87 protein-coding genes, 2 tRNA genes and 2 pseudogenes are annotated in these 100,441 nt (G+C 70.2%); 58 read left to right on the top strand and 33 right to left on the bottom strand.

The features are described from left to right. Positions 1 to 42: 42 nt before the first annotated feature. Together ACFU5K_RS08105 and ACFU5K_RS08100 are read right to left on the bottom strand one after the other, a co-directional pair. Positions 43 to 804: a TetR/AcrR family transcriptional regulator gene (locus tag ACFU5K_RS08105; protein WP_384058103.1), complete on the bottom strand. Its 762-nt coding sequence runs from the start codon at positions 802 to 804 to the stop codon at positions 43 to 45. Between the two features lie 41 nt (positions 805 to 845). Next, positions 846 to 1,781: a diiron oxygenase gene (locus ACFU5K_RS08100; protein ID WP_384058101.1), complete on the bottom strand. Its 936-nt coding sequence runs from the start codon at positions 1,779 to 1,781 to the stop codon at positions 846 to 848. A 188-nt stretch (positions 1,782 to 1,969) separates the two neighbouring features. Here ACFU5K_RS08100 and ACFU5K_RS08095 point away from each other — a divergent pair, with 188 nt between their 5' ends. After that, complete coding sequence (locus tag ACFU5K_RS08095) at positions 1,970 to 3,079, top strand: ferritin-like domain-containing protein (RefSeq protein ID WP_384058099.1); 1,110 nt, start codon at positions 1,970 to 1,972, stop codon at positions 3,077 to 3,079. A 136-nt stretch (positions 3,080 to 3,215) separates the two neighbouring features. Here the strand turns inward: ACFU5K_RS08095 and ACFU5K_RS08090 are convergent, their stop codons facing one another. From ACFU5K_RS08090 to ligD, 5 genes are all read right to left on the bottom strand, one after another. Further along, complete coding sequence (locus ACFU5K_RS08090) at positions 3,216 to 4,673, bottom strand: peptidoglycan D,D-transpeptidase FtsI family protein (RefSeq protein WP_384058097.1); 1,458 nt, start codon at positions 4,671 to 4,673, stop codon at positions 3,216 to 3,218. Then, positions 4,670 to 6,028, bottom strand: coding sequence for an FtsW/RodA/SpoVE family cell cycle protein (locus ACFU5K_RS08085; protein WP_384058095.1), 1,359 nt, complete (start codon positions 6,026 to 6,028; stop codon positions 4,670 to 4,672). Before ACFU5K_RS08085 ends, ACFU5K_RS08090 begins: the two co-directional genes overlap by 4 nt. An 82-nt stretch (positions 6,029 to 6,110) precedes the next feature. After that, positions 6,111 to 6,434, bottom strand: coding sequence for a zinc-ribbon domain-containing protein (locus ACFU5K_RS08080; RefSeq protein WP_384058093.1), 324 nt, complete (start codon positions 6,432 to 6,434; stop codon positions 6,111 to 6,113). Further along, the gene (locus ACFU5K_RS08075) at positions 6,431 to 8,563 is read right to left on the bottom strand and encodes a HEAT repeat domain-containing protein (protein ID WP_384058091.1); all 2,133 of its coding nucleotides are present in this window, start codon (positions 8,561 to 8,563) and stop codon (positions 6,431 to 6,433) included. The genes ACFU5K_RS08080 and ACFU5K_RS08075 overlap by 4 nt, the downstream gene beginning before the upstream one ends. Positions 8,564 to 8,750: 187 nt before the next feature. Then, on the bottom strand, positions 8,751 to 9,644 hold the full coding sequence (gene ligD, locus ACFU5K_RS08070; protein ID WP_384058089.1) for a non-homologous end-joining DNA ligase: 894 nt from the start codon (positions 9,642 to 9,644) through the stop codon (positions 8,751 to 8,753). Positions 9,645 to 9,710: 66 nt separating this feature from the next. Between ligD and ACFU5K_RS08065 the strand changes: the two genes are divergently transcribed. Then, positions 9,711 to 10,766, top strand: a complete 1,056-nt coding sequence (locus tag ACFU5K_RS08065; RefSeq protein WP_384058088.1) for a Ku protein — start codon at positions 9,711 to 9,713, stop codon at positions 10,764 to 10,766. Positions 10,767 to 11,083: 317 nt separating this feature from the next. Continuing rightward, on the top strand, positions 11,084 to 12,205 hold the full coding sequence (locus ACFU5K_RS08060; RefSeq protein ID WP_384058086.1) for a nuclease-related domain-containing protein: 1,122 nt from the start codon (positions 11,084 to 11,086) through the stop codon (positions 12,203 to 12,205). Positions 12,206 to 12,364: 159 nt separating this feature from the next. On the opposite strand, the gene ACFU5K_RS08055 is transcribed toward ACFU5K_RS08060, so the two are convergent. Genes ACFU5K_RS08055 through ACFU5K_RS08045 form a run of 3 tightly spaced genes read right to left on the bottom strand, consistent with a single transcriptional unit; the run spans position 12,365 to position 13,677 of the window. Next, positions 12,365 to 12,523, bottom strand: a complete 159-nt coding sequence (locus tag ACFU5K_RS08055) for a hypothetical protein (protein WP_384058084.1) — start codon at positions 12,521 to 12,523, stop codon at positions 12,365 to 12,367. Positions 12,524 to 12,571: 48 nt separating this feature from the next. Then, entirely contained in the window at positions 12,572 to 13,501 is a 930-nt protein-coding gene (locus ACFU5K_RS08050; RefSeq protein WP_384058083.1) for an MBL fold metallo-hydrolase, read from the bottom strand. Beyond that, positions 13,498 to 13,677: a flavin reductase family protein gene (locus ACFU5K_RS08045; protein ID WP_384058081.1), complete on the bottom strand. Its 180-nt coding sequence runs from the start codon at positions 13,675 to 13,677 to the stop codon at positions 13,498 to 13,500. The genes ACFU5K_RS08050 and ACFU5K_RS08045 overlap by 4 nt, the downstream gene beginning before the upstream one ends. 52 nt (positions 13,678 to 13,729) lie before the next feature. On the opposite strand from ACFU5K_RS08045, the gene ACFU5K_RS08040 reads away from it, so the two are divergent. The 7 genes and pseudogenes from ACFU5K_RS08040 (at position 13,730) to ACFU5K_RS08010 (ending at position 23,413) form a co-directional block, all read left to right on the top strand. Beyond that, entirely contained in the window at positions 13,730 to 14,461 is a 732-nt protein-coding gene (locus tag ACFU5K_RS08040; protein ID WP_384058079.1) for a hypothetical protein, read from the top strand. Between the two features lie 41 nt (positions 14,462 to 14,502). Further along, positions 14,503 to 14,629 (top strand) — tRNA-OTHER (locus ACFU5K_RS08035). A gap of 827 nt (positions 14,630 to 15,456) precedes the next feature. Then, a pseudogene (locus tag ACFU5K_RS08030) lies at positions 15,457 to 16,469 on the top strand (MarR family transcriptional regulator). Positions 16,470 to 16,686: 217 nt separating this feature from the next. After that, positions 16,687 to 21,357, top strand: coding sequence for a DUF6531 domain-containing protein (locus ACFU5K_RS08025; RefSeq protein ID WP_384058077.1), 4,671 nt, complete (start codon positions 16,687 to 16,689; stop codon positions 21,355 to 21,357). 67 nt (positions 21,358 to 21,424) lie between these two features. After that, complete coding sequence (locus ACFU5K_RS08020) at positions 21,425 to 21,871, top strand: hypothetical protein (protein ID WP_384058075.1); 447 nt, start codon at positions 21,425 to 21,427, stop codon at positions 21,869 to 21,871. Between the two features lie 164 nt (positions 21,872 to 22,035). Beyond that, positions 22,036 to 22,320: pseudogene (locus ACFU5K_RS08015) on the top strand (ATP-binding protein); the annotation flags it as partial. A 253-nt stretch (positions 22,321 to 22,573) separates the two neighbouring features. Next, on the top strand, positions 22,574 to 23,413 hold the full coding sequence (locus ACFU5K_RS08010; protein ID WP_384058073.1) for a MarR family transcriptional regulator: 840 nt from the start codon (positions 22,574 to 22,576) through the stop codon (positions 23,411 to 23,413). Positions 23,414 to 23,541: 128 nt separating this feature from the next. On the opposite strand, the gene ACFU5K_RS08005 is transcribed toward ACFU5K_RS08010, so the two are convergent. Then, positions 23,542 to 24,969: an ATP-binding protein gene (locus ACFU5K_RS08005; protein ID WP_384058072.1), complete on the bottom strand. Its 1,428-nt coding sequence runs from the start codon at positions 24,967 to 24,969 to the stop codon at positions 23,542 to 23,544. 261 nt (positions 24,970 to 25,230) lie between these two features. After that, positions 25,231 to 25,302: transfer RNA gene (locus ACFU5K_RS08000), tRNA-Arg, on the bottom strand. A 243-nt stretch (positions 25,303 to 25,545) separates the two neighbouring features. On the opposite strand from ACFU5K_RS08000, the gene ACFU5K_RS07995 reads away from it, so the two are divergent. The 26 genes from ACFU5K_RS07995 (at position 25,546) to ACFU5K_RS07870 (ending at position 53,155) form a co-directional block, all read left to right on the top strand. Continuing rightward, positions 25,546 to 25,980: a response regulator gene (locus ACFU5K_RS07995; RefSeq protein ID WP_384058070.1), complete on the top strand. Its 435-nt coding sequence runs from the start codon at positions 25,546 to 25,548 to the stop codon at positions 25,978 to 25,980. 67 nt (positions 25,981 to 26,047) lie between these two features. Then, positions 26,048 to 27,112 (top strand): ArgS-related anticodon-binding protein NrtL, encoded by a 1,065-nt coding sequence (gene nrtL, locus ACFU5K_RS07990; RefSeq protein ID WP_384058068.1) that lies wholly within the window; start codon positions 26,048 to 26,050, stop codon positions 27,110 to 27,112. Positions 27,113 to 27,136: 24 nt separating this feature from the next. Further along, positions 27,137 to 28,528 carry a diaminopimelate decarboxylase gene (gene lysA / locus ACFU5K_RS07985; protein WP_384058066.1) on the top strand — a complete coding sequence of 464 codons (1,392 nt, stop codon included), beginning with the start codon at positions 27,137 to 27,139 and terminating at the stop codon, positions 28,526 to 28,528. Between the two features lie 95 nt (positions 28,529 to 28,623). Continuing rightward, positions 28,624 to 29,925, top strand: a complete 1,302-nt coding sequence (locus ACFU5K_RS07980) for a homoserine dehydrogenase (RefSeq protein WP_384058064.1) — start codon at positions 28,624 to 28,626, stop codon at positions 29,923 to 29,925. A 6-nt stretch (positions 29,926 to 29,931) separates the two neighbouring features. Next, positions 29,932 to 31,002 (top strand): threonine synthase, encoded by a 1,071-nt coding sequence (thrC, locus tag ACFU5K_RS07975; RefSeq protein ID WP_384058062.1) that lies wholly within the window; start codon positions 29,932 to 29,934, stop codon positions 31,000 to 31,002. Between the two features lie 248 nt (positions 31,003 to 31,250). Beyond that, positions 31,251 to 32,168 (top strand): homoserine kinase, encoded by a 918-nt coding sequence (thrB, locus tag ACFU5K_RS07970; protein ID WP_384058061.1) that lies wholly within the window; start codon positions 31,251 to 31,253, stop codon positions 32,166 to 32,168. A gap of 388 nt (positions 32,169 to 32,556) precedes the next feature. After that, positions 32,557 to 34,614: a transcription termination factor Rho gene (gene rho, locus ACFU5K_RS07965; protein ID WP_384058059.1), complete on the top strand. Its 2,058-nt coding sequence runs from the start codon at positions 32,557 to 32,559 to the stop codon at positions 34,612 to 34,614. Positions 34,615 to 34,940: 326 nt separating this feature from the next. Next, complete coding sequence (locus ACFU5K_RS07960) at positions 34,941 to 36,491, top strand: trypsin-like serine protease (RefSeq protein ID WP_384058057.1); 1,551 nt, start codon at positions 34,941 to 34,943, stop codon at positions 36,489 to 36,491. A gap of 185 nt (positions 36,492 to 36,676) precedes the next feature. Continuing rightward, positions 36,677 to 37,780 carry an LCP family protein gene (locus ACFU5K_RS07955; protein WP_384058055.1) on the top strand — a complete coding sequence of 368 codons (1,104 nt, stop codon included), beginning with the start codon at positions 36,677 to 36,679 and terminating at the stop codon, positions 37,778 to 37,780. A 181-nt stretch (positions 37,781 to 37,961) separates the two neighbouring features. Beyond that, positions 37,962 to 38,186: a 50S ribosomal protein L31 gene (gene rpmE, locus ACFU5K_RS07950; protein ID WP_099174467.1), complete on the top strand. Its 225-nt coding sequence runs from the start codon at positions 37,962 to 37,964 to the stop codon at positions 38,184 to 38,186. 154 nt (positions 38,187 to 38,340) lie between these two features. Then, on the top strand, positions 38,341 to 39,417 hold the full coding sequence (gene prfA, locus ACFU5K_RS07945) for a peptide chain release factor 1 (protein ID WP_327114600.1): 1,077 nt from the start codon (positions 38,341 to 38,343) through the stop codon (positions 39,415 to 39,417). A gap of 45 nt (positions 39,418 to 39,462) precedes the next feature. Continuing rightward, a complete protein-coding gene (gene prmC, locus ACFU5K_RS07940) occupies positions 39,463 to 40,308 on the top strand; it encodes a peptide chain release factor N(5)-glutamine methyltransferase (protein ID WP_384058052.1) in 846 nt (281 codons plus the stop codon). A gap of 58 nt (positions 40,309 to 40,366) precedes the next feature. After that, positions 40,367 to 41,014, top strand: a complete 648-nt coding sequence (locus tag ACFU5K_RS07935; RefSeq protein WP_384058050.1) for an L-threonylcarbamoyladenylate synthase — start codon at positions 40,367 to 40,369, stop codon at positions 41,012 to 41,014. Then, entirely contained in the window at positions 41,011 to 41,652 is a 642-nt protein-coding gene (locus ACFU5K_RS07930; protein ID WP_384058048.1) for a protein-tyrosine-phosphatase, read from the top strand. Before ACFU5K_RS07935 ends, ACFU5K_RS07930 begins: the two co-directional genes overlap by 4 nt. A gap of 139 nt (positions 41,653 to 41,791) precedes the next feature. Then, positions 41,792 to 43,081 (top strand): serine hydroxymethyltransferase, encoded by a 1,290-nt coding sequence (gene glyA / locus ACFU5K_RS07925; RefSeq protein ID WP_384058046.1) that lies wholly within the window; start codon positions 41,792 to 41,794, stop codon positions 43,079 to 43,081. Between the two features lie 84 nt (positions 43,082 to 43,165). Continuing rightward, on the top strand, positions 43,166 to 44,545 hold the full coding sequence (locus tag ACFU5K_RS07920) for an MraY family glycosyltransferase (protein ID WP_384058044.1): 1,380 nt from the start codon (positions 43,166 to 43,168) through the stop codon (positions 44,543 to 44,545). Between the two features lie 264 nt (positions 44,546 to 44,809). Then, positions 44,810 to 45,250: a hypothetical protein gene (locus tag ACFU5K_RS07915; RefSeq protein ID WP_384058042.1), complete on the top strand. Its 441-nt coding sequence runs from the start codon at positions 44,810 to 44,812 to the stop codon at positions 45,248 to 45,250. 225 nt (positions 45,251 to 45,475) lie between these two features. Then, complete coding sequence (atpB, locus tag ACFU5K_RS07910) at positions 45,476 to 46,297, top strand: F0F1 ATP synthase subunit A (protein WP_384058040.1); 822 nt, start codon at positions 45,476 to 45,478, stop codon at positions 46,295 to 46,297. Positions 46,298 to 46,370: 73 nt separating this feature from the next. After that, positions 46,371 to 46,601, top strand: coding sequence for an ATP synthase F0 subunit C (atpE, locus tag ACFU5K_RS07905; RefSeq protein ID WP_250967599.1), 231 nt, complete (start codon positions 46,371 to 46,373; stop codon positions 46,599 to 46,601). Between the two features lie 45 nt (positions 46,602 to 46,646). Further along, on the top strand, positions 46,647 to 47,192 hold the full coding sequence (locus ACFU5K_RS07900; RefSeq protein ID WP_384058038.1) for a F0F1 ATP synthase subunit B: 546 nt from the start codon (positions 46,647 to 46,649) through the stop codon (positions 47,190 to 47,192). Then, entirely contained in the window at positions 47,189 to 48,004 is an 816-nt protein-coding gene (locus ACFU5K_RS07895; RefSeq protein ID WP_384058036.1) for a F0F1 ATP synthase subunit delta, read from the top strand. The genes ACFU5K_RS07900 and ACFU5K_RS07895 overlap by 4 nt, the downstream gene beginning before the upstream one ends. Positions 48,005 to 48,147: 143 nt before the next feature. Continuing rightward, complete coding sequence (gene atpA, locus ACFU5K_RS07890; protein WP_136328755.1) at positions 48,148 to 49,719, top strand: F0F1 ATP synthase subunit alpha; 1,572 nt, start codon at positions 48,148 to 48,150, stop codon at positions 49,717 to 49,719. 3 nt (positions 49,720 to 49,722) lie between these two features. Continuing rightward, a complete protein-coding gene (locus tag ACFU5K_RS07885) occupies positions 49,723 to 50,640 on the top strand; it encodes a F0F1 ATP synthase subunit gamma (RefSeq protein ID WP_384058033.1) in 918 nt (305 codons plus the stop codon). Beyond that, positions 50,640 to 52,082 carry a F0F1 ATP synthase subunit beta gene (atpD, locus tag ACFU5K_RS07880; protein ID WP_384058031.1) on the top strand — a complete coding sequence of 481 codons (1,443 nt, stop codon included), beginning with the start codon at positions 50,640 to 50,642 and terminating at the stop codon, positions 52,080 to 52,082. Before ACFU5K_RS07885 ends, atpD begins: the two co-directional genes overlap by 1 nt. Before the next feature lie 109 nt (positions 52,083 to 52,191). Next, positions 52,192 to 52,566 carry a F0F1 ATP synthase subunit epsilon gene (locus ACFU5K_RS07875; RefSeq protein ID WP_327114572.1) on the top strand — a complete coding sequence of 125 codons (375 nt, stop codon included), beginning with the start codon at positions 52,192 to 52,194 and terminating at the stop codon, positions 52,564 to 52,566. Between the two features lie 142 nt (positions 52,567 to 52,708). Next, entirely contained in the window at positions 52,709 to 53,155 is a 447-nt protein-coding gene (locus ACFU5K_RS07870) for a DUF2550 domain-containing protein (RefSeq protein WP_384058109.1), read from the top strand. Between the two features lie 139 nt (positions 53,156 to 53,294). Here ACFU5K_RS07870 and ACFU5K_RS07865 read toward each other — a convergent pair whose 3' ends face one another. Next, entirely contained in the window at positions 53,295 to 55,175 is a 1,881-nt protein-coding gene (locus tag ACFU5K_RS07865) for a glycosyl hydrolase family 18 protein (protein WP_384058029.1), read from the bottom strand. A gap of 360 nt (positions 55,176 to 55,535) precedes the next feature. Continuing rightward, positions 55,536 to 56,108, bottom strand: a complete 573-nt coding sequence (locus ACFU5K_RS07860; RefSeq protein WP_384058027.1) for a cob(I)yrinic acid a,c-diamide adenosyltransferase — start codon at positions 56,106 to 56,108, stop codon at positions 55,536 to 55,538. Positions 56,109 to 56,136: 28 nt separating this feature from the next. On the opposite strand from ACFU5K_RS07860, the gene ACFU5K_RS07855 reads away from it, so the two are divergent. From ACFU5K_RS07855 to ACFU5K_RS07840, 4 genes are all read left to right on the top strand, one after another. Then, the gene (locus ACFU5K_RS07855; RefSeq protein ID WP_384058025.1) at positions 56,137 to 56,304 is read left to right on the top strand and encodes a hypothetical protein; all 168 of its coding nucleotides are present in this window, start codon (positions 56,137 to 56,139) and stop codon (positions 56,302 to 56,304) included. 120 nt (positions 56,305 to 56,424) lie between these two features. Continuing rightward, positions 56,425 to 57,273 (top strand): 3-hydroxyacyl-CoA dehydrogenase family protein, encoded by an 849-nt coding sequence (locus tag ACFU5K_RS07850; RefSeq protein ID WP_384058023.1) that lies wholly within the window; start codon positions 56,425 to 56,427, stop codon positions 57,271 to 57,273. A 245-nt stretch (positions 57,274 to 57,518) separates the two neighbouring features. Continuing rightward, entirely contained in the window at positions 57,519 to 57,842 is a 324-nt protein-coding gene (locus ACFU5K_RS07845) for an STAS domain-containing protein (RefSeq protein ID WP_073745281.1), read from the top strand. A 232-nt stretch (positions 57,843 to 58,074) separates the two neighbouring features. Then, the gene (locus ACFU5K_RS07840) at positions 58,075 to 60,552 is read left to right on the top strand and encodes an ATP-binding protein (RefSeq protein WP_384058021.1); all 2,478 of its coding nucleotides are present in this window, start codon (positions 58,075 to 58,077) and stop codon (positions 60,550 to 60,552) included. A 66-nt stretch (positions 60,553 to 60,618) separates the two neighbouring features. Here ACFU5K_RS07840 and nucS read toward each other — a convergent pair whose 3' ends face one another. After that, positions 60,619 to 61,290: an endonuclease NucS gene (gene nucS, locus ACFU5K_RS07835; protein ID WP_384058019.1), complete on the bottom strand. Its 672-nt coding sequence runs from the start codon at positions 61,288 to 61,290 to the stop codon at positions 60,619 to 60,621. A gap of 256 nt (positions 61,291 to 61,546) precedes the next feature. On the opposite strand from nucS, the gene ACFU5K_RS07830 reads away from it, so the two are divergent. After that, complete coding sequence (locus ACFU5K_RS07830; RefSeq protein ID WP_103515362.1) at positions 61,547 to 61,939, top strand: SCO5389 family protein; 393 nt, start codon at positions 61,547 to 61,549, stop codon at positions 61,937 to 61,939. Between the two features lie 96 nt (positions 61,940 to 62,035). Here ACFU5K_RS07830 and ACFU5K_RS07825 read toward each other — a convergent pair whose 3' ends face one another. Beyond that, positions 62,036 to 63,067: an LLM class flavin-dependent oxidoreductase gene (locus ACFU5K_RS07825; protein WP_384058017.1), complete on the bottom strand. Its 1,032-nt coding sequence runs from the start codon at positions 63,065 to 63,067 to the stop codon at positions 62,036 to 62,038. Between the two features lie 213 nt (positions 63,068 to 63,280). Between ACFU5K_RS07825 and ACFU5K_RS07820 the strand changes: the two genes are divergently transcribed. Further along, positions 63,281 to 63,610, top strand: a complete 330-nt coding sequence (locus tag ACFU5K_RS07820) for an ATP/GTP-binding protein (RefSeq protein WP_384058015.1) — start codon at positions 63,281 to 63,283, stop codon at positions 63,608 to 63,610. Positions 63,611 to 63,624: 14 nt separating this feature from the next. Here ACFU5K_RS07820 and ACFU5K_RS07815 read toward each other — a convergent pair whose 3' ends face one another. The 7 genes from ACFU5K_RS07815 to mce all read right to left on the bottom strand — a co-directional run bounded on the left by ACFU5K_RS07815 (position 63,625) and on the right by mce (position 73,269). Then, positions 63,625 to 64,503: an ABC transporter permease gene (locus tag ACFU5K_RS07815; protein WP_384058013.1), complete on the bottom strand. Its 879-nt coding sequence runs from the start codon at positions 64,501 to 64,503 to the stop codon at positions 63,625 to 63,627. Further along, positions 64,500 to 65,651, bottom strand: coding sequence for an ATP-binding cassette domain-containing protein (locus tag ACFU5K_RS07810; protein ID WP_384058011.1), 1,152 nt, complete (start codon positions 65,649 to 65,651; stop codon positions 64,500 to 64,502). The genes ACFU5K_RS07815 and ACFU5K_RS07810 overlap by 4 nt, the downstream gene beginning before the upstream one ends. Positions 65,652 to 65,818: 167 nt before the next feature. After that, positions 65,819 to 66,598 (bottom strand): ABC transporter permease, encoded by a 780-nt coding sequence (locus ACFU5K_RS07805; RefSeq protein ID WP_384058009.1) that lies wholly within the window; start codon positions 66,596 to 66,598, stop codon positions 65,819 to 65,821. A 5-nt stretch (positions 66,599 to 66,603) separates the two neighbouring features. Further along, on the bottom strand, positions 66,604 to 67,614 hold the full coding sequence (locus tag ACFU5K_RS07800) for an ABC transporter ATP-binding protein (RefSeq protein WP_384058008.1): 1,011 nt from the start codon (positions 67,612 to 67,614) through the stop codon (positions 66,604 to 66,606). A gap of 87 nt (positions 67,615 to 67,701) precedes the next feature. After that, a complete protein-coding gene (locus ACFU5K_RS07795) occupies positions 67,702 to 68,640 on the bottom strand; it encodes a cellulose-binding protein (protein WP_384058006.1) in 939 nt (312 codons plus the stop codon). 174 nt (positions 68,641 to 68,814) lie between these two features. Then, entirely contained in the window at positions 68,815 to 72,597 is a 3,783-nt protein-coding gene (gene scy / locus ACFU5K_RS07790) for a polarized growth protein Scy (protein WP_384058004.1), read from the bottom strand. A gap of 243 nt (positions 72,598 to 72,840) precedes the next feature. Next, complete coding sequence (mce, locus tag ACFU5K_RS07785) at positions 72,841 to 73,269, bottom strand: methylmalonyl-CoA epimerase (RefSeq protein ID WP_384058002.1); 429 nt, start codon at positions 73,267 to 73,269, stop codon at positions 72,841 to 72,843. A gap of 134 nt (positions 73,270 to 73,403) precedes the next feature. Here mce and ACFU5K_RS07780 point away from each other — a divergent pair, with 134 nt between their 5' ends. Together ACFU5K_RS07780 and meaB are read left to right on the top strand one after the other, a co-directional pair. Continuing rightward, positions 73,404 to 74,606, top strand: a complete 1,203-nt coding sequence (locus ACFU5K_RS07780; RefSeq protein ID WP_384058001.1) for an acetyl-CoA C-acetyltransferase — start codon at positions 73,404 to 73,406, stop codon at positions 74,604 to 74,606. A 30-nt stretch (positions 74,607 to 74,636) separates the two neighbouring features. Beyond that, positions 74,637 to 75,599, top strand: a complete 963-nt coding sequence (meaB, locus tag ACFU5K_RS07775) for a methylmalonyl Co-A mutase-associated GTPase MeaB (protein ID WP_384057999.1) — start codon at positions 74,637 to 74,639, stop codon at positions 75,597 to 75,599. Positions 75,600 to 75,661: 62 nt separating this feature from the next. Here meaB and ACFU5K_RS07770 read toward each other — a convergent pair whose 3' ends face one another. Beyond that, the gene (locus ACFU5K_RS07770; protein ID WP_384057997.1) at positions 75,662 to 76,285 is read right to left on the bottom strand and encodes a PepSY domain-containing protein; all 624 of its coding nucleotides are present in this window, start codon (positions 76,283 to 76,285) and stop codon (positions 75,662 to 75,664) included. A 119-nt stretch (positions 76,286 to 76,404) separates the two neighbouring features. Between ACFU5K_RS07770 and ACFU5K_RS07765 the strand changes: the two genes are divergently transcribed. Beyond that, the gene (locus ACFU5K_RS07765) at positions 76,405 to 77,064 is read left to right on the top strand and encodes a response regulator transcription factor (RefSeq protein ID WP_384058107.1); all 660 of its coding nucleotides are present in this window, start codon (positions 76,405 to 76,407) and stop codon (positions 77,062 to 77,064) included. Then, positions 77,061 to 78,503 carry a sensor histidine kinase gene (locus ACFU5K_RS07760; protein WP_384057995.1) on the top strand — a complete coding sequence of 481 codons (1,443 nt, stop codon included), beginning with the start codon at positions 77,061 to 77,063 and terminating at the stop codon, positions 78,501 to 78,503. Before ACFU5K_RS07765 ends, ACFU5K_RS07760 begins: the two co-directional genes overlap by 4 nt. Before the next feature lie 32 nt (positions 78,504 to 78,535). Here ACFU5K_RS07760 and ACFU5K_RS07755 read toward each other — a convergent pair whose 3' ends face one another. From ACFU5K_RS07755 to ACFU5K_RS07740, 4 genes are all read right to left on the bottom strand, one after another. Then, on the bottom strand, positions 78,536 to 79,012 hold the full coding sequence (locus ACFU5K_RS07755; RefSeq protein WP_384057994.1) for a MarR family winged helix-turn-helix transcriptional regulator: 477 nt from the start codon (positions 79,010 to 79,012) through the stop codon (positions 78,536 to 78,538). A 95-nt stretch (positions 79,013 to 79,107) separates the two neighbouring features. Then, on the bottom strand, positions 79,108 to 79,893 hold the full coding sequence (locus ACFU5K_RS07750; protein ID WP_384057993.1) for an AIM24 family protein: 786 nt from the start codon (positions 79,891 to 79,893) through the stop codon (positions 79,108 to 79,110). Continuing rightward, positions 79,890 to 80,540 carry an AIM24 family protein gene (locus ACFU5K_RS07745; RefSeq protein WP_384057992.1) on the bottom strand — a complete coding sequence of 217 codons (651 nt, stop codon included), beginning with the start codon at positions 80,538 to 80,540 and terminating at the stop codon, positions 79,890 to 79,892. Before ACFU5K_RS07745 ends, ACFU5K_RS07750 begins: the two co-directional genes overlap by 4 nt. Beyond that, on the bottom strand, positions 80,540 to 81,172 hold the full coding sequence (locus ACFU5K_RS07740; protein WP_384058105.1) for an AIM24 family protein: 633 nt from the start codon (positions 81,170 to 81,172) through the stop codon (positions 80,540 to 80,542). Before ACFU5K_RS07740 ends, ACFU5K_RS07745 begins: the two co-directional genes overlap by 1 nt. A gap of 219 nt (positions 81,173 to 81,391) precedes the next feature. On the opposite strand from ACFU5K_RS07740, the gene ACFU5K_RS07735 reads away from it, so the two are divergent. The 3 genes from ACFU5K_RS07735 (at position 81,392) to ACFU5K_RS07725 (ending at position 83,545) form a co-directional block, all read left to right on the top strand. Beyond that, a complete protein-coding gene (locus ACFU5K_RS07735; RefSeq protein WP_384057990.1) occupies positions 81,392 to 81,742 on the top strand; it encodes a DUF3817 domain-containing protein in 351 nt (116 codons plus the stop codon). Beyond that, positions 81,739 to 82,032, top strand: coding sequence for an MTH1187 family thiamine-binding protein (locus ACFU5K_RS07730; protein ID WP_327114513.1), 294 nt, complete (start codon positions 81,739 to 81,741; stop codon positions 82,030 to 82,032). The genes ACFU5K_RS07735 and ACFU5K_RS07730 overlap by 4 nt, the downstream gene beginning before the upstream one ends. Positions 82,033 to 82,201: 169 nt before the next feature. Beyond that, entirely contained in the window at positions 82,202 to 83,545 is a 1,344-nt protein-coding gene (locus tag ACFU5K_RS07725; protein WP_384057988.1) for a glycosyl transferase, read from the top strand. A gap of 22 nt (positions 83,546 to 83,567) precedes the next feature. Here ACFU5K_RS07725 and ACFU5K_RS07720 read toward each other — a convergent pair whose 3' ends face one another. Next, positions 83,568 to 84,545 (bottom strand): DUF5937 family protein, encoded by a 978-nt coding sequence (locus ACFU5K_RS07720; protein WP_384057987.1) that lies wholly within the window; start codon positions 84,543 to 84,545, stop codon positions 83,568 to 83,570. A 73-nt stretch (positions 84,546 to 84,618) separates the two neighbouring features. Here ACFU5K_RS07720 and ACFU5K_RS07715 point away from each other — a divergent pair, with 73 nt between their 5' ends. The 4 genes from ACFU5K_RS07715 (at position 84,619) to ACFU5K_RS07700 (ending at position 88,659) form a co-directional block, all read left to right on the top strand. Further along, positions 84,619 to 85,926, top strand: a complete 1,308-nt coding sequence (locus ACFU5K_RS07715) for an MFS transporter (RefSeq protein ID WP_384057985.1) — start codon at positions 84,619 to 84,621, stop codon at positions 85,924 to 85,926. Between the two features lie 31 nt (positions 85,927 to 85,957). Next, the gene (locus tag ACFU5K_RS07710) at positions 85,958 to 86,467 is read left to right on the top strand and encodes a MarR family winged helix-turn-helix transcriptional regulator (RefSeq protein WP_384057984.1); all 510 of its coding nucleotides are present in this window, start codon (positions 85,958 to 85,960) and stop codon (positions 86,465 to 86,467) included. Between the two features lie 76 nt (positions 86,468 to 86,543). Then, positions 86,544 to 86,876, top strand: coding sequence for a DUF3817 domain-containing protein (locus ACFU5K_RS07705; RefSeq protein WP_384057983.1), 333 nt, complete (start codon positions 86,544 to 86,546; stop codon positions 86,874 to 86,876). 82 nt (positions 86,877 to 86,958) lie between these two features. Further along, positions 86,959 to 88,659 carry a methylmalonyl-CoA mutase gene (locus tag ACFU5K_RS07700; protein WP_384057981.1) on the top strand — a complete coding sequence of 567 codons (1,701 nt, stop codon included), beginning with the start codon at positions 86,959 to 86,961 and terminating at the stop codon, positions 88,657 to 88,659. 7 nt (positions 88,660 to 88,666) lie between these two features. Here ACFU5K_RS07700 and ACFU5K_RS07695 read toward each other — a convergent pair whose 3' ends face one another. After that, complete coding sequence (locus ACFU5K_RS07695; protein WP_384057979.1) at positions 88,667 to 89,302, bottom strand: TetR/AcrR family transcriptional regulator; 636 nt, start codon at positions 89,300 to 89,302, stop codon at positions 88,667 to 88,669. Between the two features lie 314 nt (positions 89,303 to 89,616). Here ACFU5K_RS07695 and ACFU5K_RS07690 point away from each other — a divergent pair, with 314 nt between their 5' ends. From ACFU5K_RS07690 to ACFU5K_RS07675, 4 genes are all read left to right on the top strand, one after another. Next, entirely contained in the window at positions 89,617 to 90,594 is a 978-nt protein-coding gene (locus ACFU5K_RS07690; protein WP_384057978.1) for a tetratricopeptide repeat protein, read from the top strand. Between the two features lie 601 nt (positions 90,595 to 91,195). After that, positions 91,196 to 91,837: a DUF6230 family protein gene (locus ACFU5K_RS07685; protein WP_384057976.1), complete on the top strand. Its 642-nt coding sequence runs from the start codon at positions 91,196 to 91,198 to the stop codon at positions 91,835 to 91,837. Positions 91,838 to 91,932: 95 nt separating this feature from the next. Further along, positions 91,933 to 92,508 (top strand): DUF6114 domain-containing protein, encoded by a 576-nt coding sequence (locus tag ACFU5K_RS07680; RefSeq protein ID WP_384057975.1) that lies wholly within the window; start codon positions 91,933 to 91,935, stop codon positions 92,506 to 92,508. Then, positions 92,498 to 93,763, top strand: a complete 1,266-nt coding sequence (locus ACFU5K_RS07675; RefSeq protein ID WP_384057973.1) for a hypothetical protein — start codon at positions 92,498 to 92,500, stop codon at positions 93,761 to 93,763. The genes ACFU5K_RS07680 and ACFU5K_RS07675 overlap by 11 nt, the downstream gene beginning before the upstream one ends. Positions 93,764 to 94,020: 257 nt before the next feature. Here the strand turns inward: ACFU5K_RS07675 and pyk are convergent, their stop codons facing one another. The 3 genes from pyk to pta form a co-directional block, all read right to left on the bottom strand. After that, complete coding sequence (gene pyk, locus ACFU5K_RS07670) at positions 94,021 to 95,448, bottom strand: pyruvate kinase (protein WP_384057971.1); 1,428 nt, start codon at positions 95,446 to 95,448, stop codon at positions 94,021 to 94,023. 74 nt (positions 95,449 to 95,522) lie between these two features. Then, the gene (locus tag ACFU5K_RS07665; protein WP_384057970.1) at positions 95,523 to 96,731 is read right to left on the bottom strand and encodes an acetate kinase; all 1,209 of its coding nucleotides are present in this window, start codon (positions 96,729 to 96,731) and stop codon (positions 95,523 to 95,525) included. Positions 96,732 to 96,772: 41 nt separating this feature from the next. Next, on the bottom strand, positions 96,773 to 98,857 hold the full coding sequence (pta, locus tag ACFU5K_RS07660; RefSeq protein WP_384057968.1) for a phosphate acetyltransferase: 2,085 nt from the start codon (positions 98,855 to 98,857) through the stop codon (positions 96,773 to 96,775). Between the two features lie 240 nt (positions 98,858 to 99,097). On the opposite strand from pta, the gene ACFU5K_RS07655 reads away from it, so the two are divergent. Then, on the top strand, positions 99,098 to 100,123 hold the full coding sequence (locus ACFU5K_RS07655) for an ATP-dependent 6-phosphofructokinase (RefSeq protein ID WP_384057967.1): 1,026 nt from the start codon (positions 99,098 to 99,100) through the stop codon (positions 100,121 to 100,123). The last annotated feature ends 318 nt before the right edge of the window (positions 100,124 to 100,441 follow it).

The following is a 100,441-nucleotide window of genomic DNA, read 5'->3' as shown; positions in this document are numbered from 1 at the left end:
CAACACCGCAGGTCGAGTGACCTGCGGTGTTGAACGCCAAGCTCAGACGGGCGGCAGCAGGTGCGCCGCGTGCCCCGCCACCGGGACGATCAGGGCCGCCAGCCGTCCGGCGGGACCGTCCGCTGTCTCCTGGGCCAGCAGCTCGGCCACCACGGCGGCGGTCTCCTCGTCCGAGGCCGCGGTGGCCGCGAGCAGGGCGATCAGATGGTCGACCAGCCAGCTGCGCAGGACGGCGGCCGACGGCAGCTTCTCCTCGTCCAGCCAGATCAGGGACGCGGCCTCCACTGCGGCGATCCAGGTGCGCACCATCATCCGCAGCCGGGGCCCGGCGGGTTCCTGTCCCGGCCCGGAGCCACGCCCGAGGTGGAGCAGGATCTGCTCGGCGGCGGCCCTGCGCACCCCGTCCACGATCGTCGTCGTGCGTGAGGTCTCCGCCACGCTGCCGCCGCGCAGCAACGCGCTGAAACCGGCGTCGTGCTGGTCGACGAAGCCGAGGTAGCGGTCCAGGACACGGCTCACCCGCTCGGTCGGCGGGCCGGCGGCGGGCTCCGCGAAGCACAGCGTGAGCTGGTCGGCGGCGGACCCGAGAGCCGCCTCGTACAACTGCTGCCTGCCGCCGGGGAAGTAGCGGTAGACGAGCGGGCGGGAGACCCCGGCCGCGACCGCCACCTCGTCGATCGAGACGTCGTCCGGCGCCCGGTGCGCGAAGAGCGTGAGCGCCGCGCCGAGCAGTTGGGTGCGGCGCTCCTCGACACCGAGCCGTCGGTACGCGCGGGCCGGCGGTGCTGCGGGTGCGGAGGTCATACTCCGAAGCCTAAGCGCTCCCTCCACAAGGGGGAGCGGCCTCAGGCCAGCAGACCCGAGCTCTTCCACAGCCTGCGCCCGACTCCGCCCAGCACCCCGATGTCGTCGAAGAAGTCGGTGAGCCGCTTCGCCCCCGTCTGCATGACCTCGGCCCGGTGCCCGCTCGCCTTCACCTGGGCGACGGCCTCGTGGCGGTCCAGGCCGATGTTGTCGTACACCTGCGGGTTGACGAAGCACACGGAGAAGACGCGCGCGGCCTCCCCGCAGCTCAGCCTGGTCATGCGCCGCTCCCAGGAGGGCGCGGTCGCCATCTGGCGGCGCAACTCCTCGCGCGCGTAGCGCACATGACGTGCCTCCTCGACGACGTGGATGCGGGTCACTCCGCGTACGAGCGGCTGGACGCGCTCGTCGGGGAAGGTGAGCCGCTGCATCCAGTCCAGGATCTCCTCGCCGAGCAGGGTCGCGGCGAAGGAACCGGGGGTGGTGGAGACCGTCTTCAGCACCCGCGCCAGGTTGTGGTAGCGCTGCGGCACGGGGTAGGCGGGGGCGCCGCCCCACTCGATCATGCGGGCGAACATCATCGAGTGCCGGCACTCGTCCGCTATCTCGGTGAGGGCGTAGCGCACGTGCTTGCTGGTCACGGACTTGTCGTAGATGTGCCGGACGAGCAGCTGCATGAGGATGATCTCGAACCAGATGCCGAGGGAGGCCAGTGACGCCGCCTCGTGGCGCGCCAGCTCCATCCGCTGGTCCTCGGACATCTTCCGCCACAGCGGGGTGTCGTAGAGGGAGACCAGCTCCGGCGGCCAGAACCACTTGCCGTCCTCCACGGCCGAGTCCCAGTCGAGTTCGGTGTCAGGGTCGAAGGAGTGCTTGGCGGAGGCCTCCAGCAGCCTGACGGCGACCTGTTCGCGGTCCTTGAGCGGGCCGAGCGCGTCGCGCAGGGCCTGGATGTCCTCGTCGGTCACTGTCGTCATGGCTGTGGGCCCCTCGCACATGGGTTACCGGCGGTCGGTTCTCTGCTCAGGATTATGAGACTGCCTGTCAGCAAGCCAGTCAATCCCTTGTGCGCGACTTGTTGACCGCGTGTCTACCAACGTGTGAACCTGCCAACTGACCGCAGCACCACGGAACGTACGATCCTCGCCAGGCGAAGGAGCTGTCCGTGTCGACACACGACCTTTACGTCACCCCGCCCCCGGCGCCGACATGGCAGGTCCCTGCCACCGGCGCCGCTCGCTTCAGCTGGGACTACGACGACGGGCGCGAGCGCCTCCTCGCCCTCTACCAGAAGGGCAAGGACAAGCAGTGGGACGGCAACAAGCGCATCGACTGGAGTCTGGAGGTCGACCCGGCCGACCCCCTCGGAACCCCGGACGAGGCCCTCACGCTCTACGGGACGCCGCACTGGGCGAAGATGACCGAGCGGGATCGCGGCGAACTGCGCAAGCACTACACCTCCTGGCAGTTCAGCCAGTTCCTGCACGGTGAGCAGGGCGCCATGGTGTGCGCCGCCCGCATCGTCGAGTCGGTACCCGACCTGGACGCGAAGTTCTACTCCGCAACGCAGACGATGGACGAGGCGCGGCACGCGGAGATCTACGGCCGCTTCCTGCACGAGAAGATCGGAATGCTCTACCCGGTCAACGGCAACCTCCAGGGGCTGCTCGGCGACACCCTGCGCGACTCCCGCTGGGACATGCCCTACCTCGGCATGCAGGTGCTCATCGAAGGGCTCGCGCTGGCCGCGTTCGGCATGATCCGCGACACCACGACCCGGCCGCTCCCCAAGCAGATCCTCGCGTACGTCATGCAGGACGAGGCCCGGCACGTCGCCTTCGGGCGGATGGCGCTGCGCGACTACTACAAGCAGCTGAGCGACGCCGAACTCGGCGAGCGCGAGGAGTTCGTCATCGAGGGCTGCCACCTGATGCGCGACCGGCTCAGCGGCGTCGAGGTCCTGGAGAACTTCGGCATCGGCAAGCAGGAGGCCAAGGCCCTGTCCGAGCACTCGGAGTACCTGCAGCTCTTCCGCAAGCTGCTCTTCAGCCGGATCGTCCCGTGCGTCAAGGACATCGGCCTCTGGGGCGAGCGGCTCCAGAAGGCCTACGTCGACATGGGCGTCTTCGAACTGGGCGACTCGAACCTCGACCTCCTGATGGCCCAGGACGAGGAGATCGCCGAACAACTCGACCGGGACCGCTTCGCGGTGGAGGAGCAGGAGCGGGTGGCGGAGGTCGCCGAAGCGATAGCCGAGGGCCGCGCGCACGGGTGAAGGGGTCCGCGCCCTCCGTACGGCCCGGGCGTGTCCGTTCCCGGCCTGATGCCATGCCCAGGGGCTCCGCGTCCGCACCTAGCAGGTCGATCCGGGCGAGAGCCGCTTCCAGGGCCGAGGTCATGGAACCCAAGTCTCAGTCCTCCAGGGCGGCCTCCATCACCGCCCGGGCGATAGGGGCGGCGTCGCCGCCGCCGCTGACATCGGCCCGGACCGCCGACGCGTCCTCCACGACCACCGCGACGGCGACCGCCGGCCGGCCGGAGTCCGGTGCCTGCGCCCAGGAGATGAACCAGGCGTAGGGGATCCCCGAGTTGCCGACGCCGTGCTGGGCGGTACCTGTCTTGCCGCCGACCCTCACACCGTCGATCGCCCCGTTCGACCCCGTCCCGTTCTCCACGACGTCGACCATCATCCGCTGGAGCTGCTGGGCCGTCGCGGGGTTCATGGCGCGGTGGTACGACTCGTTGCCCTGCTGCCGGACCGTGTCGCCGTCGTCGGTGGTCACCCGGTCCACCAGCCGGGGGCGCATCAGTTCGCCGCCGTTGGCCACGGCCGAGGCGACCATCGCCATCTGCAGGGGGGTCGCCGCCGTGTCGAACTGGCCGATGGAGGACAGGGCCAGCTGGTCGTCGCTCATGTCCGAGTCGAAGTTGCTGCGGGCCACCCGGGAGGGGATCTTGAGGTCGTTGTCGTTGAACCCGAACCTGTCCACCGCCTCCAGCATCCCCTCCAGCCCCACTTCGACGCCGAGGTGCGCCATCACCGTGTTGCAGGACACCCGGATCGCCTCCGCCAGGGACGCCTTCCGGCAGCCCCTCGCCTCGTCGGGCAGCACGGTGGACGTGCCGGGCAGGACGTACGGGGACGGGGTGTCCGTGTCGGCGTCCGGATCGGTGACCACCCGCGCGTCCAGCGCCGCCGCCGCGGTCACGATCTTGAAGGTGGAACCGGGCGGATAGGTCTCCCGGATGGCCCGGTTGAGCAAAGGCTGGCTGGGCGCGCGGTTGAGCCGTGCCCAGGCGTCGGTGACGGACGAGCCCGTTCCGGAGAGCACCTCGGGGTCGTACGACGGGGAGGTGACGAGGGCCAGGATGCGGCCCGTGGCCGGATCCAGCGCCGCGACCGCCCCGCGCCGGCCGTCCAGCCCCTCGTACGCGGCCCGCTGGGCCGACGCCTTGATGGTGGTCACGACGTCGCCACCGGGCTGCGGGCTGCGGGTGACGTCCCCCCACAGCGGGAGCGGGGCGAGGATCGGGTCGGTCCCCGACAGGATGCCGTCCTCGGCGTTCTCCAGCAGCGTCGTGCCGTAGGTCTGCGAGGCGTAGCCGGTCACCGGCGCGTACAGCGGGCCGTGCCGGTAGGTGCGCTCGTACGCCAGCTGTTCCCCGGTGTCCCGGGAGCCCGTGACGGGCTCGTCGCCCACCAGGATGTTGCCGCGCGGCCGGTCGTAACGTTCGATCGTGGTGCGGCGGTTGGCGGAGTTGGAGTTGAGTTCGTCCGCCTCGAAGATCTGGACACGGGCCGCGTTCGCCAGCAGGGCGACCAGCAGGAGCAGGCAGAATCCGGCGGCACGCCGGATGTAGCGGATCACGTTTCCTCCCGGTCGGCGGCGGCATCGGGGTCCGGCGTGCGGGCCACGTCGCTGACCCGGATGAGCAGGGCCACGATGATCCAGTTGGTGACGACCGACGAACCGCCCTGGGCAAGGAAGGGCATCGCCATCCCGGTCAGCGGGATCAGCCCCATCACCCCGCCCGCGATCACGAAGACCTGGAGCGCCAGGATCGAGGCGAGCCCGATGGACAACAGCCGTCCGAAGGGGTCCCGCAGCGCCAGACCGGCCCGGAAGCCGCGGGCCACGAGCAGCGCGTACAGCATGAAGATCGCGGTGAGGCCGGCCAGGCCGAGCTCCTCGCCCGCGGTGGCCAGGATGAAGTCGGACTTGGCCGCGAAGCCGATGAGGATGGAGTGGCCGAGCCCCAGCCCGGTGCCGAGCAGCCCGCCCGCGGCGAACGCGAAGAGGGACTGGGCGAGCTGGCTGGGCCCCTGCCCGGCCTCGATCGTGGCGTACGGGTTCAGCCAGTCCTCCACCCGGCTGTGCACATGGGGTTCGAACGAGCCGACGACGAAGGCGCCGGCGGCGGCGAGCAGCAGACCGACGGCGATCCATCCGGTGCGGCCGGTGGCGACGTACAGCAGGATCACGAACAGGCCGAAGAAGAGGAGCGAGGTGCCGAGGTCCCGTTCGAGGACGAGCACGCCGACGCTGAGCAGCCAGATCGCGACGATCGGGCCCAGGACCCGGCCGGTGGGGAGCTGGAGTTTCCAGATCCTGCGCCCGGTGTACGCCAGCGCGTTGCGGTTCGCCGCCAGGTAGGCGGCGAAGAACACGGCGAGCAGGATCTTGGCGAACTCGCCGGGCTGGAAGGAGAGTCCGCCGATGCGGATCCAGATCTTCGCGCCGTTCACCGCGGGGAAGAAGATCGGGACGATCAACAGCACCAGCGCCACCGCGACCGACAGATAGGCGTAGCGCTGGAGCACCCGGTGGTCGCGCAGGACCACGACCACGGCGATGAAGAAGGCGACGCCGAGCGTCGACCAGATCAGCTGGGTCGTCGCCGCCTGGTTCCTGGGTGTCTCCAGGTCGAGGCGGTAGATCAGCACCAGGCCGAGCCCGTTCAGCAGGACCGCGATGGGCAGCAGCAGCGGATCGGCGAAGGGCGCGCGGAAGCGGACCGCGAGATGGGCGAGCAGGGCGAGGAGGCCGAGACCGGCGCCGTACCCGGCGACATCGGGGGGTACGGCGTCGTTCCGGGCGAGGCCGACGGCCGCGTAGCCGTAGACGGAGATGAGCACGGCCCCGATCAGGAGCGAGAGCTCCACCCCGCGCCGCTTGGGCAGGCGTAGCTCGGGCGGTCGTGCCTCCGCCGTCGTTGCGGTCATGCCCCGCAACGTAGCAAGCGCCGGGTGCTATTTCCCTTATGTCAGCTTCGTGGCACCCTTCGGCGGGCGAACGGTGCCGGGCTCAGTGCTGGTACGGGTTCTGGCCCTGGGGAGGCGCGTAACCGGGCTGCTGCTGTGCGGCGCCGTACGGATTGCCGTCCTGGCCGCCGTGGCCCGCCTGGGCCAGGAGCTGGTCGGCCTGCTCCTTCGGTATCTTCCGCTCCCCGCCGCAGAAGGTGCACTGGGTCGCGTACTTCGTGGAGAAGGGGAACAGCGGGACGAAGAACAGCGTGAACTTGGTGACCCGCTTGCGCAGGGTGTGCGCGGCGGGGTTCCCGCACCAGCCGCACACCATCGTCAGTACCGCCAGCTGGTGGAGATACCCCTTGGTGCCAAAGATGATCATGATGTGGATCCCTTCCCCGTGTCTTTCCGAAGTGCCCGCCGGCACAGCGCCAGCAGCTTCTCGTCCTCATGAGTGTCGTGACTGCCGTAGCCGCCGTCCATCGCGTTGTGGCGGCGTACGGAGAGGAGCTCCGCACGCAGCACCCGCGTCGCGTCCGACCCTGCCCCAGCGGGCCCCATCCGCGCCAGGCATTGCGCGACCCGGACTCTGACGTGACGGTTCTTCTCCCAGGCCGAGAGCAGCACCGGCAGCACGTCACCGGTCCGGCCCGAGACCTTCCACAACGCGATCGCCGCCTCGACGCGCAGCCACAGCTCGTCGTGCGCCAGCAGGGCCTTCAGCCGTGGTGCCACCACCTCGGCGCTCCTGCCCAGTGCTCCCAGCGCGCTCGCCGCCGCCCGGCAGTCGTGCACCTGCTCGGTACGCAGACCCTCCGCCAGCACCGGGAGGACCGCCCCGGTGTCCCCTGTGATCGCCCACAGGGCCTCGGCGGCCTCCGTCGCGGCCGCGGTGCCGGGCCGGGCGATCAGACGGCGCAGCTCGGGCACGGCGCACTCCGCATCGGTGCCGAACGAACCCAGCGCCCGCAGTGCGGCCGTGCGCAGCCATTCCCCCCGGTACTCGGGAGCCCCACGCAGCACCCGCAGCACCTCCGGTGCCGCCTCGCCCGCCCGCAGGGCGGTCAGTCCCCCGAGCAGCGGACTCGCCCGGTCGTAGGCACCCTCGTCCAGGCCGACCTCGCCCAGCCGGCGGCGCAGCGTCCCGGCGAGCGGGGCCGCCGCCGCCCCGAGGTGACCGATCGCGAACCCCACGTCGTGAGGGACCTCCGGCCGCTCCAGCGCCGCCGCGAGGGCGGGCAGGACCCGGGCGTCACCGAGCCTGGCCAGTGCCTTCACCGACGAGCCGAGGCCGGGCGGTCCGCTCGCCCAGTCCTTCACCCAGGACCCGGGATCCGCCGCCACCCTCGCGGCGAGGGCATCGGCCGCCGGTGCGGCCAGGCCGAAGAGCTCCTCCAGTACGTGCGAGGCGGCGTCGGCCAGCCGTTGCTCCGGATCGGCCAGATGCCCGCCGACCAGCCTCACCAGGCCCTCGTACGAACCGCGCCAGGCCCGCATCAGCCCCCCGCTCATCCGCACGGCGTCGATGCGCTGCCAGGGGTCCGGGCTGCCCAGCTGGTCCGTCAGCAGCGCCGTGCGGTCCGCGACCCGGTCGTCCAGGCCGCTGTGCAGGGTCCGCAGCAGGTCGGCGGCCCACGGGGTGCTGCGGCCCGCGGACTCCTCGGCGGACAGCGCCCGCAGCTGACCCACCAGCGTGGGCGCGGTGGTGGTCCGGTCGCCCGTCGCGTCGTCCGTGCCCGGAGCCGGGGACGGCGACGGCTCCGGGGCGGCGGCCTGTGAACGCAGCTCGCTCAGCAGCCCCGCGACCACCCGCACGACGTCGCCGGGCAGCGCGTCCGGTGCGCATCTGGCCAGCTGGGCGAGGGCCGCGAGCCGCAGCCCCGGCGGGTAGGCCCCGGCGGCGAGCCCGCTCAGCCAGTTGGCCACCTGCCCCGCCAGCGGCCGGTGGCGCAGCGCGACCCGGCCCGCGGCCTCGACGAGCGCGAGCCGCACCTCGTCGTCCTTCTCGACCGGCAGTCGCTCCCGCAGCAGTGCCAGCACCCGGGCGGGTCTGCCGTGCAGCGTGGCGAGGGCGAGCGGAGCCGCGAGGCGCACCCCGGGGTCCTTGTCGGCGACGAGCCCGAAGAACACCGAGGAGCCGGCGGAGACGGCGGCCGCCGCCATCGCGTAGTTCGCGACTCCCTCGATCTCGTCCTCGTCCAGCTCGGACAGTTCGTCCTCGTCGGTCTCGTCCAGGTCGATGCCGCCGATGCTCGTGAGCAGCTCGACTATGCCGCCCCGGTCGCGTATCCCCGGATCCGCGGCCAGCTCGAAGAGGAAGGGGATGCAGGCGAGGGTGCAGGCGTATACGTCGCCCTGGTGGTGCACCGCGCCGTACATCCCGTCCAGCGCGCTCTCGCGCTCCGCCGGATCGGCCGAGGCGAGCCCGTGGAGGAGGCCCGGCACATCGTCCGCCGGGCCGTAGGCATGCTCCATCGAGGCCCAGTCGACCTCGTCGATCCCCGCGAACACGCCACACCCTCCCCGTGTCTTTCCTCCGCTCCCGGGAACCGCGTCCGGGAAGCAGCGTCTGGGCAGAGTGTGCACCACCGCCAGGACAATCCACACCCACCACTTGCCGCCTTTCCCCGCCACACCCGCCGGGGCTGTGAACGGGCTGTGTGCGGCCTGTTCCGATCAGAGGTCACCCGACAGGCTCTCAGTCGCCGGGCAGGGGGCGGGCCTGCCCGGGATCGTTCAGCGGGCCGAACAGATCGCCGTACCGGTCCAGCCGCGCGGGCATGTCGCCCGCCAGGAAGACCAGCTCGGCCGGATCACCGCAGGCCTCGATCTCGTCCCAGGTGACGGGTGCGGAGACTGTCGGGCTGCTCCTCGCGCGCAGGGTGTAGGGGGCGGCGGTGGTCTTCGCGGCGGCGTTCTGGCTGAAGTCCACGAACACCTTCCCGGGCCGGAGCGCGCGGGTCATCCGGTACACGGCCAGCTCGGGCAGAGCCCGCTGCGCCTCGACCGCCAGGCCCTTCGCGTACGCCGTCACCTCTTCGGAGGGCGTGGGCTCCAGGGGCACGAGCAGATGCAGGCCCTTGGAGCCGGAGGTCTTCCCGTACGAGGAAAGCCCGTCGGTGGCCAGCCGCTCGCGCAGCCAGAGGGCGACCGTGCGGCATTCGAGGATGCTCGCGGGCGGTCCGGGATCGAGGTCGAACACCATCAGGTCGGCGATCGCGGGGGAGTCCTGCCGCCACTGGTGGGTGTGGAACTCCACCACCATGTTGGCCGCCCACATCAGCGAGGGCAGATCCTCCACGAGCACCTGACGGGCTTCCGGCTCGTCGTGGCGGGGGACGGGGGCGGTGCGCACCCAGTCGGGTGTACCGGGCGGTGGATTCTTGGTGAAGAAGCGCAGCCCTTCCGGTCCGTCCGGATATCTGAGGAAGGACAGCGGGCGGCCCCGCAGGTGCGGGAGCATCGCGTCCGCCGCCGTGGCCGCGTAGTAGTGCAGCACCTCGCCCTTGGTGGTCCCGGTCGCCGGATACAGCACCTTGTCGAGATTGCTGAGCGCCAGGCGCCGCCCCTCCACCTCTGTGATCGGCGTCATACGATAAGAATCACACGAAATCGTACCGATGTGGTCGGTGCGGGCTGCGGGCGTTAGGGGTGAACGGTGAGGTCCATCTGGAACGGCGCCATCTCCTTCGGGCTGGTCAGCATCCCGGTCAAGCTCATGAACGCCACGGAGAACCACGCCATCTCCTTCCGGCAGATCCACCTCACCGACGGCGGCCGCATCCGGTACCGCAAGGTCTGCGAGCTGGACGAGGAGGAGGTGCCCGCCTCCGAGACCGTCAAGGCCTACGAGGGGGAGGACGGCACGGTGATCCCCGTGACCGACGAGGACCTCGCCTCACTCCCGCTCCCCACCGCCAAGACCATCGAGATCGAGGGATTCGTGCCCTCCTCGGCCATCGACCCCCTCCAACTGGACTCCGCCTACTACCTCCAGGCGAACGGGGTCCCCGCCTCCAAGCCGTACACCCTGCTCCGCGAGGCGCTGAGACGCAGCGGGAAGGTCGCCGTGGCCAAGTACGCGATCCGTGGCCGGGAGCGCCTCGGCATGCTGCGGGTGACGGGTGACGTCATCGCGATGCACGGCCTGCTCTGGCCGGACGAGATCCGTTCCCCCGAGGACGTCGCCCCGGACTCCGGGGTCAGGATCCGCGACGCCGAACTCGACCTGGCCGACGCCCTGATGAACACGCTCGGGGAGGCCGACCTCGACACGCTGCACGACGACTACCGCGAGGCGGTCGAGGAACTCGTCGCGGCGAAGGCGGCCGGTGAACCCGTCGCCCGGGAGGAGACAGAGGAGACCGGCGGCAAGGTCATCGACCTGATGGCGGCGCTGGAGAACAGTGTGCGGGCGGCCGAGGAGTCCAAGGGGGAGCGGGAGGACGGAAGGCACGCCGACGTTCACCCGATCGAGGGCCGCGCCCCCCGCTCCGGCGGCAGCGGCGGTAGCGGCGGTAGCGGCGGTACGGCGAAGAAGGAGGCGGCGCCGGGCGGGAGGGCACGGAAGGGGACCGCACCGGCGAAGTCCGCGGCGAAGAAGGCCCCGGCGAAGAAGGCGGCCTCCGGAAAGACGGCGCGAAAGAAGGCGACGACCGGGGACGCGGCGAAGAAGACCGCCACGGGCACCCGGAAGCGTTCCCGGCCTGAGTGAGCCCCGGGCCGCTCCGGTGGCCTCGCGCGGTCGCCCAGTGGCTCGATCTTGTGGCCGATGCCGCCCGTACAGGTGACGAAGCGGCCGTTTCCGAGGTCAGGGGCGAAGTGAAGGCCATGATGGACGCTATCCGGCGCCGGGTCTCCCCCTGGTCCGACCGGGCAACCGGAGCCGGTTCGGGGCACTTCGGCCCCGGACCGGCTCCGGAATGCCGTGCTCCCGATTCCGCGCGCCCGCTCTGCGCCCTGTCCGACGGCCGGACCGCCCGACAGGCTGGGGGAGACAGGGACGCCGGAGCGGTGAACAGAGGGGGCACGATGCAGGATCTCAAGGTCACGTCATGGCAGCTCTTCGGGCACGACCGGCTCTACGTGAATCTTCCGGACGGCACCGCGATCGGCTGGGCGGATCTGGGCAACGGCACCATCACGTTCCTGCACCCGCGATACCGGGACGCCGTGCTGGACGCGCTCGCCCGCCAGGTCCCGGACATGCCGGCCCTCCTCGGCGAGGACGCGCCGGCCGGGCCGCCCGTACCGCGAACCCCGCCGCAGGTCCCGCGCATCCCGCCCATGCGCGGGATGCGGAAGCGGGCGCCCGCACCGGACGGACCGGACGGGGCGCCCGACGCCGAGGGAGAGCAACAGCCATCCGCCGTGACGGAGACACGGGAGGAATCCCCACCCGTCGTGCCGGAGGATCAGCAGGAGCAGGAGCAGGAGCAGGAGCAGGAGCAGGAGCAGGAGCAGGAGCAGGAGCAGGAGCAGGAGGGAGGGAGGCAGCCCGGGCGGTCGAGTGGAGCGGCCGCGCTGCCCGCGCTGACGCCCGCGAGCGACCTCGCCGCCCGGCGGGCCGGCGAGGAACTCCGGGAACAGCTCGGTGAGTCCGTCGCCGGCACCCTCGTACGGGCGGCCACCGGCGCCCTGCGGCGGCACGGGGAGGCCGATCCGCGCCGGACCGCTCTCGCGGGGGAGCGACGGGTCGGGGCCGAGCTCCGGCGGCTGACGCGGCACGGCTGGCGTGTCCTGCACTCCGTGCCACTCCCCGACGGCACCTGGCTCGGGCACCTGCTCATCGGACCGGGCGGAGTGTTCGCCGTGAGCACCGAGCACCATCCCGGGGTATCCGTGCGGATCGCCGACGGGACCCTGCGGGCCGACGACGGCGACCCGCGGCCGTACGCGCTCGGCGCCCGCCCCGGTGCGCGGCTCGCCAGGACGGTGCTCCAGGGCCACTGCGCCTTCGACGTACCCGTCCAGACCGTACTCGTGTTCACCGGGGTCACCGAGCTCGAGGTGGTCGCCACCCCGGCCGGCGTCAGGGTCTGCAGGGAACGCCAGGTGTCCGCCCTCGCCCCGCTGACCGGGGTGCTCACCGCCACGCAGGTGGAGCGGGTCTACGACGTGGCACGCAACAGGGAGGCCTGGCGGGACGCGTGAGCCCGTGGCGCGGGCCGACTGCGCGGACTGCCACGGGGACGCGGTGCGGGACATCCGCGCCCTCCTCGACGGCGTGCCCGGTCATCCACCGCGACACCCCGGTGGCCCCGCCCGCCGTCTGAACGGTTTCTTCCGATCGGTCGGCCATCCGGCAGCCGTTCAGTCGATGCCCCGGCAGATGTGCGGCTCGCTCCCGTCGTCGTCCGGGTCCCCGGCCAGCAGCAGCGGCACCCAGAGGGGTACGACGGCGATGGGAAGGGCGGGAAGGGGCACGGGCGGTGGCTCCACCGTCCCGCGGTCCAGCAGCATCGTCTCCATCGACGAGTCCTCCTTCTTCGGGACGTACGGGATGTGCGGGGTGTGCGGTCAGGCGTGGCAGTCCGGCAGCCCGCCGTTGTAGGCGACCATCTCCTTGAACGAGGCGGCCACATCGATGCGGTCACCCGGGGCGAGGCCCCCGAGCTCCGCGTACGCGCGGTGCAGGTTGCCGACCAGCCGCTCGGGGTCCAGCAGTCCGCCGAACTCGCCGAGGTCCGCCTCCCGCGCGGCCCGCAGCGGGCCCAGGCCACGCCGCAGGCCGTCCTCGGCCAGCTCCCGGACGCGGACGAGGTAGGCCCGGGTCGCGTCGATGAGCTCGGGGCCGCCGACCGGGCCGTGGCCGGGGACCACCACCGCGGGCTCCATCGCCCGCAGCCGGCCCAGGGCTTTCAGCGATCCGGTCACGGACCCCATCAGGATGTACGGCGTCACCCCCGACCAGACCACGTCGCCGGTGAACAGGACGGACCGTTCGGGCACCCACGCCACGACGTCGTTCGCCGAGTGGGCGGGCCCCACGTGGAGCAGGTCGGTGCGCATGTCGCCGTGGTGCAGGGTGAGTTCGTCGCGGAAGGTGAGCGTGGGCAGGGTCAGCGGTGTCTCGCCCCACTCCACGCCGGGCCACAGATGGCGCAGGCCGAGACCGGCCTCCGCCGTGTCTGACCTGGTCCCCTCGTGGGCCACGATCACCGCACGCGGGGCGAACTGCCCGTTGCCGAAGGTGTGGTCGCCGTGGAAGTGCGTGTTGACGACGTGGTCAGGCCCGCCCGGCACGACGCGGGCCACCTCCTCGCGGAGCCGCCGGGTGCGGGACCCCGTCGCCGCCGTGTCCACGAGGACGGCGGAGTCCCGGCCGGCGACCAGTCCGGCGTTGTTCAGGCACCAGCCGCCCTCGGGCTGGACGAAGGCGTACACCCCGTCGGCGACCGGCAGCAGCGAGCCGGGCGGTGCGATGCCCGCAGCGGTGGCCGTGCTCATGCGGCGGCCTCCGCGGCGGGCAGGCGGCCGAAGCGGCCCTGGTGGAAGAGGAGCGGGTCCGCGGCGGACGGACCGCCGGACAGTGCGACGACCCGGCCGACGAGCAGTGTGTGGTCCCCGGCGGCGTACTCCGCGTCCAGCACGCACTCGAACGCCGCCTCCGCGTCGGGGAGCACCGCGTTGCCCGTGACCCCGTGCGATAGCTTCCTGGCATCCGAAGGGGGCGAAGTGACGAAGCTCAACCAGATCATCGCCGTGGAGAAGGGTGTCAAGGGCAAGTCGCTCCAGGACATCACCGCGGCCCACCACAAGGTCCAGAAGCCCGCGCTGCTGGCCGGTATCTCGCGCACCTACCAGCCGAAGGACGAGGAGGGCGAGCAGCTGCCGCCCGAGTCCTCCCGCGTGCAGGTGAAGGCCGAGGACGCGCTGCGTGAGATGTCGGTCTCGCTGACCAGGCTGTTCGACGTGACCGCCACCAAGGACTGGGCCAACTGCACGGCCAGGGCCGACGTGTCCGTCGACGGACGGGTGGTCGTCCCCGAAGTGCCGGTCAGTTACCTGCTCTTCCTGGAGAAGCAGCTCACCGACCTCCACACCTTCGTGAAGAAGCTCCCCGTGCTCGACGCCTCGGAGTCCTGGTCGCTCGACCCGTCGACCGACTGGTGGAAGACGGACCCGGTGCGCACGATCCGGACGAAGAAGGTCCCGCGCAACCACGTGAAGGCCGAGGCGACGGAGAAGCACCCGGCGCAGGTCGACGTGTACTACGAGGACGTTCCGATCGGGTACTGGACGACCGTGAAGTTCTCCGGAGCGCTGCCGGCGCGACGGGTGAACGAGCTGCTGGAGCGGGTCGAGAAGCTCCAGCAGGCGGTGAAGTTCGCCCGCGAGGAGGCCAACGGCGCCGAGGTCACCGACCAGCGGGTCGGCGACGCCGTGTTCGGTTACCTGTTCGGCTGACGCCGGCCGCAGTAACATCCCACATCGCCCCCGCGTACGACGCGGGGGTCGCGCAACCCGACGTGCGCCGGAATCGAGTTCCGGCGTGCGGCAGGAGCGCAAGCTGAAACTGACGTTCAGCCTGACGACGCGGTCACAGTGAAGGTTCGAGTCCTTCCCCCGGCACCACGCGCCGGGGTAGCCCAACCTGGCAGAGGCAGCCGTGATCACACTCAGACTCTCGCTCCAGATTCAGCATCGCCACCGACTGCCGGATCGACCGGTTGCGGACGAACACCGTTGAATGCTGGTTCGAATCCGGCCTGCGCCTCTTCCTGGCGCGGTAGTTCAAAGGCAGAACGCGACGGTATGACGACTGATCCGCACCCTTAAACGGCGCCGGCACGCGCAACGGGTGGCATCCTCAGGGGCCCGGGAGCTGGATACGACTCCCGGGCTCCGCCACGTCTGGGCCCGGCCTACTGTGGGATGCGAGTACCACGGCCGCTGGGCGGGTTCTTCGCATCGGCCGTCGCCTAAACTCGGTGCGTACGCTGACGCAGCGTACGCAGGAAGTGCGGGTAGGTCGCGGCTGAGGCCCTGGGCCAGGACGGTCAGGCGTCGTCGATTTCACTACGACGCCGTCGTGGTAGTGCGGTCGCCGTCCAGGCGCTCGAGTCTCAAGTCTCGGGGTTCGAGCATCGTGGAGCCCTGCTCACTCGTTCGAGGGTCCGGGGAGGGGCCCTGGGTCGACGTTTGAGCTTCGGGTTCCGGGGGTCCAGATTCGAGCTCCGGGATTCGAGACGTGTTGTTCAACCGGAAGGCAGGTAAGGGCCATTGGGGAAACCTCCCCTCCCTCCCTACCCTGCCACGGTCAGCAAGTGTGACTACTCGTGATCGAGTTGCGGCGTAGAGTCGCAGCTGCTTACGGTGCCCGCAACGAGACGACCCCGACGCGGTGTTAGCCGCACCGGCCGGGGTCTGACCCAAGATCGATTCCCAAGAAAGACGATCTCGTGGCTATCCAGCACCCTAACTCCGCGCTGCCCGCCCCCGCAGCCTCACGCCCGCACCGGCTACGGTAAGCAGTCCATCCCCGGCCAACGTCAAGCCCAACGAGCCGACTTCGCCCTCCTGCCGGAGCGCGAACGGTATGTCGCCGGGTATGTCGACCACCTGCCCGACGGCGCCGCCATGGACATCAAGTCGCTGGCCAAAGTCCTGCCCCCTGTACGGCCAGATGGCCATCGGCACCGCGCTGCGCGCGCTGGCCGTGGCCGGACATCTGCGCCGCGTGCGCTGCCGGGTCGAAGGCGAAGGCCAGTGCCGGTGGGTGACGCTCACCTACTGGTCACGTACCGCTCATGACAACGAGTGGTGGGTCGCCAGGCTGGCAGGCGAGGCGACCGCCGCCTCGGAACAGGCGCCCGTACCCTCCGCCGAGTCGACGGTCGTACCCCAGCAGCGCAGTGCGGAGCCAGGCACCACGACGCGACCCGCCTCGACTCCGCCCCCGGCGCCGCAGGACGAGCCGAGCGCAGACACCCCATGCCCCGCCGAGGCGCCTTCCCCCGCCTACCGCGCCCTCGCCGAACTCGGCCGCCGCGAACCGCGCCTGGCACTCTCCGCTGCTGACTGTGCCGTCCTGGAGCCCCTCGCCGCCGCCTGGTTCGCGCGCGGTGCCGACGCCGACTACCTGACTTCGGCGCTCACCGCCGGACTTCCCGAGCAGGTCGGATCACCCATCGGCCTGGTTCGCCGCCGCCTCACCGACAAGATGCCACCCCACCTGCCCGCAGCACCCGCACCGACGCAGGGCCTGCCCGGGACTCACGTCCATAGCGTCCTGGTCGAGTGCACCGATTGCGGCCGCCCCGGCCCGGCCGAGGCGCTCCCGGACGGCCTCTGCCGCTCCTGCCGCACCACGGCCCAGTCGGCGGATTCACCAGAGGCCGCAACCCCGGGCGAAGCCCAACGCGACATCCCGGCCCTCGTCGCCGGCCTCCGTAACCTGATGCGCACGCCCTGAGGGATATGTGGCGGACGCCTCTCGCTCCGAGTTCCCGGCCGCGTCGTCGAGACCGGCGCGGCCGCGCGGGTCGGTACCCGGGCCATCAGCACTCCCGGATAGCTGGTGGGCGCATCGGCGGGCCATTCCGCCCGCCTCTCCCGGTCGTCGGGCAGGGACATGGCGGTCAATCGTATGGTGGGACGAGCTGATGATCCGTTAACCGGGGGGTTGCATCGTGGGGTACACGATTCCTGAGGGTGTCGACACGATGCTCGATGTGGTCGGTGTGGGCTGGCCGAACGTGGACGAGGACGCGTACCGCGATATGGCGGACGCGTTGCGGGAGTTCGGGGACGACGCGGACGACGACGCGTACGCCGCCTACCAGCACATCCAGAAGCTGCTCGCGACCGGGCAGAGCGAGTCGCTGACTGCCCTGGACGCTCACTGGTCGAAGGTGCAGGGCAAGCACAAGGACCTGGCGAAGGCGGCACGGCTTGTCGCGGGCGCGCTGGACCGGGTCGCGGACATCATCGTGGCCCGCAAGATAGCCGCTGTGGCCGAACTGGCCGATCTGTGCGCGACCGTGGGGATCACCCTGGCGTTCGCTCCGGTGACGGCCGGTCTGTCGGCGCTCCTGGCGGGGGCGAAGATCGCGGCGACCCGCATCGCCTTCAAGCGGATCCTCAAGGAGATGGCCGAGGCGGCCGTCAGCGAGATCGTCGCGACGCTCACCGAGCCGGCGGTGGCCGCGATCGAGAACATAGTCGCGGACCTGGCCGTCCAGACGGCGTTGAACGTCGCTGGTGTGCAGGACGGTTACCACACCGACCAGGCGGCACAGGCGGGTAAGGACGCGCTGCAGATCAACTCTGTGGGCGGGGCCGGCGGGCCGGGTCCGGGGGGCGGCCCGGTGATCGACCACGATGCGCACAGCAAGGCCGGGATGCATCTGGCCGGTGTGCGGATCACGATGCGTGAGAAGACGGGTGGCAAGCTGGGCAAGGCCAAAGGGCACCATGGCCGGGCCAAGGGCAAGGACTCCCTGACCGTTGTGCTCGACACCACGATCGAGGGGGTGGTGGAGAAGCTCGGAAAAGCGCTCGACGACCTCGGCGACCACGTGGGCAAGACGGTACCCGACCGCATCACCCGCAGCTCCAAGATCCACAAGGACACCGACCACGACATCCGTGACGGACTGAACAAGATCACCTCGGGCGACGGCAAGGGTGATGGCACGGGCGAACGGCGTGTGGACGACGGAGGGGGGCGCCGCAGGACCCCCCCGTCGATGCGGGACGCGCAGGAATCGCCCCGCGATACGGCTGTGTCCCTGACCAAGCGGCGCTGCAAGACGGACCCGGTTGATGTGGCCACCGGGGAGATGGTGCTCTCCCAGACCGACCTCGCCCTGCCCGCGGTGCTGCCCCTGATCCTGCGCCGGACGCACGTGTCCGGGTACCGCTACGGCTACTGTTTCGGGCCCAGTTGGGCTTCCACACTTGATGAGCGTCTGGAAATGGCCGGGGGAGGGGCGCTGTGGGCCCGTGAGGACGGTTCCGTGCTGGTCTACCCGGAGCTACCGCGTGAGGAGGATGACGAGGTCCGGCCGGTGGAGGGCGACCGTTTGCCGCTCACTCGCGTACGGAGCAATGGGCTCGGCGATGTCACCTACGGCGTGAGCGACCCGCATTCGGGCTTGATCCGGCACTTCACCGGAAACACTCACACCGGCGGCAAGTACTGGCTGCAAGGGATCGAGGACCGTAACGGGAACGTCCTGAGCATTGGCCGTGCGGAGGACGGTCTGCCGACGGGCGTGTTCCACGCCGGGGGTTACCGTGTGCAGGTCTCAAGCGATCCGGACCTGGGTCGCGTCACCGCTCTGACGCTGCGGACGCCGGAAGGACCGGTGAAGACGACATCCTTCGGCTACGACGAAGACGGCAATCTGCAGGCCGTCAGCAACTGTTCGGGGCCGCCTCTGCTCTTCGCCTACGATGCCGGGCGACGCGTCACCTCGTGGACCGACCGAAACGGCTACCCCTACGGCTACGCGTACGACGCGGCCGGCCGCGTCGTGGAGACCATGGGCCCGGACGGTGCCCTTTCCTCGCGCTTCTCGTACGACGCGGCCGGGCGGGTCACCCGGTTCACGGATTCCACCGGTGCCGTGACCGTCACCCGCCTCAACGATCTGGGTCAGGCGATCGCGGAGACCGACCCTCTCGGCAATACGGTCTTCCGGCAGTGGGACCGGTGGGACAACCTGCTCTCCCGCACCGACGGGCTGGGCCACACGGCTGAGTTCACCTGGGACGAGCGAGGTAACCTGACCATGGTCCGGCAGCCGGACGGCAGCACGTCCTCCACGCTCTACAACGCGTTCGATCTCCCCGAGGAGATCACTGACACCGACGGAAGTGCCTGGCGGATCGGGTACGACGACCGGGGCAACGAAGTCTCCCTGACCGCCCCGGACGGTTCGTGCTCGCGTTCCCGGCGCAGCGTGCTCGGCGCCGTGAGCGAGCGGACCGACCCGACGGGTGCCGTCGAGCTGATGACCCACGATCCCGCGGGCGTCGCCCTCACGCTCACCGACCCGCTCGGCCATGACTACGCCGTCGAGCGGGACGCCTTCGGCCGTCCCTTGCGCAACATCGGCCCCGACGGTGCGGTGACCGTCATGGAATGGACGCCGGAGGGCTGGCTGTCACGCTGTGTCCGGCCCGACGGGACCGAGGAGTCCTGGACCTGGGACGCCGAAGGCAACTGTCTTTCCCACACCGATCCCGTCGGGGACACAACCCTCTTCACCTACACGCACTTCGACCTCCTCGCATCGCGTACGGGAGCCGATGGAGCCCGTTACGAGTTCCGGTACGACACAGAGCTGCGGCTCACCGAGGTCCGCAACCCCCAGAACCTGAACTGGGCCTACACCTACGACGCGGCCGGGAACCTGGTGGCGGAGACCGACTTCGACGGCCGGACCGTCCGATACGCCTACGACGCGGCCGGGCGTCTCGTCTCCCGTACGACTCCACTCGGCGACCTGATCACCACCGCCTACGACGCCTGCGGTCGCGTGGTGTCGAAGGACGTCTCCGGGCAGGTGACTCGCTACGTCTATGACCAGGCCGGACGGCTGGTCAGCGCGGTCGCGCCCGAATGCCCGGTGGTCTGGGAACGAGATCTCCTCGGACGCGTCGTGGCCGAGTCGGTGGACGGTCGCACCATGAGCTTCGACTACGACGCCGCGGGCCGGATCGTGCGACGTACCACTCCGACAGGGGTGGTCTCGGAGTTCTCCTATGACGCGGCCGGCAACCGCACCGCGCTGATCACAGGCTCACACGCTCTGGCCTTCACACGGGATCCGCGGGGACGTGAAGTCACACGCACCTTCGCCCACGGGCACCTCACGCTCACCTCCGCTTGGGACGCGGCCGGGCGCCTGGCATCACAGGCTCTGACCACCACCGACCGGACCCTGAGCTCACGTTCGTACGCATACCGTGCGGACGGGTTCCTGGAGAGGGTCACGGACGAACGGACCCACAGCTCCCACCACTTCGAACTCGACCCAGTGGGCCGCCCGGTACGCGTGACGGCGGAGAACTGGACGGAGTCCTACGCCTACGACGAGGTGGGCAACCAGGCCGCAGCCACCTGGCCGGATGGCGCCCACCGGACCGATGCCCGAGGAGACCGGACGTATGAGGGCACGCGGCTGCTGACCGCCGGCGACACGCGCTGCAGGTACGACGCCGCGGGACGCACCGTTCTGCGGCAGCGCACACGGCTGTCGCGCAAGCCCGACAACTGGCACTACGCCTGGGATCCCGAAGGCCGGATGACAGCCTGCCGCACGCCCGACGGCGTGCTGTGGGAGTACGCCTACGATCCACTGGGGCGTCGCACAGCCAAACACCGTATGGCCGACGACGGCACGACGATCGCGCACTCCATACACTTCGCCTGGGACGGCACCCGCTTGGCCGAGCAGACCGACACCGCCAGCGGCATCACGTTGACCTGGGAATACGACGGCCGTACGCCGCTGACCCAGTTGGAACGCCGCGTCGGATCCCGGCATACGCAGGACGAGACCGACGCGCGCTTCTTCGCTATTGTCACCGACCTGATCGGCGCCCCCAGCGAACTCGTCGACGAACACGGCACCGTCGCCTGGCGGACACGGAAGGCCGTATGGGGAAGCACCACGTGGAACCGTGGCGCGACCGCCTACACACCGCTGCGCTTCCCAGGACAGTACGACGACGCCGAGACGGGGCTCTACTACAACTGCTTCCGCCACTACGACCCCACCACCGCCCGATACGTCAGCCCCGACCCTCTCGGGCTCGGTCCCGCGCCCAACCCCGTCGCGTACGTCAACAATCCGCACATGCGGATGGACCCCGAAGGCCTCATCGCCAAGGGGTGTACGGAGAACGGGGGGTGGTACAGCGGGATGAAACCGGCCAACCTCCGGGATGCGAACGGTGAACGGGTGACCAGCACGGACATGGAGATCAACCACATCCCGGCGAAGGCGTCGTACGCGCACCTGGACGAGCCGGGCTTCCGCACGGACGCGAGGGGTGGCGGGGCGGGGATGGGTCCGTCCATCAGGATGGAGATCGACGATCACCGCAACGTCACGAGCACTGGGTCGGGTGCCGCGTCCGGGCGATGGCGTGCGACACAGCGGAGCCTCATCGATGCCGGCAGATGGGACAAGGCGATGAAGATGGATATCGACGAGATCCGTGCTCTTTACGGCACCAAATATGACACTCACATCGCCGATATGGTGGAAAGTCTCAAGGACAACAGGAAGTTCCAGGCGATGCTCACGAAGCGCGGCTGGACGATTGATTACGACCTTCTGAAGTAAGGCGAAAGGCATCTCCATGGACCTTGTTCTGGATCCGCCCCGGGGAGTCGCACCCGTACGGTTGGGCATGACGTTCGACGAAGCCGTGGCGGCGGTTTCCGAATGGGGCGAGCCGCGGGTCGTCGGGCCCCGGCCGCACTCGCCGTTGGTCACCGTGAGTTCCACATTGGACGAGGTGGCGTTCCAGGTCCTCCTGGAGGAGGAGGACCGGGTCACCGCGATCGAGCTGTGGTGGCCGGGTGAGGGGAGGTGGTCGTCGACACGCGTGCTCCTGGACGGGGAAGACATCTTCACGACACCCGCCCGGCAGATCCTCGAGCACGCGGCCGCTCGCGGCTGGACCATCGAGGACGCGCAGACCGAGAACCCTGTCATCCCTGGTGTCTCCCTCGGATTCACCCGTCAGACGTCACAGGAGATGCCCCGCGACAGCGACGGGCGGCTCATGTACTTCACCTCTGTCCTGGTGGGCGGCGAAAAGTACTTCGACTTCCGCGCGGATCCCCTTATCTGATCCGACGAGATCCTCGGTCAGCCGCGCCGACGGCCTGCCCCCGCGTGGTGAGCGCAGCTCGGCTGCATCACCCCCAGTACTCCCACGGTGCGTGTGCGTACGCTGACATGGAGTACGCGGTTCACTGCTGGTGCACGGTCCCGACGTGCCGCCGGATTGGGCACATGACACCACCGCCCACCCCGGTCCGCCGCCATGCTCCGTTCACCGCGAACGTGTTCGCCCAACGCTTCAGCTCCACCCCGCGCGGCGCCCGGCTCGCCCGTCGGCTCGCACTGCACCAGCTCGACGAGTGGGGCGTGCCGCACGGCAGCGAGGCGTCCGACTCCGTCGCCGTGCTGGTCGCCGAACTCGCGGCCAACGCCGTCACGCACGGCCGCGTCCCCGGCCGGGACTTCGAGCTGGCCGTCCGGCTCCTCGGCCGGACCCTGCGCATCGAGGTCTCCGAGGCGGGTATCCCTCTTGATGTTCTGGAGAAGGTGGCCGACGCCTCCATTCGCTATGAGACCGCCAAGGTGAGCGCGGTCTCCGCGGCTGCCGGCCTTCCTGGAGTCCTCGCCCTGCCCGCCACGGTGCCGGCCGATCTGGCCCAGTACGTCGCCCACATGCTGCGCATCGCGCAGAAGCTCGCCTACCTCTACAGCTGGCCCGATCTGTTCTCCGCCGACGACGACGATCGACCACCTGCCCGACGGCGCCGCCATGGACATCAAGTCGCTGGCCAAGGACCTGCCCCTGTACGGCCAGATGGCCATCGGTACAGCCCTGCGCGCTCTCGCCGTGGCCGGACATCTGCGGCGTGTGCGGTGCCGGGTGGAAGGGGCCGGTCAGTGCCGGTGGGTGACCCTCACCTACTGGTCACGCACCGCCCATGACAACGAGTGGTGGACCGTCCAGCTCGCCGGCGAGGCGGCCACAGACCCGGAGCAGGCGCCCGTGCACACCGCCGAGCCAGCAGTCGTACCCCAGCAGCGCACTGCGGAGCCTGGAATCACAGCGCGACCCGTCCCGAACCGGCCAACGCCCCCGGCGCCCAAGGACGAGCCGGGGGCGGACACACGACCGGATTCAGCCACACCGTCCCCCGCCTACCGCGCCCTCGCGGAACTCGGCCGCCGCGAACCGCGCCTGGCACTCTCCGCCGCCGACTGCGCTGCGCTGGAGCCCCTCGCCGCTGCCTGGTTCGCGCGCGGCGTCAGCGCCGACTACCTGACGTCGGCGCTCACCGCCGGACTTCCCGAGCAGGTCGAATCACCCATCGGCCTGGTTCGCCGCCGCCTCACCGACAAGATGCCACCCCGCCTCCCTGCGGCAACCGCACCGGCACCGGGTCTGCCCGGCACTCCCGTGCGCGGTCTCCTGGTCGAGTGCACCGAATGCGGCCGCCCCGGCCCGGCGGAAGCGCTCCCGGACGGCCTGTGCAAGCCCTGCCGCACTGCGCACCAGAAGCCGGAATCGCGCGACACGGCGGCCCCCGAACAGGGCGAACGAGACGTCGCAGCCCTCGTCGCCAGCCTCCGCAACCTGATGCTCAGCCCCTGAGCGGCCCCGCGCACAGCTCGGGCGGAGGCTGTGGAGTCCGGCCCCGGCGTCACCGTGATGGCCCGTCCCCGACCCGAGACGACGACCAGCCGCAGTCCTCCGAGTTAGACGCTCAGCGGGCTGTACGGTCACTCCGTGACGCCGCCCCAGGCCTTCAGCAACTCCGCAGGCCCATACGCCGCGTCCAGCGCCCCGCAGTCGGTCCCGCTGCGTGACACAGCGACCACCGGCACCGGTTCCGACGTCAACGCCGCTCGGTGGCGGTGCAGTGCGGCCAGGTCGTGGCGGTCGAAGGGGGAGTTCTCCCGCCATTTCACCGAGCCGACGAACAGCAGCTCCTTGGCGACCGGAGCCCTGTCCGCCCCCACGATGTCGATTTCCACGTCGTTCGTACGTGTCCAGTAGCCACCGATCGCCGGCGCGGCCGGAAGGCCGGCGTCCGGCAGCAGGCGGGCCAAGGCCTCCCGGACCAGAGGCTCGACGGCCCGTCCGCGCCAGCTCGTCCAGTTCTCCCTGATGCGCGCCAGGGTCAGATCCCCCCGGCCTCGCTCGATCTCCGGGAGCGCCGGGCCGAGCAGTTTCAGCCAGAAGCGCAGATACGGGTCGGCGACCCGGTAGCGGCGGTCCTTCGACGGCCGGGTGGACAGCGGCAGTTCGGCGGCGACCATCCGCTTCTCCGTGAGGGCGGCCAGGGACCGTTGCAGGGAGGCGCCGGACAGACCGCCGGCCGCGCGGGCGATGTTGGAGAACGTCCGCTCGCCACTGCCGATCGCGGACAGCACCGCACGGGCCTGCAACTCCTTGGGGAATTCCGCAGCGAGCGATCGCTCCGCCGAGACCAGCAGAGCGGACACGGGATCGCTGAGGGCCTCCCCGAGGAAGTCCCACAGGCCCGCTCCGTGCGTCCACTCCGTGCAGATGAGCGGCAGCCCGCCGGTGACCAGCGTGGCGTCGAAGGCCGATGCGGCGTCCAGGCCGAGCATCCGGCCCACTTCCGCCGGGTTCAGGGGTCCGAGCACCATCTCGCGGCCGCGCTGGTGGAACGGGCGGCCGTAACTGTTCAGTGCCTCCATCATCGACAGATCGGACCCGATGAGGACAAGGAGTACCGGCTTGGTCTCCAGCACCCGGTCCCAGGCTCGTTGCAGCACGCCCTCGAAGGCGCCGTCCGGATCCATCAGGTACGGCAGTTCGTCCAGGACGACCACGCTCGCCCGGTCATGGGGCAGGGTCGCCGCCAGCACATCGAATGCCGCGTCCCAGCTCGCCGGCCTGGCTCCGGACAGCAGCCCCGCCAGCGGCAGGGTCGAAGCGTCGGCATCGCGGGCCAGTCGTTGGAGATCTGCCTCCGGCGATGCCCCGGTCGCGGCGTAGAAGAGGAACGGTGCGCCGGAGTGTTCGGCGAAGCGCTCGACCAGCCTGGACTTGCCCACACGGCGGCGGCCCCGAAGCATCACGCACCGGCCGGGCCGCTCCCCGCCCGCCCCGGCCGTGACCTTGCCCAGTTCACGCTCCAGCGTGGCCAGCTCGGCCTGCCGGCCCACGAAATCCGCCATGTGCAGCCCCAGTGACGTAAGACACGAACATTTTGGTTACTAACATCAATGATAGTAATGCCCTTGTTCTCTTCCTGACGCTTTTGCGTCGGTGCGCCGCGCACTGTGCACCGGACATCGCCGACCTCGTACAGCTCGGGATTTCCGGCCTGGTGCGCGCGCAGAGCGGCTTCACCCCACTTGCGGCCCGGCAGACATGAAAAAGACCCCCTGTCCAGTGTTCCCACTGATCAGAAGGTCTTTTCGGCACTTCCTGCGAAGTGCCCCCGGCAGGATTCGAACCTGCGCACCCGGCTCCGGAGGCCGATGCTCTATCCCCTGAGCTACGGGGGCGATGTCGCTGCTCTCGGCGGCGACGAGTGAAACCCTACCAGCTCCGACCGGGTGTCCGGGAACGGGTATTTCCGCGTCGCGGGCACACGGTGGGGGCCGTACGGCCGGACAGCCACAGGGCGGGGTGCGGCGGCCCGGCCGAAGGTGTACGAGGGCGACGGACGGAGGGGTTCCGGCCACCCGCGCGCGGGCGGAAGTGGGCAAAACCCGGACGCAGCGCTCCGCCCCACCTACCCTCGAAGGGTGTCAGGGGCGTACGGCCGCGTGCTTGTTGTGGACGACAACAAGGTCATCCGGCAACTGATCAGGGTCAATCTCGAGCTGGAGGGCTTCGAGGTCGTGACCGCGGCCGACGGCGTCGAGTGCCTGGACCTGGTGCACGAGTTCTGCCCCGATGTCATCACCCTCGACGTGATGATGCCCCGGCTCGACGGCATCCAGACCGCCGCCCGGCTTCGCGCCGACCCCAGGACTGGACACCTGCCCGTCGCCGTGGTGAGTGCCTGCACCCCCTACGAGGTGGACTCCGGTGTGGCCGCCGGGGTCGACGCCTTCCTGGCGAAACCGTTCGAGCCGAGCGAGCTGGTGCGCATGGTGCGCCGCCTCGCGAACCGGGAGGATTCCACACCCGTCGACGACAGGCGCGACGCGGGGACGGCCGGTAGCGCGGCGGGCTGACCGGGTCGCTGCCCGCATGGCGAAACCGGTTGGCGAAGTGCCCCCCTTCCTCCCATACGCTGGACCCGTGACCCCCGCAGATCTCTCCCGAACCGTGCTGCGCGCTGTGCGCCGCGCGGTCGACGAGGACGTCCTGCGAGCCCCCGCACCTACCCACGTGCGGGTCGAGCGGACCCGACCGGGCGGCAGCGGCGACTACGCGTGCGCCGTCGCCCTCCAGCTCTCGGGTCCGGCCGCCCTCCCGGCGCGCGAGGTCGCCGCGCTGCTGAGGGCCCGGATCGCAGGCGCTCCCGGCATCGGACGGGTCGAGATCACCGGGCCCGGATTCCTGAACTTCACGCTCGAGGGCTCCGCCGACGCGGACGCCCGCTCCGCACGCGTACGCCAGGTGCTGGAGCAAGGGCTCCGCTACGGGTGGGGTAGCGCGTGCGCGGGGGAGACCCACCAGCTCCACCACCGGCGCGAGGTACGAGCGGCGGTCGTGGCCGGTGCGGTGCGGAAGCTGCTGCGGGCGCAGGGCGCCCCGGTGCGGACCACCTGCGAGGAGGCGCCCGACCCCGACTGGGCGCGTCTCGGCGTCCAGGTCGACGCGTACGGGCGGCCTCCCTTCCCGCTGAGGGAGACCCGGCCCGTTCCCGCCGGGGCCACGGCCGCGGAGCTGCTGGGACGGCTCGGCGCCGACGCCACCCTCTGGGGCCTGCTGAGGCCCGCCGGACACGACCGCGCGCCCCTCGGCGACGACCTCCTCGTGCAGGGTGAGGCGAATCCGCTCTTCGTCGTCCGCTACGCCCACGCGCGCGCCCGCGCGCTCACCAGGGGTGCGGAGCGGCTCGGTCTCAGCGTTGCGTACGAGGAGGACGTCGACGCGCCCGCGCTGCACACCACGATCGCCGACCACCCCGGTGTCCTCGCCGCCGCCGCCCGCCACCAGGCACCCGAACGGCTCGCCCGGCAACTCGAGACGGTGGCCCACGCCTTCTTCGACTTCCACGAGGCCTGCCCACCGCTCCCCGTCGGCGACGAGAAACCCTCGGTCGCCCACCGCTCCCGGCTGGCCCTTGCCGAAGCCGCCGGGACGGTGCTCGCAGGCGGCCTGTCCCTGCTCGGCATCAGCGCCCCCGAACACCTCTGAGAACCGAGAGAGCAGAGCACCACGATGAGCCGATCCGCACACCCCGCCGGACCCCGCCACGCCGACGTCCTCCCCGAGGGTCACTACTCCGCGCCGGCCACCGACCTGAACATCCTGGACGAGAAGGTCTGGTCCCGGACGGTCACCCGCGACGCGGACGGCGCCCTCACCGTCGGCGGAATCGAAGTCGCCCGCCTGGCCGAGGAGTTCGGTACCCCCGCCTACTTCCTCGACGAGGCCGACTTCCGCGCCCGCTGCCGTGCCTGGTCCGACGCCTTCGGGGCCGACGCGGACGTGTTCTACGCCGGGAAGGCGTTCCTGTCCCGCGCCGTGGTGCGCTGGCTCACGGAGGAGGGGCTGAACCTGGACGTGTGCTCCGGCGGCGAACTCACCACCGCACTGGACGCCGGGATGCCCGCGGAGCGCATCGCCTTCCACGGCAACAACAAGACGGTCGCCGATATCGAGCGGGCCGTCGAGGCGGGCGTCGGGCGGATCGTGCTCGACTCCTTCCAGGAGATCGTCCGGGTCGCGCACATCGCCCAGCGGCTCGGCACCCGCCAGCGGGTGCAGATCCGGGTGACGGTCGGCGTCGAGGCGCACACCCACGAGTTCATCGCCACCGCGCACGAGGACCAGAAGTTCGGCATCGCGCTGGCCGGCGGACAGGCCGCCGAAGCCGTCCGTAGGGCTCTCACCCTGGACGGGCTGGAGCTCATGGGCGTCCACTCGCACATCGGCTCGCAGATCTTCGACATGGCCGGCTTCGAGGTCTCCGCGCGCCGCGTCGTGCAGCTCCTCGCCGAGATCCGTGACGAGCACGGCGTCGAACTCCCCGAGATCGACCTCGGCGGCGGCCTCGGCATCGCCTACACCTCCGACGACGACCCCCGCGAGCCGCACGAGATCGCCAAGGCGCTCGGCGACATCGTGACCCGGGAGTGCGAGTCGGCCGGGCTGCGCACCCCGCGCATCTCCGTCGAGCCGGGCCGGGCGATCGTCGGCCCCACGGCGTTCACGCTGTACGAGGTCGGCACCATCAAACCGCTCGAAGGCCTGCGGACGTACGTGAGCGTGGACGGCGGGATGTCGGACAACATCCGCACCGCGCTGTACGACGCCGAGTACAGCGTCGCACTCGTGTCGCGGACCTCCGACGCCGAACCCATGCTCGTACGCGTGGTCGGCAAGCACTGCGAGAGCGGCGACATCGTGGTCAAGGACGCGTTCCTGCCGTCCGACCTCGCCCCCGGGGACCTGATCGCGGTGCCCGCCACCGGCGCCTACTGCCGTGCCATGGCGAGCAACTACAACCACGCACTCCGCCCGCCCGTCGTCGCTGTGCGTGACGGAGAGGCGAGGGTCATCGTCCGCCGCGAGACGGAGGAAGATCTCCTGCGCCTTGATGTCGGCTGATGAAATTCGCATCTCAAAATCCGGACGGGTGGCAGAAACCCCCGTCCGGTGAGTGAGACTGGTCCACACATCAGAAGTATGAGAAACGAGGTCGGATGATGCGTACGCGTCCGCTGAAGGTGGCGCTGCTGGGCTGCGGAGTGGTCGGCTCAGAGGTGGCGCGCATCATGGCGACGCACGCCGACGACCTCGCCGCCCGCATCGGCGCGCCGGTGGAGCTCGCCGGTGTCGCCGTCCGCCGGCCCTCCAAGGTACGGGAGGGCATCGACCCCGCTCTGATCACCACCGATGCGACCGCCCTGGTCAAACGGGGCGACATCGACGTCGTCATCGAGGTCATCGGGGGCATCGAGCCCGCCCGCACGCTCATCACGACCGCCTTCGAGCACGGCGCGGGCGTCGTCTCGGCCAACAAGGCACTGCTCGCGGAGGACGGCTCCGCGCTCCACGCCGCAGCCGCGAGGCACGGCAGGGACCTCTACTACGAGGCGGCCGTGGCGGGTGCCATCCCGCTCGTACGCCCGCTACGTGAGTCCCTCGCCGGTGACAAGGTCAACCGGGTGCTCGGCATCGTCAACGGCACGACCAACTTCATCCTCGACAAGATGGACACCAGCGGAGCCGGCTACTCCGAGGCGCTCGACGAGGCCACCGCCCTCGGGTACGCGGAGGCCGACCCCACCGCCGACGTCGAGGGCTTCGACGCCGCCGCGAAGGCCGCCATCCTCGCGGGGATCGCCTTCCACACCCGGGTGAAGATCGGTGAGGTGCACCGTGAGGGCATCACCGAGGTCACCGCGGCCGACATCGCCTCCGCCCGCCGCATGGGCTGCACCGTCAAACTCCTCGCCATCTGCGAGCGCGCGGCCGACGGCAGGTCCGTGACCGCCCGCGTGCACCCCGCGATGATCCCGCTCAGCCACCCGCTGGCCTCCGTGCGCGAGGCGTACAACGCGGTCTTCGTCGAGGCGGAGGCCGCCGGGCAGTTGATGTTCTACGGCCCCGGCGCAGGCGGCTCCCCGACCGCGTCCGCGGTCCTGGGCGACCTGGTCGCCGTCTGCCGCAACATCATCGGGGCCACCACCGGCCCCGGTGAGTCCGCGTACACGCGTCTGCCGGTCAGTCCCATGGGCGACGTGGTCACGCGCTACCACATCAGTCTCGACGTGGCCGACAAGCCTGGCGTACTCGCCCAGGTCGCGACGGTCTTCGCCGAACAGGACGTATCCATCGATACGGTCCGCCAGCAAGTCCGACAGGACGGCAGCGGCGAGGCATCCCTCGTCGTCGTCACCCACCGCGCGCCCGACGCCGCCCTCTCCGGGACCGTCGAGGCGCTGCGCAAGCTGGACACCGTGCGCGGTGTCGCCAGCATCATGCGTGTTGAAGGGGAGTAAGGACCCATGACCAGCAAGGGCACCCACCAGTGGCGCGGCATCATCGAGGAGTACCGGGACCGTCTTCCGGTCACGAGCACGACGCCGGTCGTCACACTCCGTGAGGGCGGCACGCCGCTCGTCCCGGCGCAGGTCCTCTCCGAGCGCACCGGCTGCGAGGTGCATCTCAAGGTCGAGGGCGCCAACCCCACCGGGTCGTTCAAGGACCGCGGCATGACGATGGCGATCACCCGGGCGAAGGAGGAGGGCGCGCAGGCGGTCATCTGCGCCTCCACGGGCAACACCTCCGCCTCCGCCGCGGCCTACGCCGTGCGTGCGGGCATGGTCTGCGCGGTCCTCGTGCCGCAGGGCAAGATCGCGCTCGGCAAGATGGGCCAGGCCCTCGTCCATGGCGCGAAGATCCTCCAGGTCGACGGCAACTTCGACGACTGCCTGACCCTGGCCCGCAGCCTCTCCGACAACTATCCGGTGGCCCTGGTCAATTCGGTCAACCCGGTCCGCATCGAGGGCCAGAAGACCGCGGCGTTCGAGATCGTCGACGCGCTGGGCGACGCCCCGGACATCCACGTCCTGCCGGTGGGCAACGCGGGCAACATCACGGCCTACTGGAGGGGGTACAAGGAGTACTCGAAGGACGCGATCTCCACGCACACCCCGCGCATGTGGGGCTTCCAGGCCTCCGGTTCCGCCCCCATCGTGCGCGGTGAGATCGTGAAGGACCCCGCCACCATCGCCACCGCGATCCGCATCGGCAACCCGGCGTCCTGGCAGTTCGCGCTGGACGCGCGCGACGAGTCGGGCGGCTTCATCGACGACGTGACGGACCGTCAGATCCTGTCTGCTTACCGCCTGCTGGCGTCCCAGGAGGGTGTCTTCGTGGAGCCCGCGTCGGCCGCATCCGTGGCCGGTCTCCTCAAGGCGGCCGAAGAGGGCAAGGTCGACCCGGGCCAGAAGATCGTCTGTACCGTCACCGGCAACGGCCTCAAGGACCCCGACTGGGCCGTCGCGGGCGCCCCCCAGCCGGTCACGGTCCCGGTCGACGCGGTGACCGCGGCCGAGAAGCTGGGCCTCGCGTAGCAGCTCGACCGCCCTCCCGGCGGAGAGCGCATAGGAGGCGTGCGACACGCATCGTGCGCCTCCTGTGCGCCCTATGTCGCCACGGAACCTTCCTTGGATAGGCTGTACCCAACCCGCCCCGCCGCTCGCGCCGCGGTGCTGCGGCCGTCGTGACTGCCGGGCCCCACCCCTCGCACCACGGCACCCCATGCACGTCGTACCACCCCGCACAACATCCCCGCCGCCGTACAGGAAGAGTCGTCCAACCGATGGCCGGTCCCGCGTTCCGAGCCGCCGCCGTCCGGGTGCGCGTCCCCGCAACCAGCGCCAACCTGGGCCCGGGCTTCGACGCCCTGGGCCTCTCGCTGGGGCTCTACGACGACGTCGTCGTCCGGGTCGCCGACTCCGGGCTGCACATCGACATCGCGGGTGAGGGCGCCGAGACGCTTCCCCGCGACGAGAACCACCTGCTCGTACGCTCCCTGCGCACCGCGTTCGACCTGCTCGGCGGGCAGCCGCACGGCCTGGAGATCGTATGTGCCAACCGCATCCCGCACGGCCGCGGCCTCGGCTCCTCGTCCGCCGCCATCTGCGCCGGGATCGTCGCGGCCCGAGCCGTGACCACGGGAGGTGAGACCCGTCTCGATGACGCCGCCCTGCTGGAGCTGGCGACCGAGATCGAGGGCCACCCCGACAACGTCGCAGCGTGTCTCCTGGGCGGATTCACCCTCGCCTGGATGGACGGCGGCTCCGCCAGGGCCATCCGGATGGACGCGGCCGACTCCGTCGTCCCGGTGGTCTTCGTACCGGCCACGCCCGTGCTCACCGAGACCGCCCGGGGCCTGCTGCCGCGCACCGTCCCCCATGTGGACGCCGCTGCCAACGCCGGCCGAGCGGCCCTCCTCGTCGAGGCCCTGACCCGCCGCCCCGAACTGCTGCTCGCCGCTACCGAGGACCGGATCCACCAGGAATACCGGGGCCCCGCGATGCCGCAGAGCGTGGAACTGGTGAACCGGCTGCGCTCCGACGGCGTACCGGCGGTGATCTCCGGTGCGGGACCGACCGTGCTCGCACTGACCGAGGCGGGTGCCGCCGACAAGGTCGCCCGGCTCGCCGGTGAGGGCTGGGCGGCGAACCGGCTCGATCTGGACGCCACGGGTGCGAGTGTGCTGCCGCTCGCCGCGTAAACACACGTGATTGCCGGTGCATGAGAGGGGGAATGTTTGTTGGAGCCGGTAGTGTTAACCTCAAGTCAGCAATCGACGTCTTCGTGGCGCGTTGCTTCGTGTCCCCTTCCGGGACCACCACTCTTCCGAGAGCCTCCCCGACTGCCTGAGCATCCTGCCTGAGCTTTCGAGCACGCTCCGGAACCGGCACGACACCCTCTTGCTCGTCCAGGAGTGGGCCGAGCAGGGGGATCTCGCGCCGGAACCCCGCACATTCGTCTCTCCGCCGTACCCGGCGGACCACCGCCCCGGCACGGTCCGCGATCGACATGATCAACAGACCGCAGTCGGACAGCACAACCGGTCGCCGAGCCAGAAGGCCGACGTCCGCTCCAGGGAAGGACCCTTCGTGAGCGACACCACCGATCTGATGGGCGTGACTGCCGACAAGAGCGTCGACAGCTCCGTGCCCGCCGAAGGTGCTGCCTCTGGCACCACCGCACGGCGCCGCCGCTCCGGCACCGGCCTCGATGGCATGGTCCTGGCCGAGCTGCAGCAGGTCGCGTCAGGCCTCGGCATCAGGGGAACTGCGCGGATGCGCAAGAGCCAGCTGATCGAGGTCATCAAGGAGGCGCAGGCAGGAGGCTCCTCCGCGCCCGCCTCCAAGGCATCCGCCGACGCGGACGCCGGCACCAAGCCCAAGCGGCGTGCCACGTCCAAGACGCGTACGGGTGACGAGTCCGCCGCCGCGCCCGCCGCCGACAAGGCAGCGGCCCAGCAGCAGATCGACATCCCCGGCCAGCCGGCCAGCGACGACCAGCAGCAGCAGCCCACGGGCGAGCGCCGCCGCCGCCGTGCCACCGCGCAGGCGGGCAGCCCCGAGACCAAGGCCGAGGCCAGGTCGGAGACGCAGGCCGAGCCGAAGGGCGAGGGCCGCCAGGACCGCGCCGACGAGCGTGGCGAGACGAAGCACGACGCGAAGGCGGAGTCGGCGGCGGACACCGCCGAGGGCCGCCGGGGCGACCGCCAGGACGGCCGGCGTGGTGACCGCCAGGACCGCGGTGACCGCCGGGACCGCCAGCGCGACCGGCGTGGCAAGGGCGACGACCAGGGCCAGCAGGGCGGCGGACGCCGTCAGGGCCAGCAGGGCGGCGGCCAGAGCCAGGGGCAGGGCCAGGGCCAGGGCCAGGGCCAGCAGGGTGGCGGCGGCCAGCAGGACGACGGTTACGACGACGAGGGCGGCCGACGCGGCCGCCGTGGACGCTACCGCGACCGCCGTGGCCGTCGTGGACGCGACGAGTTCGCGACCGACGTGCAGGTCGCCGACGACGACGTCCTGATCCCCGTCGCGGGCATCCTCGACATCCTCGACAACTACGCGTTCATCCGGACCTCCGGTTACCTGCCGGGCCCGAACGACGTGTACGTCTCGCTCGCACAGGTCCGCAAGAACGGCCTGCGCAAGGGTGACCACGTCACCGGTGCGGTGCGCCAGCCCAAGGACGGCGAGCGGCGCGAGAAGTTCAACGCGCTGGTCCGCCTCGACTCCGTCAACGGCATGGCGCCCGAGAGCGGCCGCGGCCGTCCCGAGTTCCAGAAGCTGACGCCGCTGTACCCGCAGGACCGGCTCCGCCTGGAGACCGACTCCAACGTCCTGACCACCCGGATCATCGACATGGTCGCCCCGATCGGCAAGGGCCAGCGAGGCCTGATCGTGGCCCCGCCGAAGACCGGTAAGACGATGATCCTGCAGGCCATCGCCAACGCGATCACGGTCAACAGCCCCGAGTGCCACCTGATGGTCGTCCTGGTCGACGAGCGTCCGGAAGAGGTCACCGACATGCAGCGGTCGGTGAAGGGCGAGGTCATCTCCTCGACCTTCGACCGCCCCGCCGAGGACCACACCACGGTCGCCGAGCTCGCCATCGAGCGCGCGAAGCGCCTGGTGGAGCTGGGCCACGACGTCGTGGTCCTGCTGGACTCGATCACCCGTCTGGGCCGCGCCTACAACCTGGCGGCGCCGGCCTCCGGCCGCATCCTGTCCGGTGGTGTCGACTCGACCGCGCTCTACCCGCCGAAGCGCTTCTTCGGTGCCGCGCGGAACATCGAGGACGGCGGCTCGCTGACCATCCTGGCCACCGCGCTCGTCGAGACCGGCTCGCGCATGGACGAGGTGATCTTCGAGGAGTTCAAGGGCACCGGCAACATGGAGCTCAAGCTCGACCGGAAGCTCTCGGACAAGCGAATCTTCCCGGCGGTGGACGTCGACGCGTCCAGCACCCGTAAGGAAGAAATCCTTCTCGGCAGCGACGAGTTGGCCGTGGTCTGGAAGCTGCGCCGGGTTCTCCACGCGCTCGACCAGCAGCAGGCCATCGAGCTCCTGCTGGACCGTATGAAGAAGACGCAGTCCAATGCGGAATTCCTGCTTCAGATCCAGAAGACGACGCCGGGCAACGGCAACGACTGAATTCGTCTCTGATCGAACGCAGGTCAACTCTGCGTGAATTCCGCCTCGTTACTTCGGTGACGGGGCGGTTTTCTGCATGTACCATTCAACTTGCCGTCACTCTCCCCCCACATACGGCACCACACTCTGAATGGTTCTGACAACGGGAGATCTGTGTGCGCATGTCGCGACGTGACAGACCGGTGGTAAAAGTCAGCAGATACATAGCTGCCTGAGCCGCCGCGCTGGCACTTCTGGCCGGCGGCCTGACGGCCTCCGCCCAGGCCGATGAGGGCGGCGAGCACTTCCTGCCGCCCAAGGGCGCCAAAGTAGTCAGCCCTCTGAACATGTCTCCGAAGATAATCGGCGGCACCAACACCGCGTTCAGCAGCGCACCTTGGATGGTGCAGCTCCTGTTCGAGTACGACAACGACGGCTATTTCTACTTCACCTGCGGCGGAACGCTCGTCGCGCCCAACAAGGTGATGACGGCGGCGCACTGCGTCACCGACGAGAACGGCAAGGCCCTCGACATGACCGGGCACGGCATGGTGCTCGCGGGCACCGCCAAGCTCGCCGGCGGTCCGAACGACGAGGGAACCGCGGTCGACATCACCCGCTCGTACTTCGCGGGTAGTTACAACGCGGACGCGATAGACAACGACATCGCGCTGCTGACTCTCTCCAAGCCGCTGCCGTACACGCCGGCCCAGCCCGCCTCGTACGGCGACAACGCCCGCTACACCCCGGGCACCGTGGCCACCACGTACGGCTGGGGCATGACCGGTTCTGACTGGGATTACTCTCCGCTGTCGGACACACTGCTGCGCCTCGAGCAGCCGCTGCGCTCCGACGCCGAGTGCTCGGAGAACCTCGACACCGCGGTCAATGTCCCGGGCGCCTACAAGCCCGGCCACATGATCTGTGCCGGTGTGGGCGGCACCGGCAACGACGCCACGGGGCAGGCCACCTGCCCCGGTGACTCGGGAAGCCCGATGTTCGTCAGCGGACGGGTCATCGGCATCACCTCGTGGGGCCCCGCCAGCCAGACGGAGGCCTGCAACATCGCCGGGACGTACGACGCGTACACCAAGGTCGCGACGTACTACCGCTCGATCCAGCCTCGGATCGACGACACCAGTTTCAGCGGCGACCACCGTGCGGACCTGTTCGCCCGGAGCACCGGCGCCACCGGCTACACCTTCAACTCCACTGGTGAGGCGCTCGCGGCGCGCAAGACCTTCGCGGGCTCCTACAGCGCGTACAACCTTGTCGTGCAGACTGACCTGAACCGCGACGGCTACGAGGACCTCATCGCACGTGAGGGCTCCACCGGCGACGTGTACTGGCTGCACCGTTCGGCAAGCAGTTCGACGTACGCCCGGACGAAGATGTTCAGCAACTGGAAGACCGTGCGCGCGATCGTCGCCCCTGGTGACGTGAACAACGACGGCAAGGGCGACGTCCTGGCAGTCACCTCGACGGGTGACCTGATGGTGTACCCGAGCTACGGCAACGGGAAGTTCAACACGGCCGTCAAGGCCGCGACCGGGTACCAGGTGTACAACCAGGTCCGCGGGCACGGCGACTTCACGTACGACGGCAAGAACGACCTGCTGCTGCGTCGCGGCGGAACGAACGACCTCTACCTCGCCAAGGGCACGGGCAAGTCCACCGCGCCCTTCGAGGCCCCGGTCCTGGTCCGCAGCAACTGGTCCGCGTACGACCTGCTCGTCACTCCGGGTGACGTCAACGGCGACGCGAAGTCGGACCTCGTGGCACGTTCCACCGCGGGCGGGCTGTACCTCCTCAAGGGCACCGGTCTGGGCACATCCGAGATCTTCGCCACACAGGTGAAGCTCGGTACCGGCTGGGGCAGCTACTACACGGTCGGCTGAATCCCCAGGTGAGCGCCGGGTTACCGGCCAGCTCACCCGCTTCCGCGGTGGCCCCCGTCCTCGGACGGGGGCCACCGCTCGTTGTGCCACGCTTCTGGCTGCCCGTCGTCACCCACGGGAGACGACGGGCCTCGCCCGTGCACGACGGCAGGGGGCAGCAGCGAGGAACGGAAAGAGAGAGCCGTATGAGCGAGCAGAGCAGGAGCGCCGGCCGAATACGTGGCACCGGCAGCCGCCGGAAGAAGCCCTCCAAGGGCCGCCGTGTGAAGACCGTCGCGCTGTGGGGCGCCGCCGCCCTGGTGGTCGTCGGAGGGTCCGGGGCCGGGTACGCCTACTTCACGCTCAACGGGAATCTCAAAGCCGTCGACATCGACGCCGCACTGGGCACCGACCGCCCGGACGACGTGGACGACGGCTCCCAGGACATCCTCGTGCTGGGCTCGGACTCCCGCTCCGGGGCCAACTCGCAGTACGGCAAGGACGGGGGCGGCGCGCGGTCGGACACCGCGATGGTCGTCCACGTCAACCAGGGCCACACCTCGGCGAGTGTGGTCTCCGTCCCGCGGGACACCCTCGTCGACCGCCCCGCCTGTGCGAGCGACACGAGCGGCCGGCAGGTGGGCGCGGAGCACCACGCGATGTTCAACACGGCGTACGAGGTCGGCGGGCCCGCCTGCGCGGTGAAGACGGTCGAGGCGATGTCCGGGATCCGCATGGACCACTACGTCGAGGTCGACTTCACCGGGTTCAAGAAGCTCATCGACGAGCTGGGTGGCGTGAAGATCACCACCTCGCAGGCGATCGACGACCCCGACAGCCACCTCGCGCTGAAGCCCGGCACCCACACTCTGAGCGGTGAGCAGTCCCTCGGCCTCGTCCGCACCCGCCACAGCGTCGGCGACGGCAGCGACCTGGGCCGCATCCAGCTCCAGCAGGCGTTCATGAAGGCCCTGATGGACCGGACGAAGAGCGTCGGCGTGTTCTCGGACCCGAGGGCGCTCTTCGGACTCGCGAACTCGGCCACCAAGGCGGTCACCACCGACTCGGCACTGGCGTCGGTCAAGAAGCTCGCCGGATTCGCCAACGGGCTCAAGGGCCTCGGCTCGAAGCACGTCGACATGGTCACGCTGCCCGTGGAGTACGACCCGGAGAACCCCAACCGCGTGCTTCCCCAGCAGAAGGCCGGACAGCAGGTGTGGGACGCGCTCAAGCACGACAGGCCCGTCCCGGCCTCCGCGACGGCCCAGTCGGCCGGCGACAAGGGCGAGGCGGGGACGGTCGTGCGTTAGCGGCGACGGCGTTCCGTCACCGGGCGGTCGCCCAGCGTTCCCCACGGTTGGGGGAATACACACGGCCGGGTCCTCGTTTTGGGAGATACGGCCGGTCCTGGCAGACTGGTACGTCGGCCCCGGTTCACGGACGCGCAATCCGCGCGAACGACCCGGTGCCCTCCCGAACCTAGGAGACACCTTGAAGCGCGACATTCACCCCGAGTACGTCGAGACGCAGGTCAGCTGCACCTGCGGTGCGTCGTTCACCACCCGGAGCACCCTTGAGGGCGGCGCCATCCGCGCCGACGTCTGCTCCGAGTGCCACCCGTTCTACACGGGCAAGCAGAAGATCCTCGACACCGGCGGCCGCGTGGCCCGCTTCGAGGCCCGCTTCGGCAAGGCTGCCGGCTCCGCCAGCAAGTAGCGAGCCACTGCGCCGGTTCCCGACGCCCTCCAACGGGGCGCCGGGGCCGGCGTTTTTCCGGCTGTGCCACCGGGTGCGCCCCGGCGGCGCACCACCGGCAGCACGCCGTCCAGGCAGCCCGCAGACGTATGACGCAGAAACCAGGAGCCCGAAGATGTTCGAGGCGGTCGAGGAACTGATCGGCGAACACGCCGATCTCGAGAAGAAGCTCGCCGATCCGTCGGTCCACGCCGACCAGGCCAACGCGCGCAAGCTCAACAAGCGCTACGCGGAGCTGACCCCGATCGTCTCCACGTACCGGTCCTGGAAGCAGACCGGCGACGACATCGAGACCGCCCGCGAATTCGCCGCCGACGACCCGGACTTCGCCGCCGAGGTCAAGGTCCTGGAGAAGCAGCGCGAAGAGATCACCGAGAAGCTCCGGCTCCTGCTGGTCCCGCGCGACCCCAGCGACGACAAGGACGTGCTGCTGGAGATCAAGGCGGGAGCGGGCGGCGACGAGTCCGCCCTCTTCGCCGGCGATCTGCTGCGCATGTACCTGCGCTACGCCGAGCGCGTCGGGTGGAAGACCGAGATCATCGACTCCACCGAGTCCGAGCTCGGCGGTTACAAGGACGTCCAGGTCGCGGTGAAGACCAAGGGCGGCAACGGCGCCACCGAGCCCGGCCAGGGCGTCTGGGCGCGGATGAAGTACGAGGGAGGCGTGCACCGCGTGCAGCGCGTGCCCTCCACCGAGTCGCAGGGCCGTATCCACACCTCGGCCGCCGGTGTGCTCGTCACGCCCGAGGCGGAGGAGGTCGACGTGGAGATCCACGCCAACGACCTCCGTATCGACGTCTACCGCTCCTCCGGCCCCGGCGGTCAGTCCGTCAACACCACGGACTCCGCCGTGCGCATCACGCACCTGCCGACCGGTGTCGTCGCCTCCTGCCAGAACGAGAAGAGCCAGCTCCAGAACAAGGAGCAGGCCATGCGCATCCTGCGCTCCCGGCTGCTCGCCGCCGCCCAGGAGGCCGCCGAGCAGGAGGCCTCCGACGTACGCCGCAGCCAGGTGCGCACCGTGGACCGCTCCGAGAAGATCAGGACGTACAACTTCCCGGAAAACCGGATCTCGGACCACCGCGTCGGTTTCAAGGCGTACAACTTGGACCAGGTGCTCGACGGTGAGCTCGACGCGGTCATCCAGGCCTGCGTCGACGCAGACTCGGCCGCCAAGCTCGCCTCCGCGTAAGCGCCAACGCCCAGCCCCGCTCGTGAACCCGTACGGAGAACCGCGATGAACCTGCTGCTCGCCGAGGTGGCCCAGGCCACCCAGCGGCTGGCCGACGCCGGTGTCCCCTCACCGCGATTCGACGCCGAGGAACTCGCCGCGTTCGTGCACGGGGTCAAGCGGGGCGGACTGCACAACGTGCCGGACGCCGACTTCGACGCCCGCTACTGGGAGACGATCGCCCGCCGCGAGGCCCGCGAACCGCTGCAGCACATCACCGGCCGTGCCTTCTTCCGCTACCTGGAACTCCAGGTCGGCCCCGGGGTCTTCGTCCCCCGCCCGGAGACCGAGTCGGTGGTCGGCTGGGCGATAGACGCCGTCCGCGCGATGGATGTCGTCGAGCCGCTGATCGTCGACCTGTGCACCGGATCGGGTGCGATCGCCCTCGCCATGGCGCAGGAGGTCCCGCGCTCGCGTGTGCATGCCGTCGAGCTGTCCGAGGACGCCCTGAAATGGACCCGGAAGAACGCCGAGGGGTCCAGGGTCACCGTCCATCGCGGCGACGCCCTGAGCGCCCTTCCCGAGCTCGACGGCCAGGTCGACCTGGTGATCTCCAACCCGCCCTACATCCCGCTCACCGAGTGGGAGTACGTGGCGCCCGAGGCCCGCGACCACGACCCGCAGATGGCGCTGTTCTCCGGTGAGGACGGACTCGACACCATCCGCGGCATCGAGCGCACCGCGCACCGGCTGCTCCGCCCCGGCGGGCTCGTCGTCATCGAGCACGCCGACACCCAGGGCGGCCAGGTGCCGTGGATCTTCACCGAGGAGCGGGGCTGGGCCGACGCGGCCGACCACCCCGACCTGAACAACCGGCCCCGGTTCGCGACGGCCCGCAAGGCCATGCCGTGACCACGGGGACACCCGGACCGCAGTACCCCTACCCGTACATGCCCGAGGAGGCCGGCTGATGGCACGGCGATACGACTGCAACGACGCGACCGACCGTACGACCGGCCTGCGTGAAGCCGCGTCCGCCGTCCGCCGCGGCGAACTGGTCGTGCTGCCCACCGACACCGTCTACGGCATCGGTGCGGACGCCTTCAGCTCCGAGAGCGTCGCCGACCTGCTCGACGCCAAGGGCCGCGGCCGGAACATGCCGACGCCTGTCCTGATCGGCTCCCCGAACACCCTGCACGGCCTGGTCACCGACTTCTCCGAGCAGGCGTGGGAACTCGTCGACGCGTTCTGGCCGGGCGCCCTCACGCTCGTCGCGAGGCACCAGCCTTCGCTGCAGTGGGACCTCGGTGACACCCGCGGCACCGTCGCCGTCCGGATGCCCCTGCACCCCGTCGCCATCGAGCTGCTGACGGAGGTCGGCCCGATGGCCGTCTCCAGCGCCAACCTCACCGGACACCCCTCTCCCGAGGACTGCGACGCCGCCCAGGACATGCTCGGCGACAGCGTGTCCGTCTACCTCGACGGCGGTCCGACCCCCGGGATCGTGCCGTCCTCGATCGTCGACGTCACGGGCAGGATCCCCGTCCTGCTCCGCGCCGGCGCACTCTCGGTCGAGGAACTCCGCAAGGTGGTACCCGACCTCGAGGTGGCCAATTGACCGCCCCTGAGGGGCGTGGCATAGCGGGACAGCACGAGGTGTTCCGCATCCTCCACGTCAGCACCGGCAACGTCTGCCGCTCGCCCATCACCGAGCGGCTGACCCGCCATGCCCTCATCGACCGCCTCGGCGATCCGCTGAGCGGCGGCCTCATCGTGGAGAGCGCGGGCACCTGGGGGCACGAGGGCGCGCCCATGGAGGCCAACGCCGAGGTCGTCCTCGCCGACTTCGGCGCGGACGCCTCCGGCTTCGTCGGCCGTGAGCTCCTCGACGAGCACGTGATCCGTGCCGACCTGGTGCTCACAGCCACCCGTGACCACCGCGCCCAGGTCATCTCCATGGGCCACTCGGCGGGCCTGCGGACCTTCACGCTCAAGGAGTTCACCCGCCTGGTGCGGGCCATAGACCCCGCGACGCTCCCCGACGCCCGTGAGGAGGGCGTGGTCGAGCGCGCCCGCGCACTGGTGCGCGCCGCGGCGGCCCTGCGCGGCTGGCTCCTGGCGCCCACCGCGGAGGCGGACGAGGTCTACGACCCCTACGGCGCGCCGATCACGTTCTTCCGTTCCATCGGCGACGAGATCAGCCAGGCGCTCGATCCCGTCATGACCGCACTGACCGGGGTACGCGCTCCCCACTGAAGGTTCGCCGCCCCGCGCACCTCGCGCCCGGGTGCGCCGACCGGCGTAGAGTGCCGCACGGCAGCGGGCAGGCAGCCGGGGGCGGGCCTACATTGGATCTGACGCCAGTGCACCCCTCCCTCAGGCCCGGAGCCGTCAGATGCCGGTCACCACGCCAGTCGCACCAGTCGCACCCGCAGCAGTGCTCCCGCCGGACACCGCCGTGCCGCAGGACTTCGGCGCCCTGCTCCGCCAGGACCCGGAGATGGGCGGCATCCTGCTGGCCGAGGCCGGCCGGCAGGCGAGCACCCTCCAGCTGATCGCCGCCGAGAACTTCACCTCGCCCGCGGTCCTCGCCGCCCTGGGCTCCCCGCTCGCCAACAAGTACGCCGAGGGCTACCCCGGAGCCCGCCACCACGGCGGCTGCGAGCAGGCCGACGCCGCAGAGGGCCTCGCCGTCCGCCGCGCCATGGCGCTGTTCGGGGCCGAGCACGCCAACGTCCAGCCGCACTCGGGCTCCTCCGCCGTCCTCGCCACGTACGCCGCGCTGCTGCGACCGGGCGACACGGTGCTGGCGATGGGTCTCCCGTACGGTGGCCACCTCACCCACGGCGCCCCGGGCAACTTCTCCGGGCGCTGGTTCGAGTTCGCGGGGTACGGCGTCGACCCCGACAGCGGCCTCATCGACTACGCACAGGTGCGCGCCCTGGCCCGGGCAAGGCGCCCCAAGGCGATCGTCTGCGGCTCGATCTCCTACCCCAGGCACCCCGACTACGAGCTGTTCCGGGAGATCGCCGACGAGGTGGGCGCCTACCTCATCGCAGACGCGGCCCATCCCATGGGGCTGATCGCCGGGGGAGCCGCGCCCAGTCCGGTCCCGTACGCGGACGTGGTGTGCGCCACGACGCACAAGGTCCTGCGAGGGCCGCGCGGCGGCATGATCCTGTGCGGCGTCGAACTGGCCGAGAGGATCGACCGCGCGGTGTTCCCGTTCACCCAGGGCGGCGCGCAGATGCACACGGTCGCGGCGAAGGCGGTCGCGTTCGGCGAGGCGGCGACCCCGGCGTACGCGGTGTACGCCCACCGGGTCGTCTCGCACGCCCGGGTCCTGGCGGCCGCGCTCGAGGAAGAGGGCTTCGAGGTGACCACGGGCGGTACGGACACCCACATCGTCGTCGCGGACCCCGGCCCTCTCGGCGTCGACGGCCGCACGGCACGTGAGCGGCTCTGCGCCGCCGGGATGGTCCTGGACACCTGCGCGCTGCCCTACGGGGACGCACGGGGCATCCGGCTGGGCACCGCCGCCGTGACCACCCAGGGGATGGACGAGGACGACATGGTGCGGATCGCGGAGCTGTTCGGCGCGGTCGTGCGCGAGGAGCGCGACGCGGGCCGGCTGCGGGCCGACGTGCGCGCACTGGCCGAGGACAATCCGCCGTATCCGGGGTAGCCGGACCGTGTGCAACCATCACCCGTGGCTCGGTGTCCTTGCTCATGAGACTAGGGTGTGGGGCTGAGATGGCCGGCGAAATCTGTGGGGCAGCCCGTGCGTGATTACCTGCTGACGCTCTGTGTCACGGCCGCAGTTACCTATCTGCTGACCGGACCCGTGCGGAAGTTCGCCATCGCGGTCGGGGCCATGCCCGCGATCCGTGCGCGCGACGTACACCGGGAACCGACTCCTCGGCTCGGTGGCATCGCCATGTTCGGCGGACTGTGCGCCGGACTGATCGTCGCGGACCACCTGTTCAACCTGAACAGTGTCTTCGAACTCTCCAACGAGCCCAGAGCACTGCTCTCCGGTGCCGCCCTCATCTGGCTGATCGGCGTCCTGGACGACAAGTTCGAGCTCGACGCCCTGATCAAGCTCGGCGGCCAGATGATCGCCGCCGCCGTCATGGTCATCCAGGGTCTGACGATTCTGTGGCTGCCCATCCCGGGCGTGGGCACCGTCGCCCTCACCCAGTGGCAGGGCACGCTGCTCACGGTGGCGCTGGTCGTGATCACGATCAACGCGGTCAACTTCGTCGACGGGCTGGACGGGCTCGCGGCCGGCATGGTCTGCATCGCCTCCGCGGCGTTCTTCCTGTACGCCTACCGGCTCTGGTACGGGTACGGAATCGAGGCCGCGGCCCCCGCGACGCTCTTCGCCGCGATCCTGATGGGCATGTGCCTCGGCTTCCTGCCGCACAACATGCACCCCGCCCGGATCTTCATGGGCGACTCCGGTTCGATGCTGATCGGCCTGGTGCTGGCCGCGGGCGCGATCTCCGTCACGGGACAGGTCGACCCGGACCTGATGCAGATCTTCGAGGGCAGCGAGCGCGAGGCCACCCACGCGATGCTCCCCGTCTTCATCCCGCTGCTGCTGCCGCTCACGATCATCGCGATCCCGGCCGCGGACCTGGTGCTCGCGATCGTGCGGCGTACCTGGAACGGCCAGTCGCCGTTCGCGGCCGACCGCGGCCACCTGCACCACCGGCTGCTGGAGATCGGGCACTCGCACAGCAGGTCGGTGCTGATCATGTACTTCTGGTCCGCGCTGATCGCGTTCGGCGCCGTCGGCTACTCGGTGCACTCGGCCTCGCTGTGGATCGTCCTGGTGATCGTGGGGCTCAGCGCCGTCGGTCTGGTCCTGCTGCTCATGCCGCGCTTCGTCCCCCGGGCACCGCGCTGGGCGGAGGCGTTCGTACCGCCCCGCTACCGGCGCCGCAGGCGCGCGGGTCAGGAAGAGGCCGCACAGGACGCCGAAGACGCCCCCCAGGGCCAACACGGGCCCGGCAGCTCGCAGATGGCCTCCTCGGAGCAGGAGCGGGCCCCGGTGGCCGTGGGCGTGTCCGGCGTCAACGGAGCGACAGCGATCGGTCCCCGTTCGCGCTTCGCGGATCGGGACCGAGCCGACTCGTCACGTTGACGGACCGGGTGCAGACAGCCCAGTACCAGACAATGCGCCGTGACGTGCTGCACACACGCACGAAGTAACCCTCACGTGTGACAGCTGGCACACTTTCTGAGTAAAGACCTCATCAAATAGTTTGTGATAGCGTTCACGAAGCCCGGTGATGAAGCCGAAGGACCTGAGTAGCACGGTCCCTTGGTCCGAAACATCGATCTCGGTCCGGGCCTACGCTCGTCCCTGACGACCACCGCCCACCCCCTGCCATGCGGAGCAACCGCCATGCCGTCCAACAACGACGTCCGGACTCTCCTTCAGACCGCCGTGCCTACTGCTGCCGCCGGCGTCGTCGCCGCTGCGGTCAGCGCCGGTGTCGCGGGTGGCAAGGGAGCCCTGGGTGCGGTTGTCGCGACGCTGGTCGTGATCCTCTTCATGGGGATCGGGCTCGTGGTGCTGCAGCGGACCGCCAGGTCCCTTCCGCACCTGTTCCAGGCCATGGGGCTGATGCTGTACACGGCGCAGCTCCTGCTCCTGTTCATCTTCGTCGCCGTGTTCAAGGACACGTCGCTGTTCAACCCGAAGGCCTTCGCGATCACGCTGGTTGCGACGACCCTCGCGTGGATCGGCGCCCAGGCGCGTGCGCACATGAAGGCCAAGATCCTTTACGTCGAACCCGAGTCCAGCAGCGCCCACGAGCCCAGGAAGACGGGCTCGTCGGCGTGATGGGTAGGGCCGGAATAAGGGCGCTCACCGGAGCCTGCTATCGTCCGGTTTCAACTGCGGCACTGCGGGCGCGGGCATGTGAGCTGACGCCTGCTCGATCGCGAGGCTCATTGCCTGACTGCCGCTCACACATCCGTAACACCAGTCCAGTGCCGAACCGCGGCCGCGTGCCGCGCCGACACATCGAGGTTGCCGTACCTATGCGCCACGCTGAAGGAGCCCGCGGTGAGTGCTGACCCGACACAGGTGCTCGCCTTCGAGACCGATTGCCACATCTTCGACGGTTGTGGTTTCCCGGCACCCGGCCTGCACTCGTTCCTGTTCGAGCCCCTCTGGGGCGACGCGGACAGCAACCTGTACTTCAACAAGCCGATGCTGCTGGCCCTGCTCGGCTCGGTCATCATCGTCGGTTTCTTCTGGGCTGCGTTCCGCAAGCCCAAGATGGTCCCCGGCAAGCTGCAGTCGGTCGCCGAGATGGGCTACGACTTCGTCCGTCGCGGCATCGTCTACGAGACGATCGGCAAGCGCGAGGGCGAGAAGTACGTTCCGCTCGTCGTATCGCTGTTCTTCTTCGTCTGGATGATGAACCTCTGGTCGATCATCCCGGTCGCACAGTTCCCCGTGACGTCGATCATCGCGTACCCGATCGTGCTCGCCCTGATCGTCTACGTGCTCTGGGTCAGCCTGACCTTCAAGCGGCACGGATTCGTCGGCGGGTTCAAGAACATCACCGGTTACGACAAGTCGCTCGGCCCGGTGCTTCCGCTGGCGATGCTGATCGAGTTCTTCTCGAACCTGCTGGTCCGGCCGTTCACGCACGCGGTGCGACTCTTCGCGAACATGTTCGCTGGTCACACCCTGCTGCTGCTGTTCACGATCGCCAGCTGGTACCTGCTCAACGGCATCGGTATCGCCTACGCCGGCGTCTCCTTCGTCATGGTCATCGTGATGACCGCGTTCGAGCTCTTCATCCAGGCGCTGCAGGCGTACGTCTTCGTCCTCCTGACCTGCACCTTCATCCAGGGCGCGCTCGCCAAGCACCACTGAGCGACCCGCTCCTGCCCCTCAGTCGTCCGGTGGCCAACCCCCACCGGTCCGTGAAAGAGAAGGAAGAACTGGCATGTCCCAGACCCTTGCTGCCGTCACCGGCTCCCTCGGCTCCATCGGTTACGGCCTCGCCGCCATCGGCCCCGGCGTCGGCGTCGGCATCATCTTCGGTAACGGCACCCAGGCTCTTGCCCGTCAGCCCGAGGCTGCCGGTCTCATCCGCGCCAACCAGATCCTCGGCTTCGCCTTCTGTGAGGCGCTCGCCCTCATCGGTCTGGTCATGCCGTTCGTCTACGGCCAGTAGTGATCCTCGGATCCACGACCAGCCAACTAGACGAAAGGCACTGATGTGAGCCAGCTGCTTACGGTCGCGGCCGAGGAGATGGAAAATCCCCTCGTCCCGCCGATTCCAGAGCTCGTCATCGGCCTCATCGCCTTCGTCATCGTCTTCGGTTTCCTCGCCTGGAAGCTCCTCCCGAACATCAACAAGGTTCTGGAAGAGCGTCGCGAGGCCATCGAAGGCGGTATCGAGAAGGCCGATGCGGCCCAGACCGAGGCCCAGAGCGTGCTTGAGCAGTACAAGGCTCAGCTCGCCGAGGCCCGCCACGAAGCCGCGCGTCTGCGCCAGGAGGCGCAGGAGCAGGGTGCCGTCATCATCCAGGAGATGAGGGCGGAAGGTCAGCGGCAGCGCGAAGAGATCATCGCCGCCGGCCACGCCCAGATCGAGGCGGACCGCAAGGCCGCGGCCTCGGCGCTGCGTCAGGACGTGGGCACCCTCGCCACCGCCCTGGCCGGCAAGCTCGTCGGCGAGTCCCTCGAGGACCACGCCCGGCAGAGCGGCACCGTCGACCGATTCCTCGACGAGCTCGAGGCGAAGGCCGAGGCCGTCCGATGAACGGAGCGAGCCGCGAGGCGCTGGCCGCCGCACGCGAGCGCCTCGACGCACTGACCGACAGCACGTCGGTCGACGCGGCGAAGCTCGCCGAGGAGCTGGCAGCCGTTACCGCGCTGCTCCACCGCGAGGTATCGCTGCGCCGGGTCCTCACCGACCCGTCGCAGGGCGGCGAGGCCAAGGCCGAGCTGGCCGGACGGCTGCTGAGCGGTCAGGTGAGCGGCGAAGCCGTGGACCTGGTCTCCGGCATGGTCCGCTCCCGCTGGTCGCAGTCGCGTGACCTGGTCGACTCGGTCGAGGAACTGGCGAACACCGCGGACCTCACCGCCGCCCAGCGCGCCGGTGCGCTCGACGACGTCGAGGACGAACTGTTCCGGTTCGGCCGGATCGTCGGTTCCGACACGGGACTGCGTTCCGCTCTCACCAGCCGCACGGCGTCGGCCGCCGCCAAGGGCGAGCTGCTCCGCAGCCTGCTCGCAGGCAAGGCGCAGCCCGTCACCGAGCGTCTCGTCACGCGCCTCGTGACCCAGCCGCGTGGACGTAGCCTGGAAGCAGGGCTCGACTCCCTGGCCAAGCTGGCCGCGGACCGTCGGGACCGTATGGTCGCCGTCGTCACCTCCGCGGTGCCGCTGTCCGACCGGCAGAAGCAGCGCCTCGGCGCTGCTCTGGCGAAGATCTACGGCCGGCAGATGCACCTGAACCTGGACGTGGACCCCGAGGTCCTCGGTGGGATCACGGTGCGCGTCGGTGACGAGGTCATCAACGGCACGATCGCGGAGCGCCTCGCCGAGGCGACCCGCCGGATGGCCGGCTGACAGCGAGCGGCGCAACCGCACCACCTGAACGAGCAAGAACAGCGGCCCGGTTGGGCCGTGCAGAAATTGCAGAAGATTCCTGGGGGTCGCCCCCAGACCCCCTTAAGAAACTTCGGGCCCAACAAGGAGAGCAGGGAACCCAGATGGCGGAGCTCACGATCCGGCCGGAGGAGATCCGGGACGCACTGGAGAACTTCGTCCAGTCGTACCAGCCGGACGCGGCCTCGCGCGAGGAGGTCGGAACGGTCAGCGTTGCCGGCGACGGCATCGCGAAGGTGGAGGGTCTGCCCTCCGCCATGGCGAACGAACTGCTGAAGTTCGAGGACGGAACCCTCGGTCTCGCACTCAACCTCGAAGAGCGCGAGATCGGTGCGATCGTCCTCGGCGAGTTCAGCGGAATCGAGGAGGGCCAGCCGGTGCAGCGCACCGGTGAGGTGCTCTCCGTCGGCGTCGGCGAGGGCTACCTCGGCCGCGTCGTCGACCCGCTCGGCAACCCGATCGACGGTCTCGGCGAGATCGCGACCGAAGGACGACGCGCCCTCGAGCTGCAGGCCCCTGGCGTCATGGTCCGCAAGTCGGTGCACGAGCCGATGCAGACCGGCTACAAGGCCGTCGACGCCATGGTGCCGATCGGCCGCGGCCAGCGTCAGCTGATCATCGGCGACCGTCAGACGGGTAAGACCGCTCTGGCCGTCGACACGATCATCAACCAGCGCGACAACTGGCGCTCGGGCGACGTGAACAAGCAGGTGCGCTGCATCTACGTCGCCATCGGTCAGAAGGGTTCCACCATCGCCTCCGTGCGCGGTGCCCTCGAAGAGGCCGGCGCGCTCGAGTACACGACCATCGTCGCCGCCCCGGCGTCCGACCCGGCCGGCTTCAAGTACCTGGCGCCGTACACCGGTTCGGCCATCGGCCAGCACTGGATGTACGACGGCAAGCACGTCCTCATCATCTTCGACGACCTCTCGAAGCAGGCCGACGCCTACCGCGCCGTGTCGCTTCTGCTGCGCCGTCCGCCGGGCCGCGAGGCCTACCCGGGCGACGTCTTCTACCTGCACTCGCGTCTGCTGGAGCGCTGCGCCAAGCTCTCCGACGACATGGGCGCCGGTTCGATGACGGGTCTCCCGATCGTCGAGACCAAGGCGAACGACGTGTCGGCGTTCATCCCGACCAACGTCATCTCCATCACCGACGGCCAGTGCTTCCTGGAGTCCGACCTGTTCAACGCGGGTCAGCGTCCGGCGCTCAACGTCGGTATCTCGGTCTCCCGAGTCGGTGGCTCCGCCCAGCACAAGGCCATGAAGCAGGTCTCCGGCCGACTGCGCGTGGACCTCGCCCAGTTCCGTGAGCTGGAGGCGTTCGCCGCCTTCGGTTCCGACCTGGACGCGGCCTCGAAGGCGTCGCTGGAGCGCGGTAAGCGCATGGTCGAGCTGCTGAAGCAGCCGCAGTACGCCCCGTTCCCGATGGAGGAGCAGGTCGTCTCCGTCTGGGCCGGCACCACGGGCAAGATGGACGACGTCCCGGTCGAGGACATCCGCCGCTTCGAGAGCGAGCTGCTGGAGTACCTGCGCCGTGAGCGCAAGGACCTCCTGACCAGCATCGCCGAGGGCGGCAAGATGTCCGACGACACGCTGCAGTCGATCGCCGACGCGATCGCCGCCTTCAAGCAGCAGTTCGAGACCTCGGACGGCAAGCTCCTGGGCGAGGGCTGATCGATGGGCGCTCAGCTTCGCGTTTACAAGCGCCGCATCCAAGCCGTCACCGCGACCAAGAAGATCACCAAGGCGATGGAGATGATCGCCGCCTCGCGCATCGTCAAGGCGCAGCGCAAGGTGGCGGCGTCGATGCCGTACGCGAACGAGCTCACCCGTGCGGTGACCGCGGTCGCGACCGGCTCGAACACCAAGCATCCGCTCACCACCGAGGCCGAGTCCCCGGCCCGGGCGGCGGTCCTGCTCCTCACGAGCGACCGCGGTCTGGCCGGCGGCTACTCCTCCAACGCCATCAAGGCCGCGGAGCGGCTGAGGGAGCGGCTGGCGGCCGAGGGCAAGGAGGTCGACACGTACATCGTCGGCCGCAAGGGCGTCGCGTACTACGGCTTCCGTGAGCGCAAGGTCTCGCAGTCGTGGACCGGCTTCACGGACAGCCCCGAGTACTCGGATGCCAAGAAGATCGCCGAGCCCCTCATCGAGTCCATCCAGAAGGACACGGCCGAGGGCGGCGTCGACGAGCTGCACATCGTCTTCACGGAGTTCGTGTCGATGATGACGCAGAACGCGGTCGACGGCCGGATGCTGCCGCTGTCGCTCGACCAGGTCGCGGAGGAGAGCACCGAGAAGGGCGAGATCCTTCCGCTGTTCGACTTCGAGCCGTCGGCTGAGGACGTCCTCGACGCCCTTCTGCCGCGCTACGTCGAGAGCCGTATCTACAACGCACTGCTGCAGGCCGCCGCTTCCGAGCACGCCGCCCGCCGTCGTGCGATGAAGTCGGCGACCGACAACGCCGGGGATCTGATCAAGAGCCTCTCCCGGCTTGCCAACGCGGCCCGCCAGGCCGAAATCACCCAGGAAATCAGCGAGATCGTCGGCGGTGCTGGTGCGCTGGCCGACGCGTCCGCGGGGAGTGACAAGTAATGACGACGACAGTTGAGACGGCCGCTGCCACGGGCCGCGTCGCCCGGGTCATCGGCCCGGTCGTCGACGTGGAGTTCCCCGTCGACGCGATGCCGGAGATCTACAACGCCCTGCACATCGACGTCGACGACCCGGCCGAGGCCGGCGCTCGTAAGACGCTGACCCTCGAGGTCGCCCAGCACCTGGGCGACGGCATGGTCCGCGCGATCTCGATGCAGCCCACCGACGGTGTGGTCCGCCAGGCCCCGGTGACCAACACGGGTGCGGGCATCACCGTCCCGGTCGGTGACATCACCAAGGGCAAGGTGTTCAACACCCTCGGTCAGATCCTGAACGAGCCGGAGGCCGAGGCGCAGATCACCGAGCGCTGGCCGATCCACCGCAAGGCCCCGGCCTTCGACCAGCTCGAGTCCAAGACCGAGATGTTCGAGACCGGCCTGAAGGTCGTCGACCTGCTGACCCCGTACGTCAAGGGCGGCAAGATCGGTCTGTTCGGTGGTGCGGGCGTCGGCAAGACGGTCCTCATCCAGGAAATGATCATGCGTGTGGCGAAGCTGCACGACGGTGTGTCGGTGTTCGCCGGTGTCGGCGAGCGCACCCGTGAGGGCAACGACCTCATCGACGAGATGACCGACTCGGGCGTCCTGGACAAGACCGCGCTGGTCTTCGGCCAGATGGACGAGCCGCCGGGCACCCGTCTGCGGGTCGCGCTGTCCGCCCTGACCATGGCGGAGTACTTCCGCGATGTGCAGAAGCAGGACGTGCTGCTCTTCATCGACAACATCTTCCGCTTCACGCAGGCCGGTTCCGAGGTCTCCACGCTGCTCGGCCGCATGCCGTCCGCAGTGGGTTACCAGCCGACCCTGGCCGACGAGATGGGTGTGCTGCAGGAGCGCATCACCTCGACGCGTGGTCACTCGATCACCTCGATGCAGGCGATCTACGTCCCCGCGGACGACCTGACCGACCCGGCCCCGGCCACCACGTTCGCCCACCTCGACGCGACGACGGTTCTCTCCCGTCCGATCTCCGAGAAGGGCATCTACCCGGCCGTGGACCCGCTGGACTCCACGTCCCGCATCCTGGACCCGCGCTACATCGCGCAGGACCACTACGACACGGCCAGCCGCGTCAAGGGGATCCTGCAGAAGTACAAGGACCTCCAGGACATCATCGCGATCCTCGGTATCGACGAGCTGGGCGAGGAGGACAAGCTCGTCGTCCACCGTGCCCGTCGCGTCGAGCGCTTCCTGTCGCAGAACACCCACGCCGCCAAGCAGTTCACCGGCCTGGACGGTTCGGACGTTCCGCTCGACGAGTCGATCGCCGCGTTCAACGCGATCTGTGACGGGGAGTACGACCACTTCCCCGAGCAGGCGTTCTTCATGTGCGGTGGCATCGAGGACCTCAAGGCGAACGCCAAGGAGCTCGGCGTCTCCTGAGCCTCCGGCTCACCGAGGGGGGTGGGTGTGTCCCGCCCCCCTCACCACGCCCCGTAGAATCGAACCGACACCCGGCACGACCGCCGGGTGGTGACCCGAGGAGCCACCCTTGGCTGCTGAGCTGCATGTCGAGCTGGTCGCCGCGGACCGCAGTGTCTGGTCCGGCGAGGCCACCCTCGTTGTCGCACGTACCACGTCCGGCGACATCGGCGTCATGCCCGGTCACCAGCCGCTCCTGGGTGTGCTGGAATCGGGCCCCGTGACGATCCGTACGAGCGACGGCGGGACCGTCGTCGCCGCTGTGCACGGCGGTTTCATCTCGTTCGCGGACGACAAGCTCTCGCTGCTGGCGGAGATTGCCGAGCTTGCGGACGAGATCGACGTCCAGCGCGCCGAGCGTGCGCTGGAGCGTGCGAAGTCGGACACGGATGCGGGCGCCGAGCGCCGCGCGGACGTGCGACTGCGTGCGGTGGCGGCGCACTGAGCGTCCCCACGAAGAGTTTTTGACTCAGCCGCGGCCCGAGCTGGAGAGATCCAGACCGTGTCGCGGCTGAGGCGATGCAGGTGCAGTCCGGTTCGGCTCGGTGCGGTATCCGTTACTCGACGATGCGAGGAGGTCGGTGGAGATGGTCCTCGCGTTGTGGGTGTGCGGCCTGGTAGTCGTACTGGTCGCGGTGGGTCTGTTCGTCTTCGGTCTGCGCAGGCGGCTGATCCAGCGTTCCGGCGGCACCTTCGACTGCAGCCTGCGCTGGGACATCCCGGAGGAGCCCGACCCGTCCGGCAAGGGCTGGGTGTACGGCGTCGCCCGCTACAGCGGTGACCGCGTCGACTGGTTCCGGGTCTTCTCGTACTCGCCCCGTCCGCGCCGCGGGCTGGAGCGCTCCGCGATCGAGGTGGTCGCGCGGCGGCTGCCCGAGGGTGAGGAGGAGCTGGCGCTGCTGTCCGACTCCGTCGTGCTCGGCTGTCTCCACCGGGGGACGCGCCTGGAGCTGGCGATGAGCGAGGACGCCCTGACCGGCTTCCTCGCCTGGCTGGAAGCAGCCCCGCCCGGCCAGAGGGTCAATGTGGCCTGAGGCCCTGGTCCGGGTTCTCGGGGCCCTGAGGTCCCGCACGCAAGTGAAAACCGGGGAGACAGGGGGCGAACCTGTCTCCCCGGCGCTTTCTCCGGGGCGCTGCGGCCTCGTGGGGGTGCCTCGAGGCTGTCGCGGGTGGTTAGTTGAGCCCGTTGTCCATCGCGGTCACGAGTTCGCCGTTCGCGGTGTCACCGCTGAACTCCCAGAAGAACGCCCCACCCAGACCCTGGCTGTTCGCCCAGGCCATCTTGGTGGTGATCGTCGCCGGGGTGTCGTAGCTCCACCAGTTCGTTCCGCAGTGCGCGTAGGCCGTGCCGGCGATGGTGCCAGTCGCGGGGCAGGTGTTCTTGAGGACCTTGTAGTCCTCGTTGCCCGCCTCGTAGGTACCCGGGGCCGCGCCGGTCGCCGAGCCGCCGGGGGCGGACTGGGTGACGCCGGTCCAGCCGCGGCCGTAGAACCCGATGCCGAGCAGCAGCTTCGAGGCCGGGACGCCCTGGGCCTTCAGCTTCGCGATCGCGGCGGCGGAGTTGAAGCCCTCCTGCGGGATGCCCGTGTACGAGGTCAGCGGCGAGTGCGGGGCCGTCGGGCCCGTCGGGGCGAAGGCGCCGAAGAAGTCGTACGTCATCACGTTGTACCAGTTCATGGACTGTGCGGCGCCCGCGTAGTCGGCCGCGTCGATCTTGCCGCCCGCCGAACCGTCCGCGGTGATCGCCGCGGTGACCAGGTTGCTGGCGCCGAACTTCGTCCGCAGTGCGGAGGCGACGTTCTTGAGTGCCGCCGGACCGCTGGTGTCACAGGTGAGACCGCAGGCGTTGGGGTACTCCCAGTCGATGTCGATGCCGTCGAAGACGTCGGCCCAACGGGGGTCCTCGACCAGGTCGTAGCAGGACTGGGCGAAGGCGGCCGGGTTCTGGGCGGCCTGCGGGAAGCCACCGGACCAGGTCCAGCCGCCGAAGGACCAGAGGACCTTGATGTGCGGGTACTTGGCCTTCAGCTTGCGCAGCTGGTTGAAGTTGCCGCGCAGCGGCTGGTCCCAGGTGTCGGCGACGCCGTCGACGGACTGGTCGGCGGTGTAGGCCTTCTCGTAGTCGGCGTTGGAGTCACCGATGGTGCACCTGCCGTTCTGGACGTTGCCGAACGCGTAGTTGATGTGAGTGATCTTCGCGGCGGAACCGGAGGTCACGAGGTTCTTGACGTGGTAATTGCGCCCGTAGATGCCCCACTCGGTGAAGTAGCCGAGGTTGATCTTGTCACCCGAGCCGGGGCCCGGGTCGGTGGTGCCGGTGGTGCGCACGGCCACCGCGGCGCTGACCGGACCCGTCTGGTCGGCGGTGTCCCGGGCCTGCACCGTGTAGGAGTAGTCGGTGCCCTTGGTGAGACCGGTGTCGGTGTACGTCGTCGTGGTGACGGTCGCGACCTTCGCGCCGTCGCGCAGGACGTCGTAGTTCTTGATGCCCTTGTCGTCGGTGGCGGCCGTCCAGCTGATCTTCGCCGAGGTGTCCGTCACGTTGCTCGCGGTCGGCGTGCCGGGCTTGGAAGGGGCGTTGTCGCCGGGGACGCTGCCGCCGTCACAGGAGGCGCCGTTCAGCTTGCAGCCGGAGGGGGAGCCGCTACCGGTGCCGTTGAAGCCGAAGCTGACGCTGGCGCCCGGGGCGACGGAGCCGTTCCAGCCGACGTTCTTCGCGGTCCAGTGGGTTCCGGAGCTGGTGACGGTGGCGTCCCAGGCGGAGCCGACCGCGGTGCCGGAGGGAAAGTCCCACTCGATCGTCCAGGAGGAGAGGGCAGTGGTGCCGGTGTTCTTCACCGTCCACTGGCCCTCGAAGCCGGTGCCCCAGTCGGACTTCTTGACGTAGGTCGCCGTCGCGGACGTGGCGGCCTCGGCGGGTGAGGCCAGACCGACCATCGCGGCGAGCGGCAGCAGCAGGGCGGTGAGGCCCGCGACCGCCTTGGAGCGGGTGACGGTGCCTGCTCCACGCCTCCATCTGAGTCGGGATCCGCGTAGGGGGTTGTCAGTGCTCAACGGTGCTCCTCGGGAGAGGTCGGCTAACGGGGATGGTCCGTGGACTGCAAACCCTGCGTCGCCCTGAGCCCGCTTTGTCATGGCGTACTCACCGCAGTGTATTCGGTGAGATTAGGAAGGTCTGGACCAATCGTCAAGAGGTCCAGACCAAAGTTTCCTTGCGCGAATCAGAGCTCCAACTCCATTTCCAGGAAAGCCGCTTGTATCCGTTCGCGCAGCCTCGGCTTCCCGGGCCGCCGCCGGGTCCCCGTACACGGCCCCCGCGTACATCAACCGCACCGGACCGGTAGCACCGTCCGGTGACCCGTCCGCATCGGTTTCAGGGTGCGGCCGGGTCGCTCCACCGGGCCGGCCGCTGACTCAGCGCTCCCCGCCCGGCACCCACAGCACGTCCCCGACCTCCTTGTTCGCCGTCCTGGCGAGGATGAAGAGGAGATCGGAGAGACGGTTGAGGTAGGTGGCGGTCAGCGGGTTCATGACCTCGCCGTGCACCTCCAGCGCCGCCCAGGTGGACCGCTCGGCGCGGCGTACCACCGTGCAGGCCTGGTGCAGCAGCGCCGCGCCCGCCGTACCGCCCGGCAGGATGAAGCTGCGCAGCTTCTCCAGGTCCTCCAGGAAGTTGTCGCAGTCCGCCTCCAGTTTGTCGACGTAGGACTGCTCGACCCGCAGCGGCGGGTACTCGGGGTCCTGGACCACCGGAGTGGCGAGGTCGGCGCCCACGTCGAACAGGTCGTTCTGTACGCGGACGAGGACCTTCACGACGTCCTCGGAGAGGTTCCCGAGCGCGACGGCCGTACCGATGACGGCGTTGGCCTCGTTGGCGTCGGCGTACGCCGAGATCCGCAGATCGGTCTTGGCGGTCCGGCTCATGTCCCCGAGGGCGGTGGTGCCCTTGTCGCCGGTACGGGTGTAGATGCGCGTCAGATTGACCATGGGCCCAGCGTAGTTACGCCTCGGCCCCGTGGAAGACACTCGTGTCGGCCGTCACAGCCGGGAACGCGGTGCGAGGGTGGCGGGCGGCGGACCGGACGAGGTCTCGCGTGGAGGACCCTTCCTGCTCGACGGCGTGGAGGATCTGCTGGGCGGCAGGAGCTCAACTACGCGCGGCGCGCTGCCGCGTGGCATCTGAGGGTGTGATGTCCGTCATGTGAGACGTGACGCGCATCTCTTCACGGCCTCTATTCCCCTCACGGGTACTAATCTCCGCCGGAGAGCATGAGAACGACCGACTATGCATAGGGGTGCGAACGTGGCCAGGAAGCTCGCCGTCATCGGCGCCGGACTCATGGGGTCCGGTATCGCGCAGGTCTCCGCCCAGGCGGGCTGGGACGTCGTGCTGCGCGATGTCACCGACGAGGCCCTGGCCCGCGGACGTGGCGGTATCGAGGCGAGTTACGGCAAGTTCGTCTCCAAGGGCAAGCTCGATGCGGCCGACGCCGAAGCCGCGCTCGGCCGGATCACCACGACCACCGATCTCGACGCCGTGGCCGACGCCGACATCGTCGTGGAAGCCGTGTTCGAGAAGCTCGAGGTGAAGCACGAGATCTTCCGGACCCTCGACAAGGTCGTCCGTGAGGACGCCGTGCTCGCCTCCAACACCTCCGCCATCCCGATCACCAAGATCGCCGCGGTGACGGAGCGGCCGGAGCGGGTCGTCGGTGTGCACTTCTTCTCACCGGTCCCGATGATGCAGCTCTGCGAGCTGGTGCGCGGCTACAAGACCAGCGACGAAACCCTCGCCACCGCAAGGGAGTTCGCCGAGTCCGTAGGCAAGACGTGCATCGTCGTCAACCGCGACGTCGCGGGCTTCGTCACCACCCGGCTGATCTCGGCACTGGTCGTCGAGGCCGCCAAGCTGTACGAGTCGGGCGTCGCCTCGGCCGAGGACATCGACACCGCCTGCAAGCTCGGCTTCGGCCACGCCATGGGCCCCCTCGCCACGGCCGACATGACCGGCGTCGACATCCTCCTGCACGCCACGGGCAACATCTACACCGAGTCGCAGGACGAGAAGTTCGCCGCCCCCGAGCTGATGCGCCGGATGGTCGACGCAGGTGACATCGGCCGCAAGAGCGGGCAGGGCTTCTACACCTACTGATCACGACCGGGCCCCCGGGCCGTCCGATATGCCGTCGGACGGGCCTCGGGGGCCCGGGATCCGGTACCGTCCGGCACCCGGATCCAGGGGGTACCGCCGTATCTTCTTCACTCCTCGGGGTGAATTCGGTATCGGTTCGCTTACAGACGGCAACTTCCCTGTCGCCGCGGCAGTCAGTTGGGACAGAGGAAGAAAGAGAAAACGGTCAGACCGACCTTGCTACGGAGCACTTCCGGGGAGCGCATATGCACATCAGGGGCGACCACGCCGAGCTGGTCGTCGGGGGCCGCCTCGACGTCCGAAGCGCGGCGGACGCCCGTACGGTCCTGCATTCGGCCGTCGACGACGGGGCCGGCGATCTCGTGCTCAACCTCACCGAGCTGGACTCGTGGGACGCCACAGGACTGGGCGTCATCATGGGTGCGCACCGCAGGGCCGGAAGGGCGGGCCGCCGGCTCGTACTGCGCGGCGTGCCGCCGCAGATGCAGCGGCTGCTGGTCGCGACGAGGCTGCACAGGATCCTGGCCATCGAAGGCGGTATCGCGGCGGATTCCCTGCCACGCGTATAGGGAATTCCGGGCGGGAGCGGCGGACGGCTATTTGCGCACAATCCTCACGAGAAGGTGACGTCGTGGGCGGCGCGGCCCCCCGATGGTTCATGGATACTGTGCGAAGGTTTAGGGTTCGGCCGTCTGCCGATCGACGAGGACCCACTGGCGGACACCGGACCGGAACGAGCCGAAGCAGGCGTACGAGGCCGGAGAGGGTCACCGCGCGCTGCGCCTTTGGGGGGCTTTGACGATGGACCCGACCAACAGTGGACCGGAAGAGTACGGCCATGACCGGTCCGGTGACGACGCGCCGGCACGACGTCAGACCCGCGATCCGCTGACGCCCGACTTCGGGCATCAGACACCGCAGCAGTCCCGTGCGGTGCAGCTGATATCGGGCGACCTCCTGCTCACCGTGAATCCGGTCGACGGCAGCGAGATCGAGTCCTGCCGGCCGGGGCAGCGGCCCGCCGCACCCGTCCGGCACACCGCGGAACAGCGCGTGGACCGGGAGCGTGCTGCGGCCCCGCCCGTCCCCGCGGGGCCGCCAGGACCCCAGTTGCCCCTCCTGGAGCGTCAGGAGGACCGTGAGCGCCTCGTACGCCATCTCGCCCGCGGACGTTCCGTGTGCCTCACCGGACCGGCTGGTTCAGGGCGTACGGCCCTCCTCGACGCCGTCGCGGCCGAGTGCGCCGACCTGGCCCCGGACGGGGTCGTGCGGCTCTCCGGTTACAAGCGGACCGCCGCGGACCTGCTGCACGCCCTCTTCGAGGCCGTCTACCGGGCTCCACTGCACCGTCCCGACCGGGAAGGGCTCCTCGCGCTCGTGCGGGGCATCGGGGCCGTCGTCGTCGTCGACGACCTCGAACTCGGCGGCGCCCCGCTGCAGGAACTGCTCGACGCGACGCCCGAGTGCGCGTTCCTCTTCGGCGCGACGCCCGATGTGCCCGCGCCCACCGCCGACTCCAACCTCGAAGAAGTCCTCCTCACCGGCCTCGGCCGCAGCGCCTCGATCGAGCTCCTCGAACGCGTGGTGGAGCGCGAACTCACCGACGAGGAGGCGAACTGGGCGGGGGACCTCTGGTTCGAGTCCGAAGGGCTGCCCCTGCGCTTCGTCCAGGCCGGCGCCCTCCTGCGTCAGCGTGACGAGCTGCGGACCGGGCAGGACACCCTCGACACCTACGACGACCCGGCAGACATACCGGCCTTCGGCACGGCCGGGCCGGTGGACGCGCCGCTGCCCAGCCTCGGTGAGGGCGCGGCGCCCGCGGCGCTGCTCGCCTCCCGGCTGAGCGAGGCCGCCCGCGAGACACTCCGCTTCGCCGTCGCACTCGGCGGCGAGGTGCCGCACCAGGCGCACCTGCCCGCGCTCGTGGGCGACACCCACGCCGACGCCGCACTGGGCGAACTGCACCGCTGCGGACTGCTCTCCCCGGCCGGCCCGCGCTACCGGCTGGCGGCCGGGGTCATGGCCCAGCTGGAGGCGAGCGGATACGGCGATACCGCCGACGCCAACGCCCGAAGCGCCGCCCAGCACTACACCTGGTGGTCCGGACACCCCTCAGTCACCCCCGAACGGGCCACCGCCGAGGCGGACGCCCTGCTCGCCTCCCTCTCCCGTCTCGTCCAGGGCGACCAGGCGGGACAGGCCAGCGCGGCCGTACTGCTGGCCCGCAGCGCCGCGCCGGCCTTCGCCGCGGGCATGCAGTGGGGTGCCTGGGAGAAGGCGCTCAGGTCCGGCCAGGAGGCCGCCCGCATCGCCGGCGAGGTGGCTGAGGAGGCCTACTTCCACCACGAGTTGGGTGTCCTCGCGCTGTGCACCGGTCATCTGGACCGGGCCCGGGCCGAACTTGAGGCGTCCATCGGCATGCGCGGTGCGCTCGCCGACAAGCCCGGTGCGGTGGCGGGGCGGCGCGCGCTCGCCCTGGTCGCCGACCGTGCCGGTGACCCGCTGCCGGCCGAGCGCACCCTGCCCGGCGACGAGGTACCCGCCCCACGTGAGGAGCCGGCCCCGCCGCCCGGCGACGTACCCGCGGTCAGGCCGACCTTCCCGCGGGTCACGGACACCTCCGCCATGCTGATCACCCGTCAGGATCCCAGCCCGCCGGAGAAGAGCGGTGTCCGCGCAGGGATGCTCCGCGCAGGGGTGCTCCGCGGCGCGAGGCGCAATCTCGTCGCGGTCGGCGCGGGCGCGCTGCTGGTGGCGGTGCTCGGCACGGTCGTCACCCTGGGAGTGACCTCGGGTAGCGAGGACCCGGAAGGGCGGAACGTCACGACCGAGCAGTCGGCGGACGAGGACAACGGCGAGAGCGGTCTCCCCGCTGACGAGCCCGCCGACGGCCCGGAGTCCGAGGAGGGAACGCCCGGCGGCGGCCCCGCGTCCCCCGGCCCGTCCGGCACGGCGACCCCGTCGGCGAGCGGCACCCCGTCCCCCAGCGCCTCCGGTCCCGGTTCGAGCTCCGGCACCCCGTCGACCGGCAGCCCCACCGGAGGGCCCACACAAGGCAGCCCGTCGCCGACGAAGAACCCCACGAATCCTCCGGCCACGCCGCCCAGCCAGACAGGCACCCCGAGCGAGACCCCGACCGAACCCGAGACGCCGACGCCCACCCCGTCGGAATCGGAGACGACCACGGACCCGACCATGTCCGACTCCGCGAGCGGCCCGGCCGAGACCGTCACCGCGTCGACGACGGAGGACGGAACCGCTTCGCCGACGACGGCCTGAGAGAACGCCGTACGGGCCCGGAATGCGGGCCCGTACGGCGTGACGGGGACTGTGCGGCCCCCGGGGTCAGAACAGCCGCAGCTTGTCGTCCTCGATACCGCGCATCGCGTTGTAGTCCAGGACCAGGCACCCGATACCGCGATCGGTCGCCAGCACCCGCGCCTGCGGCTTGATCTCCTGGGCCGCGAACACGCCGCGCACCGGGGCCAGATGAGGATCGCGGTTGAGCAGCTCCAGATAGCGGGTCAGCTGCTCCACGCCGTCGATGTCCCCGCGCCGCTTCAGCTCCACGGCCACCGTCGCGCCGTCCGCGTCCCGGCACAGGATGTCGACCGGGCCGATCGCGGTCGGGTACTCACGGCGGATCAGGGTGTAACCCTCACCCATCGTCTCGATGCGGTCGGCGAGCAGCTCCTGGAGGTGCGCTTCCACACCGTCCTTGATGAGACCTGGATCGACACCCAGCTCGTGGGACGAGTCATGGAGGATTTCCTCCATAGTGATGATCAGTTTTTCGCCCGCCTTGTTCACCACGGTCCAGACGCCCTCACTGTCGCCGGCGCCCTCCTTCAGGGTGCAGGGCGGCGACATCCAGTTGAGCGGTTTGTACGCCCGGTCGTCGGCGTGTATCGAGACGCTGCCGTCCGCCTTCACCAGGATCAGACGGGGGGCGGAGGGCAGGTGGGCAGTGAGCCGGCCCGCGTAGTCGACGGAGCAACGGGCGATGACGAGACGCATGGTCGGCAACGCTACTCGACGACGCGGGGTCCACGCGATTCCCGGCCCCCTGGCGGCACCCCTCGACGGACGCCGATCGGGCTTGCCCCTCTTTGCGACCGTTCGTTATTGGCCGGTTGTGTTCCCAATCTCCTGGTGCGGCCCGGACCGCGCCCTTAACGTGGAAGCAGGAGGTCGCCGTCTGTGTACGCAGCGTCGCCGCCCTGCCCTGCCCGTAAGGCCCCGGCCACCCGTCGGGGTCGCGAGAGGAGAACCCATGTCGCTCGACGTCTCACCGGCGCTGTTGGAACAGGCCGAGCGAGGCGAGGTCGACGAAGCCGACTTCGTCGACTGCGTCCGGACCTCCCTGCCCTACGCATGGGAGATGATCAGCTCCCTGGTGGCACAGCTGAAGGTCGACGGCGGAGAGTTCGCCGACAACCAGACGCCCCCGCCGGACGAGCAGGCACGTGGTCAGCTGCTGCGTGCGCTCGCGAGTGATGCGATACGCGGCGCGCTGCAGCGGCACTTCGGAGTGCGCCTGGCATTCCAGAACTGCCACCGCATCGCCGTATTCCCGCTGGACGCTTCGGTCGACGAGCGGCTGGCCCGATTCACCTCGGTGAGGGGCCAGTTGCTCAACCAGTCGCCCGAACTGCGGGACTGCTGACGCTTCCGCTGCCGCTCCGGGCCGCGGGAGGTGCAACTGGCTCCGGAGCGGCAGCTTCCGTACCACCGCACCACCAGGACAACCAGCGTGAACCCGTCACTTCAGCAACGGCAGCACTTCCGTGCCCAGCCGCTGCACATTGGTCTCCGTCGCCGCGAGGTCGCCCGATCCCTCCACCATGAGGGCGAATCGAGTGATGCCCGTGCGCTCCGCCGTGGCCGCCAGCCTGTCGGCGGCGAGACGGGGCGGTCCCACCGGATGAAGGCCGCACAGGAACTCCGTGTACGCCACGGGGTCGCGCATCACCCGGTGCCGGCCGTCGACCGTCACATGGGCGCCGAGCCCCTGGCGCAGCCACCCCGGCATCGCCTTCACGAGCGTCTCCACCGCGTCCGCGGGACGGTCGGCGATCTGAGCCACCCCTGCGGACACGTGTTCCACCCGCTCCACCACCTCCGGCGGCTGGCCCGCCTCCCGGGCGGCAGACCGCCACAGGGCGACCATGTCCGCCTTGTCCTCGTCGCCGCAGTGCATCCCGAGCAGCATCGGCAAACCCTTTCCAGCGGCGAGTTTCACGCTTTTCTGCGAGGTGCACGCGACGATCACCTCGGGGCCCGCCGGACCGTCTCCGAGGAGCTCGTCGGCGCGGGGGACCACGGCCACCTCGCGGAAGCCGAAGCGCTCTCCGCCGCCCGCCACCCGGGGCTTGTCCAGCCAGTCGAGCAGCAGTTCCAAGGCCTCGGGGAAGCCCCGCTCGTACGCGTCGAGGCCGCCTCCGAAGACCTCCAGGTCGACCCACGGGCCACCGCGCCCCACTCCCAGGGTGAAGCGGCCGCCGCTGGTCAGGTGCAGCAGCGCTGCCTGTTCGCCGAGTATCACCGGATGCTGGTTGGGCAGCACGCTCACCGCCGTGCCCACCCGGATCCTGCGGGTGCGGCCGAGCAGCAGCGCGGCCAGTGTCGTGGCGGACGGGCACACCCCGTACGGCACGAAATGATGTTCTGCCAGCCAGACCGAATCGAGTCCGGACTCCTCCGCGACCTCGGCGGACCGGACTGCCCGGTGGAGGGCCTCGCCCTGCCCCTGACCCGGAAACTGTGCTGCCAGTACGAACGTTCCTACGCGCATCGCCTTCTGCCTCCTTACGGCCGACGCGGCTGTCCCCCACTGGCAACAACGTCTGACACGTGCCAAAGGCACGGTCCACGGCGAAGTTGTTGCGATTTTCCGGTAACCCACTCGCCCCTCTGCCACTCAGGCGCCCCACCCGCACCCGGTACGCCGCCGATGGCTCTAGGCTGGACGGAACAATCCGCCCCGTACCGCCACGTGAGGTGTTCCGTGTCCCCGCGCCGCAACCGCCCCAGAGGCGGCGAGAGTCCCGCCGGCAACGAACGAGAGCCGGGGGATCGGTACGGCAGCGGCGGTGCGACCGAGAGCTGGCAGGGCGAGGAGTGGTCGGTGCGCCCCGTGAGCGGCGCGAGCGCGGCGGGAAAGCGCTACCGCTGCCCCGGCTGCGACCAGGAGATCCCGTCCGGTGTCCCGCACATGGTGGCCTGGCCCGAGTTCGGCGGCATCGACGACCGGAGGCACTGGCACAAGGCCTGCTGGAACGCGAGGGACCGCCGCACCACGAGGGTGCAGCGGTCCAGGAACGCTCCGCGCTACTGAGAGCAGGCTCTGGGTCAGACGTCGCGCCGGTCCAGCGCGGCGAAGGCACCGGCCATGACCACCGCGGTCACGCCGATGATGATCCACAGCGGCTCCCAGCCGACCGGCCCCGACGTGGTCACCGACGCGTCGTACATCGCGCCCAGCTGGTTGGGGATGGAGTACTCGAACAGTGCCTGCTGCACGTCCGCGAGGGACGCCGAGAACATGAACATCGCGAGCACGAGCGGGAGCAGCACCACCGCGATCATGATCGTGATCGCGCCGGCCGAATGCCGGATGAGCGCGCCGAGCGCGAGGGAGAGCAGCCCGAGCGTCGCGACGTAGAGGCCGACACCCACGGTGGCACGCACCCAGGAGGCGGCGTCGGCCGTGGCCCCGTCCAGCATGGCCGTCTGCAGCACCCCGACGATCCCGGTGGTCACCGTGGTGATCGTGAAGGCGAGCAGGAAGAAGACGATCGACTTCGCGATCAGGATCCGCGCCCTGCTGGGGCACGCGGTCAGCGTCGTACGGATCATTCCCGTGCCGTACTCGGACGCGATGGTGAGCACCCCAAGGGTGATCACACAGATCGAGCTGAGCAGCACGCCGAAGAACCCGAGGCTGAGCACGGGCGCCCCGTTCAGGTTCCCGTCCGAGACACTCACGGCGAACGCGGTGAGCAGACCGATGCCGACCAGCAGCACGACCATCACGCCGAGCGTCCACATCGTGGAGCGCACGGAGCGGATCTTCGTCCATTCGGAGGCGATCGCGTCACCGAGGCCGGGCGTGCGTACGGGGATCGGTGAGGCGTAGAGCCCGGCCGGCGCGCCCCGGTCCTGCTGCGGGTGCTGCGGTCCGGGGGCCTGGTGTGCCTGCGGGGGCGGCGGAGTCGCCGGCGTCGTCATCGGGAGTCCTCGCTGGTCGTGTGCCCGGCCGCCTCGGCGGCGGGCGCGGGTGCCGGTGCGGCCACGGGTGAGCCGGCGTAGGGGTTCTGTCCCGGCGGGGGCGGGGCGTACCAGCCCTGCTGCGGGGCCTCGGGCCCCTGGGGCGCGTACCCGGGCTGCGCGTACCCCACGGACGCCGGCTGCCCGTAGCCGTAGCCGGGCTGCGGAGGCTGGAGCCCCGCCTTGGCGTCCGCGGTCGAGCGGTAGTCCACGGCGCCCTGCGTCATCCGCATGTACGCCTCCTCCAGCGACGCCTGGTGCGGCGAGAGCTCCCACAGCCTCACGTCCGACCCGTGGGCCAGATCGCTGATCCGGGGGAGCGGCAGCCCCGTCACGCGCAGGGCGCCGTCCGGCTCCGTCATGACCCGGCCGCCCGCCTCCGTCAGCGAGGCCGTCAGCTTCTCCCGGGACTCGGGCCCGTCCGTCGCGACCCGCACCCGGGCGAAGTCCGCGGAGTTGGCCGAGATGAAGTCCGTGACGCTCATGTCGGAGAGCAACTGCCCCCGCCCGATCACGATCAGGTGATCGGCCGTGAGCGCCATCTCGCTCATCAGGTGGCTGGAGACGAAGACGGTGCGCCCCTCCGAGGCCAGCCGCTTCATGAGGTTGCGGACCCAGAGGATGCCCTCGGGGTCGAGCCCGTTCACCGGCTCGTCGAAGAGGAGCACCTGGGGATCCCCGAGCAGCGCCGCCGCGATCCCGAGCCGCTGCCCCATACCGAGGGAGAAGCCGCTGGAGCGCTTCCCGGCGACGTCCTGGAGCCCGACGACGCCGAGGACCTCGTCCACCCTGGCCGCGGGGATACCGGCCAGCTGAGCCAGACTGAGGAGGTGGTTACGGGCGCTGCGGCCCCCGTGCACGGCCTTGGCGTCGAGGAGCGCCCCGACCTGGCGCGGCGCGTTGGGAAGGCTGCGGAAGGCGTGACCGCCGATCGTCACATGTCCCGACGTCGGCCGGTCCAGGCCGAGCATCATGCGCATGGTGGTGGACTTGCCCGACCCGTTGGGACCGAGGAACCCCGTCACGGCTCCCGGGCGTACCTGGAAGGAAAGGTTGTGCACGGCCGTCTTCGCGCCGTAGCGCTTCGTCAGGCCGACTGCCTCGATCATTCTCCAGCCCCATCGACTTATCTGTCGTCGGGGCCCAGGCCGGCCGGCCGTACGCCCCCGTAAGTCATAGGAGGATAACCAGCCCCCGGTGGTTCCGGCCAAGCCGTTGCGCGGGGCGTCGGGATGGTCGCGGGACGACGGCCGCCGGGCGGAAGCCCGGCCTCCGGTCAGGCGTCCCGCTTCTTCAGGACGAGATAGCCACCCAGCAGCGCCGCGATCACCCACAGCACCATGATCCCGAGCCCGCCCCACGGCCCGTACGGAGCGGGGTCGCTGTTCATGGCGTCCGGGACGACCTGGGTGATCTCGGAGCCGGCCTGGTCGGGGAAGTAGCGGGCCACGCTCTTGGCCCCGGGGACGGCCGAGAGGATCTGCGAGACGAGGAAGAAGAACGGCATCAGGATGCCGAGCGACAGGATGGAGCTGCGCAGCATCGTGGCCACGCCCATGGAGAAGATCGCGATGAGACCCATGTAGAGCCCGCCGCCGAAGACGGCGCGCAGGACGTTCGGCGCGCCGATGTCGGTGTTGTGGTCGCCGAGCAGGGCCTGGCTGAGGAAGAAGGTCACGAAACTGGTGACGAGGCCGACCAGCGTCGCGAGCACGCCCGCGACCGCGATCTTGCTGAAGAGGAACGTGCCCCGCTGCGGCACGGCCGCGAGCGAGGTGCGGATCATGCCGGAGCTGTACTCCGTACCGACCACCAGGACTCCGAAGACGACCATCGCCAGCTGCCCCAGGATCAGGCCGGAGAAGCCCACGAAGGTCGGGTCGAAGGTCGCGCGCTCGGCGTCGGAGAGGTCGTCGAACTGGCTGTTCAGCACGGCGCTGAGGGCCGCCCCGATCGCGACGGTGACGGCGAACGCGCAGATCAGCGTCCAGGTGGTCGAGGAGACCGTCCGGATCTTGGTCCATTCGGAATTCAGGACCGCGGGTACCGATGCCATCGCCGTCACGCGCCCTTCGTGCCGTCGCCGGCCTGCTGGTTCCACTGTTCGCCCCAGTCCGGACCCGCCGGAGCCGGAGCCGGCGTCGTTACCGGCGGTGCGCCGTCCCGGTCGGAGTGCGCGTGGTACTCCACCGAGCCCGCGGTCATCTGCATGAAGGCCTCCTCCAGAGAGGCCTGCTGGGAGCTCAGCTCGTGCAGCACGATCCCGTGCCGCGCGGCGAGTTCCCCGAGCCGCTCCGAGGACTCGCCGTCGATCTCCAGCGTGCCGTTGCCCGACTCGACCACGACGACGCCCTCCGTGTGCAGCACGTCGAGCAGTCGCTCCTGCTCCGGGGAGCGCATCCGCACGAAACTGCGGGAGTTCTCGCGGATGAAGTCGGCCATCGAGGTGTCGGCGAGCAGTCTGCCTTGGCCGATGACGATCAAATGGTCTGCGGTCAGGGCCATTTCACTCATCAGGTGTGAGGAGACGAAGATCGTCCGGCCTTCGGCCGCGAGGGTCTTCATCAGATTCCTGATCCAGTGAATTCCCTCCGGGTCCAGGCCGTTGACGGGCTCGTCGAACATCAGGATCTCGGGGTCGCCGAGCAACGCCGCGGCGATTCCCAGCCGCTGCCCCATACCGAGCGAGAAGCCCTTGGACTTCTTCCTCGCCACCGCGCTCAGGCCGACGGTGTCGAGCACATGGGCGACCCGGCTCGCCGGGATGCGATTGCTCTGGGCGAGGCACAGGAGGTTGTTGTACGCGCTGCGCCCACCGTGCATCGACTTGGCGTCCAGCAGCGCGCCGATGTGCTTGAGCGGCTCCTGCAGCTCGCGGTAGTGCCTGCCGTCGATGCGCACCGTGCCGCTGGTCGGGTTGTCGAGGTCGAGCATCATCCGCATCGTCGTGGACTTGCCGGCGCCGTTCGGGCCGAGGAATCCCGTCACCATGCCCGGCTTGACCCGGCATGACAGATGGTCAACAGCAACCTTGCTGCCGAAGCGTTTGGTGAGGCCGTCCAGCTCGATCATGCGTTCACGCTAGAACGGCCGCGCGCCCGGCGCCACCACAAAGGCGGAACCGGGCGCGCAAGGGGTACAGCTGATGTACGTGGGCCGTCAGCGGCTCTGCTGGGCCGGGACCCCGCGGGTGGCGGGCTCGTCGTCGGCCGGGGAACCGGCGGCGGCGACCGCGGCACCCGTCAGCGTCGCCAGCATCTCGCGGACGTTGGTCAGCTGGGCGTTGATCGAGTCGCGGCGGTTGGTGAGCGCCGCCAGCTCGCGCTCCGACTCGCTGCGGATCCGGTCGGCCTTGGCGTTGGCGTCGGCCACGATGTCCTCGGCCTGGCGCTGCGCGGTCTCCACCGTCTGGCGGGCCCGGCGCTCGGCGTCCGTGCGGAGCTTCTCGGCCTCCAGGCGGAGCTGCTCGGCACGGTGCTCGATCTCGGCCAGGCGCTTCTCGGCCTTCGCCTGACGGGACGCGAGGTCGCGCTCCGACTGCTCGCGGCGCTTTGCGAGGTTCGTCTCGAAGTCAGCGGCGGCCTGAGCGGCCTTGGCGCGCGTCTCCTCGAAGAGCGCGTCCGCCTCCTCGCGCTTCTGCTGGGCGTCCTTCTGCGCGTCGGTGCGCAGCGTACTCGCCTCGCCCTTGGCCTTCTCGACGATGCGGACGCCCTCGTCCTCGGCCTTCGACTTGCGCTCGGCGGCGAAGGTCTCCGCGTCGTTGCGCACCTGCTGGGCGGCCGACTCGGCGAGCTCACGATGCTGCTCGGCCGCGCGGCGGGCCTCCTCACGCAGGTCCTTCGCCTCCTCCTCGGCGAGGCGGAGGATCTTCTCGACACGGGCACCGAGGCCGGCGTACGACGGCTCGGCGTCGTTGACCTGGGCCTGGGCGTTCTGCGTCTCGAGGTGGAGCTCCTCGATGCGCTTTTCCAGTGAGGTGATTCGGGCGAGGGCGCTGTCACGGTCGGCGACGAGTTTGGTGATGCGGTCGTCCACCTGACCGCGGTCGTATCCACGTCGCACGAGCTCGAAGCCGAAGGGGGAGGAAGGGTCGCTCATGGGGTTCCTGTCGAATGAGACCGGTGAGGTGTTAGAGGGAATCCTAGGGGCCTTGGCGGCGTGTCAACGTGAAGATGCCGCTTTGGTATGGAGAATGACACCCCTTTTGAGTGGCTGACCTCCGGAGTGCTTGCCACTCGAAGGATTAAATCTTCATGGCAAAGTCGTCCGCGGCTAGCCGTCCGACGTCTTGCCGCCCGACCGGTTGCCCACCGAGGCACCGGCCTTGACGCCCCCCGAGGCCTTACCCGTCCCACCTGGAGCCTCGAAAGACTCCAACGCCTCGAGCACGTCCTGGACACGGGAGATCTCCGTATTGATGTCCTCCCGTCTGCGGACCAGCAGATCCAGCTCCCGGCGGCCCTCGTCGACCATCTGCTGCGCCTCGGCCTCGGCGTCGGCGTGCAGCTTCTGGGCCGCACGGGTCAGCTCGGCCTTCTTGGTCTCGGCCTCCTTCAGGAGCGACTCGGCGCGCTTCACGGCGGCGATACGGACCTTGCTCGCCTCCGAGTTCGCGTCGTTCAGCAGCTCCTTGGCCTTCGCCTCGGCCTCTTCACGCTGTTCGGTCGCGGCCTTCATGAGCTTGTCGACGCGCTCGCCGGCCGTCTTCATCTGCTCCGAGGTCTCGCGCCTGGCACGCTCGTGCAGTTCCTCGACCTCGCTCTCGATCCGGGCCCTGAGCTCCTCCGCGCGCTCCCGGGTGGCGGTGGCGTCCCGGCGTGCTCCCACCAGCAGCTCGTCCGCGTCCGTGCGGGCCCGCTCGACCAGGGTGTTGCCCTCGACGGTGGCACCGGAGGTGATCCGGACGGCCTCGTCGCGAGCCGCGCCTACCATTCTGTCGGCCTGCTCCTCGGCCTCGGTGGCGGAGCGCAGCGCCTCCTCCCGGGCCTTCTCGACGAGCTTGTCGGCCTGTTCGGCGGCGTCCGCTCGGCGCTTCGCCGCGGCCTCGCGCGCCTCGTCGAGCAGCCGGTCCGCCTCCTGGCGGGCGTCCGCGCGCACCTGCTCGGCCGCGGCCTCGGTCTCGGCGCGCAGCCGTTCCGACTCCTCGCGCGTCCGGGCGGCGTCCTCCTGGGCCGCTGCGACGCTCTGCGCCGCCTCCGCCCGCAGCCGCTCCGCCTCGTCGGCCGCCTCTCCGACGAACCGGGCCGACTCCTCGGTGGCCTCGGTACGGACCCGCTCACTCTCGCTCGTGGCCTCGGCCATGAGCCGGTCGGCCTGCGCCGCCGCCTCCGAACGGATCCGGTTGGCGTCCTCGCGGGCTTCGGCACGGGCACGCGAGGCGTCCTGCTCCGCCGAGGCGAGGGCGTCCGAAGCCTCGGTGCGGACGCGCTGGCTGTACTCCGAGGTGTCCGAGCGGAGCTTCTCCGACTCGGTGATCGCCTCGGAGACGGTCCGCTCGGCCAGGGACTTCGCGGCCTCCGACTCCTCGTGCGCGACCTGGCGCACACGGTTGGCGTCCTCGGCGGCCCGCTCGCGCTCGGCATAGGCGTCGGCCCTGACCCGGTCCGCCTCCTCCTGGGCCTCGTTCCTCGTCCGCTCGGCCGAGTGCTCGGCGGCCGAGCGCAGCCCGGTGATCTCCTCCTCGGCCTGCTCCTGCAGCCCGGCGACGGAGTCCCGCACCTGCTGGGCGGTCTGCTCGGCCGCGGAGACCAGCTCCGAGGCCCGGCTCTCGGCCTCCTCGACCAGCCGTTGCGCCTCCGCCTGCGCCTCGTCGACCCGCTTGCGCGCTGAGGCGAGGAGCTCCTCGCTCTGCTCGCGGGCGCGCTCGCGCTCCTGCTCCGCCTCGGCGCGGGCGGAATCCAGCGTCTCCTCGGCCTCGCGGCGGCGCCTGTTGGACTCCTCCTGGGCGGCCGCCAGAGCCTCGGCGGCCTCCGCGCCGACCCGCTCGGCGGCGGCCGCGGCCTCGGAGCGCACCCGGTCGGCGGTCTCCTGGGCCTCGGTCTTCAGGCGCTCGGCCTCCGCAGCCGCCTCGCTGCGCAGCCGTACGGCCACGGACTCGCCCTCGGCACGGGACTGCGCGGCGTCCGCGGCAGCCTCGATGCGCAGCCGCTCGGCCTCGGTCGTCGCCTGCTCCTGGAGCGTGCGCAGCCGTTCGGCGGCCTCCGAGCGCAGCCGCTCGGACTCCTCGTTCGTCTCGCGGCGGATGCGCTCCGCCTCCGTACGAGCCTCGCCGAGAGCCTCCTCGGCGGCGGTGACCCGGGCCTCGGCCTCGGTGTGCAGCCGGGTCAGCTCGTCGGCCGCTTCGGCCCTGCGGGCCTCGACGCCGCGCTCGGTCTCCTCGCGCAGGGCCTCGGCCGCCGTCTCCGCCGCGGCGGTCAGGGCAGCTGCCTGTTCCTCCGCCTCGGTGCTCAGCTTCTCGGCCTCGACGCGGGCGCGGTCGAGGGCCTCCTCGGCCTGCTTGCGCAGCGTGGCGGCACGCTCGGCCGCCTCGGTCCTGACCCGCTCGGCCTCGGTGCTCGCGGAGGTCCGCCGCTCCTCGGCGTCGGCCTTCGCCCTGGTGAGCAGTTCCTCGGCGGTCCTGGCGCCCTCCTCGAGCTGCTGGACGGCCTCCCGCCGGGCCTCGCCGCGGATGCGCTCGCCCTCGGCGACCGCCTCGGAACGCAGCTGCTCGGCCTCGCCGCGCAGCCTGCGCGCCTCCTCCTGCAGCTCGACCGTCTTGGCCCGGTACTCCTTGGTGTCGTCCTTGGCAGCGCCCTTGAGCTGGTCGGCCTGCTCGGCGGCCTCGCCGCGCAGCCGGTCCGCCTCGGCCTCGGCCTCGCGCCGGATCCGGTCGGCCTCCTCACCGGCGGCTCTGGTCGTCGACCTGGCGTCCTCGGAAGCCTTGGTCAGGACCTCTTCGGCGCTGCGGGCCGCCTTCGCGAGCTGGGCCGCGGCGTCCTCGGCGGCCAGGGTGCGGGCCTTCTCGGCGGCTTCCGCGACCACCCGCTCGGCCTGCGCCCGGGCGTCGGTGAGCGCCTGCTCGGCCTCCTCCTTGAGGGTCTCGGCCTGCTTGGTGGCCTCGCCGACCAGCCGTGCGATCTCGGACTTCGCCGTACGGGTGCGCTGTTCGTTCTGCGACTCGGCGCCGGCCAGCCGCTTGACGGCGGCCTCCTTGGCCTCGGCGAGGACCTTCTCGGCCTCCAGCCTGGCCTCGCGCAGCCGGGTCTCCGCCTCCTGCATGCGCTGCTCGGCGGTGCGGTTGAGCTCGGCGGTCTGCTGCCGGGTCTGCTCCGTCTCCGCGGTCGCCGCCGAGCGCAGTTGCTCGGCGTGGCTGGTGGCCTCCTGGGCCTGCGTGGACGCGGCGTCGAGCAGTCGCTCGGCATCCCTGCGGGCCCGCAGCAGCGTCCCCTCGGCCTCGGTACGGGCCGCCTCCGCTTCGGAGTTGACCCGCCGACGCGTCTCGTCGGCCAGCCGCGCGGCCTCGGCGCGGGCGGCGGCCAGGGACTGCTCGGCCTCGGTGCGGGACTCGTCCAGCAGACGCCGGGCCTGCGACTCGGTCCTGGCCCGCAACTGCTCTGCCCAGGCGACGTTCTCGTTGACGTGGGACTCGACGGTCTGGCGGCGTTCCGCCAGCTCCTGGTCGAGCCGCTGGCGCCGCTGTACGGCCTCCGCGTGCAACTCGGCCTGGAGACGCGCCTGGTGCTCCGCGTGCTCCTGGAGGATCCGCTGCGTCTGCGCCCTGGCCTCGCGCAGCTCGCGCTCGGCGTCGGTGCGCAGCTGATCGGCCTGGATCTGTGCGTTGCGGAGCATCTGTTCGGCCTGGTAGCCGATGTCCGCGCTGTCGTGTGCGGGACGGGTCGCGAGATTGCGCCGAGCCTCGTGCAGCTTGGCGCGCAAGACCTCGACCTGGTAGCCGAGGTCCTCGGCGTGCTGGACGGCCTTCTCCCGGTCGGTCTTCAGCCGGTCCATCTCGGCTTCGAACCGCGAGAGATGGTCGTCTTCAGCTCGGTGGCTCTGCTGGCTTTCGTAGCCCCGCACTGCGCGGTCCCATCCTTCCCCGAGCTCTCAACGTCTTCCCCCGAGCTCTCAACTTCGTTCGAGCGGGGGATGCCCCACTGAGCAGGGGAGACCCCAACCCTGGTCGCAAACCCCGTACGAGGACCGCTCGCCGGCGAGCGGTCCCCCGGGGAATGGTGACAGATCAACGGCGAGGACGCGGCGCGGCCCCGACCCGGCCCCGGCCCGGAATCACCCACTCTACCGGGCCGGGTATCCGGCGGGTCAGTGCTCCGTTGCCGAGGTGACCAGTTCGGTCAGGACCCCGTGGCAGTCCTTGGGGTGGAGGAAGGTGATCCGGGACCCCATGGAACCCGTCCTGGGCTCGTCGTACAGCACCCTGACGCCCTTCCCGCGGATGTCCGCCGCGTCCGCGTCCACGTCCGCCGTACCGAAGGCGATGTGGTGCACACCCTCGCCATTCTTTGCCAGCCACTTGCCCACGGCCGAGTCCTCGCGGGTCGGTTCCAGCAGCTGGAGGTAGGAGGCGCCGCCGTCGGAGGTGTCGTTGATCTTGAGCATGGCCTCCCGGACGCCCTGCTCCTCGTTGACCTCGCAGTGGTACACCTCGAAGCCGTAGGTCGCGCGGTAGAACTCCACCGTCCTGTCGAGGTCGAAACAGGCGATTCCGATGTGGTCGATTCGCGTCAGCATGGAACCAGTGCAGCGTCCCGCCGATGGTTACGCAACGTGCGCGCGATCACACCCACTGCCGGATGACGGGCGCGGGACCGCTCAGTACATTCAGGTAAACCCTCGTTCACAACCAATCCAAGGGGCTGCGCCTCATGTCAGGAACGACCGGTACCACCTCAGTGATCGTCGCGGGCGCACGTACGCCCATGGGCCGCCTGCTCGGCTCGCTGAAGAGCTTCTCCGGGGCCGACCTCGGCGGCGTCGCCATCAAGGCCGCGCTGGACCGGGCCGGGATCGGCGGCGACCAGGTCCAGTATGTGATCATGGGCCAGGTCCTCCAGGCCGGGGCGGGGCAGATCCCCGCGCGCCAGGCGGCGATCAAGGCCGGGATCCCGATGAACGTCCCGGCGCTCACCGTCAACAAGGTGTGCCTGTCCGGGCTCGACGCGATCGCCCTCGCGGACCAGCTGATCCGCGCCGGTGAGTTCGACGTCGTGGTGGCCGGCGGCCAGGAGTCCATGACCAACGCGCCGCACCTGCTGCCGAAGTCCCGCGAGGGCTACAAGTACGGTGCGGTCGAGCTGCTCGACTCGATGGCCCACGACGGCCTGACCGATGCCCACGAGAACATCCCGATGGGCGAGTCCACCGAGAAGCACAACGCCCGCCTCGGCCTGACCCGCGCGGCCCAGGACGAGATCGGCGCCCTGTCGCACCAGCGTGCCGCCGCGGCCCAGAAGAACGGCCTGTTCGAGGCCGAGATCACCCCGGTCGAGATCCCGCAGCGCAAGGGCGACCCGGTCCTCTTCTCCAAGGACGAGGGCATCCGCCCCGAGACGACCGCCGAGTCGCTCGGCAAGCTTCGCCCGGCCTTCACCAAGGACGGCACGATCACGGCGGGGACGTCCTCGCAGATCTCCGACGGTGCGGCCGCCGTAGTCGTCATGAGCAGGGCCAAGGCCGAGGAGCTGGGCCTGGACTGGATCGCCGAGATCGGTGCCCACGGCAACGTGGCGGGCCCCGACAACTCCCTCCAGTCCCAGCCGTCCAACGCCATCCGGCACGCCCTGAAGAAGGAGGGCATCGGCGTCGAGGACCTCGACCTCATCGAGATCAACGAGGCCTTCGCGGCCGTCGCGGTCCAGTCGATGAAGGACCTGGGCGTCAGCTCGGACAAGGTCAACGTGAACGGCGGCGCCATCGCACTCGGCCACCCGATCGGCATGTCGGGTGCCCGCGTGGTGCTGCACCTGGCGCTCGAACTGAAGCGGCGCGGCGGAGGCACCGGGGCTGCGGCCCTGTGCGGCGGCGGCGGTCAGGGTGACGCGTTGATCATCCGCGTACCGGGCAAGTAGTACACCGAACGAACGAGCGAGGAGCCGAGTGTGAAGGTGGACGTCCCCACCCTGGTCGAGCAGGCACGGGAGGGCAGGCCGCGTGCGGTCGCCCGGCTCATCTCCCTGGTGGAGGGAGCCTCCCCGCACCTGCGGGAGGTGATGGCCGCCCTGGCGCCGCTCGCCGGCCGGGCGTACGTCGTCGGCCTGACCGGGTCGCCGGGGGTCGGGAAGTCCACCTCGACCTCGGCGCTGGTCTCCGCCTACCGGAGGGCGGACAAGCGGGTCGGTGTCCTCGCCGTCGACCCGTCGTCGCCGTTCTCCGGCGGCGCGCTCCTCGGTGACCGGGTCCGGATGTCGGAGCACGCCTCCGACCCCGGTGTGTACATCCGCTCGATGGCCACCCGCGGCCATCTGGGCGGGCTCGCCTGGTCGGCCCCGCAGGCGATCAGGGTGCTGGACGCGGCGGGTTGCGACGTGATCCTCGTGGAGACGGTGGGGGTCGGCCAGTCGGAGGTGGAGATCGCCTCCCAGGCCGACACCTCCGTCGTCCTCCTCGCGCCCGGCATGGGCGACGGCATCCAGGCGGCGAAGGCCGGAATCCTGGAGATCGGTGACCTCTACGTCGTCAACAAGGCGGACCGGGACGGGGCGGACGCCACCGCCCGCGAGCTCAACCACATGCTGGGCCTCGGGGAGTCCCGGGGGCCCGGAGACTGGCGGCCGCCGATCGTGAAGACGGTCGCGGCCCGGGGCGAGGGCATCGACGAGGTCGTCGAGGCGCTGGAGAAGCACCGGGCGTGGATGGAGGAGCACGGCGTCCTGGCGGAGCGGCGAACGGCGCGTGCGGCCCGCGAGGTCGAGACGATCGCCGTCACCGCCCTCCGCGAACGGATCGCCGATCTGCACGGTGACCGCCGGCTGGACGCGCTCGCCGAGCGGATCGTGGCGGGAGAACTCGACCCGTACGCCGCGGCGGACGAGCTGGTCGCGGGACTCACCAGCGGGAACTGAGGGTCCCCCGGGCCGCGTGCGGGCCGCCCGGGAAGCCCCTCCTTCCGGAGCGTCGCCGGAAATCAGTCGTCGCTGTCGCTGTCGTCGTCGGCACGGTCCGCGGTGACCTTCCCGCTCTTCGCGTCGACGTGGAGCTCGTGCCCGCCACCGTCCTCGCCCGTGACGTCGACGTCCCAGTGCGGCGCGGCCTCCCCGCCGTCCTCCCCGTCGTCGTCCAGGTCCACGGATGTCACCGTGCCCGGCCGGTCGGCGAGCGCCGCCCGCACGGCGGCGTCGAGGGAGACGCCTGCCCGGCGAGGCGCGTGCCGGTCCCGGTCGTCGTTGTCGTCGTCCTTGCGCTCGGACAGCACCTTGCCGCTGCGCGCGTCCACCTTCACGTCGTTCCGGGTCCTGTCGGAGCCGTACACGTCCAGCTCCCAGACTGCGCGGTCACGGTCGTCGTCATCGTCGTCCAGCTCGGCCTCGGTGACCGTGCCCGGAACGGCCTTCAGAGCGGCGTCCACGGCCTCGTCGACGCTGATCCGCGCCTTCCCCGGGGTCCCGGGGCTCCCGGCGGCCCGGTCCGCGCCGGCCGTCCGGTCCTCCTTCGTGCCGCTGTCGGAGTCGGCGAAGGCCGCGGTCGTGACGAGCCCGCCGCCGACGAGTACGACCGCGGCGAGAGCTGCGACGGTGATGTTGCGCTTCATGGTGTGTTCCTCCCCGATGGGATGTGCGGTGCGACGGGATCCACACTGGCGCCGCGATGCTGAACCCAGCCTGAAGCCACCTGAAGGCGTCTTCAGGTCCGGTTTGGGAAGCTGTCCCCATACGCCTGTTGATCGTGGAGGACGAGAAGCGCCTGGCGATGTCGCTGGCGCGCGGGCTTACGGCCGAGGGGTTCGCCGTCGATGTCGTGCACGACGGCCTGGAGGGGCTGCACCGGGCCGGGGAGGGCGTCCACGACCTCGTGGTGCTCGACATCATGCTGCCGGGGATGAACGGCTACCGGATCTGTGCCGCCCTGCGCGCGGCCGGACACGAGCTGCCGATCCTGATGCTCACCGCCAAGGACGGGGAGTACGACGAGGCGGAGGGCCTGGACACGGGCGCCGACGACTACCTGACCAAGCCGTTCTCGTACGTCGTGCTCGTCGCCCGGATCCGGGCGCTGCTGCGCCGGCGCGGCGGTTCCGCGTCCCCCGTGCTGAACGCCGGCGCGCTGCGGATGGACACCGCCGCCCGGCGGGTGCATCTGGACGGGGACGAAGTCGGCCTCACCGCGAAGGAGTTCGCCGTACTTGAACAACTCGTGCTGCGGGCCGGCGAGGTGGTCAGCAAGGCGGACATCCTGGAGCACGTCTGGGACTTCGCGTACGACGGGGACCCGAACATCGTCGAGGTCTACATCAGCACCCTGCGGCGCAAACTCGGCGCCACGTCCATCCGCACGGTGCGCGGCGCGGGTTACCGGCTGGAGGCGCGGTGAGGTCCGTACGGGCGAGGGCGGCGCTGGGGGCCACCCTCGTCGTCGCCGTCGCCCTGATCGGCGCGGGGCTGGCCGTCCTGCTGGTGCTGCGCGGCAATCTGACGGACCGCGCCGGCCTGGAGGCGGAGGTGGCGGCGCGAGAGGTGGCCGGACAGCTCGCCCTGGGTGTGCCGTACCCGGAGCTCGAGCTGGGCGACGAGGAGGCCCACCCCGTCCAGGTGTCCGACGGGGCGGGCCGCGTGGTGGCCGTCTCGAAGGACCTGGAGGCCGTCTCGGGCACGGGTACGACGAGGGTCGCCCCGGCGCCCTCGTCGGCCCCCGGTGACGACGACGAGGCCGACGGCGACGACGATGCCGACGGCGACGACGACGGGAACGACCCGGCACGCCGTGAGGTCTCACCGGACACGCCTGAGTTCACCAACGGCACCGCGACGGTCGACGGCGAGGAGGCGGACTACCGCTTCGCCGCCGTCGAGGTGACCACGTCGAAGGACGTCACGCTGACGGTCCACGCGGGTGCCCCGCTCGCGGCCGAGCAGGAGGCCGTGAGCACCGTACGCACCTCCATGCTGACCGGACTGCCCGTCATGCTGCTCGTCGTCGCCGGGGTGACCTGGCTCGTCACGAGGCGCGCGCTGCGCCCCGTCGAGGGCATCAGGCGGGAGCTGGCCGCGATCACCGCGTCCGAGCACCTCGGGCGCCGGGTGCCCGAGCCGGACTCGCGCGACGAGGTCGCGCGGCTGGCCCGTACGACCAACGAGACCCTGACCGTGCTGGAGGCGTCGGTGGACCGCCAGCGGCGCTTCGTCGCCGACGCCTCGCACGAGCTGCGCAGCCCGATCGCCTCGCTGCGTACCCAGTTGGAGGTGGGAGCAGCCCACCCGGAACTGCTGGACGTGCCGGGTGCGGTCGCGGACACCGTGCGCCTGCAGGCGCTGGCCGCCGATCTTCTGCTGCTGGCCCGGCTGGACGCGGGGGAGCGGCCGGGGAGCGCGGTGGTCGATCTGGGCGTCCTCGTCCGCGAGGTGGTCTCCCGCCGTACGGCTGACCGGATCGGCCCGGCGGTTTCGGTGCGGGAGGAAGACGGTCTTGAAGTCTCCGGTTCACGCGGCCAGTTGGCCAGGGTCGTCGGCAATCTCCTGGACAACGCCCAGCGTCACGCGGTGCGTTCGGTCGCCGTGTCGGTGCGGGCGGACCGTGGCGGCGTGGTCGTGGAGGTCGCCGACGACGGCGCGGGGGTGCCCGATGGCGAACGCGACCGGATCTTCGAGCGCTTCGTACGCCTGGACGACGCCCGCAGCCGCGACGACGGCGGAGCCGGGCTCGGTCTGGCCATCGCCCGTGACGTGGCCGTGCGGCACGGGGGCACGCTCAAGGCCGGCACGGCGTCCGGCGGCGGCGCGCTGTTCGCACTGCGGCTGCCCCGCAGGGCGTGAGCGGACCCCGGCAGGCCCGGCTGGCGGGAGCCCTACGGCTTGCCGCGGCGGCCGCGCAGATGGTCGGCGATGGGGGTCAGCGCCGCGTGCAGCTCGGCCAGCGCCTCCGGTGACAGCAGGTCCATGAAGTGGCTGCGCACGGAATCGACGTGGTGGGGCGCGACCTTGCGCATCGTCTCGCCGCCGAGGTCCGTGAGGACGGCGAAGAGGCCGCGCCGGTCCGACTCGCAGTGCTCGCGCCGGACCAGCCCTGCGGTCTCCATGCGGGTGATCTGGTGCGAGAGCCTGCTCTTGGACTGCAGGGTGGCCGCGGCGAGGTCGCTCATCCGCATGCGCTGGTCTTCCGACTCCGAGAGGTTGACCAGGATCTCGTAGTCGTTCATGGTCAGGCCGAACGGCTGGAGGTCCTTCTCCAGCTGATGCGTCAGCAGCCTGCTGACGTCAAGGTGGGTGCGCCAGGCGCACTGCTCCGCGTCGTTCAGCCAGCGGGTGGCAGTCTCGGTCTCCATGTATGGATTCTACCTAAGATGTTGAAAGCCGGACGAAGTCTGGGAGTGTGACTCCTTGCACGCGCTGCCGGGCGTCACACTCCGCAGACTATCGTTCACAGGCCGAAGCGACGCTGGAGGTCCCCCAGCTGACCGGGCATGCGGGGGGTGGAGCCGTGTTGACCGCCGCCGGGGCCGCCGCCAGGACCGCCACCGGGCACCCCCGGCTCGTGCGGGACCGCGCCCGTCGCCTGTTCGGCCATCAGTACCTCGGTCGACTGGAGCAGCACCGTGCCCGCGCCGACGAACTCGAACTGGTGCTCCTCGCCGGAGGTGCCTCCGATCCCGGTGAGCGACCGCAGGCCGCCCATCACGCCCGTCATGTACCCGTGGTCGTAGTGATGGCAGGGCGACGGGCAGTCCGCCCAGCCCACGAGTGCCTGCGGGTCGACCCGCACCGGCGGCTCCATGAAGACCACCGGGCCGTTGGACGCCGCGACGAACTTCCCCGTACCGATCAGGGTCAGGAACCCCGGGACGATCGACTGCTTCAGTGCCAGCGTCGGCTGGTACGCGAGCAGGTTGCCCGACCTGATGGTCAGGTTGCCGTCGTCCAGATCGAAGGAGTTCACGTCGAAGGCCCGGTCGGCGAGCAGCATCTTTCCGCTGCCCTCGGCCACCACCCAGTCACTGGCGTGCAGGGGGGAGTGGAAGCTCGTGCGGATCAGCCGGTCGAAGCGTCCGTGCCCGATGCCGTTGAAGTCGATGCGCCCGTAGTAGGCGATCATCTTGCCCTTCTGCAGGAACCACTGGCTCCCCTTGAGCTCCACGCAGAAGGTGTAGGAGTTGACGTTGTCGTCGGACGGCAGCGTCGACGGGTCATGGATCACGGGCGTGCTCACAGCTTCTCCTCCGACGCCTGGACGTACACCGCGCCGTTGCCGCTGAGCTCCAGCTGGAACGCCTCACCCGAACCGCGCCCCACCATGTCGCGCCAGCCGAGCGCCGTGGACAGCTTGTTGGTCACGCTTCCGTGGTGCGCGACGTACGCCTGCGGGTCCACGTGCACCGGCCGGCCCTGGGTGATCGGCAGTTCGATCACCCCGCCGTGCGCCATCACGGCGACCGCGCCGTGGCCCTTGAGCGTCGTGGTGAAGAGGCCCTGCCCCGTCACCTGGCCGCGCACCATGCCCATGACCCCGCCCTGCGAGCCCATGAACATGGTGCCCTGCTGGAGGGTGCCGTCGAAGGCGAGCAGCCGGTCGGCCTCCACGTAGAGCGTGTCGCCGGCCAGGTTGATCACCTGGATGTGGTGGCCACCGTGGCCGAACATCACCGTGCCGCTCCCCTCGACGGTCATCAGGGGCGCCGCCTCGTTCGCCACCCGCCGGCCGATCATCGACCCCAGGCCGCCCTGGCCGCCCTGGATGTTCGGGGTGAACGAGACGTCGCCTCGGTACGCGAGCATCGCGCCGCGCTGGCTGTACATCTTCTGGCCGGGTGCCACCGTGGCCTCGACCATCTTGGAGTTGACCTCGCGGAACGGCATCAGACATCGCCCCCCACGGTGTTGCGCTCGCTGGGCTGGACGTACACGAGGCCCTCGCCCTCGAAGCGGATCTGGAAGGACTCCCCGGAGCCCTCGCCCATCAGCGTCCGGAAGTTCACGCCGGACTGGAAGTGCTGCTGGAGCCTGCCCTGGTGGGCGATGTAGGCGCCGGGGTCGACGATCAGCGGGTACTGGGGGGTCACCCGCAGCACCACGGCCGAGCCGTCCGACATGATCGCCGCCTGGCCGGTCCCCTCCACGGTGGTGGTGAACAGGCCGTTGCCGCTCGCCCCGCCGCGCAGCCCGGTGAAGGTGGTGCCGGTGCGCAGCCCGGCGTCCGTGGCCAGCAGGTTGCTGGCCTCGACGTACAGCTTGTCGCCGTGCAACGAGACGAGGTTGATCTCACTCGCGCGGTCGGCGAAATAGCAGGTCCCCTGCCCCTTCACCTCCATCATCACCATCTGCTCGCCGGTCAGGCGGCGGGTCACCATGCCGCGGATGCCCTCACCGCCGCCGGACATCTTCTTGAAGTCCATACGGCCGTCGTACGCGACCATCGAGCCGTTCTTCGCCTTGACGGCATCGCCTGTCAGGTCGACGGCCAGCGTCTTGCTGCCTTGGAGTCGGAACATCGCCACGGTGCGACGGTAGCCGCCGGGGCGTCGCGCGGACAGGCCCCGGTGACCGATCCCACCCCGAATGAACCCTGATTCGGCCCTGAAATGCACCGATACGCGCTCTCGGGGCGGTCCGGGGACCCCGCTCCGAGGGATGCGGTGCGCGATGCCACAATGGCTGTGCTTGTGCGTGCGTTCACAAGCCGACACGCCCCTCCCACCGAAGGTGCCCTCGTGGACATCAAGACCGCTTCCGCCCTGCACCGGCTGCGCCTCATCTCGCTTCCCGAGGCGCTCTCCTTCCCGGCGCTGCTCATCTTCGGCTCGCTGCTCATGCGGGTCTCGGACATCGACTTCCTGATGCCGCCCCTCGGCGCGCTGCACGGCATCCTGTTCACGATCTACGTGATCTTCCTCGTGGACGTCTGGGTCAAGGCCAAGTGGCCCCTCAAGCGCGTCGGCCTGTTCTTCCTGCTCGCGGTCGTGCCGTTCGGCGGGCTGTACGGCGAGAAGCTGCTCAAGAAGTACGAGGCCGACGGCGTCATCGCCGCCCGCGCCCGCGCCGAGGGCACGGTGAACGCATGATCGTCGCCTTCTCCGTCAGCCCGCTGGGCGTGGGTGAGGACGTCGGCGAGTACGTCGCCGACGCCGTGCGCGTCGTCCGCGAGTCGGGGCTGCCGAACCGCACGGACGCGATGTTCACCTCGATCGAGGGTGACTGGGACGAGGTGATGGACGTCGTGAAGCGTGCCGTCGCAGCCGTCGAGGCCCGCGCGGGCCGTGTCTCCCTGGTGCTCAAGGCCGACATCCGGCCCGGTGTGACCGACGGCCTGACGTCCAAGGTCGAGACGGTGGAACGCCACCTCGCGGGCTGACGCCCGGCCGTACCGCCTCCGCGTGTACCGGAGCCCCCCGACGCCCGCAGGCGCCGGGGGTTCTTCCCGTTCGGCGCAAGAAATCCGCTCACTCGGGCTTGCCGGGTCGACACCTTGTCATATCTCCCCTTCTGTGGGGATACAGGCATATTCGACTGATGGAGGCGCGATGCCGTCGGAGGGTCACGACCACGACAACCGCGGCAGGATCGCCCAGCCGCCCCCGACCGGGTACCGGGTGAGCTACCGGCCCCTCCTCGCTGCGGAGAAGGGGCCCTCGGGAGCAGTTCTCCCGGCGGCATTCGCCCCCGTGCTCGGCGGACTGCTGCCGCTCGTCCCGCTCGTGCACGCCTTCGGGGCCGGGCAAGGTGACCGGTTCGGGGCCGCCGGGGAGCTGTTGTTCCTGACCGTCTGCGCGCTCGCGCTGGTCGCCCTCGTCAACGCGGCGCTGACCGTGTATGCCGTCAGGGTGGCCAGGGTGCCGGTTCCCGTGGCACCCGGATCCGGCACCGCGGTCGCCTTCCTCACCACGTACGCCCCGGACGGCGCGCCGCTCCCGGCGGTGCGGGCCGTCCTGGAGGGCGCGGTACGAGTCACGCACTCCGGGCCGCTGGACGTCTGGCTGCTCGACGACGGTGACGACCCGGAGGCCCGGATGCTCTGTGCCGAGCTCGGTGTGCACCACTTCACCCGCCGGGGGGTGCCCGAGTGGAACCAGGAGCGGGGCCCGCACGCCGCCGGGTCGGAGCACGGCAACCACAACGCCTGGATCGCCAAGCACGGTGACGCCTACGACCTCATCGCCTGCGTGGAGGCGGGCCGCGTCCCCCACCCGGGTCTCCTCGAACGGACGACGGGCTACTTCCGCGACCCGGACACCGCCTTCGTGGTCGGCCCGCCGGCCGACAGGTACGACGACGGCCGGCATGCCGGGTTCCACCTCCGTACGATGGCCCAGCGCGCGGGCAACCGCCGCGGGGCACCCGTACTCGACGGCACCTTCACCGTCGTACGCGTCGAGGCGCTGCGCCGGGCCGGCGGCTTCCGGGCCCCGGTCAACGGAGACATGGTCACCGGGCTTGAGATGCACGCCCGGTCCAACCCGCTGACCGAACGCGACTGGCGCTCCGTCCACACCTCGGAAACGCTGACAGCCGAGACGGCCGACGGCTCCCCGCACGGCCGGGCGCCGTACGGGCCCCTGCCTCCGCTGTACGGGAAGGCGCTGTTCCGGGTGTCTCCGGGCCGGCTGCTCGGCTACGCGCTGCTCCTCCTCCAGCGCCCCGTCGCGTTCGCCAACTGGGTGCTCTGTGCGCTGACCTGCCTGCTCTTCCCGATGACCGCGTGGGCGGTCGCAGCCCTGCCCGTCGCCCTGGCACCGGCCGCGGCGCTTCGCCTCACGCGGCTGCGCGAGCGCAGGGCCCGCGCGGCCCGCGACCGTGCGGCCCGCGCCCACCAGGACGCGGAGCACGCTCCCGCAGCCACCGCGGGCACTGCCGCGCCGGGCAGCTGACCCGGTGGTCCGGCGGCGGGCGTCAGGTCTCCTGCGCGGCCAGCGCGATGCCGAGCGGCGTGCGCTCGTACAGCACCTGGTGGCCGTACCGCCGTGAGGTGAGCAGACCCGCCGCGCGCAGCACCGCCAGATGTTCCGACACGGAGGAGGGGGCGAGGGAGAGCCGGTGCGCGAGGGCGCTGGTCCCGGCCGGTTCGTCGAGCGCGCACAGCACATCCGCGCGTGCCCGGCCCAGCAGGCGGGCGAGAGCGTCCGGTGTCCGGTCACCGGCCGGGGTCCACAGCCCGCCGATGCCGCGCGCGGGATAGATAACGGCCGGCCGCCAGGGCGGTTCGTGCCCGCCGACCACGTCGGGCCAGACGAAGGCGCTGGGCATCAGGACGAGTCCCTGGCCACCGAGCACCCGGGTGTGGTTCCCCCTGGTGCCGGCCACCGTCAGCGTCGAGTCCGTCCACCGCAACTGCGGGCTGATCTCGCCGAGCAGGCGCTCGAAGCCGACCTCGGCGAGGCGGCGCGAGTGGTAGGCGATGTCCGCCTCCAGCAGGGAGCGCAGCCGGGGCCAGTGCGGCTCGACCATGACCCGCCAGGCTCGTTCCAGCAGGTCGGCAAGTTCCCGTACCGCCCGCACCGGGTCGGCCAGCATCCGCTCGCCGGCTGGGGAGTCCGGCCGCTCCGCCAGGGCCAGCGCGATGTCGTCGCGGGCGACCAGCGGATCGACGCCGCGCACCCCCGCGATCTCTTCCTCGAAGGTGGTCGTGGGGCCGACGGGCGGCGGGCAGATGAAGTCGGGATTGTGGCCGCCGTCCGGCATGAGCAGCCACAGCGGGGTGAAGTCGAGGGCCGCCGCGTCCTCGCAGATGCGGCGCAGCCAGGGCAGGTGGTAGCCGTACGCCCCGGGGCGGGCCAGCAGTCGTACGGCCGCCTGGGTCTCCCACAGCGGCGACAGGGCGAAGCGGCAGCGCAGCAGGTCGTTCTCGTCGAAGTGCAGATGGAACGGCAAGGAGGGCCCACTCAAGTTTCGGCGTCAGCCGAAAGTCTACGGAGGGGCGGGGGCCCTGCCCCACGCTGCGTCCATGCCGAGCGACACCACCACTCCGGCGGGCACGCCCCGCGACGAGTCCACCGCCGACGTCCCGTCCCCCGATTCCGTACCGCGTTCCCGGACCGGGGGCTACCGCAGCGTGTTCGCCGTGCGGGAGTTCCGGGCGGTCTTCGCCGCCCATCTGCTCTCCCTCCTCGGCGTCGTCGTCAGTGAGCTCGCGCTCACTGTGCTCGTCTACGACCTCACGGGCTCGCCGCTGCTGTCCGCCCTCACCTTCGCGCTCGGCTTCCTCCCGTACATCGTGGGCGGAACCCTCTTCGCCGGCGTCGCCGACCGCTACCCGGCCCGGCGGGTGCTCGTCACCTGTGACCTGATCTGCGCCGGCTGCGTCGCCGTCATGGTGCTCCCGGGCACTCCCGTCGGCGGGCTCCTCGCACTGCGCTGCCTGGTCGCCGCCGTGGCGCCCGTCTTCACGGGGACGCGGACGGCCGCCCTCACGGACATCCTCGGCGAGGGCCCGCTCTATGTGCTCGGCCGCTCGCTGCTGCGCCTGGTCTCGCAGAGCGCCCTGCTCATCGGCTTCGGCGCGGGCGGGGTGCTACTCGCCGCGCTGTCCGCGCGCGGGGCCATCACCGTCACCGTGGTCACCTTCCTCTGTTCGGCGGCCTTTCTGCGCCTGGGCACCAAGGTCCGGCCCGCCCGTTCGGGAGGGGACACCAGTGGCACGCTGATGAACGAGTCGCTCGCTGGGGCCCGCGCCGTCCTCGGCAACCGTGAGACCAGGGGACTGTTGCTCCTCTTCTGGGTGCCCGCGTTTTTCGTGGTGGCCCCGGAGGCGCTCGCGGCCCCGTACGCGGACGCGACAGGCGTGGGACCGGCGGCCCTCGGACTGATGATGTGCGCGATGGCCGTCGGCCACATCGGTGCCGAGGTGTACGCCGCGACCGCCCTCGGGCCACGCACCCGCTCCCGGATCGTGCTGCCGGTCGCCGTTGTGGGCCTGCTGCCCCTGGTGCTGTACGCCTCGCGCCCCGGCATCGCGGTGACCGTGGCGGCCCTCGTGCTGGCCGGCGCGGGCGGGGCGTACATCATCGGGCTCGACCAGTGGTTCGTCGAGGCGGTGCCCGAGCACCTGAGGGGCCGGGCGATGACCCTGCTCACCGCCGGTCTGATGACGGTCCAGGGGCTCGGGATGGCACTCGCCGGACTGGCGGCGGAGTTCTTCCCGGTGCACCAGGTGGTCGCCGCCTCGGGGGCGGTGGGCGCCGTGACGACGCTGCTGCTGGCCGCCGAGGTCCGTAGAACACGCGTCCGGTACCGAAGTGCGAGACGGGCATGACCGCCACGTGACCAGTGGGTAAGGTCGTGCCGTGTCGAAGCCGCTCAGCCTTCCTTTCGACCCCATCGCCCGCGCCGAGGAACTCTGGCACCGGCGCTGGGGGCCGGTGCCCTCGATGGGCGCGATCACCTCGATCATGCGGGCGCAGCAGATCCTGCTGGCCGAGGTGGACGCGGTGGTCAAGCCGTACGGCCTGACCTTCGCCCGCTACGAGGCGCTGGTCCTGCTCACCTTCTCCCAGGCCGGTGAGCTGCCCATGTCCAAGATCGGTGAGCGCCTGATGGTGCACCCGACCTCCGTGACGAACACCGTCGACCGGCTGGTGCGGTCGGGCCTCGTCGCCAAGCGTCCGAACCCCAACGACGGGCGCGGAACCCTCGCCTCCATCACGGACAAGGGCCGCGAGGTCGTCGAGGCGGCCAGTGCGGACCTGATGGCGATGGACTTCGGACTCGGGGCGTACGACGACGAGGAGTGCGCCGAGATCTTCGCGATGCTGCGCCCGCTGCGGGTGGCCGCGCGGGACTTCGAGGACAGGTAGCCGCACAGCGCGGGGGAGCGGGGCGAGGGGCAGGGCGCCGCAAGATCGCCCCGGTCGTCCGGATACGCTCGATGCCATGAAACGCAGTGTGCTGACCCGCTACCGGGTGATGGCCTACGTCACCGCCGTCATGCTGTTGATCCTGTGCGTCTGCATGATCTTCAAGTACGGCTTCGACACCGGCGAGGGTCTGACGCTCGTCGTCTCGCAGATCCACGGTGTCCTCTACATCATCTACCTGGTCTTCGCCTTCGACCTCGGATCCAAGGCGAAGTGGCCGGTCGGCAAGCTGCTCTGGGTGCTGATCTCCGGCACGATCCCGACCGCCGCGTTCTTCGTCGAGCGCAAGGTGGTCCAGGAGGTGGAGCCGCTGATCACCGACGGCTCCCCGCAGACCGTCAAGGCCTGATCCGCCCCGCCGAACCGCCCCGCGCGAAGCGCCGGGCGGTTTGCCATCGACATTTACTAGGACGTCCTAGTAAATTCGTACCATGGACGCTCACGAGATCGAGGAAGGCCGCCGACGCTGGCAGGCCCGTTACGACAAGGCCCGCAAGCGCGACGCGGACTTCAGCACGCTCTCCGGCGACCCGGTGGAGCCTGCGTACGGGCCCCGCCCCGGCGACGCGTACGAGGGATTCGAACGGATCGGCTGGCCCGGCGAGTACCCCTTCACCCGGGGACTCCACCCCACCGGATACCGGGGCCGCACCTGGACCATCCGCCAGTTCGCCGGGTTCGGTAACGCCGAGCAGACCAACGCGCGGTACAAGACCATCCTGGCCAACGGCGGTGGCGGACTCAGCGTCGCCTTCGACATGCCGACCCTGATGGGACGTGACTCCGACGACGCCCGCGCGCTGGGCGAGGTCGGCCACTGCGGTGTCGCCATCGACTCGGCCGCCGACATGGAGGTCCTCTTCCGGGACATCCCGCTCGGGGACGTCACGACCTCGATGACCATCAGCGGGCCCGCGGTCCCCGTCTTCTGCATGTACCTCGTCGCGGCGGAGCGCCAGGGCGTCGACCCGGCCGTGCTCAACGGCACGCTCCAGACCGACATCTTCAAGGAGTACATCGCCCAGAAGGAGTGGCTCTTCCAGCCGGAGCCGCACCTCCGCCTCATCGGCGACCTGATGGAGCACTGCGCCCGCGACATCCCCGCCTACAAGCCGCTCTCGGTGTCGGGCTACCACATCCGCGAGGCCGGGGCCACGGCCGCGCAGGAGCTCGCGTACACCCTCGCCGACGGCTTCGGCTACGTCGAGCTCGGGCTCTCCCGCGGCCTCGACGTCGACACCTTCGCCTCCGGGCTGTCCTTCTTCTTCGACGCGCACCTCGACTTCTTCGAGGAGATCGCCAAGTTCCGCGCGGCCCGGCGTATCTGGGCCCGCTGGATGAAGGAGACGTACGGCGCGAAGACCGACAAGGCCCAGTGGCTCCGCTTCCACACCCAGACCGCCGGCGTCTCGCTCACGGCACAGCAGCCCTACAACAACGTCGTGCGCACCGCGGTGGAGGCGCTCTCCGCCGTCCTCGGCGGGACCAACTCGCTGCACACCAACGCCCTGGACGAGACCCTCGCCCTCCCCTCCGAGCAGGCGGCCGAGATTGCGCTGCGCACGCAGCAGGTGCTGATGGAGGAGACGGGCGTCGCCAACGTCGCGGACCCGCTGGGCGGCTCGTGGTACGTCGAGCAGCTCACCGACCGGATCGAGGCCGACGCCGAGAAGATCTTCGAGCAGATCAAGGAGCGGGGCACCCGGGCCCACCCGGACGGCAAGCACCCCATCGGACCGATGACCTCCGGCATCCTGCGCGGCATCGAGGACGGCTGGTTCACCGGCGAGATCGCCGAGTCGGCCTTCCGCTACCAGCAGTCCCTGGAGAAGGGCGAGAAGCGCGTCGTCGGCGTCAACGTCCACCACGGGTCCGTCACGGGCGACCTGGAGATCCTGCGGGTCAGTCACGAGGTGGAGCGCGACCAGGTGGCCGGGCTGGCCACGCGCAAGGAGGGCCGTGACGACGCCCGGGTCCGCAAGGCGCTGGACGCGATGCTGGCCTCCGCGCGGGACGGTTCCAACATGATCGCGCCGATGCTGGAGGCCGTACGGGCGGAGGCGACGCTGGGTGAGATCTGCGGCGTGCTGCGTGACGAGTGGGGCGTCTACACGGAGCCGCCCGGCTTCTGACCTCAAGTCAGCACTCCTGCGAGGCCGCCGCTCCCAGTCCCGAGAGCAGCAGCAGGGTGAAGCGCCGGGCCCAGTCGGCATCGACTGGCTCGGCGCTCACCAGGGCGCGGTGCACCACCGCGCCCGCGATGACGTCGAAGATCAGGTCGGCGGTGCGGGCCGCCACCGCGGGATCGGCTTCCAGCGGCAGTTCCCCGCGCTCCTCCGCCCGCTCGCGCCCCTGCAGGACCAGCCGCTTCTGCCGGGCCACGATCGAGTTCCGTATGCGGTCCCGCAGGGCCTGGTCCCGCGTCGACTCCGCGACGACCGCCATCAGCGCGGTCTTCGTCTCGGGCCGTTCCAGCACTGCGGCGAACTGCAGCACCACGGCCTCCACGTCGGCCGACAAGCTGCCCAGGTCGGGCAGCTCCAGCTCGTCGAAGAGCACGGCGACCGCGTCCACGACCAGTTCGTTCTTGCCGGCCCAGCGGCGGTACAGAGTCGTCTTCGCGACCCCGGCCCGCGACGCCACGTCGCCCATCGTCAGCTTCGACCAGCCGAGGTCGACCAGCGACGCACGGGTCGCCTCCAGGATCGCGGCGTCGGCCTCGGCGCTGCGGGGACGTCCGGATCGGGCGGGTTCGGTCGGGCTGCGGCTCAGCATGCGGCGACCATACCGGCCGGTAAGTACCGCTGACCGGCCCCGGAGCCCGTGAGACAGATCACCGCGCGCTCTTGCCCCGAAGGGGGGCCGGACAGTTACGCTACGGGTCGTAGCGTAAGAAGCGACGGTCCGCCGTCGTCACGCGACGACTGATCGACAACCACAGGTGCCGGGTGGGGACCCGGCGCCGACCACGGGGTTTCAGGGCCTCGGGGCCGCTCGTGACCACGCGCCGCGCACTCCGGCACGGCCGTGGACGGGAGCGGCTCGCGGATCGTTTTCGCGGCAGCGCGCACAGGGGGGAGGATGTACGTATGCAGCCTAGGAACATGTCCATGAGCGGCGTCGTCGACCTCGCCGCTGTGAAGGCGGCCGGCGAGGCCAAGGCGAAGGCGGAGCACGCCCGCGCGGAGTCCGCCCGCCAGGGCGGCGCCGGTGCCGTGTCCCCCGCCTCCCTGGTGATCGACGTCGATGAGGCGGGATTCGAGACCGACGTCCTCCAGCGATCCGCCGAAGTCCCGGTCGTCATCGACTTCTGGGCCGAGTGGTGCGAACCGTGCAAGCAGCTCGGCCCGCTCCTGGAGCGCCTCGCCGTCGAGTACAACGGCCGCTTCCTGCTGGCCAAGGTCGACGTCGACGCCAACCAGATGCTGATGCAGCAGTTCGGCATCCAGGGCATTCCGGCGGTCTTCGCCGTGGTGGCCGGGCAGGCCCTGCCGCTCTTCCAGGGCGCGGCTCCCGAGAGCCAGATCCGTCAGACGCTCGACCAGCTGATCCAGGTCGGTGAGGAGCGGTTCGGCCTCACCGGGATCGTCGTCGACGCCGAAGCCGGGTCGGATGACGCCGAGGGCCTCCCCGCCGAGGTGCCCGCGGGGCCGTACGACGCGCTGCTGGAGAGCGCCGCGCAGGCGCTGGACGCCAACGACTTCGACGGCGCGGTCCGGGCGTACCGGAGTGTCCTGGCCGACGACCCGCTGAACACCGAGGCGAAGCTGGGCCTGGCCCAGGCCGATCTGCTGGGCCGGGTGGCGGGCATGGACCCGCAGCAGGTCCGCAAGGCGGCCGCCGAGAACCCGGCCGATCCGGCGGCTCAGATGGACGCCGCCGACCTGGACCTCGTCGGCGGTCACGTCGAAGACGCCTTCGGGCGGCTCGTCGAGACGGTCCGCCGCAATTTCGGTGACGACCGCGACGCGGTACGGGTGCGGCTCCTGGAGCTCTTCGAGGTGATCGGCCCCGACGACCCACGTGTCGTCGCGGCCCGGACCGCCTTGGCGCGCGTCCTGTTCTGATGTGACAACACGGCCGTGGTGCCCTCCGGGCACCGCGGCCGTTTTCGCGGGCTAACGCCAACGAACGCCTGCGCTTTACCAAAACTTGATAAAAGTACGCACTGTTACTGGCAGTAAATCGCCTCCCGGGCTCTGTCCGGTTGAGGAATGAATTACCCCCATTCGCGCTCCCCCTGGACGCCACCCTGTGTGGCCGGGCGGTATCGCCCTGTCGTCCCCTGGTTATCGGGTCGTTACTAGCGAGTAACGATCCCCCTTGTGCCACGGCCGCGAATGCACCACGATCGGCCACGCTCGGTCCAATACCCGCCGGCCCGACGTCCAGTCGGGCGAGCGGGTCCTTTGGGTCCCCACCGGGTGGTCGGCGGCAGTGGCGCCGATCGCGGACAGGGGGGTTCCTGCCCCTGGGCAGGGCCTGTCCGGAACCGGCTGCGCAGACGCGTGGCCAGTGGTTGTCGCTCGGGGGTGATCGCCGGTGATTCGGATGCGGTACGCGCCTCCGGTCCGGGCGCTCTCCTTCCCGAGGACGTAGCACTTCTCCCATCCCAGGGCGGGCACGATGCCCGTACCGGAGATGTACGTCCGAGAAGGAGGAAATTTTATGAGTTCGCAGGTTCGCGGTGGTACCAGATGGAAGCGTTTCGCTCTGGTCATGGTCCCGAGCGTCGTCGCGACCGCCGCTGTCGGCGTCGGTCTGGCGCAGGGTGCGCTCGCCGCGTCGTTCAGCGTCTCCGGCCAGAGCTTCAAGGTCAGCACCGACAAGCTCGTCGGTCATGACTTCGTCCAGTACGGGAGCGTCGCTGTCGGAAAGGACCTCAAGGGCAACGACGTTGCACACCCGGTCGCCGTCTCCGGCTTCAGCAGCGCCACGATAACCAACATGTGCCAGTCGGTGGTCACGCCTGGCCTGCCCTTCGGTCTCGGCAGCGTCAGCCTCGAGCTGAACGCGGGCACCGACCCGAAGAAGCCCGTCGAGGCGACGAACCTCTACCTCGACGTGGCCCAGCTCGACGCGGACGCGTACTTCGAGAAGATCGACATCGGTGTCGCAGCCGGTTCGGTCGGTAAGCCCGGCATCCAGTCCGGCACCGAGAAGGCCGTCAACCCGAACGGCTTCGCGCAGCGCGCCGAGACGGCGACGCTGTCCAACGTGAAGCAGACGGCGTGGGCGACCACCGCCGGCACCTTCAAGCTGAGCAACCTGAGCCTGAAGCTGCACAAGGGCGTCAAGGAGTGCTTCTAAGCACTCGCCCGGGTGGCCGGAGTGTTCCGTGAGGACCTCCGGCCGCCCACCCCTTCTCTTCTCACAGCAGTACCGGTTCCAGGGAGCTGTTTTCCATGAGCCCCGAGTCCACAGGGCAGAACGAGCACTACCTCACCGTCTACCGGCGGGGATTCCGCACCTGGCGGGGTAACCGGCCGTTCTGGGCGGGCCTTTTCACCATTTTGGGTGGTCTACCCATCGCGTACTTCCCGTACGCCAACATGCACCTCGGCAACATGACGATCGCGATGTCGACCACCGCGGGTGCGGGATCGCTGATCATCGGGGTCCTGCTCGTCACACTGGGCCTCACGATGTGGTTCCACCACATCGTGCGGGTGTTCGCCGGTGTCGCCGCGATCCTGCTCGCGCTGATCTCCATACCTGTCGCCAACATCGGCGGCTTCATCGTCGGCTTCGTCTTCGCGCTCCTCGGCGGAGCCCTCTCCATCGCCTGGGTACCGGGCGAGGCAAAGGCGGCCTCGGACACCGCGGTGGCCGGCGCGCCGGAGACGTGGACGCACAGGAGCGACGACGACCGGGCACCCGAGTACGGCCAGGAGTTCCAGGGCGCGGCCTCGGTCCCGCCGCAGCCGGCGCAGTCCGACGGGGCGGTCGAGGGTGACGGCGGGAGGCATCGTGCGGGGTGACGACAGGCAGATGAACGACTTCGGGCAGGACGACCCCCCGGAGCGAAGAGGCCCCCGTCACGCGGCCCCCAGGAAGTCACTGCTGACGAAGCTGCACATGCCCTCGGGAAAGAAGGCGTTCGCGCTCGCCGCGATGCCGACCGCGGTCTTCGTGGGCATGGGTCTCACCCCCAAGCTGGCGATGGCCGACGACAGCACGGACATCCCGTTCGCGCCCGGCCCCTGCGTGACCCGTTCCGACGAGCCGGCCGAGTCGCAGGAGCCCGAGGCGAAGCCGACCCCGAGTGCCACGCCGTCGGCCGAAGCCGGCAAGGACGACGAGGCGGGCAAGGGCGACGAGGCGGGCGGCACGGACGAGACGGCCGAACCGAAGCCCTCGGCGAGCGCCTCCGCGACGGAGTCGCCCTCGGCGGCTCCCGACGACAAGAGTGCCCCGGCTCCCGCACCCACCGAGTCGAAGAACCCGCTCGACCCGCTGGGTGTCGGCGACGCGCTCAAGGACCTCCTCGGCGGACCGGACGAGGAGACGGCCGAGCCGTCCCCCAGCGCCACGGCGGCGACCCCCGAGCCGTCGCAGAGCACCACCCCCGCCAAGCCGGTGGAGGAGGCCACGGACGCGGTGAAGGACACGGTCGACAAGACCACCGACGCCATCCGTGACGCCGCCGACAAGGCGGGCAAGGGCGTCGAGGAGCTCGACGAGGACGTCAAGGGCCTCGACCCGGTGAAGGACGAGGACATCCCCGACGGGGCCAAGGAGCGCTTCCCCTGCCCGACCGCCGACCCCAAGGCGCTCGCCGCGGCCGACCTGGAGCAGGGCATCCCGCTGCTCCCCGACGACCCGTGGATCCTCGAAAGCTCGCGTCTGACGCTCAACGGGCTGGACTACAGGGGCATCGTCGAGGTGAAGACGTACAACGGCAGCGTCAAGAAGGTGCTCAAGTTCACCGCGGACACCATCGACATCAAGGACCTGCACCAGCTGACGAAGGGTCCGGCCGGCACCACCGGCCACGTCGAGGCGGAGAAGGGGTCGACCTCCACCATCCGCAACGGCACGGTGACCATGTACACCGAGAAGCTGAAGGGCAACCTCTTCGGCATCATCCCGATCATCTTCAGCCCGGAGTCCCCGCCCCCGCTGAACGTGCCCTTCGCCTTCTTCACGGACGTCGAGGTGACCCAGGCCGGCCAGTTCGGCGGCTCGCTCAAGGTCCCCGGTCTGCAGAACTACTTCACCGGCGGCAACAGCTAGTGCCCCTCCCGGCAAGCTTTGCCCCGTCGCGCCGCCCAGCACGCACGCTCGCTGCGTTGGCCAAAAGCCCTGGTAGCTCCGCTACAGGGACTTCCGGCCGCCTTGCGATCGCACGCACCGGCCGACGCTCCTGCCGGGCAGACATTGCCGGTCGCGGCACTAGCCGGTGGTCCTGACCCGTCCGGGAGCCGCACACGACCGTGGCCCGCACCCCGTGAGAACGGTGTGCAGGCCACGGTCGTGTGCCGGGCGGGACGTCAGGTGCGGTCGCCGCTCAGGTGGTGGACCCGGACCATGTTGGTGGTGCCGGGGACACCGGGGGGCGAGCCGGCCGTGATGACCATGGTGTCGCCGTCGCTGTAGCGGTTCAGCTTCAGCAGTTCGGCGTCCACCAGGTCGACCATGGCGTCCGTGTTGTCCGCGTGAGGCACGACGTAGGACTCGATGCCCCAGCTCAGCGCGAGCTGGTTGCGGGTCGACTCCTCCGTGGTGAAGGCCAGGATCGGCTGGGCGGCGCGGTAGCGCGAGAGGCGACGGGCCGTGTCACCGGACTTGGTGAAGGCCACCAGCGCCTTGCCGTTGAGGAAGTCGGCGATCTCGCACGCCGCACGAGCCACCGAACCGCCCTGCGTACGGGGCTTCTTGCCCGGCACCAGCGGCTGGAGTCCCTTGCTGAGCAGCTCCTCCTCGGCGGCGACGACGATCTTCGACATCGTCTTGACCGTCTCGATCGGGTACGCGCCGACGGACGACTCGGCGGACAGCATGACCGCGTCCGCGCCGTCCAGAATCGCGTTGGCGACGTCGGAGGCCTCGGCGCGGGTCGGCCGCGAATTGGTGATCATCGACTCCATCATCTGGGTCGCCACGATCACCGGCTTGGCGTTGCGGCGGCACAGCTCGATGAGCCGCTTCTGCACCATCGGGACCTTCTCGAGCGGGTATTCGACGGCCAGGTCGCCACGGGCGACCATGACGCCGTCGAAGGCGGCGACGATGCCTTCCATGTGCTCGACGGCCTGCGGCTTCTCCACCTTGGCGATGACGGGGACCCGGCGGCCCTCCTCGTCCATCACCTTGTGCACGTCCTTGACATCCTCGGCGTCTCGGACGAAGGACAGCGCGACCAGGTCACAGCCCATCCGCAGGGCGAACCGGAGGTCCTCGACGTCCTTGTCGGACAGCGCGGGGACGTTGACCGCCGCACCCGGCAGGTTGATGCCCTTGTGGTCGGAGATGACACCGCCCTCGATCACGATGGTGGTGACCCTGGGGCCGTCCACCGAGACGACCTTCAGCTCGACGTTGCCGTCGTTGATCAGGATCGGGTCACCCTTGGCGACGTCGCCGGGCAGCCCCTTGTAGGTGGTGCCGCACATCGACTTGTCGCCGGGGACGTCCTCGGAGGTGATGACGAACTCGTCCCCCCGGACCAGCTCGACCGGACCCTCGGCGAACTTCGCGAGGCGGATCTTCGGTCCCTGGAGGTCGGCGAGCACGCCGACCGCGCGGCCGGTCTCGGCGGCGGCCTTGCGGACCCTGTCGTAACGGCCTTGGTGCTCCTCGTGGGTACCGTGACTGAAGTTGAAACGGGCCACGCTCATGCCGGCCTCGATCAGAGCGACGAGCTGCTCATGGGAGTCGACGGCGGGACCGAGGGTGCAGACGATTTTGGAACGGCGCATGAGGCGGATCCTATCGGTTTGTTTCAGTGCGGAATATTCCGTCTGGTGGAAGATACAAAGGGGCGGGGGTCCGCTCAGTTGTGGACCAGGGCGAAGGTCTGGCCGGCGATCTCCAGCTCCTCGTCCGTAGGTACGACGGCGACCGCCACCCGGGCGTCGTCGGGTGAGATCAGCCTTGGTTCGCCGGACCGTACGGCGTTGCGGTCCGCGTCCACGGCCATGCCGAACCACTCCAGTCCGGCGAGCGCAGCCTCGCGCACCGGAGCGGAGTTCTCCCCCACCCCCGCCGTGAACACCACGGCGTCCACCCGGCCGAGCACCGCCGAATAGGCGCCGATGTACTTCTTCAGGCGGTGAATGTAGATGTCGAACGCGAGGGCGGCCCGCTCGTCGCCCTCGTCCACCCGGCGCCGGATCTCCCGCATGTCGTTGTCGCCGCAGAGACCGACCAGGCCGCTCCTCTTGTTCAGCAGGACGTCGATCTCGTCCGTCGACATGCCCGCCACCCGCTCCAGGTGGAAGGTGACGGCCGGATCGATGTCTCCCGAACGCGTACCCATGACCAGCCCCTCCAAGGGGGTCAGTCCCATCGAGGTGTCCACGCACCTGCCGCCCGCCACGGCGGACGCGGAAGCGCCGTTGCCCAGATGGAGCACGATCACGTTCACCTCCTCCACGGGCCGGCCCAGCAGCTGTGCCGTCCTGCGCGACACGTACGCGTGGGAGGTGCCGTGGAAGCCGTAGCGGCGGATGCGGTGCGCGTCCGCCGTCTCCACGTCGATCGCGTACCGGGCGGCGTGCTCCGGCATGGTCGTGTGGAACGCCGTGTCGAAGACCGCGACCTGCGGCAGGTCCGGGCGCAGGGCCTGGGCGGTGCGGATACCGGTGATGTTGGCCGGGTTGTGCAGCGGAGCCACCGGGACCAGCCGTTCGATCTCCTTCAGCACCTCGTCGGTGATCACCGTGGGCTCGCTGAACTTCAGCCCGCCGTGCACCACCCGGTGGCCGATCGCGGCCAGCTCGGGGGAGTCGAGCCCCAGCCCGTCGGCCGCCAGCTCCTCGGCGGCGGCCTTCAGCGCCTGCTCGTGGTCCGCGATCCGCCCGGCGCGCTCCCTGGGATCCCCGTCGCCGGCGAGTGGCGTGTGCACCAGCCGGGATGCCGGCTCGCCGATGCGCTCGACGAGGCCGGTGGCCAGCCGTGTGCGGTCACGCATGTCCAGCAGCTGGTACTTCAGCGACGAGGAACCGGAATTGAGCACGAGTACGCGATGGGCGTCAGCCATGGATCTGGGAACCTCCGCTGGTCGGTAGGTGGTCATCGTCGTCACTCGCCGTCCTCGGCCCATGTCTGGGCCTGGATCGCCGTGATGGCCACCGTGTTGACGATGTCCTGGACCAGTGCCCCGCGCGAGAGGTCGTTGACCGGCTTGCGCAGCCCCTGGAGGACCGGGCCGACCGCGACCGCGCCCGCCGAGCGCTGGACCGCCTTGTAGGTGTTGTTGCCGGTGTTGAGGTCCGGGAAGATCAGCACGGTCGCCCGGCCCGCCACCTCCGAAGCCGGCAGCTTGGTCGCGGCGACGGACGGCTCGACCGCCGCGTCGTACTGGATCGGGCCCTCGATGCTCAGGTCCGGCCGTGAGGCGCGTACCCGCTCGGTGGCCTCGCGCACCTTGTCGACATCGGCGCCCGTGCCCGAGGTGCCGGTCGAGTACGACAGCATCGCGATCCTGGGCTCCACCCCGAAGCGGGACGCGGTGACGGCCGACTGCACCGCGATGTCGGCGAGCTGCGCCGCGTCCGGATCCGGGTTGACCGCGCAGTCGCCGTATACCAGCACCTTGTCGGCGAGACACATGAAGAAGACGGAGGAGACGATCGAGGCTTCAGGCTTGGTCTTGATGATCTCGAACGCGGGCCTGATCGTCGCCGCCGTGGAGTGCACCGACCCGGAGACCATCCCGTCGGCCAGCCCCTCCTGGACCATCAGGGTGCCGAAGTAGTTGACGTCGGAGACCACGTCGTACGCCAGCTCCACCGTCACCCCGCGGTGCGCGCGCAGCTCGGCGTACCGCTCGGCGAAGCCCTGGCGAAGCTCGGAGGTCTGCGGGTCGACGACGTGGCTGTCGGCGAGGTCCACGCCCAGGTCGGCGGCCTTCCTGCGGATGGTCTCCATGTCGCCGAGCAGCGTCAGATCGCAGACGTCACGGCGCAGCAGCACGTCGGCGGCGCGCAGGATGCGCTCCTCGGTGCCCTCGGGCAGCACGACGCGCCGCCGGTCGGCGCGGGCCTGTTCCAGCAGTTCGTGCTCGAACATCATCGGGGTGACCCGGCCGCTGCGGGCGACCGAGATGCGGTCGAGCAGGGCGGCGGTGTCCACGTGGCGCTCGAAGAGGCCGAGCGCGGTCTCGGCCTTGCGGGGCGTCGCCGCGTTCAGCTTGCCTTCCAGGGCGAAGAGTTCACCGGCCGTGGGGAAGGAGCCGCCCGCCACCGCCACGACCGGGGTGCCCGGTGCGAGGCGGGCCGCGAGCCGCAGGATCTCCTCGCCGGGACGCTCGTCCAGGGTCAGCAGCACGCCCGCGATGGGCGGGGTGCCCGCGCTGTGCGCGGCGAGCGACCCGACGACCAGGTCGGCGCGGTCGCCCGGGGTCACCACCATGCAGCCCGGGGTCAGTGCCTTCAGGAAGTTGGGCAGCATCGCCCCGCCGAAGACGAAGTCCAGCGCGTCCCTGGCCAGTCCCGCGTCGTCACCGAGCAGGACCGTGCCGCCCAGGGCGGCGGTGATCTGGGCGACGGTGGGCGCGGAGAGCGCCGGGTCGTCGGGCAGCACCGAGCAGGGGACCGGCAGCTGGGTCCGCAGGTGTTCGGCGATGTCCTCCCGGTCCTCGGACGCCACCCTGTTCACGATCATGGCGAGGACGTCGCAGCCGAGGCCGGTGTACGCGCGGTAGGCGTTGCGTGTCTCGGCCCGCACGGACTCGGCGTCCTGGTCCTGGCCGCCGACGACCGCGATCACCGAGGCGCCGAACTCGTTGGCCAGCCTGGCGTTCAGCGCCAGCTCGTCCGGGAGCTGGGTGGCGGCGAAGTCGCTGCCGAGCACCAGTACGACCTCGTAGTCGCGTGCCACCCGGTGGAAGCGGTCCACCAGCAGGGAGACCAGTTCGTCGGTCCCCTGCTCGGCCTGTATGGCGGAGGCCGCGTGATAGTCCAGCCCGAACACGGTCTCGGGGCTCTGCGAGAGCCGGTAGCGGGCCCGCAGCAGCTCGAACAGCCGGTCGGGTCCGTCGTGGAGCAGTGGCCGGAAGACGCCGACCCGGTCCACCTGACGCGTCAGTAGCTCCATGACTCCCAGATCGACGACCTGGCGGCCGTCCCCCCGGTCGATCCCGGTCACGTACACGCTGCGCGTCACGCGTGCTCTCCCGTCCTGTTTGGCTGGCATTGTCCCTTTGACGATACCCGCCGGGGCAGGCGGGACGCCCCCGGCCGTGGCCGTTCCGGGACCTTCCCCGGCGCCGGCGGGCCCCGCAACGGCCAAGCCGGAAGCACGAGGTCCGGGCCGGGCGTGGGACAATCGTCGTGGCTCACGGTACGGGGGTTTTTCGAAGGGCCCCCGGAATGCATGGCACAAGCGAGCAGGAGACAGAGCACGATGCGCATCGGAATTCTCACCGCAGGCGGAGACTGCCCAGGCCTCAACGCCGTGATCCGGTCGGTCGTGCACCGCGCCGTGGTGGGACACGGCGATGAAGTCATCGGCTTCGAGGACGGTTTCAAGGGGCTGCTCGACGGCCACTTCCGGCCTCTCGACCTGAACGCGGTCAGCGGCATCCTGGCCCGCGGCGGCACCATCCTCGGTTCGGCGCGACTGGAGCGCGACCGGCTGCGCGAAGCCGCGGAGAACTGCGCCGAGCTCTCGCTCCGCTACGGCATCGACGCGCTGATCCCCATCGGCGGCGAGGGCACGCTCACCGCCGCACGCATGCTGTCCGAGGCGGGCATGCCCGTCGTCGGCGTCCCGAAGACCATCGACAACGACATCTCGGCCACCGACCGGACCTTCGGCTTCGACACCGCCGTGGGCGTCGCGACCGAGGCCATAGACCGACTCAAGACCACCGCCGAATCGCACCAGCGCGTCATGGTGGTGGAGGTCATGGGCCGCCACGCGGGCTGGATCGCGCTGGAGTCCGGGATGGCGGGCGGCGCCCACGGCATCTGCCTGCCGGAGCGGCCCTTCCAGGTCGACGACCTGGTCAAGATGGTCGAGGAACGCTTCTCCCGGGGCAAGAAGTTCGCCGTCATCTGCGTCGCCGAGGGCGCGCACCCGGCGGAGGGTTCCATGTCGTACGCCAAGGGTGAGATCGACCAGTTCGGCCACGAGCGCTTCCAGGGCATCGGCAACCGTCTCGCCGTCGAGCTGGAGCTGCGCCTCGGCAAGGAGGCCCGGCCGGTCATCCTCGGGCACGTGCAGCGCGGCGGCACGCCGACGGCGTACGACCGGGTGCTGGCGACCCGCTTCGGCTGGAACGCGGTGGAGGCCGTGCACCGCGGGGACTTCGGCCGCATGACCTCACTGCGCGGGACCGACATCGTGATGGCGCCGCTGGCGGACGCCGTGGCCCGGCTGAAGACGGTACCGAGCGACCGGATCTACGAGGCCGAGTCGGTCTTCTGATCCCTGCGCCGGGCATCGCGTCCGGCGCCCGCGCGGCCCCGGTGTCCCTGGTCCGTGACTGTGGGAGGCCGGGGCCGTGCCCGCCGTTGGCCGCGGCGCGGAGACGTGCGGTCCCCCCGGCCGGGCTCAGACCCGAATCCGCAGGTAGTGCGGGGTGTGTGGCAGCTGATATGGCGACAGGTGCACTTTGCCGGTGAGAAGATCGAGGTTCCTACACCGTGACCGACTCGCCCATGAAAGTGCACCTGCCGAGTGAAGAAGATATCGCGTCGTCGTACCGCCTCTCGCACCCCCGGCAAGCGGTGGTCGAGGGTGAGA

It is taken from the genome of Streptomyces sp. NPDC057428 (assembly GCF_042803195.1).
Classification (GTDB): Bacteria; Actinomycetota; Actinomycetes; order Streptomycetales; family Streptomycetaceae; genus Streptomyces.
Note: the sequence above shows the minus strand (reverse complement) of the source record. Positions and strands in the feature narration are given on the sequence as shown.

Bases quoted from the DNA above. Each gene is read 5' to 3' on its own strand.
- ACFU5K_RS08105 (WP_384058103.1), bottom strand. From the start codon at position 804: ATGACCTCCGCACCCGCAGCACCGCCGGCCCGCGCGTACCGACGGCTC.
- ACFU5K_RS08100 (WP_384058101.1), bottom strand. From the start codon at position 1,781: ATGACGACAGTGACCGACGAGGACATCCAGGCCCTGCGCGACGCGCTC.
- ACFU5K_RS08085 (WP_384058095.1), bottom strand. From the start codon at position 6,028: ATGACCGCAACGACGGCGGAGGCACGACCGCCCGAGCTACGCCTGCCC.
- ACFU5K_RS08080 (WP_384058093.1), bottom strand. From the start codon at position 6,434: ATGATCATCTTTGGCACCAAGGGGTATCTCCACCAGCTGGCGGTACTG.
- ligD (WP_384058089.1), bottom strand. From the start codon at position 9,644: ATGACGCCGATCACAGAGGTGGAGGGGCGGCGCCTGGCGCTCAGCAAT.
- ACFU5K_RS08060 (WP_384058086.1), top strand. From the start codon at position 11,084: ATGCAGGATCTCAAGGTCACGTCATGGCAGCTCTTCGGGCACGACCGG.
- ACFU5K_RS08055 (WP_384058084.1), bottom strand. From the start codon at position 12,523: ATGGAGACGATGCTGCTGGACCGCGGGACGGTGGAGCCACCGCCCGTG.
- ACFU5K_RS08050 (WP_384058083.1), bottom strand. From the start codon at position 13,501: ATGAGCACGGCCACCGCTGCGGGCATCGCACCGCCCGGCTCGCTGCTG.
- ACFU5K_RS08020 (WP_384058075.1), top strand. From the start codon at position 21,425: ATGACGTTCGACGAAGCCGTGGCGGCGGTTTCCGAATGGGGCGAGCCG.
- ACFU5K_RS08010 (WP_384058073.1), top strand. From the start codon at position 22,574: ATGGACATCAAGTCGCTGGCCAAGGACCTGCCCCTGTACGGCCAGATG.
- ACFU5K_RS08005 (WP_384058072.1), bottom strand. From the start codon at position 24,969: ATGGCGGATTTCGTGGGCCGGCAGGCCGAGCTGGCCACGCTGGAGCGT.
- lysA (WP_384058066.1), top strand. From the start codon at position 27,137: ATGAGCCGATCCGCACACCCCGCCGGACCCCGCCACGCCGACGTCCTC.
- ACFU5K_RS07980 (WP_384058064.1), top strand. From the start codon at position 28,624: ATGATGCGTACGCGTCCGCTGAAGGTGGCGCTGCTGGGCTGCGGAGTG.
- thrC (WP_384058062.1), top strand. From the start codon at position 29,932: ATGACCAGCAAGGGCACCCACCAGTGGCGCGGCATCATCGAGGAGTAC.
- thrB (WP_384058061.1), top strand. From the start codon at position 31,251: ATGGCCGGTCCCGCGTTCCGAGCCGCCGCCGTCCGGGTGCGCGTCCCC.
- ACFU5K_RS07960 (WP_384058057.1), top strand. From the start codon at position 34,941: ATGTCTCCGAAGATAATCGGCGGCACCAACACCGCGTTCAGCAGCGCA.
- ACFU5K_RS07955 (WP_384058055.1), top strand. From the start codon at position 36,677: ATGAGCGAGCAGAGCAGGAGCGCCGGCCGAATACGTGGCACCGGCAGC.
- prfA (WP_327114600.1), top strand. From the start codon at position 38,341: ATGTTCGAGGCGGTCGAGGAACTGATCGGCGAACACGCCGATCTCGAG.
- prmC (WP_384058052.1), top strand. From the start codon at position 39,463: ATGAACCTGCTGCTCGCCGAGGTGGCCCAGGCCACCCAGCGGCTGGCC.
- ACFU5K_RS07935 (WP_384058050.1), top strand. From the start codon at position 40,367: ATGGCACGGCGATACGACTGCAACGACGCGACCGACCGTACGACCGGC.
- glyA (WP_384058046.1), top strand. From the start codon at position 41,792: ATGCCGGTCACCACGCCAGTCGCACCAGTCGCACCCGCAGCAGTGCTC.
- ACFU5K_RS07915 (WP_384058042.1), top strand. From the start codon at position 44,810: ATGCCGTCCAACAACGACGTCCGGACTCTCCTTCAGACCGCCGTGCCT.
- atpE (WP_250967599.1), top strand. From the start codon at position 46,371: ATGTCCCAGACCCTTGCTGCCGTCACCGGCTCCCTCGGCTCCATCGGT.
- ACFU5K_RS07895 (WP_384058036.1), top strand. From the start codon at position 47,189: ATGAACGGAGCGAGCCGCGAGGCGCTGGCCGCCGCACGCGAGCGCCTC.
- atpA (WP_136328755.1), top strand. From the start codon at position 48,148: ATGGCGGAGCTCACGATCCGGCCGGAGGAGATCCGGGACGCACTGGAG.
- ACFU5K_RS07885 (WP_384058033.1), top strand. From the start codon at position 49,723: ATGGGCGCTCAGCTTCGCGTTTACAAGCGCCGCATCCAAGCCGTCACC.
- atpD (WP_384058031.1), top strand. From the start codon at position 50,640: ATGACGACGACAGTTGAGACGGCCGCTGCCACGGGCCGCGTCGCCCGG.
- ACFU5K_RS07870 (WP_384058109.1), top strand. From the start codon at position 52,709: ATGGTCCTCGCGTTGTGGGTGTGCGGCCTGGTAGTCGTACTGGTCGCG.
- ACFU5K_RS07860 (WP_384058027.1), bottom strand. From the start codon at position 56,108: ATGGTCAATCTGACGCGCATCTACACCCGTACCGGCGACAAGGGCACC.
- ACFU5K_RS07845 (WP_073745281.1), top strand. From the start codon at position 57,519: ATGCACATCAGGGGCGACCACGCCGAGCTGGTCGTCGGGGGCCGCCTC.
- ACFU5K_RS07840 (WP_384058021.1), top strand. From the start codon at position 58,075: ATGGACCCGACCAACAGTGGACCGGAAGAGTACGGCCATGACCGGTCC.
- nucS (WP_384058019.1), bottom strand. From the start codon at position 61,290: ATGCGTCTCGTCATCGCCCGTTGCTCCGTCGACTACGCGGGCCGGCTC.
- ACFU5K_RS07830 (WP_103515362.1), top strand. From the start codon at position 61,547: ATGTCGCTCGACGTCTCACCGGCGCTGTTGGAACAGGCCGAGCGAGGC.
- ACFU5K_RS07825 (WP_384058017.1), bottom strand. From the start codon at position 63,067: ATGCGCGTAGGAACGTTCGTACTGGCAGCACAGTTTCCGGGTCAGGGG.
- ACFU5K_RS07815 (WP_384058013.1), bottom strand. From the start codon at position 64,503: ATGACGACGCCGGCGACTCCGCCGCCCCCGCAGGCACACCAGGCCCCC.
- ACFU5K_RS07810 (WP_384058011.1), bottom strand. From the start codon at position 65,651: ATGATCGAGGCAGTCGGCCTGACGAAGCGCTACGGCGCGAAGACGGCC.
- ACFU5K_RS07805 (WP_384058009.1), bottom strand. From the start codon at position 66,598: ATGGCATCGGTACCCGCGGTCCTGAATTCCGAATGGACCAAGATCCGG.
- ACFU5K_RS07800 (WP_384058008.1), bottom strand. From the start codon at position 67,614: ATGATCGAGCTGGACGGCCTCACCAAACGCTTCGGCAGCAAGGTTGCT.
- ACFU5K_RS07795 (WP_384058006.1), bottom strand. From the start codon at position 68,640: ATGAGCGACCCTTCCTCCCCCTTCGGCTTCGAGCTCGTGCGACGTGGA.
- mce (WP_384058002.1), bottom strand. From the start codon at position 73,269: ATGCTGACGCGAATCGACCACATCGGAATCGCCTGTTTCGACCTCGAC.
- ACFU5K_RS07780 (WP_384058001.1), top strand. From the start codon at position 73,404: ATGTCAGGAACGACCGGTACCACCTCAGTGATCGTCGCGGGCGCACGT.
- ACFU5K_RS07770 (WP_384057997.1), bottom strand. From the start codon at position 76,285: ATGAAGCGCAACATCACCGTCGCAGCTCTCGCCGCGGTCGTACTCGTC.
- ACFU5K_RS07755 (WP_384057994.1), bottom strand. From the start codon at position 79,012: ATGGAGACCGAGACTGCCACCCGCTGGCTGAACGACGCGGAGCAGTGC.
- ACFU5K_RS07745 (WP_384057992.1), bottom strand. From the start codon at position 80,540: ATGCCGTTCCGCGAGGTCAACTCCAAGATGGTCGAGGCCACGGTGGCA.
- ACFU5K_RS07740 (WP_384058105.1), bottom strand. From the start codon at position 81,172: ATGTTCCGACTCCAAGGCAGCAAGACGCTGGCCGTCGACCTGACAGGC.
- ACFU5K_RS07730 (WP_327114513.1), top strand. From the start codon at position 81,739: ATGATCGTCGCCTTCTCCGTCAGCCCGCTGGGCGTGGGTGAGGACGTC.
- ACFU5K_RS07725 (WP_384057988.1), top strand. From the start codon at position 82,202: ATGCCGTCGGAGGGTCACGACCACGACAACCGCGGCAGGATCGCCCAG.
- ACFU5K_RS07715 (WP_384057985.1), top strand. From the start codon at position 84,619: ATGCCGAGCGACACCACCACTCCGGCGGGCACGCCCCGCGACGAGTCC.
- ACFU5K_RS07705 (WP_384057983.1), top strand. From the start codon at position 86,544: ATGAAACGCAGTGTGCTGACCCGCTACCGGGTGATGGCCTACGTCACC.
- ACFU5K_RS07700 (WP_384057981.1), top strand. From the start codon at position 86,959: ATGGACGCTCACGAGATCGAGGAAGGCCGCCGACGCTGGCAGGCCCGT.
- ACFU5K_RS07695 (WP_384057979.1), bottom strand. From the start codon at position 89,302: ATGCTGAGCCGCAGCCCGACCGAACCCGCCCGATCCGGACGTCCCCGC.
- ACFU5K_RS07690 (WP_384057978.1), top strand. From the start codon at position 89,617: ATGCAGCCTAGGAACATGTCCATGAGCGGCGTCGTCGACCTCGCCGCT.
- ACFU5K_RS07685 (WP_384057976.1), top strand. From the start codon at position 91,196: ATGAGTTCGCAGGTTCGCGGTGGTACCAGATGGAAGCGTTTCGCTCTG.
- ACFU5K_RS07680 (WP_384057975.1), top strand. From the start codon at position 91,933: ATGAGCCCCGAGTCCACAGGGCAGAACGAGCACTACCTCACCGTCTAC.
- pyk (WP_384057971.1), bottom strand. From the start codon at position 95,448: ATGCGCCGTTCCAAAATCGTCTGCACCCTCGGTCCCGCCGTCGACTCC.
- ACFU5K_RS07665 (WP_384057970.1), bottom strand. From the start codon at position 96,731: ATGGCTGACGCCCATCGCGTACTCGTGCTCAATTCCGGTTCCTCGTCG.
- ACFU5K_RS07655 (WP_384057967.1), top strand. From the start codon at position 99,098: ATGCGCATCGGAATTCTCACCGCAGGCGGAGACTGCCCAGGCCTCAAC.